The 115,343-nt window shown below is 32.4% G+C and carries 102 protein-coding genes and 4 pseudogenes (1 of these 106 cut by a window edge); 55 read left to right on the top strand and 51 right to left on the bottom strand.

All coding sequences use genetic code 11. From position 1 onward, the window contains the following. Positions 1-5 precede the first annotated feature (5 nt). The 3 genes from EAG11_RS04560 to EAG11_RS04550 all read right to left on the bottom strand — a co-directional run bounded on the left by EAG11_RS04560 (position 6) and on the right by EAG11_RS04550 (position 2,949). A complete protein-coding gene (locus tag EAG11_RS04560) occupies positions 6-1,211 on the bottom strand; it encodes an AraC family transcriptional regulator (protein WP_129538107.1) in 1,206 nt (401 codons plus the stop codon). Between the two features lie 552 nt (positions 1,212-1,763). Then, a complete protein-coding gene (locus EAG11_RS04555) occupies positions 1,764-2,429 on the bottom strand; it encodes an IS6 family transposase (RefSeq protein ID WP_129538106.1) in 666 nt (221 codons plus the stop codon). A gap of 37 nt (positions 2,430-2,466) precedes the next feature. After that, positions 2,467-2,949: an IS6 family transposase gene (locus EAG11_RS04550; RefSeq protein WP_129538105.1), complete on the bottom strand. Its 483-nt coding sequence runs from the start codon at positions 2,947-2,949 to the stop codon at positions 2,467-2,469. Between the two features lie 60 nt (positions 2,950-3,009). Here EAG11_RS04550 and EAG11_RS04545 point away from each other — a divergent pair, with 60 nt between their 5' ends. Continuing rightward, positions 3,010-3,690 (top strand): hypothetical protein, encoded by a 681-nt coding sequence (locus tag EAG11_RS04545; RefSeq protein WP_129538104.1) that lies wholly within the window; start codon positions 3,010-3,012, stop codon positions 3,688-3,690. A gap of 112 nt (positions 3,691-3,802) precedes the next feature. Further along, entirely contained in the window at positions 3,803-4,012 is a 210-nt protein-coding gene (locus tag EAG11_RS22735; protein ID WP_371414658.1) for a DUF4304 domain-containing protein, read from the top strand. Positions 4,013-4,245: 233 nt separating this feature from the next. On the opposite strand, the gene EAG11_RS04535 is transcribed toward EAG11_RS22735, so the two are convergent. The 5 genes from EAG11_RS04535 to dnaK all read right to left on the bottom strand — a co-directional run bounded on the left by EAG11_RS04535 (position 4,246) and on the right by dnaK (position 9,256). Further along, the gene (locus EAG11_RS04535; protein WP_371414622.1) at positions 4,246-4,503 is read right to left on the bottom strand and encodes a helix-turn-helix domain-containing protein; all 258 of its coding nucleotides are present in this window, start codon (positions 4,501-4,503) and stop codon (positions 4,246-4,248) included. A 107-nt stretch (positions 4,504-4,610) separates the two neighbouring features. Next, positions 4,611-5,360 (bottom strand): hypothetical protein, encoded by a 750-nt coding sequence (locus EAG11_RS04530; protein WP_129538102.1) that lies wholly within the window; start codon positions 5,358-5,360, stop codon positions 4,611-4,613. Between the two features lie 5 nt (positions 5,361-5,365). After that, complete coding sequence (locus tag EAG11_RS04525) at positions 5,366-6,616, bottom strand: site-specific integrase (RefSeq protein WP_129538101.1); 1,251 nt, start codon at positions 6,614-6,616, stop codon at positions 5,366-5,368. After that, entirely contained in the window at positions 6,613-7,167 is a 555-nt protein-coding gene (locus EAG11_RS04520; protein ID WP_129538100.1) for a helix-turn-helix domain-containing protein, read from the bottom strand. Before EAG11_RS04520 ends, EAG11_RS04525 begins: the two co-directional genes overlap by 4 nt. A 205-nt stretch (positions 7,168-7,372) precedes the next feature. Next, positions 7,373-9,256 carry a molecular chaperone DnaK gene (gene dnaK / locus EAG11_RS04515; RefSeq protein ID WP_129538099.1) on the bottom strand — a complete coding sequence of 628 codons (1,884 nt, stop codon included), beginning with the start codon at positions 9,254-9,256 and terminating at the stop codon, positions 7,373-7,375. 319 nt (positions 9,257-9,575) lie between these two features. Here dnaK and EAG11_RS04510 point away from each other — a divergent pair, with 319 nt between their 5' ends. The 8 genes from EAG11_RS04510 to EAG11_RS04475 all read left to right on the top strand — a co-directional run bounded on the left by EAG11_RS04510 (position 9,576) and on the right by EAG11_RS04475 (position 15,237). Continuing rightward, entirely contained in the window at positions 9,576-10,226 is a 651-nt protein-coding gene (locus EAG11_RS04510; protein WP_129538098.1) for a hypothetical protein, read from the top strand. A 19-nt stretch (positions 10,227-10,245) separates the two neighbouring features. Further along, positions 10,246-10,644, top strand: coding sequence for a DUF5958 family protein (locus EAG11_RS04505; RefSeq protein WP_129538097.1), 399 nt, complete (start codon positions 10,246-10,248; stop codon positions 10,642-10,644). A 36-nt stretch (positions 10,645-10,680) separates the two neighbouring features. Beyond that, positions 10,681-11,394 carry a hypothetical protein gene (locus tag EAG11_RS04500; protein WP_129538096.1) on the top strand — a complete coding sequence of 238 codons (714 nt, stop codon included), beginning with the start codon at positions 10,681-10,683 and terminating at the stop codon, positions 11,392-11,394. Positions 11,395-11,450: 56 nt separating this feature from the next. Then, positions 11,451-12,242 (top strand): hypothetical protein, encoded by a 792-nt coding sequence (locus tag EAG11_RS04495; RefSeq protein WP_129538095.1) that lies wholly within the window; start codon positions 11,451-11,453, stop codon positions 12,240-12,242. Positions 12,243-12,442: 200 nt separating this feature from the next. Further along, positions 12,443-13,045 (top strand): hypothetical protein, encoded by a 603-nt coding sequence (locus EAG11_RS04490; RefSeq protein WP_129538094.1) that lies wholly within the window; start codon positions 12,443-12,445, stop codon positions 13,043-13,045. Between the two features lie 161 nt (positions 13,046-13,206). Further along, positions 13,207-13,644, top strand: a complete 438-nt coding sequence (locus EAG11_RS04485) for a thioesterase family protein (protein ID WP_129538093.1) — start codon at positions 13,207-13,209, stop codon at positions 13,642-13,644. Positions 13,645-13,746: 102 nt separating this feature from the next. Next, a complete protein-coding gene (locus EAG11_RS04480) occupies positions 13,747-14,196 on the top strand; it encodes a nuclear transport factor 2 family protein (RefSeq protein ID WP_129538092.1) in 450 nt (149 codons plus the stop codon). Between the two features lie 198 nt (positions 14,197-14,394). Continuing rightward, positions 14,395-15,237, top strand: a complete 843-nt coding sequence (locus tag EAG11_RS04475; RefSeq protein WP_129538091.1) for a mechanosensitive ion channel family protein — start codon at positions 14,395-14,397, stop codon at positions 15,235-15,237. Positions 15,238-15,240: 3 nt separating this feature from the next. Here the strand turns inward: EAG11_RS04475 and EAG11_RS04470 are convergent, their stop codons facing one another. After that, on the bottom strand, positions 15,241-15,939 hold the full coding sequence (locus tag EAG11_RS04470; RefSeq protein ID WP_129538090.1) for a hypothetical protein: 699 nt from the start codon (positions 15,937-15,939) through the stop codon (positions 15,241-15,243). A 245-nt stretch (positions 15,940-16,184) separates the two neighbouring features. Between EAG11_RS04470 and EAG11_RS04465 the strand changes: the two genes are divergently transcribed. From EAG11_RS04465 to EAG11_RS04450, 4 genes are all read left to right on the top strand, one after another. Beyond that, complete coding sequence (locus EAG11_RS04465; protein WP_129538089.1) at positions 16,185-16,574, top strand: DUF1398 domain-containing protein; 390 nt, start codon at positions 16,185-16,187, stop codon at positions 16,572-16,574. Positions 16,575-16,599: 25 nt separating this feature from the next. Continuing rightward, positions 16,600-17,454, top strand: a complete 855-nt coding sequence (locus EAG11_RS04460; RefSeq protein ID WP_129538088.1) for a sulfurtransferase — start codon at positions 16,600-16,602, stop codon at positions 17,452-17,454. An 18-nt stretch (positions 17,455-17,472) separates the two neighbouring features. Then, entirely contained in the window at positions 17,473-18,714 is a 1,242-nt protein-coding gene (locus tag EAG11_RS04455; protein WP_242499266.1) for an ATP-binding cassette domain-containing protein, read from the top strand. Positions 18,715-18,884: 170 nt separating this feature from the next. After that, on the top strand, positions 18,885-19,493 hold the full coding sequence (locus EAG11_RS04450) for a hypothetical protein (protein WP_129538087.1): 609 nt from the start codon (positions 18,885-18,887) through the stop codon (positions 19,491-19,493). Positions 19,494-19,562: 69 nt separating this feature from the next. On the opposite strand, the gene EAG11_RS04445 is transcribed toward EAG11_RS04450, so the two are convergent. From EAG11_RS04445 to EAG11_RS04435, 3 genes are all read right to left on the bottom strand, one after another. Continuing rightward, positions 19,563-21,089, bottom strand: a complete 1,527-nt coding sequence (locus EAG11_RS04445; RefSeq protein WP_129538086.1) for a SulP family inorganic anion transporter — start codon at positions 21,087-21,089, stop codon at positions 19,563-19,565. A 278-nt stretch (positions 21,090-21,367) separates the two neighbouring features. Next, positions 21,368-22,414 carry an RluA family pseudouridine synthase gene (locus tag EAG11_RS04440; protein ID WP_129541023.1) on the bottom strand — a complete coding sequence of 349 codons (1,047 nt, stop codon included), beginning with the start codon at positions 22,412-22,414 and terminating at the stop codon, positions 21,368-21,370. Next, positions 22,404-23,027, bottom strand: a complete 624-nt coding sequence (locus tag EAG11_RS04435; RefSeq protein WP_129538085.1) for a PASTA domain-containing protein — start codon at positions 23,025-23,027, stop codon at positions 22,404-22,406. The genes EAG11_RS04440 and EAG11_RS04435 overlap by 11 nt, the downstream gene beginning before the upstream one ends. 290 nt (positions 23,028-23,317) lie before the next feature. Between EAG11_RS04435 and EAG11_RS04430 the strand changes: the two genes are divergently transcribed. The 3 genes from EAG11_RS04430 (at position 23,318) to EAG11_RS04420 (ending at position 25,504) form a co-directional block, all read left to right on the top strand. Further along, complete coding sequence (locus tag EAG11_RS04430; protein ID WP_129538084.1) at positions 23,318-24,289, top strand: D-alanine--D-alanine ligase; 972 nt, start codon at positions 23,318-23,320, stop codon at positions 24,287-24,289. A gap of 101 nt (positions 24,290-24,390) precedes the next feature. After that, the gene (coaD, locus tag EAG11_RS04425; RefSeq protein WP_129538083.1) at positions 24,391-24,849 is read left to right on the top strand and encodes a pantetheine-phosphate adenylyltransferase; all 459 of its coding nucleotides are present in this window, start codon (positions 24,391-24,393) and stop codon (positions 24,847-24,849) included. A 76-nt stretch (positions 24,850-24,925) separates the two neighbouring features. Continuing rightward, on the top strand, positions 24,926-25,504 hold the full coding sequence (locus tag EAG11_RS04420; protein WP_129538082.1) for an alkylphosphonate utilization protein: 579 nt from the start codon (positions 24,926-24,928) through the stop codon (positions 25,502-25,504). Between the two features lie 141 nt (positions 25,505-25,645). Here EAG11_RS04420 and EAG11_RS04415 read toward each other — a convergent pair whose 3' ends face one another. From EAG11_RS04415 to EAG11_RS04400, 4 genes are all read right to left on the bottom strand, one after another. Beyond that, positions 25,646-26,080 (bottom strand): hypothetical protein, encoded by a 435-nt coding sequence (locus EAG11_RS04415; RefSeq protein ID WP_129538081.1) that lies wholly within the window; start codon positions 26,078-26,080, stop codon positions 25,646-25,648. A 162-nt stretch (positions 26,081-26,242) separates the two neighbouring features. Next, positions 26,243-27,589 (bottom strand): DEAD/DEAH box helicase, encoded by a 1,347-nt coding sequence (locus EAG11_RS04410; RefSeq protein ID WP_129538080.1) that lies wholly within the window; start codon positions 27,587-27,589, stop codon positions 26,243-26,245. Between the two features lie 230 nt (positions 27,590-27,819). Beyond that, positions 27,820-28,701 (bottom strand): dihydrodipicolinate synthase family protein, encoded by an 882-nt coding sequence (locus tag EAG11_RS04405; protein ID WP_129538079.1) that lies wholly within the window; start codon positions 28,699-28,701, stop codon positions 27,820-27,822. Between the two features lie 16 nt (positions 28,702-28,717). After that, positions 28,718-29,176 carry a cupin domain-containing protein gene (locus tag EAG11_RS04400; protein WP_230605275.1) on the bottom strand — a complete coding sequence of 153 codons (459 nt, stop codon included), beginning with the start codon at positions 29,174-29,176 and terminating at the stop codon, positions 28,718-28,720. Positions 29,177-29,275: 99 nt separating this feature from the next. Between EAG11_RS04400 and EAG11_RS04395 the strand changes: the two genes are divergently transcribed. Next, complete coding sequence (locus tag EAG11_RS04395; protein ID WP_129538077.1) at positions 29,276-30,688, top strand: PLP-dependent aminotransferase family protein; 1,413 nt, start codon at positions 29,276-29,278, stop codon at positions 30,686-30,688. A gap of 380 nt (positions 30,689-31,068) precedes the next feature. Here the strand turns inward: EAG11_RS04395 and EAG11_RS04390 are convergent, their stop codons facing one another. Continuing rightward, the gene (locus EAG11_RS04390; protein WP_129538076.1) at positions 31,069-32,295 is read right to left on the bottom strand and encodes a PQQ-dependent sugar dehydrogenase; all 1,227 of its coding nucleotides are present in this window, start codon (positions 32,293-32,295) and stop codon (positions 31,069-31,071) included. 332 nt (positions 32,296-32,627) lie between these two features. Between EAG11_RS04390 and EAG11_RS04385 the strand changes: the two are divergent. The 3 genes and pseudogenes from EAG11_RS04385 (at position 32,628) to EAG11_RS04375 (ending at position 35,954) form a co-directional block, all read left to right on the top strand. After that, positions 32,628-34,354, top strand: a pseudogene (locus EAG11_RS04385) (M14 family metallopeptidase). Between the two features lie 340 nt (positions 34,355-34,694). Then, the gene (locus tag EAG11_RS04380; RefSeq protein WP_129538075.1) at positions 34,695-35,366 is read left to right on the top strand and encodes a hypothetical protein; all 672 of its coding nucleotides are present in this window, start codon (positions 34,695-34,697) and stop codon (positions 35,364-35,366) included. Between the two features lie 201 nt (positions 35,367-35,567). Next, complete coding sequence (locus tag EAG11_RS04375; protein WP_129538074.1) at positions 35,568-35,954, top strand: hypothetical protein; 387 nt, start codon at positions 35,568-35,570, stop codon at positions 35,952-35,954. Between the two features lie 89 nt (positions 35,955-36,043). Here the strand turns inward: EAG11_RS04375 and EAG11_RS04370 are convergent, their stop codons facing one another. Continuing rightward, entirely contained in the window at positions 36,044-36,463 is a 420-nt protein-coding gene (locus tag EAG11_RS04370; protein ID WP_129538073.1) for a helix-turn-helix domain-containing protein, read from the bottom strand. 413 nt (positions 36,464-36,876) lie between these two features. Further along, positions 36,877-37,488, bottom strand: coding sequence for an NUDIX hydrolase (locus EAG11_RS04365; protein ID WP_129538072.1), 612 nt, complete (start codon positions 37,486-37,488; stop codon positions 36,877-36,879). A gap of 7 nt (positions 37,489-37,495) precedes the next feature. Here EAG11_RS04365 and pyrE point away from each other — a divergent pair, with 7 nt between their 5' ends. From pyrE to EAG11_RS04350, 3 genes are all read left to right on the top strand, one after another. Then, the gene (pyrE, locus tag EAG11_RS04360) at positions 37,496-38,140 is read left to right on the top strand and encodes an orotate phosphoribosyltransferase (RefSeq protein WP_129538071.1); all 645 of its coding nucleotides are present in this window, start codon (positions 37,496-37,498) and stop codon (positions 38,138-38,140) included. Between the two features lie 57 nt (positions 38,141-38,197). After that, positions 38,198-38,590 (top strand): SRPBCC family protein, encoded by a 393-nt coding sequence (locus EAG11_RS04355; RefSeq protein ID WP_039112984.1) that lies wholly within the window; start codon positions 38,198-38,200, stop codon positions 38,588-38,590. A 369-nt stretch (positions 38,591-38,959) separates the two neighbouring features. Then, positions 38,960-39,622, top strand: coding sequence for a hypothetical protein (locus tag EAG11_RS04350; RefSeq protein ID WP_129538070.1), 663 nt, complete (start codon positions 38,960-38,962; stop codon positions 39,620-39,622). A 265-nt stretch (positions 39,623-39,887) separates the two neighbouring features. On the opposite strand, the gene EAG11_RS04345 is transcribed toward EAG11_RS04350, so the two are convergent. Then, positions 39,888-40,616, bottom strand: a complete 729-nt coding sequence (locus EAG11_RS04345) for a biotin--[acetyl-CoA-carboxylase] ligase (RefSeq protein WP_129538069.1) — start codon at positions 40,614-40,616, stop codon at positions 39,888-39,890. 93 nt (positions 40,617-40,709) lie between these two features. Between EAG11_RS04345 and rsfS the strand changes: the two genes are divergently transcribed. From rsfS to EAG11_RS04310, 7 genes are all read left to right on the top strand, one after another. Then, entirely contained in the window at positions 40,710-41,081 is a 372-nt protein-coding gene (rsfS, locus tag EAG11_RS04340) for a ribosome silencing factor (protein WP_129538068.1), read from the top strand. Between the two features lie 15 nt (positions 41,082-41,096). After that, complete coding sequence (gene ftsH, locus EAG11_RS04335) at positions 41,097-43,022, top strand: ATP-dependent zinc metalloprotease FtsH (RefSeq protein ID WP_129538067.1); 1,926 nt, start codon at positions 41,097-41,099, stop codon at positions 43,020-43,022. Positions 43,023-43,135: 113 nt separating this feature from the next. Next, a complete protein-coding gene (locus EAG11_RS04330; RefSeq protein WP_129538066.1) occupies positions 43,136-43,738 on the top strand; it encodes a lactate utilization protein B/C in 603 nt (200 codons plus the stop codon). Position 43,739: 1 nt separating this feature from the next. Continuing rightward, complete coding sequence (locus EAG11_RS04325) at positions 43,740-44,627, top strand: phosphatidate cytidylyltransferase (RefSeq protein WP_129538065.1); 888 nt, start codon at positions 43,740-43,742, stop codon at positions 44,625-44,627. Next, a complete protein-coding gene (locus EAG11_RS04320) occupies positions 44,617-45,270 on the top strand; it encodes a phosphatidylserine decarboxylase family protein (RefSeq protein WP_129538064.1) in 654 nt (217 codons plus the stop codon). Before EAG11_RS04325 ends, EAG11_RS04320 begins: the two co-directional genes overlap by 11 nt. Then, positions 45,270-45,539: an acyl-CoA-binding protein gene (locus EAG11_RS04315; RefSeq protein WP_129538063.1), complete on the top strand. Its 270-nt coding sequence runs from the start codon at positions 45,270-45,272 to the stop codon at positions 45,537-45,539. The genes EAG11_RS04320 and EAG11_RS04315 overlap by 1 nt, the downstream gene beginning before the upstream one ends. Positions 45,540-45,546: 7 nt before the next feature. Next, complete coding sequence (locus tag EAG11_RS04310; protein WP_129538062.1) at positions 45,547-46,338, top strand: superoxide dismutase; 792 nt, start codon at positions 45,547-45,549, stop codon at positions 46,336-46,338. Positions 46,339-46,529: 191 nt separating this feature from the next. Here EAG11_RS04310 and EAG11_RS04305 read toward each other — a convergent pair whose 3' ends face one another. Then, on the bottom strand, positions 46,530-48,401 hold the full coding sequence (locus EAG11_RS04305; protein ID WP_129538061.1) for an alpha-amylase family glycosyl hydrolase: 1,872 nt from the start codon (positions 48,399-48,401) through the stop codon (positions 46,530-46,532). A gap of 833 nt (positions 48,402-49,234) precedes the next feature. Between EAG11_RS04305 and EAG11_RS04300 the strand changes: the two genes are divergently transcribed. The 6 genes from EAG11_RS04300 to EAG11_RS04275 all read left to right on the top strand — a co-directional run bounded on the left by EAG11_RS04300 (position 49,235) and on the right by EAG11_RS04275 (position 58,842). Further along, entirely contained in the window at positions 49,235-50,896 is a 1,662-nt protein-coding gene (locus EAG11_RS04300) for an OstA-like protein (protein ID WP_129538060.1), read from the top strand. Between the two features lie 172 nt (positions 50,897-51,068). Beyond that, the gene (locus EAG11_RS04295) at positions 51,069-52,262 is read left to right on the top strand and encodes an aspartate aminotransferase family protein (protein WP_129538059.1); all 1,194 of its coding nucleotides are present in this window, start codon (positions 51,069-51,071) and stop codon (positions 52,260-52,262) included. A 281-nt stretch (positions 52,263-52,543) separates the two neighbouring features. Further along, complete coding sequence (locus EAG11_RS04290) at positions 52,544-53,941, top strand: tetratricopeptide repeat protein (protein WP_129538058.1); 1,398 nt, start codon at positions 52,544-52,546, stop codon at positions 53,939-53,941. Then, positions 53,941-54,690: a shikimate dehydrogenase gene (locus tag EAG11_RS04285; protein ID WP_129538057.1), complete on the top strand. Its 750-nt coding sequence runs from the start codon at positions 53,941-53,943 to the stop codon at positions 54,688-54,690. Before EAG11_RS04290 ends, EAG11_RS04285 begins: the two co-directional genes overlap by 1 nt. Before the next feature lie 525 nt (positions 54,691-55,215). Then, positions 55,216-56,622, top strand: a complete 1,407-nt coding sequence (locus EAG11_RS04280) for a glycoside hydrolase family 1 protein (protein WP_129538056.1) — start codon at positions 55,216-55,218, stop codon at positions 56,620-56,622. 201 nt (positions 56,623-56,823) lie between these two features. Then, positions 56,824-58,842 carry a DUF349 domain-containing protein gene (locus EAG11_RS04275; RefSeq protein ID WP_129538055.1) on the top strand — a complete coding sequence of 673 codons (2,019 nt, stop codon included), beginning with the start codon at positions 56,824-56,826 and terminating at the stop codon, positions 58,840-58,842. Positions 58,843-59,120: 278 nt separating this feature from the next. Here EAG11_RS04275 and EAG11_RS04270 read toward each other — a convergent pair whose 3' ends face one another. After that, a complete protein-coding gene (locus EAG11_RS04270; RefSeq protein ID WP_242499265.1) occupies positions 59,121-61,475 on the bottom strand; it encodes a hypothetical protein in 2,355 nt (784 codons plus the stop codon). Beyond that, positions 61,426-62,568 carry a hypothetical protein gene (locus EAG11_RS04265; protein ID WP_129538054.1) on the bottom strand — a complete coding sequence of 381 codons (1,143 nt, stop codon included), beginning with the start codon at positions 62,566-62,568 and terminating at the stop codon, positions 61,426-61,428. Before EAG11_RS04265 ends, EAG11_RS04270 begins: the two co-directional genes overlap by 50 nt. 111 nt (positions 62,569-62,679) lie before the next feature. Between EAG11_RS04265 and prmA the strand changes: the two genes are divergently transcribed. The 14 genes from prmA to creD all read left to right on the top strand — a co-directional run bounded on the left by prmA (position 62,680) and on the right by creD (position 72,875). Continuing rightward, positions 62,680-63,516, top strand: a complete 837-nt coding sequence (gene prmA / locus EAG11_RS04260) for a 50S ribosomal protein L11 methyltransferase (RefSeq protein WP_129538053.1) — start codon at positions 62,680-62,682, stop codon at positions 63,514-63,516. Positions 63,517-63,550: 34 nt separating this feature from the next. Further along, positions 63,551-63,826, top strand: coding sequence for an ATP-dependent Clp protease adaptor ClpS (locus tag EAG11_RS04255; protein WP_129538052.1), 276 nt, complete (start codon positions 63,551-63,553; stop codon positions 63,824-63,826). A 69-nt stretch (positions 63,827-63,895) separates the two neighbouring features. Beyond that, complete coding sequence (locus EAG11_RS04250; RefSeq protein WP_129538051.1) at positions 63,896-65,167, top strand: sterol desaturase family protein; 1,272 nt, start codon at positions 63,896-63,898, stop codon at positions 65,165-65,167. Between the two features lie 9 nt (positions 65,168-65,176). Next, positions 65,177-65,854: a lysoplasmalogenase gene (locus tag EAG11_RS04245; protein ID WP_129538050.1), complete on the top strand. Its 678-nt coding sequence runs from the start codon at positions 65,177-65,179 to the stop codon at positions 65,852-65,854. A 141-nt stretch (positions 65,855-65,995) separates the two neighbouring features. After that, the gene (locus EAG11_RS04240) at positions 65,996-66,445 is read left to right on the top strand and encodes a 2-dehydro-3-deoxyphosphooctonate aldolase (RefSeq protein ID WP_129538049.1); all 450 of its coding nucleotides are present in this window, start codon (positions 65,996-65,998) and stop codon (positions 66,443-66,445) included. A 95-nt stretch (positions 66,446-66,540) separates the two neighbouring features. Continuing rightward, positions 66,541-66,876: a hypothetical protein gene (locus EAG11_RS04235; RefSeq protein WP_129538048.1), complete on the top strand. Its 336-nt coding sequence runs from the start codon at positions 66,541-66,543 to the stop codon at positions 66,874-66,876. Between the two features lie 400 nt (positions 66,877-67,276). After that, positions 67,277-68,095 carry a 3-deoxy-8-phosphooctulonate synthase gene (gene kdsA / locus EAG11_RS04230; RefSeq protein WP_035625892.1) on the top strand — a complete coding sequence of 273 codons (819 nt, stop codon included), beginning with the start codon at positions 67,277-67,279 and terminating at the stop codon, positions 68,093-68,095. A 10-nt stretch (positions 68,096-68,105) separates the two neighbouring features. Continuing rightward, positions 68,106-68,948: a hypothetical protein gene (locus tag EAG11_RS04225; protein WP_129538047.1), complete on the top strand. Its 843-nt coding sequence runs from the start codon at positions 68,106-68,108 to the stop codon at positions 68,946-68,948. Between the two features lie 82 nt (positions 68,949-69,030). Further along, positions 69,031-69,636 (top strand): hypothetical protein, encoded by a 606-nt coding sequence (locus EAG11_RS04220; protein WP_129538046.1) that lies wholly within the window; start codon positions 69,031-69,033, stop codon positions 69,634-69,636. Between the two features lie 31 nt (positions 69,637-69,667). Continuing rightward, positions 69,668-70,357, top strand: a complete 690-nt coding sequence (locus EAG11_RS04215; protein WP_129538045.1) for a YiiX family permuted papain-like enzyme — start codon at positions 69,668-69,670, stop codon at positions 70,355-70,357. A gap of 63 nt (positions 70,358-70,420) precedes the next feature. Further along, positions 70,421-70,657: a winged helix-turn-helix domain-containing protein gene (locus EAG11_RS04210; RefSeq protein WP_371414657.1), complete on the top strand. Its 237-nt coding sequence runs from the start codon at positions 70,421-70,423 to the stop codon at positions 70,655-70,657. Between the two features lie 67 nt (positions 70,658-70,724). Next, positions 70,725-71,177 (top strand): hypothetical protein, encoded by a 453-nt coding sequence (locus EAG11_RS04205; protein ID WP_129538044.1) that lies wholly within the window; start codon positions 70,725-70,727, stop codon positions 71,175-71,177. 4 nt (positions 71,178-71,181) lie between these two features. After that, entirely contained in the window at positions 71,182-71,499 is a 318-nt protein-coding gene (locus tag EAG11_RS04200; RefSeq protein ID WP_129538043.1) for a hypothetical protein, read from the top strand. Between the two features lie 20 nt (positions 71,500-71,519). Continuing rightward, entirely contained in the window at positions 71,520-72,875 is a 1,356-nt protein-coding gene (gene creD, locus EAG11_RS04195) for a cell envelope integrity protein CreD (RefSeq protein WP_129538042.1), read from the top strand. Between the two features lie 227 nt (positions 72,876-73,102). Here creD and EAG11_RS04190 read toward each other — a convergent pair whose 3' ends face one another. From EAG11_RS04190 to glyA, 18 genes and pseudogenes are all read right to left on the bottom strand, one after another. Beyond that, positions 73,103-73,552, bottom strand: a complete 450-nt coding sequence (locus tag EAG11_RS04190) for a MarR family winged helix-turn-helix transcriptional regulator (RefSeq protein ID WP_129538041.1) — start codon at positions 73,550-73,552, stop codon at positions 73,103-73,105. Positions 73,553-73,636: 84 nt separating this feature from the next. Beyond that, entirely contained in the window at positions 73,637-74,386 is a 750-nt protein-coding gene (locus EAG11_RS04185) for an SDR family NAD(P)-dependent oxidoreductase (RefSeq protein WP_129538040.1), read from the bottom strand. Between the two features lie 218 nt (positions 74,387-74,604). Next, the gene (locus EAG11_RS04180; protein ID WP_129538039.1) at positions 74,605-75,984 is read right to left on the bottom strand and encodes a M20/M25/M40 family metallo-hydrolase; all 1,380 of its coding nucleotides are present in this window, start codon (positions 75,982-75,984) and stop codon (positions 74,605-74,607) included. Positions 75,985-76,105: 121 nt separating this feature from the next. After that, positions 76,106-78,040: a family 43 glycosylhydrolase gene (locus tag EAG11_RS04175; protein WP_242499264.1), complete on the bottom strand. Its 1,935-nt coding sequence runs from the start codon at positions 78,038-78,040 to the stop codon at positions 76,106-76,108. 46 nt (positions 78,041-78,086) lie between these two features. Then, complete coding sequence (locus EAG11_RS04170; RefSeq protein WP_129538038.1) at positions 78,087-78,869, bottom strand: glycerophosphodiester phosphodiesterase family protein; 783 nt, start codon at positions 78,867-78,869, stop codon at positions 78,087-78,089. A gap of 131 nt (positions 78,870-79,000) precedes the next feature. Further along, a pseudogene (gene bglX, locus EAG11_RS04165) lies at positions 79,001-81,300 on the bottom strand (beta-glucosidase BglX). 10 nt (positions 81,301-81,310) lie between these two features. Continuing rightward, entirely contained in the window at positions 81,311-81,721 is a 411-nt protein-coding gene (locus tag EAG11_RS22085; RefSeq protein WP_242499263.1) for a prolyl oligopeptidase family serine peptidase, read from the bottom strand. Continuing rightward, entirely contained in the window at positions 81,643-82,011 is a 369-nt protein-coding gene (locus tag EAG11_RS22080; RefSeq protein WP_242499262.1) for a hypothetical protein, read from the bottom strand. The genes EAG11_RS22085 and EAG11_RS22080 overlap by 79 nt, the downstream gene beginning before the upstream one ends. 15 nt (positions 82,012-82,026) lie before the next feature. Further along, positions 82,027-83,400, bottom strand: a complete 1,374-nt coding sequence (locus tag EAG11_RS04155) for a glucoamylase family protein (protein ID WP_129538037.1) — start codon at positions 83,398-83,400, stop codon at positions 82,027-82,029. Positions 83,401-83,473: 73 nt separating this feature from the next. After that, a complete protein-coding gene (locus tag EAG11_RS04150) occupies positions 83,474-84,895 on the bottom strand; it encodes a RagB/SusD family nutrient uptake outer membrane protein (RefSeq protein WP_129538036.1) in 1,422 nt (473 codons plus the stop codon). Positions 84,896-84,899: 4 nt separating this feature from the next. Beyond that, complete coding sequence (locus EAG11_RS04145; protein WP_129538035.1) at positions 84,900-87,923, bottom strand: TonB-dependent receptor; 3,024 nt, start codon at positions 87,921-87,923, stop codon at positions 84,900-84,902. Positions 87,924-88,167: 244 nt separating this feature from the next. Beyond that, entirely contained in the window at positions 88,168-90,912 is a 2,745-nt protein-coding gene (locus EAG11_RS04140) for a histidine kinase (protein WP_129538034.1), read from the bottom strand. 104 nt (positions 90,913-91,016) lie between these two features. Continuing rightward, positions 91,017-92,201, bottom strand: a complete 1,185-nt coding sequence (locus EAG11_RS04135) for an acetate/propionate family kinase (RefSeq protein WP_129538033.1) — start codon at positions 92,199-92,201, stop codon at positions 91,017-91,019. A 10-nt stretch (positions 92,202-92,211) separates the two neighbouring features. Continuing rightward, on the bottom strand, positions 92,212-94,305 hold the full coding sequence (gene pta / locus EAG11_RS04130) for a phosphate acetyltransferase (RefSeq protein ID WP_129538032.1): 2,094 nt from the start codon (positions 94,303-94,305) through the stop codon (positions 92,212-92,214). Positions 94,306-94,571: 266 nt separating this feature from the next. Next, positions 94,572-95,641, bottom strand: a pseudogene (gene corA, locus EAG11_RS04125) (magnesium/cobalt transporter CorA). A gap of 120 nt (positions 95,642-95,761) precedes the next feature. Further along, on the bottom strand, positions 95,762-96,259 hold the full coding sequence (locus tag EAG11_RS04120) for a GNAT family N-acetyltransferase (protein ID WP_129538031.1): 498 nt from the start codon (positions 96,257-96,259) through the stop codon (positions 95,762-95,764). 275 nt (positions 96,260-96,534) lie between these two features. Continuing rightward, complete coding sequence (locus tag EAG11_RS04115) at positions 96,535-97,128, bottom strand: tRNA-(ms[2]io[6]A)-hydroxylase (protein ID WP_129538030.1); 594 nt, start codon at positions 97,126-97,128, stop codon at positions 96,535-96,537. A 189-nt stretch (positions 97,129-97,317) separates the two neighbouring features. Then, entirely contained in the window at positions 97,318-98,592 is a 1,275-nt protein-coding gene (glyA, locus tag EAG11_RS04110; protein ID WP_129538029.1) for a serine hydroxymethyltransferase, read from the bottom strand. A gap of 108 nt (positions 98,593-98,700) precedes the next feature. On the opposite strand from glyA, the gene fahA reads away from it, so the two are divergent. Continuing rightward, positions 98,701-99,984 (top strand): fumarylacetoacetase, encoded by a 1,284-nt coding sequence (fahA, locus tag EAG11_RS04105; RefSeq protein WP_129538028.1) that lies wholly within the window; start codon positions 98,701-98,703, stop codon positions 99,982-99,984. Between the two features lie 79 nt (positions 99,985-100,063). Here the strand turns inward: fahA and EAG11_RS04100 are convergent, their stop codons facing one another. The 3 genes from EAG11_RS04100 to EAG11_RS04090 all read right to left on the bottom strand — a co-directional run bounded on the left by EAG11_RS04100 (position 100,064) and on the right by EAG11_RS04090 (position 103,470). After that, positions 100,064-101,218: an agmatine/peptidylarginine deiminase gene (locus EAG11_RS04100; RefSeq protein ID WP_242499261.1), complete on the bottom strand. Its 1,155-nt coding sequence runs from the start codon at positions 101,216-101,218 to the stop codon at positions 100,064-100,066. Between the two features lie 56 nt (positions 101,219-101,274). Continuing rightward, positions 101,275-102,099, bottom strand: a complete 825-nt coding sequence (locus EAG11_RS04095; protein ID WP_129538027.1) for a GyrI-like domain-containing protein — start codon at positions 102,097-102,099, stop codon at positions 101,275-101,277. 330 nt (positions 102,100-102,429) lie between these two features. Continuing rightward, complete coding sequence (locus tag EAG11_RS04090; protein WP_129538026.1) at positions 102,430-103,470, bottom strand: agmatine/peptidylarginine deiminase; 1,041 nt, start codon at positions 103,468-103,470, stop codon at positions 102,430-102,432. 270 nt (positions 103,471-103,740) lie between these two features. On the opposite strand from EAG11_RS04090, the gene EAG11_RS04085 reads away from it, so the two are divergent. Continuing rightward, the gene (locus EAG11_RS04085) at positions 103,741-105,006 is read left to right on the top strand and encodes an OmpA family protein (RefSeq protein ID WP_129538025.1); all 1,266 of its coding nucleotides are present in this window, start codon (positions 103,741-103,743) and stop codon (positions 105,004-105,006) included. A gap of 80 nt (positions 105,007-105,086) precedes the next feature. On the opposite strand, the gene EAG11_RS04080 is transcribed toward EAG11_RS04085, so the two are convergent. The 4 genes from EAG11_RS04080 to clpB form a co-directional block, all read right to left on the bottom strand. Next, positions 105,087-105,974 carry a carbon-nitrogen hydrolase gene (locus EAG11_RS04080; protein ID WP_035620980.1) on the bottom strand — a complete coding sequence of 296 codons (888 nt, stop codon included), beginning with the start codon at positions 105,972-105,974 and terminating at the stop codon, positions 105,087-105,089. Positions 105,975-106,279: 305 nt separating this feature from the next. Then, positions 106,280-106,699 carry a hypothetical protein gene (locus EAG11_RS04075; RefSeq protein WP_129538024.1) on the bottom strand — a complete coding sequence of 140 codons (420 nt, stop codon included), beginning with the start codon at positions 106,697-106,699 and terminating at the stop codon, positions 106,280-106,282. Positions 106,700-106,894: 195 nt separating this feature from the next. Next, positions 106,895-107,776, bottom strand: coding sequence for a DUF808 domain-containing protein (locus EAG11_RS04070; RefSeq protein ID WP_129538023.1), 882 nt, complete (start codon positions 107,774-107,776; stop codon positions 106,895-106,897). Positions 107,777-108,247: 471 nt separating this feature from the next. Next, the gene (gene clpB, locus EAG11_RS04065) at positions 108,248-110,854 is read right to left on the bottom strand and encodes an ATP-dependent chaperone ClpB (RefSeq protein WP_129538022.1); all 2,607 of its coding nucleotides are present in this window, start codon (positions 110,852-110,854) and stop codon (positions 108,248-108,250) included. 157 nt (positions 110,855-111,011) lie between these two features. Here clpB and ytxJ point away from each other — a divergent pair, with 157 nt between their 5' ends. Together ytxJ and EAG11_RS04055 are read left to right on the top strand one after the other, a co-directional pair. Further along, positions 111,012-111,401: a bacillithiol system redox-active protein YtxJ gene (gene ytxJ / locus EAG11_RS04060; RefSeq protein ID WP_129538021.1), complete on the top strand. Its 390-nt coding sequence runs from the start codon at positions 111,012-111,014 to the stop codon at positions 111,399-111,401. A 17-nt stretch (positions 111,402-111,418) separates the two neighbouring features. Beyond that, positions 111,419-111,880 (top strand): HD domain-containing protein, encoded by a 462-nt coding sequence (locus EAG11_RS04055; protein ID WP_242499260.1) that lies wholly within the window; start codon positions 111,419-111,421, stop codon positions 111,878-111,880. Positions 111,881-112,015: 135 nt separating this feature from the next. On the opposite strand, the gene EAG11_RS04050 is transcribed toward EAG11_RS04055, so the two are convergent. The 3 genes and pseudogenes from EAG11_RS04050 to argH all read right to left on the bottom strand — a co-directional run. Then, the gene (locus EAG11_RS04050; protein ID WP_242499259.1) at positions 112,016-113,170 is read right to left on the bottom strand and encodes a hypothetical protein; all 1,155 of its coding nucleotides are present in this window, start codon (positions 113,168-113,170) and stop codon (positions 112,016-112,018) included. 21 nt (positions 113,171-113,191) lie between these two features. Next, positions 113,192-114,190, bottom strand: coding sequence for a DUF2157 domain-containing protein (locus tag EAG11_RS04045; RefSeq protein ID WP_129538019.1), 999 nt, complete (start codon positions 114,188-114,190; stop codon positions 113,192-113,194). Positions 114,191-114,310: 120 nt separating this feature from the next. Then, positions 114,311-115,343 (bottom strand): annotated as a pseudogene (gene argH, locus EAG11_RS04040) (argininosuccinate lyase) (it continues 247 nt past the right edge of the window).

The raw sequence follows: 115,343 nt of genomic DNA, 5'->3' as shown, positions 1-115,343 counted from the left end.
AACTTTTATAGTACTAAGGAAGCAGATTTTTTTATATAATATGAAGGTGTTTGTCCCATTACTTTCTTAAAGGCAACAGTAAAAGTATTTCTATTATTAAAGCCACTTTTTGCAGCTATTGATTCAAGTGTTTGATTCTTATGATCATTTTCCTTTAGTAATTTCAGACAATACTCAATTCTGTAAGAATTAATGAAATCATTAAAATTCACCTTTTCACATTCATTAATTACTGCAGAAATATATTGCATAGGAATCGAGAGCTCTTCTGACAATTGCCGCAGTGTACATTGTGCATCTAAATAGGAACTATTATGATCAATATGCATTTTTATCTGCAATGCAATTTCTTTCATTTTTGAATGAGATAAATATTTAGGGGTTGTGGACTGTTCTTTATTCTGATCTAAAATCAGGGGGATTAAATTACTTGATTTTTTAGCCAAAGCGTAATTTTCATCCGCTAATACAATTCCTTTGATTCCGAATAAAATTCTGGGAAATAAGAAAAGGGTAATAGCAAATAGTGCCGTAGGACCACCCGTAAATAAAAACACAATTAATTTATCGTAGGATTCGCTTAACTCCAGGAGGTTTAATAAAGGAAAAAACAAAAAAATCTGCGACGAAACAAATATAGAAAACCACATAAGGCATATGCGATTTTCTTTTTTAAAATCTGAATTTTTAACTCTGTAAAGTCCAATTATAAAATTAAACTGAGCGATCCAATATGCAAATGCCAAAACGTACTTAAAAACAATATAAAATCCCGCACAAAAAAACCGACTTTCATAAAAAAACAAAACTTTCTTATTTAACTGTAAAGAATGCATAATACCAATTTTTTCAGCTCCTGTGAGCGAAAAGAAAGGCCAATAGTCCACTATATATATCAAGACGGGAATGATATATATAAAATCTCCTTTTGTTAAACCTTTATTTTTAGTAGCTGATCGCACATAAAGATAGGAAGCAGGCATACATAATAGATGGGCTATTAAACTAGTTCGGTAAACATGTGGTACATATTTTATAAGTCCTGTGTCAACTAAAAATAAAATGAAGAAAGGATAAGATAACAAAATAAAAAATATAGCAAGCAATATGTTATAACTCTTTGTTTTTAAAGAATAACCAATTAAAAGAACTGAAACTAGTATACATATAAGAATTACTATCGCTATGGAGGCAGAAAAGATAGAAATCATTTAATTTGTTTTGGGAATTTATAAGGGGCTTAAATCTCGGAGGTAGGCAAAAATAAAAAAAAAAAAATACTTACATACTATATTACCTTTTAAAGTTTTTTTCTATCAATACTTATCATATTCTTCATTTCAACAAACACTTATTAGTAAATAGATAATTAAACTAAAAAAAAAAATCTTGAATTGCTTTTGATTCCAATCAATTAAAAGTAAAATAATCACGAACAACAATTTAAACTGGAATTAATTCAAAATAACGTTGATCAATTAAATTCAATAATTCTGCTTAACGTATCCGGAACTACTAGCCAAACTATACTGGAAGCATATTCTCTAACTAATCATTTTTTTTACAATATTTTCAGCCAACAATAAAATAAAAAAAATAAGATGGCAATGCGTATTTATACGGTTTTTACATATTCTATTTTACTCTAATTTTAGTTCAATGATCATAATGTAAAATTTTCAATGGCAAATAAATTATATGGAAGGAATACGGTTCTGTCGCATCTGCGAGAATCAAATATAAGAATTTAAGTAATTTAAAAATTAGCTCACCAGTTTACAGAATGATTTAAACATAGATAATCCTGGCCTAACCATCTGATTCTTTCTTAGCATATGTACAACTTCAATTCCGCTCAATGTTCGTTTGGCCGATTCAAAACTTTTAAAACCTAGTCCATTTTGGATACGCCATTTTATAAAACGATGGTCCTGCTCTACAATATTGTTGAGATATTTACACTGCCGGATTTTAATCTTTGAGAACGAACGTTTGTTATAGACTTTGATCGCGGCAGTATTAGAACCGCTTTTATCGATGTTTATTACTCTTGGACTACAGTTGTTACTAATTGCTTTAATTAGAAATGACTGGGCACTCATCCTCTGCCTTCTCTTAGTTAATAAGAAATCAACTGTATTACCAGACCTATCTACTGCTCTATATAAATAACACCAAATACCTTTTACTTTGATATAAGTCTCATCTAATCTCCAACTCGTCCCCACTCTGCCTTTTCTCTTCTTCATCTCTGCCTCAAGTGAAGGTGCAAACTTATATACCCAACGCTGAATCGTTGCATGATCCACAATCACCCCCCTAATCTTCATTATTTCCTCAACGTCACGATAGCTAAGTGTAAATCTTAATTTAAAATACACTGCCTGAAGGATTACATATTTTGGATAACAATGACCTTTAGTATTCATTTTTTATTAGTTTTGAAAAACCAAAGATAAAACTTAGTCATAGATGCGACAGAACCCGAATTTTAATCTTTGAGAAAGAACGCCTGTTATAAACTTTAATTGCTGCGGTATTAGAACCGCTTTTATCAATATTTATTACTCTTGGCCGGTAGTTATTAATAATTGCTTTAATTAGAAAAGACTGAGCGCTCATTCTTTGTCTTTTTCTGGTCAGAAGGAAGTCAACCGTATTGCCTGATTTATCTACTGCCCTATATAAATAACACCAAATTCCTTTTACTTTAATATACGTCTCATCCATTCTCCAACTCTTCCCCACTCTGGCTTTTCTATTCTTCATCTCTGCCTCAATGAAAGGCATAAACTTATAAACCCAGCGTTGGATCGTGGCATGATCAACAATCACACCCCTAATTTTCATTATTTCTTCAACGTCACGATAGCTAAGTGTAAATCTTAATTTAAAATACACTGCCTGCAGGATTACGTATTTTGGACAACAATGACCTTTGGTATTCATTTTTTATTAGTTTTGAAAAACCAAAGATAAAACTTAATCATAGATGCGACAGAACCTAAAATGACGATAGATAAAACAATAAAAAATATAATTATCAGGGAATGGCACGATGCCTTCCCTGAGTTAAGAATTTATTCGCAGAATAAATTATACAAAATAGCAGGATGTTTACTTTTTGGTATAGAGTTAATAAAGCTTCCGCGAACTGAAGAATATAGACCTCACTTTGTTCTTTATCCATTATGGAAAAAAAACGTCAAAGAGTGTTTAGATTTCCCTATTGTTCTTCATGAATTTTATGATAAAAAGAAATTTCAGTTTGATATACCATACGAAAAGCATAATCAATATTTTGAAGAGGTATCCCAAATTATAAAAAAACAATATCATTTTTTACTAATTGATAATATTTCAACTGAAACAATAATTTCCTTAATAGAGAATTACTCCCAAACTAAGCGATTTAGTGTTGCCCCTAATTCATTTTTTCAAGCCGATTTTCTTGAAACAAAATTAAAAATAGCATTGTTTACTAATGTTTCCAGAGCACAAGAAATCCTAGACAATATCAAAAAAAGAGATTGGGACGCAAAACACTTTCAGGCTTGTGGTGTAGAGATAACACCGTGGATTACTGATTTACAAAATGAAATTGATAAGAAAGATTCATTCTTAAAACAAATAGAAACTAATATACAAGATAAAAAACTAGCAAAATTAAAAGCATCGAAACTAATTTAGATAATTAAATCCCCTAGAGCAATGCGAGTAGGAAAGAATCAACTTCAAACTTATTCGAATGAATTAAAGAAGATGTCACAATTTCAAGGCGTTAATTGGGAAATGATTTTAGATACTTATTAATGATAGTAAAGAGTTTAAAGATTTATTTGATAGTAAAGCTAATGGTTTTTCCAAAGCTTTTGGAGGTTGGTATAAGCAAAGTACTGAGTGTATTTCTATACTTGAATTACAAAAATCAAATTTTGGAGATAATCTACCTGTAGTAAGCCAATCTCTTCAAATCGTCCATAAAAAAATTTATAGAAATCTGTCCAGTTGAGGTCACTATAAAAAGTAAAATCCTGAAAAATTTAGATTTTTCAGGGTTTTTCTTGCTCAAATTCATTTACAGATAACCTATCGCTTTGTATTAAATGCTTTTTGATGATCTACTAGAGTGATATAAGTATTCCTGCTGGCTGTTATCCCTCTATTTATTTCGATTATGATTATACTTCAATACTTCTGATTCGATTTCCTGTATTGTTTTCTTTTTCCCTTTAGAAATCCATTCTAAAAGCTCTTCTTCAAAAAATACAGCTTTTTACCATATTTATAGCACGGAATTTTTCTCTGCCTTACAAGAGCGTAAATTGTAGACTTTGCTTTTCCTATGAGGCGGCTTGCTTCTTCGACACCAATAGGAATATTTTTTTCTTTAGATTCATATACCTGCACATTCTGAATCATATATTTAATCTCTGCAATTTCTTTCACTAAGTGCGCTACTGCTTTGGGCAGGTTCTCAAAAGAGATTTCGTTTGTGTCCATAGCTATCGTTTTAAACAGTTATGGTGCAAATAAAAAAAGTGTTTTTGCCGTGTCCTTCTTCACAGCAAAAACACTTGACAAACACAGTGTTTTATACTTATTGCTATTTAAAGATCTGTAAAATCTTCCATAATCTTTATAAGACCTTTCTGTTCATCATCTTTGAGATGCGTTTTAATGCTGTTCTGCTCAACATCTTTTAAAGCGTCAGCAAAAGTCAGTTTTAAAAATTGCGCGGCTCTGTCCTGTCTGCTGACTTTAAAGCAATTCCAGATATTCCAGCCAAAATGATACAAATCGAGATTAGACAAATCTTTTACTTTTACTGGTTTAATCTTTTCATAATTTAAGCCTTCAGCATATATGATTATATTCCTACCCAATTGTTTCAAATCATCATCCGACGCGTAAAGCGCAAACTCCTGCTGTGCATAACAGATGGCATTATCAATTCTGGCCTGTTTTTGATTTCTGACTGCATTTTCCCTCTCCTCCCTTAACTGCTGAATATCGATGACTGCATTATTATTTTCAGGAATTTCGGGCTTAATTAAAACATCCTGCTGCTGCTCTTCTATTTTTTCAAGGTCCTCGGTTGGAATCTGGCTTTCAGGCGATTCATTTTTTTTTACCTTCAAAAAACGATTCACCAATCTCTCAGCCAAATCGTTTAGAAATAAACTTAGAATTGCAAACATTAAAATTCCAAATCCAGTGCTGATCCAGAAAAATACGCCAGCTGTATATTCATCAGCACCTTTTTCCAGCAACACCAGTCTTCCGATTATGCCAACAAAAACGCAGACTAAAAAAACAGACAGGTAAACTGTGATATATTCAAAGTATTTAATTTTCATTGCGCTTATTTCTTTAAAGATTCCAATTGTATTGCCTGCGAGGCTCTGTTTTTCTTCTCATCTATTACTTTGGCATAGATTTCAGTAGTTTTTACATTGGTATGCCCCAGCATTTTACTGACCGTATAAATGTCTGTCCCGCTCGACAGTTGCAGTGTTGCAAATGTATGGCGGAAGCAGTGGAAGGTAATATTTTTTTTAATGCCTGCCAATTCAATCCATTTTTTCAGAGGGCGTGAAATCCACGACGGGTCCGGCAGATCCTCAAAGACAAGCTGCTCGGGAAGTCTCGGTTCTCCGCAGAGATCTAAAGCCTGCTCGGAAATAGGCATGTATTCGACACCCTTTGTCTTTTTCTGCGTGAAATGCAGTTTGGCCCTGCCGTCTTCCAGACTTATCTCTTTCCAGCGGAGCTTCTGAATGTCGGAATGCCTCAGACCTGTAAGGGCCGAGAAAAGCGCGGCTCTTTTAAGGACATCTTTTTCGCAGGGCGTTTGGGCCAATGCATTCAATTCATCAATGGTAAGATATTCGCGTCTTGATTCCTGCTCAGGTATGCCTCTTATCTTTGAAGATAAATCAACGATTAAATATCCATCAATAAAAGCCTGTTTCAAAGCGGCTTTAAATATGGAAAAATAAGTTCCCGCAGTGTTGCGGGAAATGATTCCTTTTTTGCCTCCTCCGAGCGGTGCAGCCAGCAGAAACAGTTTAAAATCTTCCGCCATTCTGCTGTCAATCTCGGAAAACATCAGACTGCCCGCTGAATAGCTTTTTAAAAACTCTCTGGTTCGCTGCCAATTGATCTGAATAGATTTTGAACTTCGGGCGTGTCTTTTAGACGCCGTAGCAGCAATGTATTTAATAAAATCTTCTTTCCCTTTTTCTTTCTGCTGAGCCAATAGGTTCTCAGCATCACTGTACAGATCTGTATTATCGTATTCTTTCTGCCTGATTTTACGCACTGCGTCAGCATAGAGCATGATTTCACGGTCGCTATCGCTTCTGCACATTATAATTCCGTTATCGCTGCGTTTGGGTTTGTAGGATTTTATACCCTCTGCATCTGTGCGGGCAGTTCTTTTCTTGTCCCACTCCACTGTTGTTATGGATCTGTTTAAATATTCACGGATTCTCTGGGGCGCTTTCTTTCCGAAAACCTCAACAGGATAGCTTTCTATGTAGACATACCATTCCTTTCGGTCTTCTGCTTTTCGAAGACGCACAGTTACCTTGGTTTTTGCTAATTCTTTCATATAAAATCATTTCCGTTATACAAATTATCAATTTCCGTTTTGGGGGCATATACATTCTTTCCGATCTGTCTGGTTGGGATTGAATATTTCCTGATATGATTGTAGACAGAACCTTCAGATATTTGAAATCTCTCAGCTATTTCGCCAATGGAATAGCAGTCTTCTTTTTCAAGGCTGTATAATTTTTTCTTAAGCACGGTTTCAGCTTGCGGCATGCTACGGACAGGGCCAAAAATCTCTTCCATAACTTTACGGTCTATCCTTACAAGGCGGGTTCCTAAATTAACTGAAGGAATTTTTCCCTGGCTCACAAGCCGGTAAAGGGTTCTTTTGGCAACACCAAAAAGAATGCCAGCTTCCGTAACAGAAATAAAGACCCTGTCCTTGGGTATTTTATCTGCCAGTGCTTTGAGCTCCGCTTCCTTTTTAACTTGCAGTATCTTCTGCTTGTATGCTTTTTTACTGCATTTAGCTGAGCAGTAGACAGAAGTAACGCTTTTGGGCAGAAATCCGTCCCCGCACATAAGACATTGTTTATCTAATCTATTCATCTCTCTTATCTCCTGATTAAGTTATCATTAGCTTAAATAAGTGCCACTTTATCGCCTTTTACGTGCCGGTACAAATGTGGTACAAATATATGATAAAAAACGATTAAAAAACAGCAGAATCTAAAGAGGGACAAAAAGAAAAAGCGCTGTAAACATTACGTTTACAGCGCTTTAACACTTATTATTAACTGATATTAATCAGTAATTATTTGACTTCTTCGAATTCAACATCTTCAACATTGTCTCCTTGAGCTTGCTCTTGTTGTGGAGCCGCTTGTTGACCTTGTTCTCCTTGAGCGTACATTGCTTCTGTAGCTGTTTTCCAAGCTGCATTAATGTTGTCAAGAGCAGTTTGAATAGCTGGAATGTCTTGAGATTGGTGAGCCATTCTCAATTCAGTTAAAGCGTACTCAACAGCAACTTTATGATCGTCAGCTAATTTGCTTCCTAACTCTTTTAATTGAGTTTCAGTTTGGAAAATCATGCTGTCAGCTTCGTTTAATTTCTCAGCTCTTTCTTTTGCTATTTTATCAGCATCAGCATTAGCTTCTGCATCTTTTTTCATTTTTTCGATTTCTTCAGCTGTTAATCCAGAAGAAGCTTCGATACGGATATCGTGAGATTTTCCTGTTCCTTTATCAGTTGCAGAAACTTTAATGATACCATTTGCATCAATATCAAAAGTAACCTCAATTTGAGGAACTCCTCTTGGTGCTGGTGGAATACCATCTAAATGGAAACGACCGATAGTTTTGTTATCAGCGGCCATAGCTCTTTCACCTTGCAATACGTGAATTTCAACAGATGGTTGAGAATCAGCAGCAGTTGAGAAAACTTGTGATTTTTTAGTTGGAATTGTAGTATTAGCTTCAATTAATTTAGTTAATACACCACCCATAGTTTCGATACCTAAAGATAAAGGTGTAACGTCAAGTAACAATACATCTTTTACATCTCCAGATAATACACCACCTTGAATAGCTGCTCCAATTGCAACAACCTCATCAGGGTTAACTCCTTTAGATGCTTTTTTACCGAAGAATTTTTCAACTTCCTCAGCAATTCTTGGCATACGAGTAGAACCTCCAACAAGAATAACTTCGTCAATATCAGATGTAGTTAAACCAGCATCTTTTAATGCTTTAGCAACAGGCTCCATAGAACGTTTTACTAAAGAATCAGTTAATTTTTCGAATTGAGCTCTAGACAATTTTTTCACTAAGTGTTTTGGTCCAGAAGCCGTAGCTGTAACGTATGGTAAGTTGATTTCAGTTTCTGAAGAAGAAGACAATTCAATTTTTGCTTTCTCAGCAGCTTCTTTCAAACGTTGTAATGACATTGGGTCAAGACGTAAGTCGATACCTTCTTCAGCTTTGAATTCGTCAGCTAACCAGTCAATAATTTCGTGGTCAAAGTCATCTCCACCTAAGTGAGTATCACCGTTTGTAGACAATACTTCGAAAACTCCATCTCCTAATTCAAGAACAGAAATATCAAATGTACCTCCACCTAAATCGTAAACAGCAATTTTTTGATCAGTTCCTTTTTTGTCTAATCCGTAAGCAAGTGCAGCTGCAGTTGGCTCATTGATTATACGCATAACTTTAAGACCAGCAATCTCTCCAGCTTCTTTTGTAGCTTGACGTTGTGCATCATTAAAGTAAGCAGGAACAGTAATAACTGCTTCAGTTACTGTTTGACCTAAATAGTCTTCAGCAGTTTTTTTCATTTTTTGAAGAGTCATTGCTGACAATTCTTGAGCAGTATATAAACGACCATCAATATCCACACGTGGAGTATTGTTGTCACCTTTTACTACTTTGTATGATACTCTTTTTGCTTCATTTGTAGTTTCAGCAAAAGTGTGTCCCATAAAACGTTTAATAGAAGCAATTGTTTTTGTAGGATTCGTTACTGCTTGTCTTTTTGCAGGATCTCCTACTTTAATTTCTCCACCTTCAACAAAAGCGATGATAGATGGTGTAGTTCTTTTTCCTTCTGCGTTAGGAATAACAACTGCTTCGTTACCTTCCATTACAGAAACACAAGAGTTCGTAGTCCCTAAATCAATTCCGATTATTTTACCCATTTTTTTATATATTTAATTTTGATGTATACTTATTTTAACAACTCATGGTGCTTAAGTCAATCTTTGTGCCAATATAAAAAACCTATATAAATTGTCAGTTTTACAGGCTCGCATACCAAATACAATATGACAATATGACATTTTCACACCCTGACATCTGCGTCATAACACAATCTGTGATGTCATTATTAAGGAGCTATACTTCCATTCCTATGGCCTTCATGACAACGTTAGGAATCTTGTATTAATTCATATATTTTAATTAATTTAGACAAAGCGTTTAAATTTGTAATCAACTACCTTAGCAAGAAAATAATAAATGGTAAAGCTTAACTATAAAAATTATCAAATTGAAATCTTTAACGACAGCAATTACACAATAAACTCAATTGATAATTTAAAAGTTTATGATACCGTTTTCTTTCAAGAAAAGAAAGATAAAGATAAGCTTTATTCTACAAGTAAATGCGGAATTATTGTTAAGAAATCTGATACTAAAATTGCTAGTGCTATTATTTGTGAAAGTGGTAGTGCAACTGCAATAACCGAAAAATCATTTATAATCGAAGATGACAGGATCTGGATTTGCGTTTGTAATAAAGTGTATTGTCTCGAAATACCAAGCCTAAATTTAGTATGGAGAAAAGAAATAGATTTCATTACTAATTTCTCCATACATAAAATCCAAGATGATTTTATTATCCATGGAGAACTCGATATTAAGAGAATAACCAAAGATGGAGAAACAATATGGAGTTTTGGAGGAAGAAATATTTGGGTAAACCAAGAAGGTAGAACCGAATTTAATATAGAAAATAATCAAATTCATTTATTTGACTTTGAATCTAATGAATACATTTTAGACTTTAACGGAGAAACTATTTTAGACAATCCAAAACCAAGTACAGAAAAAAACTGGATGGATGTTCTTAAAATAGCACAAGAAATCAAGAAAAATAAACCATCATAATAATTATAAAAGCATAGAATTGTTAACCGAAGAAGACATAATGATTAATAAGTTTGCTCAAGAAAAAATTAATCTTGAGCAAATTTTGGATTGGTTTGATATTTTTGAAACTCAAATTCAAAGAAAAATTATTAGATTGACAAGCCAATGCTTAATACAATCACGTCCTAACGAAGAAACATTCAATAAGGCAATTCAATTAATCCCTTTAAAACCAACAGTAACAGCTATTGTATTTTTAAAAACTTATAAGAACCTAAAGGTTGCTTTGGATAAGATTGAATTGCTTCCTGATTATGAAATAAAAAAAACTTTTATTACATTAATTTCGGTATTTAAAATATCGGACACCGAAAGAAGAAATACATATTGTCAAGGTAATTGCTATCATGATTGGCATAATTTAGACAACCTCTAAAATTTTTCTTAGAATTAAAAAACATTGATAAAACCAATGAAAAATACTGCATTCCTCCTACTAACATCATTAATTCTTTTTTCTTGCAAGCAAGCCACAAAAGAAAAGGTAATCGATAAATCAGAAAAGAACATTGATTCGATTCAAATTGAAAAAAACAAAATAGATTCAATAAAAAAGCACCAAACTTTTAATGACTCCATTGATAGTTTAGACCAAGATTTAAAAGCATTTGTTCCAAAAGGGTATAGCGTGATAAGTATTGAGTCTGGAGATCTTAATCTTGATGAATACACTGATGCTATTTTAGTTTTACGAAAAACTAGTGAAGAATCAACATCTAACTACGCCGAAAACAAACCCGACAAAAGACCTATGCTCCTCTTAATAGGACAAAGAGACGGCACTTACAAACTGGCTTATCAAAATAATAATGCCGTTTATTGCATAGATTGTGGAGGTTTATTTGGAGATCCTTTTACTGGAATAACAATAAAAAATGGTTATTTCTCTATAGAACATGGCGTTTCAGGAGGACATCATTGGGAACATGTCACTACATTTAAATATAATAAAACCAAAAACAATTGGTTTCTCTACAAAGATCATTACATAAACTATAAATTTAATGATAGTGCTGACGAAAATGCTGAAGCCTTAGTTATTGATTATGAGAAACTAAAAACAGTAAAAGACTTTGGAGAAATTTCTTTCGAAAAATTCAATATCTATAATGATAAAGGATATTAAAAATAGTATTAAATTCGAATTACTAAAAGTCAAGTTTTATATTTAATTATTACCCAATGAAACAAACCCTATTCGTATTCTTGAGTTCGATACTATTATTATCTTGCTCTGATAAACAAAAAAACCAAACTGAAGGAAAAGAAGAGACCACAACCTCAACGACAGAAAACAAAACTACTAATGGTAAAACTGCCATTTTTAAATGGGATACTGAATTATGCTCAAACACAGGTGAATATAATTCTGAAAAATATACTGAAGAGGAATTAAAAAACACATATAATATATGGGGTATGCATTCTAGCGCCTATTTAAACACAAATACTACCCCAACTTCAGCTACCGATGCTGAGAAATTAACTCGTGAATTAACTGCAGAATACAACGAAAGAAAAGCTTCCTACAACCAAAAAATTGTCACCAATCCGTATTGGGAAAAAGTAAAAGCAGACAAAATACATGAATTAGAAGACATATATGAACTAAAAAAGATAGCTATCGAAGCTTATTCCAATCCTTCCGTTTTACTAAACAACCGATTCTCTAAAAACTGTACCGAATATGCAAAAGCATTAATTTCGAATGATACTATCTTACTGTTGAAAACCTGGAATAATCTGGCCGAAAAACAAAAAAAGAATAATGGTAGCCCTGAAAAATTTATGCAACGTCATTTAGAAAAATACAACTCTAAGGACAGAATACAAAATGCTAAACAAGAAATAATGACATATGGCTGGTGGAATTGTGCCAATGCAGAAGTTTATAGAGTGGACGATGATGGTACAATGGAGAAAGAATTTAATAAATTATTTACAAACGTAACATTTGAGTGTGACGAACCATAAATAAACACATATTCTATAACACGATTAACATAATTCACAAATAGCACACATATAGGGTGCTATTTGTGAATTATCTTTTTTTAAAAAACGTTGTAAACTTTGCAGTTAAATACCCCAAAAAAGGGAACACAGCTATTAATCTTATTTTCTTCAGTATCTTGTAAACTATGTTTCTACCTATCAAAAAGACTATATCAATTATGAACAAAATAGTACTACTTCTTTTTATTTTCATTTCTTCATCGTTAATGGCTCAAAAAAGGAGCTCGAATGACAACTTTATTGTTCAAATAAAAAAAGCAACAGGAGACTTAAATAAAGATAATTTAGATGATTTAGTTATAGTAACCCAAGATACTATAGATAAAAAAGCACCTTATAAACTAAGCGTATTCTTTGCGCATCCCAACGGTGCTTTCAAAGAAATTATCTCAACAACAAAGGCCATTGACCCACAATATCCAGAAGGCAAAGATGGATATTACAATGGACAATCCTTCTATGATATCACTATCGAAAAAGGTGTTTTAACTATTAAAAACGAATTAACAAGAGGCAATTTTGAGCATAAATTTCGCTATCAGAATAATAATTTTGAATTAATAGGTTTTTCTGAAACATATTCAGATGGACAAGGAACAATGGGAACAGTTGATTTTAATTTATCAACCGGAATACGAGTAAGCACAACCGAACGTTACGATGATAGCGACGAAAAACCTACCAGATCTCAAAAGAAAATTCTAATACGACCATTGCCTAAATTACAGAATTTTACTCCATTTACAACCGAATTTTATTAAACGATGCTATCCCAATATCAATTCATGCTAGTCATACTTTAACTACCTAGCAATAACTTTCCAATTTTTATTCGTATTTTCGATTCTCAAAAAATGTATTTTCTCGAATAATCGATTGATTATTTGTAATACATCGAAAATAACTATAAAATAGAATTAAAATGGTTTCATTTAGTAAAGAATTGTCTTTCCGTTGGTCTGATCTAGACCCTAATTTTCACTTACGACATAGCGCATATTATGATTTTGGTGCCCAGCATCGTATCGAAATTTTAGAACAACTAGGCTTGACTTTAAGAGTAATGCAAGAACAGCACTTTGGCCCTGTGCTCTTTAGAGAAGAATGTATTTTTAGAAAAGAAATAAAACTTTCTGATAAAATATTCATTCATACCAAAACATCAAAGATGAAATCTGACGGATCACGCTGGTCAATCATACATGAATTTATCAATGAAGAGGACAAACTTTGCGCAACTATTACTGTCGATGGCGCATGGATGGACACAAAACTAAGAAAACTAGCTTCACCTACTCCAGCGATTGCAATAGAAGCGTTGAGTATATTCCCAAAAAGTGAAGACTTTGTAGGTCTATAACCCCAGTAATACCTCATCAATATGCATAGGTAAGTCCATATTTTGTGTGGAATTATTAATAAGGTTCTTTGTAAAATAATAACAATTTAAAAAAACATAATTATGAAAAAAGTAATAGTCGTTCTAATAACAATTGTATCATTAATATCATGTAACAACCAAAACCCACAAAATATGGATTCTAAAAACACCGAATTAGTCAAACAGTATTTTACGCATTTCAACAATCACGATTGGAAAAAAATGTCCGAAATGTATATTCCAACTGCCGAGTTTAAAGACCCTTCTTTAGGGCCTGGAATCGTAAAACAAACCCGTGCCGAAATAGAAAAAAAATACAGCGAGTTAAACCAAATCTTCCCCGATTTAAAAGATAAAGTAATTCAAATATATCCATCAGGAGAAAACCACGTAATTGTTGAGTTTGTTTCTAGCGGAACAGCCGAAGATGATTCAACTTTCGAATTACCTATATGTACCATCTTTACTATCGAAAACGGATTGATAACAAAGGATTTTACTTACTACGACAATTTCGAAGAACAAGAATAAAACTATTTTGAAGCATTGCATCAGAAAAAGCAATTTTCAGTTTTATTTTTAAATTTTCTCGCAAAATCGCAAAGCCGCAGTTTTTCTTAAGAATCAGTATTCTTTGCGTCTCCGAACCTTTGCGAGAATAAACAATAACGTAACTATACAAACCATAAACAAATAACTTAATTTTAAAAATCAATAGTACACTCAAAAATGATAAACCTTTTAAAAGACTTTAGATTAATTGTTGCTATTTTAATAATACTAATTATAACGATCGTATTAGCTACTATTATCGACAAGCTTTTTATGCGCTTTATTCGCCGCAGATTAGATATTAATGATTTTGATAGTACAGGATATAAATTCTTAAAGCATTTAGTCATTACCATAATCTATATCTTAGGAATTGCTTTTGCTTTAATTCAGATTCCAGAATTTAAAGTTATCGGACATTCATTACTTGCTGGTGCAGGAGTAATTTCAGTCATTGCTGGTCTTGCTTCTCAACAAGCACTAAGTAACATTATGAGCGGAATTTTCTTGGTGATTTTTAAACCTTTCAGAATAAATGATAAAATCACCATCAATAATTTTAGTGGTATTGTTGAAGATATTAATTTAAGGCAAGTTGTCCTAAAAGACATGGAGAACAACCGCATTATTATTCCGAATTCCGTTATAAGCAATCAGATTATTCTAAATACAAATATGAATGACTCTAAATGCTGTAAAATAATCGAAATTGGTATTGGTTATGATTCAGATATCGATAAAGCATTAGAAATAATGAAAGAAGAAGTGGCTAAGCATCCTTTATTTATTGATACACGAACTGCTGCAAACAAAAAGAATAATACACCACTTGTTATAGCAAGAGTTGTAGCACTTAAAGATTCAAGTGTGAATTTAAAGGTTTGGGCTTGGGCCAAAGATGCAACCGATGGTTTTATTATGTATTGTGATCTATTACACAGTATAAAAAAGAGATTTGATGCTGAAAAAATAGAAATCCCATTTCCGCAACAAGTCATTACACTAAAAAAAGAAGATTAAATTTTACTGAAACTTTAGTCCAAAATTTACCTTATCAAAAGTGGTACTACAAGAAACAGCAAATCTTGCGATAGTATAAGTGCCAAAAACGCCCTCAACCCCATGTCCCGAATAAAATCCTCCAAAAGAGAAATTACTTAACTGATATTTTAACGCAATATCATTAACCCTGCTGCTCAATTGTCCAAAAACAATTATTCTAGGTAAAACTTCATAGCTAGCAAATATTTTTGGAGCCAATTTATTATAATAATCAAAACTTTCATCTGTTTTGTAAGTATCAGCTACAGAATGCAAATTTTGTAAACTTCCTCCAATAAAATTATTATCACTTAGATGCCAGGAAACGCTTAACCCTGTATACGTTCCATAATAACCACTGCGTGATTCTAAATAACCAACTGAAATTGTTGCTCTGAAATTTTCACAAATTTTACCAATATAACCTATATAAGTTCTATCGATTTCTGATTTATTAATTCCAGCTCCTAGAATAATATCGTCAGCAGCTATTCTAAAAGCATACTGAAAATAAGTTGCGTATTGATTTTCATTCCCAGCAACAACACTCCTCCCTTTATCGAGATCAATATTTGGAGATATTAAAGTAGAGTTTATAACTGCAAAATCAAATGTATTAACTTCTTGAGCAAATGTAGAAACTGTAAATAGAAGTAAAAGTAATAGTAATGTGTTTTTCATAATGCTAGTTTTGACTTACAACATTCTACAGTAAATTTAAGTACATTTTTCTTATTAATAGAAATAATCTTTCCCAAATACCTCATTACCAGTTAAACTGCACTATTTTCATAACTTTACTCTCCTTAAAAAGGTTATAAAACATTTTTTATCTATTCTATTTTTTTACTTACATAAAAGAAAATATACAGGCATTAATCGTATTTTTGAATCAATAAATATTTTTAACCCTAGCACAAATCAATATGTTTACAATAGAGCAAATTAAAGAAGCACACTCAAAAGTAAAAACCGGAGCCGATTTTCCAAATTACATTCAAGATTTAATAATTCTAGGTGTAAAAGGATATGACACCAATGTAAAAGATGGTACAGTAGAATATTATGGCGTTAATAATTACAGAGTTGCTACTACTGACAAATACGATGAAATTAAAGTAACTTCAGCTGTCAATAAAGAGCTTTTCTTAGAATACCTCTTACAACATCAGGATGGACAAACTGATTATATAACATTTTGCAACCAAGCAGGTCAATGCGGGATAGCTAAATGGAGAGTTGATATTATCGAGATGACTTGTACTTACTATGATAAATCTGGAAACGAAATAGTGATTGAGAAGATTTCAGAATAAATTTCCAATTGTTAATCCATAAAAAATGTCAAAGCTATTGTCTCCAATCATAAGTCCTGAAGAGCTAATAACATTACAAAGATCAGAAATTGTAATCATAGATGCACGAGCAGGAATTAATGCCAAAGAAAACTACATTACATCACATTTAGAAGGTGCTCGATATGTTGATTTAAATCATGACTTAGCCACTATTTCTCCGGATGCAGCAATCGGTGGAAGACATCCTTTACCTTCTTACCAAAAATTTTCAGAAGTATTATCAAAACTTGGTATAACACCATCAAGCCATGTAATTGTATATGATGACAAAAATGGCTCAAATGCTGCTGCCCGCTTTTGGTGGATGTTAAGAGCAATTGGTCATGAAAAAATACAAGTTGTAAATGGCGGATTACAAACAGCCATCAACGCAGGTTTCCCAATGAATTCAGGAGTTGAGACTTTTATAAGTACAATATTATATCCTATCACGGAATGGAAATTAGCTCAAACAGATATTACCGAAATTGATATAGCAAGTAATAATTCTGACACTATAATCATTGATGTAAGAGATAAAGACCGTTTTAATGGCTTAACTGAACCAATCGATTTAATAGCAGGACATATCCCTGGTGCTATCAATATTCCATTTAGCAGTAATTTAAATGAAGATGGCTCCTATTTATCTCCAGAGGCCTTAAATATAAAATACCAAGATGCAATAGGTAATACCAAATCCGAAAATGTAATTGTGCATTGTGGCTCAGGTGTAACAGCCTGCCATACTTTACTTGCTTTTGATTATGCAGGATTACCAATCCCAAAACTTTATGTAGGCTCTTGGAGCGAATGGTCCAGAAATAATCGACCGATGATTACTGCACAAACAAAATAGATTTCTTAAATTGCGCAAATGAATACAATTGAACATTGGGACATACTTTTATCCAATACTGTTAATAAAAAAGCTTTTATTGATACTGTACTCGATGGAAATGCAGAAGGTGAATTAGCCACTTTTAACTCTCTAAACGGGATTCTGTTTTCGGATATTGCAATAGATAAATTCATCGAAAAAGAATACCAATATGATGTTATAGAAGCTGTAGCAGAATCAAAACGAAAACTAAGAACATTCTCCTCAGGCGAACGAAAAAAAGAGTTTTTGAATTATTGTGTTAAGCAAAACCCTGATTATATTATTTTCGATAACCCGCTCGATCATCTGGATCATGCCTCACGAATTACATTGGCAGATTCGCTGGAACAATTGGCTAAATCCGTTCGAATCATTCAATTGGTAAATCGAGCAGCCGATTTATTCCCTTTCATTCATAACAAAGCTCAAATTACAGACAATACATTTGTTTTAAACGAAATAAAAAGCACTCAAACGAAATCAAATTCAGTAAAAGTTACTATTCCAAAACCAGCTGAACCAACAGATTACGATGAAGAAGTATTAATTCATATGAATGAAGTTTCGGTAAGTTATGACGAAAGAAAAATCGTTAATGCAATTACATGGACAATTAAAAAGAATGAATTTTGGCAACTTATCGGACCAAATGGCTCAGGAAAGAGCACTATCCTATCATTAATATCTGGGGATAATCCAAAAGGGTACGGACAAGAGTTATTCCTTTTCGGAAATAAAAAAGGCAGTGGAGAAAGCATTTGGGACATCAAAAAAAGAATCGGTTATTTTTCGACTTCTATGACCGATTTATTTCAGAAAAAACACAGTCTGGAACACATGATTCTATCTGGTTTTTTTGATTCGATTGGCTTATACACTGAACCAACTTCATTACAAAAGCAAATCGTATCGCAATGGCTTGATGTAATTAAAATGAGTCATTTAAAAGACAAAACATTTACACAGCTTTCTATCGGACAACAACGAGTTGCATTAATAGTGAGAGCTGTTTTAAAACATCCTCCTTTAGTCATTTTAGATGAACCTGTAGAAGGTCTTGATGATGAAAATGTAGCCTTAGTTATTGAACTCGTTAACCTTTTGGTTAAAGAAACAAATATGACTATCTTATATGTTTCACATCGTATTGAAGCTGGACTTACTCCTACCTCAATATTCGAATTGATTCCATCAGAAACTGGATCAAACGGAAAAATAATACGTTCGAAATCATAATTACAAACAGACATTCATCAAAACGGTCTTATACTATAGAATCTCAAAAATCTGTATAAATTCGCGTCTTCATGATAACAAATCTGTCTAATCTACGTCAAATTATATAGTTTTGAATTACGCAAAACGGGTTAAGAATACTATATGCCTCAAAAGAAAACTAATCACAGATGAAACTTAAATACATCCTATTACTTCTATTAACTTTATTAATAAACTCCTGTAATACCACTATTTCAACACCAAAAAAAGAATACCAATTAGCCAAACACAAACTCAAATCACATTGGAAACCAGATTCAGAAAAATGGTTATTGCAAAATGACACTTTAATTGGCAAAGGAGGTCCTATGGCATGGGCTACAATAGTATCTAAAAAACAGCTCCCTAAAAATTATGAAATAAGTTTTAAAGCTAATATGACAAAAGAGTCCCTATTTGAAATAATGCTAAATTTAGATCATGAGAAATACATCCGAACCTATCTTTATCAAATAAATCAGAATATAATTATTGGTAGAGGTAAATACGTCGAAAATAGTAACAAATACGGTGATCGAGGTGGGCCAACTTTATTTTCTAAGCCAATGAAACTTGAAAACAACCATTGGTATTCGATAAAAATTAAATTATCAAACAATCAATTGTCCTTTTCTGTAGATGATACTACTACATTAGAATGTTCTATCGAAAAAAGCAACTTAAACCTACACGGAAAACTAGGATTTATAACCAATGGAGAAGTAAAAATAGCAGACTTAATTATAAAAAGCATTTAAAACAAAATAGGGAATCTCAAAACAATGAGATTCCCTATTTTATTAGTACTGATAAGTCATTTCTAATCTCTAATCAGTAGCAATTTTATAAGTAGGATCATCTACAATATCAACAATAATAGCAGCGTTTTTAAGCAATAATCTACAGTCTTCGCTTAAATGATACAAACGAACCGTTTTATTTACTTTAGCATAGCGCTCCGTAATTTTATTTACAGCATCAATAGCGCTCATATCAACAATTTTACTTTCTTTAAAATCTATAATTACCTCATCAGGATCCTCATTAACATCAAATTTCTCCATGAATGCCATTGCAGAACCAAAAAAAAGAGGCCCAAATATCTCGTAATGTTTAACTCCATTATCATCAATATATTTTCTGGCACGAATGCGTTTGGCGCTTTCCCAAGCAAAAACCAATGCCGAAATAACAACACCTATCAAAACAGCCAAGGCTAGATTGTGCATAAAAATAGTAATCACAGCTACCACAATTCCGACAAAGATATCATGTTTAGGCATTTTATTAATGATTCTAAAACTAGCCCATTCAAACGTTCCTATCGCAACCATAAACATGACACCAACCAAAGCAGCCATAGGTAATTTTTCTATTACAGGAGCTCCAAACAAGATTATAACAAGAATAGTTAATGACGCAATAATACCCGATAAACGAGCTCTGGAACCTGCTGAAATATTCACCAGCGTTTGAGCAATCATTGGACAGCCACCCATCCCGAAGAAAAATCCATTTACAATATTGGCGCTCCCTTGAGCAATACATTCGCGATTTCCGTTTCCTTTAGTTCCCGTAAGCTCATCAACCAAGTTTAATGTCAGTAAGCCTTCTGTTAAACCTACAGAAGCCATAATCAAAGAATATGGGAATATTAATTGTAAGGTTTCAAAATTCCAATTAATATTAGGCAAATGAAAAGAAGGGAAACCACCGCTTATCGAAGCAATATCTGCGACTGTTTTTGTCTGAATACCTAAACCCAGAACCAAACCAAAGACCACAATAATAGCTACTAACGAAGCTGGAATAGCTTTAGTTACTTTGGGAAACAAAATTACGATAGCTACCGTTAAAGCAACCAGTCCCAACATAATAAACATAGGACTTCCCGAAAGCCAAACAGCTTCCCCATTAACAACAGTTTTAAATTGTTTTAGTTGCGACATAAAAATCACAACAGCCAAACCATTTACAAAACCATACATTACAGGTTGAGGAACCAACCGAATAAATTTTCCCCACTTAAAAAAACCTACCAAAATTTGCAAAACTCCAGCTAAAGCTACAGCAGCAAAAACATATTCCAAACCATGAGAATTCATCAAAGCAATCAATACAATCACCGTTGCTCCTGCTCCACCCGAAACCATTCCTGGGCGTCCACCAAAAACTGCCGTAATCAATCCCATGATAAATGCAGCATATAAACCAACCAAGGGAGGAAAACCAGCAAGTATAGCAAACGAAAGTGATTCGGGAATCATAGTCATTGCCACAGTTAAACCTGCCAGGATTTCTGTTTTATAATTTACTTTTTGTGTAAAATCAAATAAGTTAAAATACTGCTTCATTATTTAAATGTAAATCTATAATCTAAAACTCATAAAAAAGGTTACCTCTTCTGTAATAAATGTTTCAAAAACAAGAAAGAACCTTTTTTATTAGCACTACAAAAGTAACTAATTTGAAACACGCAACAACACCTATTCAACATAACAGTTCCTAATAAAATAAATGAATGAGATAAGGTAAAATACATCAATCGTTAGTACAATTTTTGATACTGCTGAAAGCAAAGAACAATCAATTTTTAAACATAAAAAAAGCCCCAAATTGGGGCTTTATATTTTTAACTTTCATCTTCATCAGTATTATGCGATTTAGAGTAATTCCTCCATCTTTCAATACAATCTTTAAAATCATCGGGTAATTCAGTGTCAAAACGCATCATTTCACCAGTTGTAGGATGAACAAAACCTAAAGTTTTAGCATGTAATGCTTGTCTAGGTAAAGCTTTAAAACAATTATCAATAAACTGTTTGTATTTCGTAAACGTAGTACCTTTTAAAATCAAATGACCACCATAACGCTCATCATTAAAAAGCGGATGACCAATATGTTTCATATGCGCACGAATTTGGTGAGTTCTACCTGTTTCAAGCTGACATGAAATCAAAGTAACATAACCAAAACGCTCCAAAACTTTATAATGCGTCACAGCAGGCTTACCAATCTCTGGATCAGCAAAAACAGCCATTTGCATTCTGTCTTTCAAGTGTCTTGCCAGATTACCTTCAATAGTTCCTTGCTCCTCAGTAACATTCCCCCAAACCAAAGCAATATACTCTCTTTCAGAAGTTTTAGCTTCAAATTGTTTGGCAAGATGTGTCATTGCAGCTTCTGTTTTGGCAATAACCAAAAGTCCCGAAGTATCCTTATCAATTCTATGAACCAATCCTGGACGTTCACTGCTGTTCATAGGCAGGTTATCAAAATGATGTGCCAAAGCGTGAACCAAAGTTCCTGTATAATTTCCGTGTCCCGGATGCACAACCATTCCTGGCTCTTTATTGATTAACAACAAGGCGTCATCTTCGTAAACAATGTTCAGCGGAATATCCTCTGGAATAATATGATTTTCATACGGAGGATGTGATAACATAACCGTAACTACATCAAACGCTTTTACTTTGTAATTTGACTTTACAATAACGTCATTCACAAAGATATTACCCTCTGTAGCAGCATTCTGAATCTTATTTCTGGTTGCATTTTGTATTAAGCCCATTAAATATTTGTCGATTCGTAAAGGCGCTTGTCCTTTAGGAACTTCAAATCTAAAATGCTCATATAACTCTTCTTCTAAATCTAAACTATCGGTATTATTATTGTTCATTTGCTGTTTTTTCATCTTCAGGCACTGCTAGAGAATCTGCCGGTTGACTTTCATCTAAATAACTTGCTTTTCCATCGCCCAAAACCAAATCAATTTTTGATGATTTCAGTACACGATCTCCTACTTTTAAATTTCTTCCTTTGTAACGCATCTCCAAGACCATGTCTTTTCCAAGGTTAGGAATATAGGTAATTGTACCTTCTTGAAGTCCTAATGCTTTTAAGGTTGGTACTGCTTCACGATATGTTTTTTCAATTAAATCCGGAATACGAACTGATGAAAAACCGGAAGAATTTATTTTAATATAAATCTTTCTCCCCACTTTTACTTTTGTTCCAGGCAAAGGATCTTGCTCAACAACACTATATTTAGGGAAATCACTTTTGTAATCTACACTATCCAAAAGCACGTAATCCAAATCCAGACCGTCCAATTTTGCCTCAACTTGCTCTTCTGTCAATTTTTTCAAATCAGGTACTTCAATTTCATGTCCGTGATCAGTGGTAAATGTCAGCCAGTGCATAAACAAATACCCCAAAACTGCAATAATTGCAACAGCAATTAGTATTTGCGTAAAAAATACTCGGCTAGTTAGATACTTACGTAAACTCATAAATTTATTTTTATTTGTGGCAAAGATAAAGATTTCGTTTCAAAAAAAATGATAATTTTGTTTAATACAACAAAGTAGCCCAATAGCCAATAATAGTAGAAACAAAGAACAATCGAAACGAACATTTTTAGGAGCCATTCCCGCTATTCGCTTTATCTTTTTCTATGCAAAAAAGCATAAAAAAAGGATGTCGCTACTATCGGGGCTAAAAACAAGCCGTTTTCACAACAACTTTAAAATCAAGAAACAAAACATACTTACATAGCTTTCAATAGCATAAAAAAGAAAAAATGAAAAACATTGCCATTATCATGGGAGGATATTCTAGCGAATATCAAATATCACTAATCAGCGGAAACGTAGTATATCAATACCTTGATAAAACCAAATACAATGGTTTCCGAATCCATATTTTTAAAGAAAAATGGGTTTATGTAGATGAAAAAGATACCGAATTTCCGATAGATAAAAATGATTTTTCGGTTACAGTAAACGGAAATAAAATCACTTTCGACTGTGTATTCAACGCCATTCACGGAACACCAGGAGAAGATGGACTAATGCAAGCCTATTTTGAATTATTACACATTCCACAAACCTCTTGTGACTATTACCAAGCAGCATTAACCTTTAACAAACGTGATTTACTTTCTGTTTTAAAGCCATACGGAATAAAAACTGCTATTTCTTATTACCTAAACAAAGGAGATCTTATCAATACCGACGAAATTGTAAAAAAAGTAGGATTACCATGTTTTGTAAAACCAAATAAAGCAGGTTCAAGCTTCGGAATCTCAAAAGTAAAAACTGCAGCTGAGCTTCCTATTGCAATAGAAGTTGCCTACAAAGAAGATAACGAAATTATCATTGAAAGTTTCCTTGACGGAACCGAGGTTTCTGTTGGAGTAATTAATTACCAAGGAAAAGTTATCGTGTTACCAATTACCGAGATAGTTTCAGACAATGATTTCTTTGATTATGAAGCCAAATACCAAGGAAAATCACAAGAAATTACACCAGCAAGAATCTCTGACGAATTAACACAAAAAGTAAGTGAAGTAGCAAAACGCGCTTATGAAGTCTTAAAAATGAAAGGATTCTCAAGAAGCGAATTCATTATCGTTGACAACGAACCATATATGCTAGAAATGAACACCATTCCTGGCTTAACAACTGAAAGTTTGATTCCACAACAAGCAAAAGCAGCCGGAATCACATTAGAAGATTTGTTTACAAATTCAATAGAGTTAGCTTTGGCGTAGCCAAAAGTTGCTAAGACACTAAGGTTCTGAGGTACTAAGATAAAAAACTTAGAACCTTAAAAAAACCTTTGCCACTCTGAACCTCTGAATCTAAAAAAAAAATGAGAAAAGCCATATTTCCAGGATCATTTGATCCAATTACACTTGGACACGAAGACATCATTAAACGAGGAATTTCTCTATTTGATGAAATCGTAATTGCTATTGGTGTAAATGCCGAAAAAAAATACATGTTCTCACTCGAAGAAAGAAAGCATTTTATCGAAGAAACATTCAAAGATGAACCCAAAGTAACCGTAATTACCTATGAAGGACTTACAATTGATTTGGCCAAAAAACAAAAAGCCCATTTTATTTTAAGAGGTCTTCGTAATCCTGCCGATTTCGAATTTGAAAAAGCCATTGCACATACTAACAGAAAACTTTCTAAAATAGAAACCGTTTTTCTGCTTACCGCTGCCAGCACATCATATATCAGCTCAAGCATAGTTCGTGATGTACTTAGAAATGGTGGAGAATACGAGATGTTAGTTCCTGATGCAGTTAGAGTTCAGAAGTAATTCAACCAAAAAAACATAAATTTGCAAAACGTAGTATTTAACTGTATTTTTGCATTTAAAATAATAATAGAAGAAAATGAGCATAGAAAGAGAATTAAACAAACGTAGCGGATCAAAATGTGAACTTTGTGGTGCAACCGAAAACCTAAAAGTATATCAAGTACTACCTACTCAAAAAGGCGGAATTGATGAAAGTGTAATGGCTTGCAGTACTTGTATAGATCAAATAGAGAATCCAGATAACGTAGATTTAAATCATTGGAGATGTTTAAATGACAGTATGTGGAACGAGAATGTTGCCGTACAAGTTGTAGCTTGGAGAATGTTAAGCAGAATGCGCGCAGCTGGATGGCCACAAGAATTATTAGACATGATGTACCTAGACGAAGACACTTTGGCGTGGGCACAAGCAACAGGAGAAGGTGAAGATGATGAGAATAAAATAATACACCGTGATAGCAATGGCGTAATTTTAGAACATGGAGATTCTGTAGTTTTAATTAAAGACTTAAAAGTAAAAGGATCTAGTATGGTAGCTAAGCAAGGAACTGCAGTACGTAACATCCGTTTAGACCATGAAAATGCCGAATACATCGAAGGAAAAGTAGACGGTCAGCAAATTGTAATTATTACACAATACGTGAAGAAAATATAATTCTTTTTTTTTAAGTTACAAAGGGACAAAGAAGCAAAGGGACAAAGGCTTGCAGCTTACTCTCAAAAACTTAAAACCCTAAAACTAAAAAAGGCTATTCAAATGAATAGCCTTTTTTAGTATATAGATTAAAAAATCTAATTATTTTTGAAACAATTTACTTACTTGGTCTTTTGTTAAAGCCTCAGAAACATTGTTTGCGTTACCTTCTTTATTCGAAACCATAAATTGAACTGTAGGTTTATCAACACTTGCTGTATAATGCAACCAAACGTAATTGTTAGGTAATTCTAATTTGATATCATACAAAGGAGTTGCTGCAAATCCGTTTACGATAATATTGTAAAGATTAAGATAATCATTATCAATATTCTTAAAAGTGAATTTTCTTAAAGTATTATTTTCATCATCACTTTGAATACAGTTGTAAAATACAGTGTATTCATCTCCAATTTTTTGGATATAATTATTGTTTACTTTACCTAATTTCTCAACAGGTACAGTTTCAATAACTTTAATTTGAGCAAAAGATGCAAAACTTAAAAACAAAACAGTAATTGTAATAATTTTTCTCATAATATTCTTTGGGGTTTATTTATTTGATGGCGCAAACATAATAATAAAAAAAACTAACTCCTTTCTTACACAGTTAATTTATTGACATTAAATTCAAATTATTTTTTACAATTATTCCTTTCCTTCAAAAAACAAACAAGTAACTATTTGTTTATAAATAAATTACTCCTCTTCCTTCTTAATTACTTTTCTTGCTACTTCAATTTTAAATTTTTTGCCTTTCATCTTCTCATCTTTAATGTTTTTAAGCAAATCTTTTACTTTATTGAATTTCACGGCAGCAAATGAAATAAAATCTTTTACTTCAATTAATCCCAAATCACCTTTTTCAAGTTTTCCTTTTTGAGAAAAGAATCCAACAATATCTATTTTGTTTAATTTGGTTTTCTTTCCGCCACTAATATATATTGTCTGAAATTCTGGAGGTTTAGGTAAAGTCGTAGCATTGTCGACCTTTAAAACATCCATATCATAATTAATATAGTCTAATTTTTTCTCACTTTCATGAACGATAATATAAGCTGTACCCGATGCAAGCATACGAGCAGTACGACCGTTACGGTGTGTAAACTCATCTTCCTTTAATGGTAAATGATAGTGAATAACATGGTTCATCTCAGGAATATCAAGACCACGAGCAGCTAAATCGGTTGTGATTAAATAACTCACACTACCATTTCTAAACTGAATCAAAGCACGCTCACGCTCATCCTGATCCATTCCGCCATGATAATATGTCGCGTAAATTCCTTTTTCGTTTAGAGTATCACTAATACGTTCAGCAGCATCACGATGGTTACAAAAAATAATAGCCGATTGTGATTTTAAAGAACATATCAGGTTAAACAAACTTTCTATTTTGTCTTTAGATGGAGAAACAACCATTTTCATCGAAAGATTCGATTTCTCTTCTTCCTCAGGAATAAAATCCAAAATCGTTGGATTGATTACTCTTGTGTATTTTGGAATTTCAATATCAGATGTAGCCGAAACTAACACACGTTTGTTCAATTTTGGCAATTTACCAATGATAAAAGACATTTGCTCATGGAATCCCAATTGCAATGATTTATCAAATTCATCCAAAATTAAAGTCTGAATTTTATCTAAACGGAAAGTTCCTCTATCAATATGATCAGCAATTCTACCTGGAGTTCCTATTAAAACTGCTGGTGGATTACTTAAATTCTTAATTTCTGTATCGATCGAATGGCCTCCGTAACAAATATTAACTTTGTAATCGGTTCCCATTTTCTTCCAAACCTGTTCAATTTGCAATCCTAATTCACGCGAAGGAACAAGGATTAAACATTGTACAGAAAGAATTTCGGGTTGTAGTAATTCTAAAACTGGCAGCAAAAAAGCTAGTGTTTTCCCAGAACCAGTTGGAGAAAGTAGTAAAACATTATTGTCGTTCAGGATAGCATCCTGAGCAACTTCTTGCATTTCATTTAGGCTTTCGATACCTAAATTCAAAAGTATATTATTCGAATGGTGTTTCTTATTCATTTTGCAAAAGTAGTCAAAATACTTTTTGTTTAAAGTTTCAGGTTTGAAATGTGTATCGTGACCGAAAATTTAACTGCAAAATTTCAAGCTAGGTAATCGTTTATTTTACCGCAAAGGCAAAAAGTTTTACGCAAAGATCGCAAAGTTGTTAAACACAAAGCTTTGCGAACTTTGCGATTTTACAGCGTCTTACTTATAAAAAAACTTTGCGACCTTTGCGGTTAAAACTCTTACTCTAATTCCTTAAAAATCAACTCCAATTCAGCTATTTCACTTTCAGTTAATGGTTTCAACGGGCTTCTTAAAAAACCTCCATCAATCCCTTTTATTTTCAAACCAGCTTTAATTGTTCTTGGCAAACCTTTGTTTACAATGAATTTTAAAAGATTTAATTGCTTATAAAATACCTTTTGAGCTTCCTGTAAATCATTTTTCTGAATAGCATTGTACAAATCAACATTCAGTTCTGGAATCAAATTTGGTGCGGCAGTACACCATCCTGTTGCCCCAGCAGAAAATGCTGCTAATGCCAACGGATTTGATCCATTAAAAAATGCGACATCATCGCCAAGTTCCCTTTTTAAATAATGCATTCTTTGCACATCTCCACTACTTTCCTTAATCATAGTAACATTCGGAATCTCCAATAATCTTTTTAATAATGCAGGAGACATATCTACTCCACCCGTTGCAGGATTATTGTACGCCATTATAGGAATCGAAATTTGCTTGGCAACTGCATCATAATGTTGTACAATTTCATCATCTGTAAGTTTCCAATAACTCATCGGAATGATCATAACTGCATCTGAACCTGCTTTTTCAGCAAACTTAGCATGATAAATTGTTTTTTCAGTAGTTAGGTTTGACACACCCACCAAAACAGGAACCCTACCATTAACTTGTGCTATAGTAGCTTCAGTAATTGCTTCTTTTTCTTCATCTGTCAAATACGGCATAACACCTGTACTTCCTAGCGGAGCAACACCATGAGATCCAGAAACAATCAATCTTTCTAATAGCTTTTTGTACAATACAATATCTACTTTTTCGTCTTTGTCAAACGGAGTAATCGGATAGGCAATAATACCTTTAAACAATGTGTTTTTCATTTACTTTTCTTTTTAGTTAAAGATCTCTTCCTTCTTCTTCACGTAATGCAACTCCTAAATTCTGAAGCTGAGGTGCGTTTTCACAAGCAATATATTTAGCCGATACTTCACTGCTCAAATTCTTGTGTCTGTGCCAAGCCCAACTCGGAATATAAACAGCATCACCAGCCTTCCACTCTACTTTTACATCTTCAACTTCGGTATAACCGTGCCCCTCGATTACATACAATACCGTTTCATAAGTATGTCTGTGTCTGTTTGTCATTTGATCTGGCAATAAACCACCAATAGTCATACTTACATTTTTACTAGGAAGATCAATAAAGAAAACAGGATGCTTTCTTTCCGTAGAAAATTGGTTATGAACTCCCTCTTGCTCAACATTTTTGTGTATTAATTTTTCTGGCATCACAAAAGTTGGTCGTGCAAATGTTTCATGAAAGTCTTTTGATGAAAATTGTTTTTTAGTTTCCATAATTATATAATTTATTTGTTTTTGCATTATTGCGTTACAAAATTACCGTAACTTTGGACTACCCATATAACACAGTTTAAACACAAATACCTAGTCCAGATGTTAAGACCTTGGCAATTAGAAATTCAGATAAACAATAATTCTGATAAAGCAATTTATCTCCAAATCGCTGATGCAATTATTGAAGCTATAAAAACAGGAGTTCTCAATAACGGAAATGCTTTACCAGGAAGCAGGCAACTTGCTGGACTACTTAAAGTGAATAGAAATACAGTTATTGAAGCCTTAGATGTTCTCATAGCCGAAGGTTGGCTTATTACAATGGAAAGGAAAGGCACTTTTGTTGCCGATATTTTACCTATCGTTACCGAAACTACAAATCATAAGAGGAAAATTGAATCTATAACTAAAGAAGTAAAACCGCTTTTAGTTTTTGACGATGGTATTCCCGATAGTCGAATTGCGCCAATGAATGAACTGGCGAGGGCTTACAGACAGATTTTTAATCGAAAATCTCGCTGGCAGATAATGGGTTATAGCAACGAACTTGGGAATTTAGAATTCAGAAAAGCCATTGTTCAAATGCTAAATTTTAAAAGAGGAATGAATATTACTCCTGATGAGATATGTATTACCCGAGGAAGCCAAATGGCTATGTACCTCGCTTCCCATTGTTTGTTTACCAAAGGAGATTATATAATGGTCGAAAACCCTGGATACAAACCTGCTTGGGAAACATTTGAAAATGCCGGAGCTCAATTACTCCCTATAAATGTTGACAAAGATGGGTTGATAATTGATGAAGTCGAAGAATACCTAACGAAATACAAGAATATTAAAGCCATTTACGTTACACCGCACCATCAATTTCCAACGACTGTAACATTGAGCTTAAAAAGAAGATTAAAGCTCGTAGAATTATCCAATACATACGGTTTTACAATCATAGAAGATGATTATGACAACGAATTCCATTTCGGGCAAAGACCAATCTTACCTATTTCGAGTTACAACAATGCCAAAAACACGGTTTATATAGGAACATTAAGCAAAATTGTTGCGCCAGCATTGAGAATTGGTTATTTGGTAAGCAATCCAGAAACTGTAGAACAAGTGGCCAAACATCGAAAGATAATCGATGTACAAGGCGACAATATAATGGAAGAAGCAGTTTTACAACTGATAAATGAGGGTGAAATAAAAAGACACCTCAAAAGAACAACTGTCATTTACAAAGCCAAAAGAGATTATTTTGAAACCATTTGCAATAAATACCTAAAAGACAAAACAACTTTCGTAAAACCTGAAGGTGGCTTAGCCTTTTGGATTGTACCCAATTCACCCGTAAACATCTTCGAAATTGCAGATAAACTTCTTTTAAAAGGGATAAAAATCATGACACCCGAAAAGTTTAGCTTCAATAAACCCATATCAGGTTTCAGACTTGGCTACGCCTCCCTAACTGAACAACAAATCGAAGAGGGGATTATCGAACTCGCTAAACATTTGTGATCGGGAATTTGTTTCAAGTTTTTTTTGTTTCAAGTTTCAGGTTTCAAGCTTCAAGTTGAATTGCGGTTAAACTTTGTGCAGATTTTACCGCAATCCCACTAGCTTTTGAGAGCAAAGAGCTATACACCGTTTAGTTTCTTTGTAGTATTGCAAATTTGCTAGAAATAAGTTAATGTGTTTTACTGTAAATATACCTGAGTAACTCTACTCTCATTTCAACTTGAAACCTGAAACAAATAAAACTTCATATTTATTTTCTATTATAACCCCGCTCTTTGAAGTATTCTTAAATTGCTATACGAAGTCGGGAAACTTTTCACAGCACTAATTTTAGTGATTAAGAAGGCTTGTGAAAGTAAGATATTTATAGAAATTGATTATTATTTCTTGTCAATCTTATAAAGTCTTCCTCCATCAGTAACAGCATATAATGCTCCGTCTTTTCCTTGAGTAACATCTCTAAAACGCTGGTTTTCTGAAGCCAAAAGTCTTTCTTCGCCAACAACTTTATTGTCTTTTATAGCAAGGCGTACGATATGCATCCCGCTTAAAGCCCCTATGAAAAGATTATTTTGCCATTCCGGAACACGATTTCCTGTATAGAAAGTCATTCCACTTGGTGAAACCACTGGATCCCAATAGTAAACCGGCTGCTCTAAACCATCTTGCTGCTGAATTCCCGCTCCAATTTTTTCTCCGCTGTATTCTATTCCGTATGTAATGGTTGGCCATCCATAATTTGCACCTGCTTTTATACGATTGATTTCATCTCCTCCACGTGGTCCGTGCTCGGCAAGCCAAACTTCATTAGTAACTGGATTAAGCGCTAAACCCTGTGGATTTCTATGACCAATACTATATAATTCCGGTAAAGCTCCAGCTTGCGTAAAAGTAGGATTTCCAGTTGCAGGTTGTCCCTCTTTTGTAATTCTGACTACTTTACCTAAACCTGTTGTAACTGATTGCGCTAAAGGTCTGGTTTCAAGTACAGATCTTTCTCCAGTACTTACAACAAGAAAACCTGTTTTATCAAAAAGAATACGTCCGCCATAATGAAGTGTACTTGCATTGGCTGGTTTAGCCCTGTAAATAACGGTTGCGCCTTCGATTGTTTTTTCATCAGCTGCTAATTTTCCTTTGGCTACTGCTGTATTGTTTCCGCCAGCTGTAGCTTCTGCAAAAACCCAGTAAATCATACGATTAGTTGCAAAATCCGGATCAATACATAGTCCTAATAAACCTCCCTGCCCAGCAGAATTAACGGCAGGAATACCTGTAATTGCGCTACTTACTACTCCAGCTGTTGTAGCAATACGCATTGTTCCTGTTTTTTCGGTGATTAATAATCTGCCATCAGTAAGACTTGTAATTCCCCACGGGCTTGTTAATGTTGTAGCAATAACAACTCCCTCGTAAGGTGTATTGGTTTGCACACCCCTTATTCGGGTTTGTCCTTCAAATGCTGGTTTGTAAGTTGTATTAGCGGCATTTCCTTCTACAGGATTTGTTGTTGTACCTGGATTTACATCGACATCTTTATCACTAGAGCAGCTTAATAAACTTATTAGCACACTCGAAACAATAGCAATTTGGTTAATATTTCTCATGATTTTTTTGGGGTTTAATAGTTAGAACATATCAAAAGTCTTAATTATAAAATAAAAAAAGTTATATAATTTATGAGAAAGCTTATACGATTATAAGTTTCAAAGTGCTGGTTTTATTTTAATGTCAAGTTATTTTACCACAAAGTTCGCAAAGCTTTTTGCATTTAACCTCGAAATACCGCTAAAAAACTAAACTTTAAGGCTTTGCAAAAAACAAGTTACTATATTTCACTATAAATACATCAAAATAAGACTACTCTCATTTCAGCTTAAAACTTGAAACCTGAAACAAATAAAACTTTATATTTGATTTTTCTATTAAAAACCAAACCATGAGACTTTTTACTATTGTCATTTCACTTTTCACACTTACCCTTTTTGCTCAAAAAAGCAATAAATACGACACTTTTTTCGAGAAAGGAAACAGAAACCAATCAGCTAATTACCAAGAAACCATAAAATACTATATGCTTCTTGCACATGATTTTCCGACTATCAAAATGCAGGAAATGGGACTGACAGACAGTGGTTATCCGCTGCACATGATCACTTTTAATCCTGATAAGCAATTTGATTTTAATGTAATCAAAAAAAGCAAAGCTGTAATTCTTCTTAATAATGGTATTCACGCTGGTGAACCAGACGGAATTGATGCAACTATGCAATTGTTTAGAGATTTGGCTTTAGGAAAGATAAAAGCACCAAAAAACACTGTGATAGTAACAATTCCTGTTTATAATATTGGTGGAGCATTAAACAGAAACTCCACTACAAGAGCCAATCAGGATGGTCCAGAAGAATATGGTTTTCGCGGAAACGCCAGAAACTATGACTTAAACCGTGATTTAATTAAATCAGATACCCGCAACACCAAAAGTTTTGTAGAAATTTTTCATAAAACAAACCCTGATGTTTTTATCGACAACCACGTAAGTAATGGTTCTGATTACCAATACAAACTGACTTATATTATGACACAACATAATAAATTAGGTACTGTTTTAGGCGATTATCTAAATCAGGAAATGATGCCAGCATTGGTTAACGATTTACAGAAAAAAATCTGGAAACAACTCCTTATGTCAATGCATTTGAAGAAACTCCTGATAATGGATTTATACAATTTTCAGATAGTCCGCGTTACACAACTGGTTACACTTCCCTTTTTAATACCATCGGTTTTGTGGTCGAAACACATATGCTTAAAAATTATGCCGATCGCGTAAAAGCTACCTACGAATATATGACATCTACAATTGATTTTACAGATGCAAATTACAAGAAAATAAAGGAAATGCGCTTAAAAAACGAAGCGCAATACGCTCCTAAAAAACCATATACTATTAAATGGGAAATTGATAGCACAAAAATGACAACCTTTTCATTCTTAGGTTATGAAGCAAGTCATAAAAAGAGTGAAGCCACAACAGGAGATAGATTATTTTACGACAGAACAAAACCATACAAAAAAGACATTCCTTATATAAAAGAATTCAAATCGGTTAAGGATATTACTGTTCCTACAGCCTATATTATTCCTAAAGGATTCTGGAATGTGATCGATTTACTCAAAAGTAATGGCGTTACCTACACACAACTAAAAAAAGATACAATAATAGAAGTTGAAAGCTATAGAATTGCCGATTTTAAAACAACAAATTCAGCTTACGAAGGACATTATTTACATCGAAATACTAAAGTGACTTCTCAGATAATAAAAGTTCCTTTTCACAAAGGCGATTATGTATTCTCGACCCAACAAAAAGCAATTAAATACTTGTTAGAAACATTAGAACCCGAAGGTGTTGATTCGTTCTTTAACTGGAATTTCTTCGATACCATGCTACAGCAAAAAGAAGGGTATTCAGAATATGTTTTTGAAGATACAGCCGCTAAACTCCTAAAAGATAATCCAAAATTAAAAGCTGATTTGGAACAAGCCAAACTCAATGATCCAAAGCTAGCCAAAAACCCTGAAGCACAATTAGATTGGATATATAAACATTCTGCGTATTATGAAAAGGCACATATGCAGTATCCGGTTTATCGATTACTGTGAGATGTTTTTTGTTAGAAGAAAAATGCGGACTAGATTGAAATTTAACCGCAATCCCGATAGCTATCGGAAGCAAAGATTTTTATTTAAATTATCTTGAAAACTCAAAGGTCGCAAAGCTGTTTTACAAATCTTTGTCAAAGTTTTTCAACTTTGACAAAGATAAATAGTTTTTCTGCTTATAAAGCTTCAAAATTCGCTCAATTTACATATGAACCTTACTTCACAGAAAATATAATCGATTATTTTCACAAAATCAACATTAATCGTGTATCATTATGGAATTGTCAAAGAAAAATAGCAAGACAAGCTTCACAAATAGAACCTTAAAAAATGACATTTTATGAAACGTTTAATACATATAGCCCTAGTATTATTATTAATTATCCAAGGATGCACCACAAATAAAAATATAAAAACAAAAAAACCAGCAATAAATAATTCTATCGAAAAATTAGAAATATCAAATCTTCCTGATGAAATTCGAACAAGTAAAACAAATAAAAACACTTATATAACTAAAACAGATAATTCATATAATGTTAGAAATAAGGACGGGAAAACTATCGTTTATTATTCTAAAGGATATGAAACTGGTAGTGCATTTTCCGGATATGATTATTCAGAAAATCCAATAATAGGGATATATAAAGAGTTTTATCCTAATAATAACATAAAAATAAAAGGAATTTATTGTTGGTTTGGATTTAAAATAGGGAAATGGTATACCTATTCAGAGAATGGAGATCTAGTCTCTACTGAAGATTTTGACAATGGCTTTATATACACTAATGATCAAGTGTTTTCATATTGTCAAGAAAATGGAATCTCATTAGAAAAAAAAGAGAGTGGTTATACAACTACTATATCTAAATATAAGTCCATTCCTGATAATAAAAATTATTGGGTTATTCGATATCCTAATTATGAAAAAAAAGCTTATATAAATATTCAAATAGATGGTTTAAATGGAAGTGTTGTCAAAACAGTAGAATCTCCATTCCCTACAGATTAAAAATTTTATAGTAGTCTTAAATATAATTTTCTAAATACTTTGATAATAATTTTTAAAAAAAAACCGATAGCGCGGATTTGCAATCCGTGCCCGCAACAAGAAACCATGAGATTGAATTTTGCTTTACTATGTGGAACGGATTGCAAATCCGTGCTATCGGATAAGCTCTTACCTTAACATTAATCCATAAAAATATATAATATGAGTATTTTAGATAATTACAATATAAGTTTTAGTAATGATGTTTTTACATATCATGATGGTAAAAAAGTATATCATAAGAATGCAAATCATAATGTTACACGGGATTTTTTTGGATATTTATTACATTTTTTCAAAGATGTAGAAGATGTAACTGAAATAATAGCTGATGTAGATTTCATCTTAACAGATGGTCATTATAATGATGAATATTTAAGAGAGATATATTTAGATAAATTATTTGTACGTTATAAAGATACAACTGTAAATTTCGAAACACAAAATAGTGTTTTAATTCAAGAAATTCCACTTATTGATTTTAAAGAAATATTAATATTGTGGCGTTCTTTTTTACAAACTTCTCCCTTAAATGGTAGTAGCGTATAATACCCGACCTTGCCCCGCTCTACGAAGTGTTCGCACAGCAATCAGCAAACTGAATATTTCGTTTAGTTGGATTTTAGTACTATAAAAGATTATTTATCCTTCAATATTTTTTCTAAAAATTCAACTTTATCTTTTTCAGCTTGAACCAAACGTTCATACAGTTTTTTATTTTCATCATAAGCCTCGATTAACTTATCTAATGGATTAAAAGTAAGATTACTGCAAGAATTATTTAATATTTGCCCTTTTGCACTGTTATCATAGAAATTATTAAAATAATTAATAACACTTTCTTCTGAGAAATTCTTAAGTGCTTCAACACTCACTCCCAAAGCTTTTGCTACATCAATAAGTTTTTCGTCATCTATAGTTTCGCTGTTTTCCATAGCCGATATAGCTTGCTGATTTGTACCTAAAGCTTGTACCAAAGCTTCTTGTTTCATATCACGAAGTTCACGAATTCGGCTAATTTTTCGCCCTATATGGTTTGGTTTTGTAAGTGTGCTCATAATTCAAAGATAATATTATGGGTAATAACAAGCAATATATAAAAAACATATTTTGTTATGTACGATACAGTCAAAATGATTTGCACTGCACAATCTATTGCTCATTGTGTATAAAACAAAAGTACGATTTTTGAGACATGAAATAGTTAAAATGAAAAATTATGCCATCATTAGCCACTAAAAACTAAGACTGAACACTAGTTAACCACAAACAGCATTCGCGTGAGGGATAGTAGCAAGCTACCAAAGTAGCGCGTATAGCCCGACAGCGTATAAAAAAAGCCCCAATGAACGTAATGCTCATTGGGGCTTTTTTTATATGGTGGCACGCCATCATTAAGCTAATAAGTAACTAAGTTTCTGTGATGCTAAGTTTTTTTCATTTCACATTTCACAAAAAACATCTCACATCTTTACTCTTTTACAATAACCTTATTCTCTTCTTCAAACAACAATTTGATGTTTTCATAAGAGTTTTTAAGCGCTTCTTTTATTTGCACTGGGTTCAACCACGCAACTTTTTCGATTCCTTCTTCTAATTGTCCTTGTGGTGTCCCTTTAAAATCAGAATGCATTTCGAACCAATGTGTAATTTTTAATTTGTACTTGCCATTGCGTTTAAAAACGTGATAGGTCTTCTGTAATTTATTGGTAATTGTTAATTTCCCAACTCCCGTTTCCTCTTCTACCTCGCGCATGGCGGTCTCTTCGATCGATTCGCCTTTTTCAATTCCACCTTTTGGCAAGTCCCATTTTCCATTTCTGAAGATGAATAACACCTCACCTTTTTTATTATAAACTAGTCCTCCTCCTGCTTTATTGACAGGAATTTTTGACTTTAACGTTTTCATAATCTCCTTCTCATCAGGATGATATAAATAAGCTGCTTGAATTTTATTTTGGAACATTTTGACAATAATTTGCTCTATGTCAATACTTTCCAACAAGAACAATTGAAAATTAGTCTCTTTTGAGATTTCATTTGTCAAAAAAAGTGGTTTGTCGTTCACAAAAACTTTATACATTTGTACTATGATTTTTAATAAAGATACTGCCGAAAAAACAGCCGAATTGCTTTTGCAAATAAATGCAATTAAATTGAATCCAGGAAATCCTTTTACATGGGCTTCGGGATGGAAATCACCTATTTATTGTGATAACAGGCTAATTCTCTCATTTCCAAGCATCAGAAATTATGTTAGAGATGAGTTTGCTAAGAACATTGAAAAACAATTTGGTAAACCAGATGTAATCGCTGGAGTTGCTACAGGAGCCATAGGTATTGGTATTCTTGTTGCAGAAAGCTTAGGATTACCGTTTGTATATGTTAGACCAGAACCTAAAAAACACGGAAGACAAAATCAAGTTGAAGGTTTTTTACAAAAGGGACAAAATGTTGTTGTAGTTGAAGATTTGATAAGCACAGGAAATAGTAGCTTACTTGCAGTTGAGGCTTTGCGTAATGCTGGAGCCAATATTAAAGGGATGGCTGCGATATTTACTTATGGCTTTGATGTTGCTGAAAAAAACTTTAAAGATGCAAATATCGACTTATACACATTGAGTAACTATTCTAATTTATTAAACCTAGCGGTTGCAAAAAAATACATTCCCGAAGAAGATTTAATTACCTTACAGGAATGGAACGTAAACCCAGCTGCTTGGAAACAAGAATAATTTTTTAAAATTTTAAAATAAAATTTTCTGATTTTTCAGAATAAAACACAAATAAATATGAACTTAGAAAGTCCAAAAGTTACTGTTCAGAAATCGGCTCAAGAATTATTTGATTTATTGAGTGATGTGAAAAATTTTGAAAAATTGATGCCTGATAACATTGCTAAATTCGAAGTAATCGGCGAAGATGCTTTTATTTTTGGTTTGAAAGGAATGCCAGAAATAAAATTAAAAATGAAAGAAAAAACAGCTCCAAGCAAAATCGTTTTGGGTGCTGCAAGCGATAAATTACCATTTACATTGGTATCTAATATCGAAACAGTTTCTGACACTTCTAGCGCTGTAAAACTTGATTTTGAAGGAGAATTCAATCCAATGATGGCAATGATGATAAAAGGGCCTATTGGAAAATTTATTGAAACTCTTGCCAATAATATGACTAAACTATAATTGTCAATTGTTAATTATAAAATTAAAAAAGTCCGATTAGAAATTCTAGTCGGACTTTTTGTTTTTCTGCCACTCTCGATAGCTATAATTTAAAAAAATAAAATAGTTTATCGCAGATTAAGCCGATTTTTTAAAAGCATCCAAAAGACTAAAATTTAACTCTTTAAAAAATATTACACAATCAAAAAAACTCTATTCCGATAACTATCGGAACTTTGCACCTCTGAACCTTTGCCTCTTAATACCTTCAAAGAACCCTTAGCACCTTTCAAAAAACAATTCATCTATAAAAAAACACAATTCAGTAATAAATTTTATGCTGCATTAAATTAATATCCGAAGTTTGAACCATTAACTAAAAAACACAAAATGGAACCAGCTATTAAGATTTTAATTTACATTCATGCATTCTTTGGAGGAATTGGATTAATCACAGGAATTGGAAGTATAATTGTAAAAAAGGGAAAAACACTTCATAAAAGAATGGGGAAATTATTCTCTATCGGAATGCTGACCAGTTCGATTCTTTCACTTATTGTCTGCTGCTTTCCAAACCATCACAATATCTTTTTATTCTTGATTGGGTTATTCACAATATATCTTGTCATATCTGGAAACAGAGCATTAGCTTTTAAAAACAAGACTGAAGCCGATTTAATCGATAAAATAACTTCTGGAGCAATGTTATTTTTCTCTGTAATAATGATTTCACTGGGAGTGTACTGCCAATGGAATACTATTGATAACGGAATATTATTTACCTTCTTTGGCGCATTTGGCCTTTATATGACAGTTAAAGATTTTATCTTTTTTAGAAATCTTTCCGAAGAAAACAAAAACTGGTTATCCAAACATATCGGAAAAATGATTGGAGCATTAATAGCTTCGGTAACAGCTTTTATTGTCGCTGGATTAGGCATTGGCAACATAATTGCATGGATAGCTCCATCAATCTTAGGGACAATCTATATAATATACTGGAATAGAAAATTAAAATCTAAAATAGCAAAAACAATAAAAATTCAAGTTTAAAACCTTAAACTAGTCACAGATTAAATGCATTAAATGATTAAAAAAAGTTTCACGCAGATTACACAGATTTAAGCAGGCTTTATCTCACAGAGTTACTAAGAGTAATAAAAAAAGTAATCAGAATGAAACCTCTGTTCCGATAACTTTCAGCACTTTGCACCTCAGAACCTTAGCGCCTTCAAAAAAACTTTGCTCCGATAACTTTCAGAGCTTTGCACCTCTGAACCTTTGCCACTTAGAATCTTATAAAAAACCTTAGCACCTTCTAATAAAGCATCTGTATTTCCTTAATTTCAAACTCTGAGATGGAATCATCTTCTAATAAAACTTGTAGCTTTCCTATTGGAGAAACCCCTTGAATAATCCCCATAAAGTTTTGATTATCTATATTTTTAAAGGGCATTGGCACTCCTTTTCTAAACAAATTATTAAAATATTCACTCCAAAATGTGGCAGATTGCTGTTCCCATAGAAGAATTTTCTCTTTTATTTTCTCTACAATCAAAATAACAAGTTCATCTTTGTTAAATTCGACATTAGAAATGACCGCTAAAGAAGAAGCATTTGGCAAATTTTGAAAGTTTATTTGGTTAACATTTAATCCTAAACCAACTACTGACACGATAGTACCATCACTTTTGAGAGTGTTTTCTATCAAAATGCCACCAAGTTTCTTATTATATGACATAATGTCGTTTGGCCATTTAATACTTAAATCAGGAATATTTAATTCTTCTAAAGCTTTTATTACCGATAGCGAAATAATAATATTTAAATTAAAAACCTCTTCATTATTAAGTAAAAAATCTCTAACCAACACACTCATTATTAAATTCTTACCCGCTTCTGAACGCCAAACTGCTCCCATTTGTCCCTTCCCTTTTGTTTGATTTTCGGCAGTAACAATTGTAAAATTCTCAAGTTCCTGTTGGCTACTTAATGATTTTAAGAACTCATTCGTTGAATCTATGGCATCGAGTTTGATTAGTTTCATTTAAATAATTTATATAACTTAATTTAATATTTTGTTAAGGTTCAAAAATAATCACAAAAATTGGTAACTTTACAAACTCATATAAAATAATTCATGGCGAAAAAGACTGTTAATAATGATGTTCTGTTAGCGAACATAATCAAAGGAATCGAAGAAGTAAAAGGAAATGATATTAGTATCTTGGACTTAAGGGAGATAGACGCAGCAGTTTGCGATTATTTCATCATATGCAACGGAAATTCGAATACTCAAGTTAACGCCATCGTAGGCTCAATTCAAAAAACGGTATCAAAAGAACTAAAAGACAAACCTTGGCATGTAGAAGGAACCGATAACGCAGAATGGGTTCTTATCGATTACGTGCATATTGTTGTTCACGTATTTCAAAAACACATTCGAGAATATTATAATATCGAAAGTCTTTGGGGAGATGCCAAAATAACTACAATCGAAAACAAATACTAAAGAAACTTTCTTCAAATGGCTAAAGATAATAATCCAACCCCGAGTAAATTTAAAATAAGTCCTTGGTTAATTTATACCGCAATACTTTTAATATTTTTATTTATCAGTTTTGCAACCGGAGGATCAAGTTTACAAGAGCCGGCTCAATTAACCTCTTCTAAGTTTAATGACTTTTTAGATAAAGGACAAATTGAAAAAGTAATTGTATACAATAAAGCTGAAGCTGAAGTGTATCTTAATGCTGCTGCACTTAAGGATCCAGCGCAAAAAAAAGTATCTAAAGATATTTTTGATCGACCAAACAAAGGTCCTCACTATACTTTAGAAATTGGTAATGACCAAATTTTTCAAACAAAATTAGAGAAAGCAGTTACCGAAGGGAAACTGAAAGATTATGATTTTGTTCAAAAAAATAACTGGACCGACATTTTAGTTGGTTTACTTCCAATAATCATACTTGTTGGAGTTTGGATTTTCATTATGAGAAAAATGTCAGGCGGCGCTGGTGGCGGTGGTGGACAAATTTTTAATATTGGAAAATCAAAAGCGAAACTTTTTGATGAAAAAACAGATATCAAAACTACATTTAAAGATGTAGCTGGTTTAGAAGGTGCAAAAGAAGAAATACAAGAAATTGTAGAATTCTTGAAAAATCCTGAAAAGTATACCAATTTAGGAGGTAAAATACCTAAAGGAGCATTACTTGTAGGTCCTCCTGGAACTGGTAAAACATTATTAGCAAAAGCAGTAGCTGGCGAGGCACAAGTACCATTCTTCTCATTATCAGGTTCTGATTTTGTTGAAATGTTTGTAGGTGTTGGAGCTTCACGTGTACGTGATTTGTTTAAACAAGCCAAAGAGAAATCTCCTGCAATCATTTTTATTGATGAAATTGATGCTGTAGGTAGAGCACGTGGAAAAAGCAATATGTCAGGCGGTAATGACGAAAGAGAAAACACATTGAACCAACTACTAACAGAAATGGATGGTTTTGGAACAAACTCAAACGTAATTGTATTAGCTGCAACAAACAGAGCTGACGTTTTAGACAAAGCTTTAATGCGTGCAGGTCGTTTTGACAGACAAATCTTTGTAGACTTACCAGACATTCGTGAAAGAGCAGAAATCTTCCAAGTACACTTAGCTCCTTTGAAAAAAGTAGAAGGTCTTGATTTAGATTTCTTAGCAAAACAAACTCCAGGATTCTCAGGAGCTGATATTGCAAACGTATGTAACGAGGCTGCATTAATTGCTGCAAGAAACAATAAAACTGCTGTAGACAGACAAGATTTTCTTGATGCTGTAGATAGAATTGTAGGTGGTTTAGAAAAGAAAAACAAAATCATTACTCCAGAAGAGAAAAAAGCAATCGCAATTCACGAAGCTGGACACGCTACTGTAAGCTGGATGTTGGAACACGCAGCACCACTTATTAAAGTAACTATTGTTCCTCGTGGACAAAGTTTAGGAGCTGCTTGGTACCTACCAGAAGAGAGACAAATCGTGAGAACAGACCAAATGTTAGACGAAATGTGTGCTACTATGGGCGGAAGAGCTGCTGAAAAAGTAACTTTTGACAGAATTTCGACTGGTGCATTAAGCGATTTAGAAAAAGTTACACGTCAAGCTCGTGCTATGGTAACAATTTACGGATTGAATGAAAAAATCGGAAATGTTACTTATTACGATTCAACAGGACAAAGTGAATACAACTTTTCAAAACCGTATTCTGACGAGACTGCAAAAATTATTGACCAAGAAATATCAGAACTAATTGAAGGTCAATACCAAAGAGCTATCGAAATATTAGAAGAAAACAAAGATAAGTTAAATCAACTTGCTGAAATCTTGATTGAAAAAGAAGTTATTTTTAAAGATGACTTAGAAGCAATTTTCGGAAAACGTACATTTGACAAAAATCTAGAAGAAGTAGTTTCATAATACTACCCGAATAATATAATTATTTTTAAAATCTTAATTCAAAAGCTACTTTTGAATTAAGATTTTTTTATCTTTGAACGTTTTCAATTAACACGTAAAGCATTTCAACAATAATGAGTTTTTTTAAAAAATTATTTGGCTCTAGCCATGATCAATCTGATGAAGAGAATCAAAGTGAATATAGCAATTCACAAGCTGATAATTCTCTTTCTATAGATGAGCAATTCATTTTTAATTTTAAGAAAAATGGAGGTAAATTTTTATATTGCGAAAACATCCAAGAAGTAACGGAACAATTTGAAAACATCTTAGAAGAAAACGATTGGTTTGAAAGCGAAGTTTCGTGTTTTGAACCTGCGTTATTCCATTTACTTGAAGAAAATAAACTAATATATCAAAGTCCCGCTAATCCAAAATTTCTATTAGCTAGTTGCGAAAACTTAATCGCAGAAGAAGGTGCGATATTATTTTCATCGAAACAAATCAAACAAAACAAACCAAATGAGTTGCCTGTAAACATTGTTATCATTGCAACTACAAGTCAAATCCTTACCGCCAAAAGCGATGGACTAAGTGCCATAAAACGTAAATACGAAAGAGACTACCCTACCAATATTACTACTATAAAATATTTCGAAAAAGCTAAAGAAGAAGATTTTACACAATACGGAAGTGTTGCTAAGAACTTATACTTATTGCTCTTAGAAGATCTATAATATGAATGAAACCCTCAAGAGAGCACTATCAGGTGCAGTCTATATAGTATTACTATTAACGTCTATCCTGTTTTCAACGGAAAGTTTCATCATACTTTTCGGTGTTTTTCTAGTAATTGCAACTTACGAATTTTGCAATCTAGCTAACATCAATAAAATATTTTCGCTTTTATTTGTTTCGCTTTTTTATACTTCAGTTGCATTGATTAGCTTTTACAAAAATGAAACCGAAAATTATATCAATAAATTCCTAAAAGAAGATATTAAATTTACGATCAATATAGATCAACTAAACACCGTTTTGTTGGTAATCACATTACTGGTTTCAGTAAAATGTATTGTGTTTTTATTTGATGATACCCAGGCTATAAGTAGAGCATCTAAATATATCTACTTATTAGGATATATTACTCTACCTTTTATTTTCATCACCAAAATTTCATTTGGAGTTAAAGATTACAATCCTAAAATCATTATTGGATTATTCATACTTATATGGACAAATGACACTTTTGCCTATTTGGTAGGAAAATCTATTGGAAAACATAAATTATTTGAACGTATTTCGCCGAAAAAAACCATAGAAGGGTTTCTAGGCGGACTTGTTTTTGCTTGTTTTGCAGGCTATTTAATTTCAAAATTATATATCAAGCCAAACCCCAATTTTAGTGATAAATCTATTTTAATATGGACAATTATCGCTTTAATAGTTGGTGTTTTTGGTACAATCGGTGATTTAATTGAATCAAAATTTAAAAGAATAGCCGGAGTTAAAGATAGCGGAACAATAATGCCTGGTCATGGAGGTGTTTTAGATCGATTAGATAGTGTTATATTTGTAGCACCAATTGTATTTTTATTTTACCAAATTTTAAATTATGTTTCATAAAGAAGGAACCCAATCCATTTTATTAGGCACTATATTCGTTAGTGTTGTGCTTTTATTAACTGATCACTTTATTGATACCAATTGGATCAAAATGCTTATTCAGTTTAGTGCATTATTGCTACTAATCATCATCTTGCAGTTTTTTAGAAACCCAAAAAGAACTGTAATCAAAGACATCAATCAAATTCTTGCTCCAGTTGATGGAAAAGTTGTTGTGATTGAAGAAGTTTACGAAGGAGAATATTTTAAAGACAAACGTCTTCAAATCTCGATTTTCATGTCACCGATCAATGTACACGTAACTCGTTATGCATTAGATGGGATTGTAAAATTCAGCAAATATCACCCAGGTAAATTCTTAGTTGCATGGCATCCAAAAGCAAGTGAAGAAAATGAAAGAACAACAGTTGTAATCGAAAACAAATCTTTCGGAGAAGTTTTATACAGACAAATTGCAGGCGCTTTGGCTCGTAGAATTGTAAATTACGCACAAGAAGGAATGCAAGTAGAACAAGGTACAGATGCTGGTTTTATTAAATTTGGTTCAAGAGTGGATATTTTCTTACCTTTAGGCACACCTATCAATGTAGTATTAAACCAAAAAGCAATTGGGGGTAAAACAATTATTGCTACAAAAGCTTAATGACAGAAAAAGACCTAGACATACGATTTTTAGAGGCTGTCGAAATTGCTTCCAAAATGACGCAAGCCTCACTGCCACAAGATGTGCAATTGAGGCTGTATGCTTTTTATAAACAGGCTACTTTTGGAACTGCAAAGTATAACCAATCTGAAAATTTTGACTTAAGAAATGCTTTTAAAACAAATGCATGGATTCAAATTAGCCATTTAAGTATAGATGAAGCCAAGGAAAATTATATAGAAATCATTAATTCACTAATAACTAAATAGATATTTTATGAAAAAATATGGTACTCAATTTTCGTTATTTATCTTGATTGCATTTACGATTCTTTCTTGTAACGATAACAATAAACTTACCGAAGTCGTAGAAGTTCCGTTACCTTCGAAAGATGAAAAAATAATAATTGGTAGTCCAGACGAAGTAAAAGCAAACCCAGGAACATTTCAGCTTGAAAAACTTCCGTATGCTTATAACGCGCTGGCTCCTAATATCAGATCATTAACACTCGAAACGCATTACTCAAAGCATTATTTAACCTATACTAATAATCTGAACAAGGCAATAGCCAATACAGATTATGTAAATATGACGATTGAGCAAATTTTGGGAAAACTAGATCTGAATGATGCTAAACTTCGTAATAATGCTGGTGGATATTATAACCATTCTCTTTATTGGAAATGCATGACTCCAAAACCTGAATCAGAGCAGGCTACAGATACATTAGCAAGCGCAATGAATAAAGAATTTGGATCATACAATAATTTTAAATCATTATTTAAAGCCGAAGCAACAAAACAATTTGGCTCGGGATGGGTTTGGCTAGTTGTTGACAAAGCTGGAAAACTTCAGATAACAACAACCGAAAACCAAGATAATCCATTAATGAAAAATGCATTAATTCCAGGAACTCCAATTTTAGCTATAGATTTATGGGAACATGCCTATTATCTAGATTATCAAAATAGAAAAAATAGCTACGTCGATGCTTTCTTCAATGTTATCAATTGGGAAAAGATAAACGAAAATTATAAAACCGCACTAACCAAGGTTGGTAAAGTCTAAAAAAAAAGCTGATACAAAATGTATCAGCTTTTTTTTTAGCTTAAATTTTCCTTTATCCATAATTCAATTTATTTTGTTTCAATACCTTTATCAATAAAAAACCTTGTTTTATGAATTCTAGCTCACAAAACAAGGTTTATCTAATTACAACAGGCCCTGTCTAGCAGGTTTTAAAACCTGCATGCCAATTATTATTTCACTTCATAAATAAACGATTCAGATGGTGCTATTTTAATCTTAGCAGTCCCTTCCCCATTTATTACATTCAATTTTGTCTTATCCTTCAAATACAATTGATCTGTTAATTGATATACTCCATCTTTCAGATTCCATTTTGAAATAATAGCAACAGGAATCTTTAATTCAAATGTGCTTTCTTTATCCGCAGAAAAATTAGCTACAACAATTAATTTTTGATTACCTGACCAACGTACATAAGAATAAATACCTGCATCATACCCATCCGTTTCTTTTCGATTTGGAGTTTGAATTTCTTGAAATTGCCCCATTAATGCTGGGCTTTTTATAGAAAAGTTTAGTAGTCGCTTGTAAAAATCACGTAAATTCTTTTCAGACTGAGAAAGTTGCCCTCCATCAAACTTACCATTATTCATCCATCGCTGATGATTAGGTACTCCAATATAATCAAAGATAGATGTTCGAGAAGGCTTGCCAAATCCAGCATCTTCATGACCAGCCTCTCCTACTTCTTGCCCAAAATAAACCATCGTAGGCGAAGTGCTAATTGTAGTAGAAACAACCATTAACGGCTTTCCTTTTTCTGGCGTTCCTGCAAATTCAGCATTTGCCAAACGTTGCTCATCATGGTTATCCAAGAAATGCAGCATATTATGCTCGATGTCGGCCATATTATGTTGAATTTCTGAAAGTTCATCTGGAGACGATTTGCCTTTAATAACATCTTTTAACTTGTCATATGTCTCAACTTTATCGTATAAATAATCCATTTTCCCCAAATGAATATAGTTACGGTATTCTTTTGGATTATACACCTCGGCAAGTAAAAAAGCATTTGGATTCTGAGTTTTTATAGCTGAGTTCATATAGCTCCAAAATTCATACGGAACCATTTCGGCCATATCATAACGAAAGCCATCAACACCTTTAGAAATCCAGTATAATGCAATCGATTTAAATTTTTTCCAAGAATCAGGAACATCTTTGTCTTTCCAAAAAGCAAAATGCTCTTGATATGATTTCTTGTCGAAACCAACCGGAAGTTCAGAAAAATCTTTAGAGCCATCAGGACGGATACCGTAGTTTACTTTTACTGTTTCATACCAGTCATTTTGATCTGGTTTAGCTTTACTAGAACCATTACCAGTCCATTTTGCTGGATTTTCATCAAATTTACCATCTACAAGCGGATTTTTCTCTCCATTTAATGGAACAACATTATCTGGGATTTCAAATGGAGTATTAGGTATATAATAAAAATTATTATCTCGTTTATACACAACTGTCACATCATCATTAGCTCCAAAATCTGTTACTCCAGCAGGATTGTTTTTTCCTTCATACTTACGCGCAATATGATTTGGAACGATATCGATAATAACTTTTAAACCTGCCTTATGAGTACGAGCTATCAATGCTTCAAATTCCTGCAAGCGATTGGCAGGATTAACTGCCAAATCGGGATTTACATTATAATAATCCTTTACTGCGTATGGCGATCCGGCTCTACCTTTAATCACTTCGGGATCATCATTCGAAATTCCATATGCAGTATAATCACGAACCAAAGCATGATGCGGAACACCAGTATACCAAATATAGGTAACTCCTAAATCTTTAATTTCATGTAGTGCTTTATCAGTAAAATCATCAAACTTACCTACTCCATTTTCTTCAATAGTTCCCCAAGGCTTGTTAGTCGTATTTTTATTTCCAAACAAACGAGTGAAAACCTGATATACAACCACTTTATTCTCAGAAACAATTTCCTTTTTGTCTGTGTTTACTTTTATATCTTTTGTTTTACATGCAGTAACCAAAACCATTGCGGTAATCCCTGCCACAAGAACTCGTGCTTTTATCATATTTTTTATAATCTGATTTTATTAATTTTTAATGCCAAAACGCATTATTGAATTTTTAAATTTAATCTATTTTTTAAGACCTAAAATCTTAGATTAAAATTTAACTAAAAAAGTGCTTCTACTACAAACACTACAACGTGTTAGTACGGTCATTTGTTGATAACTTGAGGAGATTTAAAAACTTCTTCATTAATACTTTTACCACATTTTTTTTCCACCATTAAGATATTAAGAAAAGTTAAGCTTAATAAAACTTAATGCCTTAATGGTTAAACTTATTCTGCCACAGATTAAAGGATTAAAAAAATTAAAGCTTTGCTTGCAAATTACCACAAACTTGTCACCCTGACGCAGGAAGGGTCTCCGCTAGTAGCTCGACAAAGATTATGGAGTTTCTCGTGGAGATTCTTCGTTCCTCAGAAAGACAAAATTGGAGAGTTTCTTTGCGTTTTCGGTTAATTTTTTTCTGCCACAGATTAAAAAATCCGTTTTTGTCCGTGTTTTCGCTTAAGCAAATCTGTTTTATCCGCGTTCCTTTTCGCCACAGATTAAAGGATTAAAGGATTAAATAGATTCAAATCTTGACGAACCTTGCGGAAATCTTGGCGCTCTTTGCGGTTAAATTTTTTTTACCACAAATTAAAAAATCCGTTTTTATCCGCGTTCCTTTCCCCTACACATTAAAGAATTAAACAAAATCAATCCAATTCGAGTAAAATCGTGCAATTGGTGGCTAAAAACTTTAAAACAATCTAATAATATCAGTTATAAATAAATCCTAATATCTGTTAAGGTTGTTTCCTTTTTCATAAATTTGACAAAAATTTAATCAATTGAAGAAATCACTCTTTTTCATATATAGCTGTTTGCTAATTTTAAGTGTAAATTTAGGAATAGCACAAGCTCCAAAGAAAATCATTATTGAGAATGCTGATTGGTCCACTGTCGACCAAGAAGCAGTACCAGATGCACTTTTGTTGACCGGCAACGTGAAGATCAATCATGATGGCGTTACGCTAACTTGCAATAAAGCTTATTTTTTTCAGAAAGAAAATTACCTAAAAGCATTTGGAAATGTACAAATCGTACAGGGTGATACTTTGTTTCTAAACAGTAAATATGCTGAGTATAGTGGTAATTTTAAAAAAGCATTTGCAACAGGAAATCCTGTTATGAGTTCACCAGACGCAACATTACAAACAGATACTATTAATTTTGACAGAAATGTTCAGGAAGTATACTATAATTCTAAAGGAACAATCATAAACAAAGAAAACACTTTAGAAAGTAAGTCTGGAAGATATTATGTAGCCGAAAAAAAGTTTAAATTCTTAACAGCTGTTACAATCACTAACCCTAAGTATGTTATAAAATCAAACCATTTAGATTATTACAGCAATTCAGGGCATTCTTATTTATTTGGTCCATCAACGATAACTAGTAAAACCGATTATATATATACGGAAAAAGGGTTTTATGACACTAAAAAAAATCTAGCACATTTTCTCCGAAAATCATATATACGCTATGATGACCGATTAATAGAAGGAGATAGTTTGTATTACGACCGAAATAAAGATTTTGCTTCGGCAACACGAAATGTAAAAATTACCGACTCCATAAATCGAGGAATTGTAAAAGGACATTATGCCGAAATATACAAACAAAAAGATTCCATGTTTGTAACCAAGAGAGCCGTAGCCATCAACTTTGTTGAAAACGATTCGGTTTATATACACGGAAAAAGACTAATGGTTACAGGAAAAGAAGGCGATCGAATTATACGCGCTTTTAATAATGTTCGGTTTTTTAAAACTGATATGAGTGGAAAATGTGATTCGATACATTCAAGCAGCAGAACGGCTTTAACAAAACTAATACGAAACCCAATACTCTGGAACGGCGAAAGCCAGATTACTGGAGATATCATGCATCTTATAGGTGACAACAACACCAAGAAACTCGACTCACTCAAAGTACTCAATAATACCTTTATTTTATCTAAAGATACCTTGGGAACTGGCTATAATCAAGTCAAGGGATTAAATTTATACGGGAAATTCAAAGATGGAAAACTACACGATGTCGATGTTATAAAAAACACCGAAGTAGTTTATTATATGCGTAATGATGCCAATGAACTCATCGGAATCAATAAAAACGTAAGTAGTAAAATCAATCTTATTTTAGAGAATAACGGTATTGAAACCATAACATTTTTCAATCAGGTCGATGGAGATATATTTCCAGAAGCCGAATTACCCGAGAATGCACGAAAACTGCGAGGAATGAATTGGCGGGGAGAAGAAAGGATAAAGTCCAAAGACGATATCTTTACAAAAGAAGAAAACGAAGAGAACGATAAACTAGTTCAAGAAGGGAAAGATGATAATGCTAAAGAAAATGTTCCTATGAAAATAAGGAAAGAAACCCTCGATTACGATAAAAAGAAACCAGCAACAAAGCCTGCTAAAACATCCAAGACTAAAAAATAGTATATACTCTCCGTATTTAGTATTCAGTCGCAGTAACTATTTTCAGACTCAGTTTTCAGTAACAATATTTAGTAACAGCAACCACAACAGTTGACAACTTTTAAACATTAAACTAGAAAACCTTTGTCCCTTTGAGCCTTAGCGCCTCAGTAACTTAGAAACTTAAAAAGAAATGAATCCAGATTTTATAAAATACCAAGCACAAACATCACCCTATCCATTAGGAATGGAAGTTTCTCATGCCATAGGATCTTACATATACGACACCAATAATAAAAAATATTTAGATTTCGTAGCTGGCGTTTCAGCCTGTACACTAGGTCATCAGCACCCAAGAGTTAATCAAGCTATAAAAGACCAGCTAGACAAATATTCACACGTAATGGTCTACGGGGAATATTCGCAAAGCCCAGCCGTAGAGTACTGCAAACTTATGGCTTCCCTCCTTCCCGAATCTCTGAATAAAACTTATTTAGTAAATTCAGGAACAGAAGCTATTGAAGGCGCTTTAAAACTAGCCCGAAGAACAACAGGACGCAGTCAGTTAATATCATGTTATAATGCTTATCATGGTAACACAATGGGATCAATGAGTGTTATGGGATTCGAAGAGCGCAAACAAGCCTTTAGACCCTTAATTCCTGATGTAGATTTTATAACCTTCAATAATGAAGAAGATTTACAAAAAATCACCACAAAGACAGCAGGAATAATACTCGAAACAATACAAGGAGGAGCAGGATTTATAGAACCTCATGACAACTTTTTACAAAAAGTACGTAAACGCTGCGACGAAGTTGGTGCCATGATGATTGTTGATGAAATTCAGCCAGGATTTGGAAGAACTGGAAAATTATTCGGATTCCAGAATTACGACGTCGTTCCCGATATCGTCGTTATGGGAAAAGGAATGGGAGGCGGAATGCCAGTAGGCGCATTTACAGCTTCGGCAGAAAAAATGGACTTACTTACCGAAAACCCAAAACTGGGGCATATAACTACATTTGGAGGACACCCTGTCATTGCGTCAGCCTGCTTGGCAACTTTGAAGGAAATTACCGAAACAAACCTAATGCCCGAAACATTAGAAAAAGAAAAGCTAATTAGAAGCCTTTTGGTACATCCTTTGATTAAGGAAGTTAGAGGAAGAGGATTAATGCTTGCAGCTATGACAGAGAGTGCCGAGATAACAAACGAAGTTATCTTAACCTGTCAGGACAGAGGGCTCATTTTATTCTGGTTATTGTTTGAAGGAACTGCCGTACGTATTACACCTCCGTTAACAATTTCTGAAGAAGAAATAAGAGAAGGTTGTGCCATCATCCTAGATGTAATGGATGAAATTTTAAACAAAAAGAATAATTAGGAGCTATCCCGATTGCTATCGGGACCAGCTATCCGCTTTATCTTTTGTTTTTTGTAGTCAAAAAACAAAAGGATATCGCTTTTATCTGGGCTAAAGCATATCGTTGACAACAAAATATTTAGAAATTTAAACACATTCAGTTTTATTAAAATTCACATAAAAACTGATCGCTGATACTGCAAATATTGTTAATTAAATTGTTCACAACAATTCCTTCTTTCCCCACATAACAAAAACATGTTGCCTAATTTTATAAAAGGCTAATATCAAAAAAATAAAGTATGCAATTAAGCAACGAAGAAGAAGATTATAACCTATCCCTATCCAAATTTGAGTCGATGTTAAAAACTAACAAAGTACTCTTTTTTGATTCAGAAGAATTTGAAGAGATTATTCTTCATTATCTGGACATAGGTAAGGCTAATTTAGCGAAGAAAGCCTTAAAACTTGCATTAGACCAACATCCAAAATCTACAGGCTTAAAATTAGTACAAGTAGAGATGCTAGTGTATGACGACAAACTCGAAATAGCCGAAAAGCTTTTAAACGAGTTATACGCAATCGAACCCAACAACGAAGAAATTTATATCCAAAAGGCAAATATCTATTCTAAGAGAGACCAACACGAAAAAGCAGTCGAACTGCTTAAAATCGCCTTAGAATATACTGATGATTTTGCCGATGTGTATAATTTAATCGGTATGGAATATCTTTTTATGGATAATCTTGAAATGGCGAAAGATAGCTTTATCAAATGTCTGGAAGAAGATTTAGAAGACCAATCGGCCTTATACAACGTAGTGTATTGTTTTGAATTTTTAGATCAAAATCAAGAAGCTATTACTTATTTAAACAAGTACATTAACAAAAATCCTTACAGTGAAATCGCTTGGCATCAGCTAGGACGCTTACATTATGGTATAAAAGAATACGAAAGTGCAATTCGCGCTTTTGATTATGCCACTTTAATTGACGATGAATTCCTAGGAGCTTTCATGGAAAGAGCCAAAGCATTTGAACGTTTAAAAAAATATGCCGAAGCAATAGAAAGCTACAACCGTACCATCGAACTTGATGATGCAACTTCATATGCATTATTAAGAATTGGAAAATGTTACGAAAAACTAGGAAACAAAGCCTTAGCATTAAAATATTACAATAAAACAGTTCATGAAGACCCGCTTTTAGACAAAGGATGGATTGCCATAACTGATTTTTATGTACGTCAGAAAAACTACCAAAAAGCATTGTTTTTTGTCAACAAAGCATTAGCTATAGACAATCAAAACCGTTTGTATTGGAAACGTTATGCAACGATAAACAAACAAATGAACTTTTTTGAAGAAGCAGAGTTTGGCTACCGAAAAGCAGTAGAATTTGGTGATCATTCACTTGATACTTGGTTGTTCTGGGTAGATATACTTCAGTTTTTAGGCGAGTTTGAGAGTGCTATACAAACCTTATTACAAGCAACTGAATATTTTCCAGAAGAAAACGAAATTGAATATCGTTTGGCTGGACTCTATTTTATGATACAGGAAAATACAAAAGCGAAATTCCATTTAAGTAATGGATTACGATTAAAATTTGATAATTACATCTTAATCGAAGACTTATTTCCAGTAGTTTGGACAAAAAAAACAGTTAAAAATTATATTGAAAAACATAGAAAAGAATAATGATTGATACTTTAAAAAGACGTTTTGGCTTGTTAGGAAAAAATATTAGTTACTCTTTTTCGAAAGGTTATTTTACTGAGAAATTCAGCGACGAACATTTTAAAGGATGTAGTTATGAAAATTTTGACATTCCAGAGATTAATCATTTTACAACGTTGACAAAAACCAATCCTGATTTAAAAGGATTAAACGTAACGATTCCTTACAAACAACAAGTATTGCCCTTTTTAGATAAATTATCAAAAAAAGCTACATTAATCGGTGCTGTAAATACTATCAAGTTTACCAAAAAAGGAAAACTAAAAGGATACAACACCGATTATTATGGTTTTAAAAAATCACTGAAGCCTTTATTAAAGTCACACCACAAAAAAGCATTAATTTTAGGTACAGGAGGCGCTTCAAAAGCTGTTGCCTATGCTTTGGATGAATTAGGTATTTTATACACTTTTGTATCTCGCGAAGCCAAAGAGAATATTATAGATTATAATTTAATCAATGCTACTACTTTTGATAATTATCAAATTATAATCAATAGTACACCCGTTGGTACAAGCCCAAATATTGAAGCTTGTCCAGCAATTCCATATGAATATTTCACAAAAAAACATATTGCCTACGATTTAATATACAATCCGGAAGAAACTACATTTCTTAGAAAAGCAAAAGAAAACGGAGCCACAATAAAAAACGGATACGATATGCTTATTTTTCAAGCCGAGAAAGCCTGGAAGATTTGGAATAAATAGAAATCATAACCAACGAATATTAAAAGACTGCAATTACAAAATTGCGGTCTTTTTTTATTTACGACTGTTTCACGAATAATAGAACGCGGATGGCGTTTATTTGAACGCAGATGACGCGGATTTACTTAGCGAAAAGATAAACGGATTTCATTTATGGCTTTTTTAAAAATCTATTTTTAATCCGTGTTACTACCTAGATAAACTTGGCAATAGTAACATAAATCATCCCTAACAGCCACAATATTGTCTTTCTGACGAAGGAAGAATCTCCGTAAGAAATTCAGTTACTATGAGTGTAATATATATATGATTCTTTGTTGCTTTTTTTAGATTGTAGAGTTACTCGTGAAGATTCTTCCTTCGTCAGAAAGACAAGTTTGAGAAAAATCTCCGTAATTATATAAAATATCCATCCACTTTGTATCCTCCTCTTAACTACTTTTTTTTAATACTAACATAACACCATAAAACAATCACTTAAACTTAATACTCTAGCTTTGTTTTAATTAAAACAGATAATAAAGTATGATTGTATTTTTAAAAGTGCTTGTTATTACTATAATACTCTACCTGCTCATAATTATTTATCTTTCTATTAAACATCCTGTTATAAGCTGGGATTGGACTAAAAGAAACACCAATAATTTAAATTTTCCAAAAGATTTTCATTGGGGAACTGCTACTGCGGCACATCAAGTTGAAGGTGGTCATACTAATAGCAACTGGTCTTGGTGGGAAAATCAAAAAAACGAAAAAGGTAAACCGCGAATTGATAATGGTGATAAAGCAGGTCTTGCCACCGATCATTGGAATCTATATCCCAAAGATATCGAGCTCATGCAGGAATTAGGCGTTAACTCCTATCGCTTCTCTTTATCATGGAGTAAAATAAACCCCGAGGAAGGAAAATTTAACTCCGATGCTATTCAACATTACTCGGATGTAATTGACAGCTTATTAGCTAAGCAAATCATCCCAAACATTACCTTGCACCATTTTGAAGAACCGCTGTGGTTTATGAATAAAGGAGGATTTGAAAAAGAAGAAAACATCTCTTACTTTTTATTGTTTGTAAAAACTGTATTTGAAAAATACAGTGATCGCGTTACGTATTGGACAACTTTTAATGAAATTAATGTGTACACAAATCTGGCTTTTATGTCAGACATATTTCCTCCAGGCAAAAAGAATTCAAAAATTGCAGGAAGGGTTTTGAAAAATATATTAATTACCCACACACAAGCTTATAAAATAATAAAAAACCTATCAAATGGTAAGGAATCACAAATAGGGATTGTAAAAGACATTTTTTTCTTTGAACCTAAAAATAGATGGAACTTACTGGATTGGATCGGAGCTTTGGTTGCTAATGACAATTTTAATAATTCATCATTAAACTTCTTCGAAACAGGAAAATATCATTTTGGAGTTCCATTTCAAGCTAATGAAAATTATTTCGACAAAGATGCTCCTAATACTATAGACTTTATGGGTCTCAATTATTACTCGCATTATGCTACTACATTTAAGTTCATTGAGCATGAAAAAATGTTTTCACCAGTGGCTGGTGAAGATATGACTGATATGGATTATACTGTTTACCCTGAAGGAATTTATAGAGCAATTAAACGAATGTCACGAATCAGGAAACCAATCATTATCACTGAAACAGGTATTGCCGATGCCAAAGACAACAAAAGAGGCCTGTTTATAGAAAGAGAAATATTTGCCATATCAGAAGCTATAAAAGATGGATATGACGTAAGAGGATATTATTATTGGTCTTTAATTGATAATTTTGAATGGAGTTTAGGATACGATAAAAAATTCGGATTGTATTCAGTAAATCTAGAAACGCAAGAAAGAAAATTAAAAAATGGAGGTAAACATTATCAGGCAATTATAAAACGTTTTTCAAACAAAAAACAATGATAAAAGCAATTTTATACAAAAAAGTAAGAATATTTTAAATATCTAATGGCAATTACAATCGCTTTTACAACCTCATAAACAACCAATTAACAAGAATATTAAACTTAAACCCACTATAAATAAAGGATTTATTTTGTAGTTCGGAACACCTTTAGTATCTTTCGCTCTAGATTTAAAGTAAAAACCTTATACATTGACAAAATGTTAGAAGAAAAGAATGATAACCTGCAAGAGGCAGATGGAAAATTAGAAATTGAATCTGCAAATTCAACTGAAAACAATGAAACTGTTTCAGTTGAAATTAATGAAAGTGAATCGGAAACCATTGTATCTGAATCTGAGAATACAATAGCTCCTTCTAACGAAGAGTTATCAGATAAAGAAACTGTTGCCGAAACTCAAAACCAGACTGCACTAGATGCAATAACCAATTCTAATGCCGAAGAGAGTGAAGATGAAACGCTGAAAGAGCGCCATGACCTTCCGATGCATGATTATAATACTTTTTCGCTAGACGAACTAGTAGCAGAGCTAAAAAAATTAGTCTCGTCAGATAAGGTTATGTCTGTAAAAGAACATATTGAAGAAATCAAAAAATCGTTTTTGCTACAGTACAATCATCTTATCGAAGAAAAAAGAGAAGAATTTAATGCTGAAAATCAAGATCCAAACGAAGAATTTCAATATCATTCTCCATTAAAAACGAAATTTGATGAATATTACAACATATTCAGAGATCATAGAAATGCTCACTTTAAAAGCCTACAAACCAATCTGAAATCTAATTTAGAAAACAGATTAGCCATTGTTGAGGAGTTAAAAGAGCTTATTAATCCGCAAGAAAACATAAAAGATACTCTTAAACATTTTAATGAACTAAGAGAAAGATGGAAAAATGCAGGTTCAATTCCAAAAGATAAATACAATCACGTATGGAATAACTACCATTTTCATGTAGAAAATTTTTATGATTATTTACATTTAGATCGCGAAGCAAGAGATTTAGATTTTAAACACAATCTGGAACAAAAACAAAAAATTGTTGCTCGCGTAGAAGAATTAGTAAATGAAGCAGATGTAAGCAAAGCATTTAGAGAGCTACAAGATTTACATAAAATCTGGAAAGAAGATATTGGTCCTGTTTCTAAAGAACACCGTGATGAAATATGGAATAAGTTTAGTGAATTAACTAAAAAAATTCATGATAAACGCGAAGTTTTATTCGAAAACATTAGAGGTTCAGAACTTGAAAACCTAGAAGTTAAGAAAAATATCATTTCGCAAATCGAAGCTCTTGCTACCGAAAAAGTAAATACACACTCTTTATGGTTGCAACAAATAGAAAAAGTAGAAGCTTTACGTTCTGCATTTTTTGCAGCCGGAAAAGTTCCTTCAGATGTAAACGAAGCTACTTGGAGTGCTTTTAAAACTGCCGTTAGAAATTTTAATACTTTTAAAAACTCTTTTTACAAGGACATTAAAAAAGACCAAAACGACAATTTAAATAAAAAAATGGCCTTGGTAGCCAAAGCCAAAGAATTACAAGAAAGTACCGATTACGAGGCAACTACTCCTATAATGAAAAAAATTCAGGAGGAGTGGAAACAAATTGGACATGTTCCTAGAAAATACTCTGATAAAATCTGGAAAGATTTTAAGGATGCTTGTAATAGTTATTTTGACAAATTAAAAGAACATAAAAACGAAGAAAATGGTGATGAAGTAGCTGCTTTTGACAATAAAAAAGCATACTTAGAAACTATTAGAGAATTCCAACTTACCGGTGATCATAAAACCGATCTTGATGCTATAAAATTACACATCGAGACATGGAAAGGCTTCGGAAAAGTACCTTTCCCTAGACGTCATATCGAAGGTAAATTCAATAAAATTCTAGATGCGCTTTTTGAAAAATTAAGCCTAAGCAAAAAAGAAACAGAAATGATTCGTTTTTCAAACAGAATTGATAATTTATCAGAAAGCAACGATACGAGAAAATTAGACAACGAGAAAATTTTCTTAATGCGTAAAATTGAAGAAGTTCAAAATGAAATTTTCCAATTAGAGAATAACATTCAGTTCTTTACCAATACAAAAAATGCTAAAAAAGAAAATTCAATAGTTCTAGAAGTTCGCAAAAACATTGCACTTCACAAAGAAAGCCTTGATGTTTGGAAAGAGAAATTACACCAATTAAGAAATTTAGATTCAAACAACTAATTTTTTAGAATACACATATAAGAAAGAGCGATAATTCATTTTATCGCTCTTTTTTGTTTCTCACACTTATTCTATCTGGAAAAATTTAACCGCAAAGCGCGCAAGGTTTTTTAAGTAAGATTTCTCGCAAAACCGCAAAGTCCGCAAAGCTTTGTGAATTTTGTATTCTCTGTGGACTTTGCGTAAATCTTAGCGTCCTTTGCGTTTAAATCACTTAAATTACCACATCTGCGTTATCTGTACATTCCTTTATACCGACATACAGAACAATATAAATCTTATTTTATAAATGCCTCCAAAAGCGGACAATTATATTGCTTGAATGTTTTTGTTGTATTATACACTGAATAAAAATCAACTATTTCTTTTCCAATTTTAAAAGCGACACGCTCATCTTCCGAAATAATAAAATCTCTATAATAATCATAATAATTACATTCAAAGATCATTAAACTTGCCAGTGCTTTTTCTTCTTTATTTTTAGACATCTTCAATGCTTTTTCATAATACATTTTAGCCAATGTACATCGATAATAATTTGAGTTTTGATACTTCATCTCTGCATCATAATTATTCTCTCCATAAACATAATCTGAATATGTTTGTTTATTACCATAAGATGACCAATCGTAAGCGATCATCATCCAAGAGTTCCCCCAATAAGAAACATTAAAATAAGCATGTCCTAATAGTAAATTGCTTTTAACTGTGTTTTCTTTTTTCAATTCAATCAATCTAGCTACAAACTCAGCTTTATTAAAATGATAATTAAACTTTCTCTCTTTTTGTTTCTGTAATACTTTAGGAGTAAATGGATCTTCATTAAGATACGTCTTATACTCGTAATTTTTTTGCCAAAAATTAGCTGGCATACTAGCAAATATTTGATAAGCTACTGCCAAATTATTTTTCCTAAAAGCAATAGTTCCTTTTACATCTCTATAATAATTCACATCGGGTGCTATTGTCCCTGCACAAATATATTTTTCAAACGGGGTTTTATTCACTTTCTGATATAGAGCTATCAAATTATCCATATCATCTAAAGTTGCGAATCTTTCAAAATAACCTATATATTGATAAAAAGATGGAACATCATAATACCAAGAATCAGAAGCTTCTTTCTTGAGATTAGATTTTAAGAACAATAAACCTGCAGTTGCTTTATCTCCTTGCTTTGAAAACTCATTACTTGCAATTCTGTATAAACTATATAAGTTTTTAAGCAAACTATTATCTTTTTCGACCAAGTTCTCTATTGCATTAAAATAATTAAAAAGATTCTTTTGAGTGTTTTTATCTTGTAAGTCATCTTGCTTTAAAGCCACAAGAGCCAACTGGATGTTCTTTTGCAATTGAATTGAAGTATTTGCTTTATCAGAAATCATTGCAACGTACTTTTTTCCTAAATCTATTTCATCATCTATAAAGCATAATTGCGCAATTGCCGATGAAATAAAATCTTTTTGTTCTCCCGATACTTTAGCATGAACTCCTATCAAGAATTCCCTCAATTCTTTTAGGTAGAAAATATCTTTATTAAAATTATCAGTTTTGGCCTTTTCATAATTATCATACCAACTCATTTGGTCAAAACTTACTGAAGGAATTTTACTAGATGAATATTTAGGAGTAAAAATCCAATCTTCGAGTTTATTAATTTCTCTTTGAACCAAAAAACTAAAATAAACACTATTAGAATCAAGATTATATACTTGTTTTATTGTACTTAAGTCTGGGGCAGGATTTCGCATACTTTCGATTATCAAAATCATGTTACGCTCTTCATCATTTTTCGCCAAACTTAATGTAGCTGCTGTTTGCCTAAAATTATAATGTTGCATTACCGCAAATGACTTATCATCACAAGAAGCAAAAACTTTACTTAATAAATAATTTTGAAGAGGATAATCATCAATACACAATGCTTTATAATACAAGGCCCAAGGTTCTAAAATTGTATTTTTATCTTTAGCAAAATAAGTATCATATAAACGAATCACTTCAACTTTATCTGCTCTATAAAAACGATCTCTCAGAATAAGAAATGCGTAACGTTGTTTTAAAAAAGGATCCTTAATAGATGCTATTTTTTTTTCATAATCACCTAATGCAACATTATTTACATTTTCCTGATAGCTGTTTATACTGCTCCAGGATTCCCATTTTAAACTTGAAACATTATTATACTCTAACTTTTTTGCAAATACCAGATAATCTAAAAAGGCTTTATTCTTTGATAGCAACAAAGTTGCAATAAAGGAGTTCTTAGCAAAAGTTAGCTTTAATGTTTTGTTCTGATATGCTTCTTGAAATTTATCTGAGTCTGTTTCATACAGGATTGTATAAATATCTGCTGTGGCAACATGAGTCCCAATTTTTTTCTGCCATTCTAAACAGTTTATTTCCTGATCTTTATTAGATACCTCACTAACTTCATGAAAGTTATTAGCCGAATAACAAAAATAATGTAGTTTAAGAAACCCATTTCTTTCTGATTTAAACAAAACCAATCGACTCGCTTCTGCAGATTCTTCCCATCCACAAGCAAACGAAATCTGAAAAGCAAATAATAAAATTATGCTAGTGAAAACGCGCATAATAACCAGAAATGTTTTTGATGCCGTAATCATGGATGTATTTTTTATCAAATGAAAAAAATGTAACCTTCGTATTATCATTAAAAGGCACCCTGTTTTTTATAATCGAAATCATTTTATTAATCTCATCGTCTGAGATTTTTTCGATTCTTATCTCATCACCATTACGCAAATACGTTTGCCCCACTAAAACATCATCTTGAAGTACATATCTATTAGGTGCAATCTTTTTAAATCTTACACTATCTTTAATAAAACTCTCATAATCAGAAACGACACCTTTAAAATTACTCCCTCTAAAAATAACTGTCCAACTAAATAATGGCAATGCTACATCTAAATCGAGTTCATAATCACTATGTGTAATATATTTTTCTAATTCATCACTTGTCCCAATAGAGTTTTTTGCCATATAATCATTTGGATTTGACAAATTGTAACACATCAACAATCCTCTATCAACTGGGGGAATTCCCGCTTTTTCATAATATTTATATTGCCATAACCTTATAGTTGCTGACAATTGACAGTTTTCTAATTCTTTTTTAATCTGCTCTAGCAAATAAAAATAATTCTCTTTTGATTGTTCAGTCCAATCACAATCAATTAGTACTTCATTAAAATTAGGTTCTAACTTAGCTAATTCAACTGCTTTAATAGAATCGAAATTTAATCTTTTTCTGAAATCTCCTTTTTGTGTATAATAACCAGCATACAAAATTTTACTGGCGTTTGTCTCTGCTTTATGATTTACATACCTCTGTCCAATTTCTTTTATTCTTTTCTGAATTTGTTTAGCCAAAGTGTCTAATTGTCCCTTACTTGATTCTAACACAACGGCATTGGTGATAAAAATACTAGGTGTTATCTCTGGATTGGTTTCATTAAAATCCAATTTCTTTATTGTCGCTACAGGAAGTGGTTCCTTTTTATACGGATTCCAGTCTACATCAAAAAAACGAACATATATATGTTTCACATCCAAACTCTTACAAATTGAATCATCTTCATTATCAAAATAAGCAGTCGTTCTCCAATAACAAAAAGAGCGAATCACTTCTTGTTTATTAACACATCCGGAGTTATTTATTACTACGAATAGTAATACAATAATTAAGCTTCTCATTTTTATTAATACTTACAAATTTTAAGCTAAAATACAGCATAATATGGTAACGTTATTCATTTTTTTAAACAATTTCAAATTTCGATTGTTACCTTTGCAAAAAAAACAAATATGTCAAACATTTATATCGGGTATCACTTCACGATTGAACCTAAAGAATTAGGATCAGAAATACTAATTGCTGAATTAGGCGAGAAAGCATTTGAGAGTTTTACCGAAACTGAAACTGGGATTTCTGCATTTGTACAAAAGGATTTATGGGACGAAGCTATTCTAGAGGATATTCATATTTTACAATCGGATGAATTTAAGATTGAGTATACATTTGAAGAAATTGAGCAAGTAAATTGGAATGAAGAATGGGAAAAAAACTTCGAACCTATTGATGTTGACGGAAACTGTCATGTTCGTGCTCCTTTTCATCCAAAAACAAATGCTGAGTTTGACATTGTAATCGAACCAAAAATGAGTTTTGGTACAGGTCATCACGAAACAACTCATATGATGATTCAGCATTTATTAGAAATGGATGTTAACGGATTAAAAACTTTAGATATGGGTTGCGGAACTGCTATTCTTGCTATTCTTGCCGAAATGAAAGGTGCTCAACCTATTGATGCAATTGACATTGATAATTGGTGCTATTTAAACTCAATAGAAAATGCAGAACGCAATAATTGCAAGCATATCACCGTTTATGAAGGTGATGCGGCATTATTAGCTGGTAAAAAATACGATTTGATTATCGCTAATATCAACCGTAATATTTTACTAAACGACATGCAAAGTTATGTTGATTGCCTAAATCCAAAAGGGACTTTATTATTAAGTGGTTTTTATGAAGAAGACATTCCTTATATTGATGCTTCATGCACAGAAAAAGGATTGAAATATGTTAAAAAATTTCAAAGAAATAATTGGGTTTCTTTAAAATATGTAAATTTGTAGTTAATCAATTACAACAGTACAAAAACAAAAAAAAATGAGTACTAAAGAAAAAGTAAAAGAAAGAGTTCGGGAAAAAGAAGCAATATCTTTTAACAACGAAATCATCGTATATAATGATGATGTAAATACTTTTGATCATGTAATAGAAACATTAATTCGCGTGTGCAATCATACACCCGAACAAGCTGAGCAATGCTCTTTAATTGTTCATTACAACGGAAAATGTACCGTAAAAACGGGCTCGATGGATAAATTAAAACCACAATGTACCCAACTTTTAGAAGCTGGACTAAGCGCAGAAATCGTTTAATTTAATTATCAATAATTTAAAAAATTGTGTAATTTATTCTATATTTGAATAAAATACACAATTTTTTTTATGGAAGAATACGGAAAAATACTAATTATTGCAATGCCAATTTTTTTATTATTAATTATAATCGAGAAATCGTATGGTTTATACATAAAACAAGACCACGTCCCTCTTATCGATAGTGTGTCTAGTGTCAGTTCTGGCATTACCAATTCTGTAAAAGATGTCCTAGGTCTTACCATCACTTTTATTTCGTATGAATGGCTCGTTTCTAAAATTGCCATTTACCATATAGAAAATACTATAATTACCTATATCGTTGGATTCTTTGTCATTGATTTTTATGGCTACTGGAGTCATCGCTTGTCTCATCAAATTAACTTTCTTTGGAACAAACATGCCATCCATCATAGTAGCGAAGAATTTAATCTTGCTTGTGCCTTACGTCAACCTATTGCCAGTTTTGTTAATTTGTTTACTTTTTTACTAATTCCAGCTGCCTTACTTGGCGTTCCTGCAACTGTAATTGCTATTACACTGCCACTGCATTTATTTTTACAATTTTGGTATCATACCAAGTATATCAAAAAAATGGGTGTTTTGGAACATATATTGGTAACTCCATCCCATCACAGAGTACATCATGCTATAAATCCTGAGTATTTAGATAAAAACCATTCGCAGATATTCATATTCTGGGATAAACTTTTTGGTACTTTTCAAGAAGAATTAGACACTGTTCCGCCTGTTTTTGGTATTACAAGACCAGCAAACACATGGAATCCCATCCGAATTAACTTTCAGCATTTATCATTACTAATAAGTGATGCATGGCGAGCTGAGAACTGGAAAGATAAATTCACCATTTGGTTTAAACCTACTGGTTGGCGCCCTGAAAATTTTGAAGAAAAGTACCCTGTCAATAAAATTACTGATGTATATAATTACACCAAATATGGAATTGATAATTCTACGAAACTCGTTTATTGGTCGATTACTCAAGTAATGATAACACTCCTGTTTGTAAGTTACTTGTTCAGCAATATTGCAAAGATTGGTTTCCCGAATATCTTTTACTATGGTTTTTTTATTTTCATAACGATTTATAGTTATACGGAATTAATGGATAAAAACCGTTTTGCTATTTTGTGGGAAAGCCTACGTTTAGTTACTGCTCTTGTTATTATTTATCATTTTGGAGATTGGTTTGGACTTAATTCTGTTTTTCCTTTTGGCAACATTGCTATTATCGGATACCTTATTATTTCTTTATTAATCTCAATATACTTTGTAAAAGTAGATTTTAAAACTATAAAACCTGTTCTGGTAAACTCTTAAAAACAAATTATGAAAAGCCCTTTACTCTTAAAATTCTATATTGGTTTTAGTTTTTTCTATCTTTTAATTCTTCTTTATAATCTCGAAAATATTGCCTGGTACTTAAAAGGATTGCTTATTCCTATTTTATGGCTTGCCGTTTATTTTTCTGAAGATTTTCCGTCAAAAAAAATTCTTCTTGGCGCTTTATTATTCTCATGGATTGGTGATGTGATTTTATTATTTGCTAATATTTCCGAAATCTATTTTATATTAGGCTTGGTAGCATTTCTAATATCTCACGTTATTTATATCATTCTGTTTAACAAACAAAACAAGCCCAATGTCTCTAAAAATAAAGGTGTTTTTTTTATTGGTTTGGGATTTATTTTAGTTTATTTAACCACCATGCTTACCGTTTTGCTACCAAAACTTGGCGATTTACAACTTCCTGTAATTGTTTATGCTTTAACTATTTCCACGATGCTTTTGTACGCTTTTAGTGGCTATTTAATCTGGAAAAAACCTGCAAACACCTATATTTTTATTGGAGCTATTGTTTTTGTACTTTCGGATAGCATCCTAGCAATGGATAAATTTTATGAGCCCATTTATAAAAATTCATTTTTTATTATGCTCACCTATCTTATGGCACAGTATCTGATTGTAATTGGTATTCTAAAACTGAATTCAGTAAGAACAAAATAAAAGGCTCATTAAACTTAAGTAATTTTTTGCACGCAGATTTTGCAGATTTAGCAGATTTTTTTTAATCATTTTAATTCTTGAAATCTGTGACTTATTTTATCAAAACCTTTTACATTTGTATCATTAAACTGCCAAAAAAACATGAAAAAAATAGCTCTTTTTATCATCTTACTTATTACAGCTACATCTTGTGTTAGTACAAAATCTACTCTAAAAAATGTAGATGATAATGCGCCAAACTTAACTTTAAACAAAGACAATACGTTTATAATCACTCAATATAGCAAAGACAAAAAGTATGGTTATAACAAAGATTATCCTGTAAATATATTCTATAGAACATCTAAAGATGAAGTCATTAATCAACAACGCTTTTTAAACGCTCTGGCTGGACCAAACGGAGAAAAGATAACGTATACTAAACTTGAAAGTTGCTGTCCCTTCCCTAGCAAAAGAAGCGACATGGGAGCTGGTTTTCTTGATGTTTATGAAATAAAATGGGAAGGACAAAAAAAACCAATCAATTTATATCTTAATATCTACGAAAAGGGAGTTTTAATGGTTCCACTTGGATTGACTTTGAAGAAATAGAAGAAAGACCTAGAGAGGAAAGAAACAAGATTTGAAGAAGCAAAACTTAAAAATGATAAACTTGAAAGAGAACGATTCTTTTTAAAACTATAAAAATGCTAAATATTGCGCCTTTTATTTTACTTATTTCACCTGTACTATTCCAATTAATAGTTGGAACTAAAATCATATTCGACAAAAAACCAACTAAACTTAAATTTGGAAAAATAAGCTTAATGAGCTTTATCTCTCAAATATTTTTTTCTGTTGCAGCTGTTTTCATAACCAATTATAATATTTCTAAATATTTTGATCAACATCCAAACACAACAAGATGTGGAATGCCTTTTTTAGGAGTTATAGTTGGTGTTGTTTTTCTTGTCATTCTTCTGTGCATTATTATAGTTCTTCAGTTTTTAATTAAAAAATGGAAAGGAAGAAGAGTAAAATAAAACTCTATTTATGCTCAAAACAAAAACAGTTTATATAATTTTTAATTCTCCAATAAACTAAAAAAACTGTACTCTAAAGTACGCCAACAATTATACATGATAAATATCATTAATTAGTTTCTGGCAATGACTTAATATTGCCTTTGCTTATTTCACTTCTTCTTTATTTTTTATAGCTGTTGAGTGAATTGAGTTTAATGTGGAAATCATTTTCTGAAAAAATCTTGTTTTTTTTGAGATTTACTAAGCGATCAGCTGTGGCTTATGTAAAGAGTAAGAAAAAAGATTTTGAGAAAAATAGTACAATGGATAGCAGGAAATGCTCGTTAAAAAATTCCTAATTCTTAATCTGTAAATCGTAAATCATAACTACCTTTGCACTGTCTTAAAAATTTATACTATGAACATACAACATATTCCACAAATTAAGCATACAGATAGCGGTAATTTCTTTTTATTAGCAGGACCTTGCGCCATTGAAGGTGAAGAAATGGCGATGCGTATTGCTGAAAAATTAATTGGTATTACCGACAAACTTGAGATTCCTTATGTATTTAAAGGGTCATTTAAAAAAGCAAACCGTTCTAGAATCGATAGTTTCTCTGGAATTGGTGACGAAAAAGCATTAAAAATTCTAAGAAAAGTTTCTGAAACTTTTCATGTTCCTACTGTAACTGATATTCACACTAATGAGGATGCTGATATGGCTGCTCAATATGTAGATGTTTTACAAATTCCTGCATTTTTAGTACGTCAAACTGATCTTGTTGTAGCTGCTGCCAATACTGGAAAAGTGGTTAACTTGAAAAAAGGACAATTTATGAGTCCTGAAAGCATGAAACATGCTGTACAAAAGGTATTGGATTGTAACAATCAAAACGTAATGGTTACTGATCGTGGTACTATGTTTGGCTACCAAGACATGATTGTAGATTATAGAGGAATCCCAACAATGCAGCAATATGCTACTACAGTTCTTGATGTAACACATTCATTACAACAACCAAATCAAACTGTAGGTGTAACTGGCGGAAGACCTGATATGATCGAAACAGTTGCCAAAGCTGGTATAGCAGTAGGTGTTGATGGAATTTTTATCGAAACTCATTTTGACCCGGCTAACGCCAAAAGTGATGGTGCAAACATGTTGCATTTAGACTATTTTGAAGATTTAATGACAAAATTAGTTGCCATCAGAAAAACCATTAATCAATTTTAAACTTATTACTTTGAAAACTAATTTTATATTATTTTTCTTGTTGTGTTTTTCAGTAAACACTTTTGCACAAGAACAAATAGCAGTACAAGAAAAATATACAGCACATAATAAAGGGAAATTCTTCGTTTCTTGGGGTGGTAACAGAGAAAGTTACAGTAAATCTGATGTTAACTTTAGAGGGAAAGATTACAATTTTACAGTAGAGAACATGTCTGCTCATGACAAACCTAAAGGATGGCATATGGATTATGTTAATCCTGCAAGAATGACCATTCCTCAAACGAATCTACGCTTAGGTTATTTTTTTAGCGATCATTACAGTGTAACGATTGGATTAGATCATATGAAATATGTAATGACTCAAGATCAAACAGCAATTGTTAACGGATATATTAATTCACCTGAAAATCATAATGGTATCTACAACAATACACCTGTGGATTTTACAGATGGTAAATTCTTAATGTACGAACATACAGATGGTTTAAATTATATTAATACAGAGGTTTCTAGATTCGATGATGTTTCAAAATGGTTTGGCTTACCTAATACAGATAAATTTCAAATTAATTTGACTGAAGGTTTAGGTGCTGGAATTTTATATCCTAAAACAAATACAACTCTTTTAGGTAAAGATCGTCATGATGATTTTCACGTTTCTGGATATGGCGTATCCGCAAAAGCGGGAATTAACTTAACTTTCTTCAAACATTTTTACATTCAAGGAGAGTTAAAAGGTGGTTATATTAACATGCAAGACATTCGAACTACCAAAAGTAGCGATGATAGTGCTTCTCAAGACTTTTTCTTCTTCCAGAGAATTATTGCTTTCGGAGGTATCTTCAGATTATAATTACAAATTCATAAAAAATAGTCATCATTTTATTTGGTGACTATTTTTTTTATCATTTACTTTGTAATTCAAAGTACTTTATATGGAAGATAAATATTTACAGGATATTACTGAAATAAAAAACATGATGAATAAATCTTCTCAGTTTATTTCATTAAGTGGTTTATCAGGAATTATGGCAGGAATATATGCTCTTATTGGCGCTCATATTGCCAATGGTCTTATTGAGAGCCATTCGGGTTATTATGTAACTTTAGAAAGTAAAACTTTTAAGTTAATTGTATTAACTGCTTTTTTAGTATTGGTATTCTCTATTATAACTGCTGCAATATTAACTGTAAGCAAAGCCAAAAAACAAGGAGAAAAAATATGGAATTCTACTTCTAAAAGAGTATTAGTTAATTTTTTGATTCCGCTTGTTACTGGTGGTATTTTCGGCTTACTTTTGCTCCGAAATGGCTATTATGGCTTAATTGCTCCTGTTACTCTCCTATTTTACGGATTAGCTTGTGTAAATGCTAGTAAATATACTTTGAGAGACGTACGTTATTTAGGTATTACAATAATTATTCTTGGCTTAATTGCTACTGAATTCTCTGGTTATGCGCTGGAATTCTGGGCATTGGGTTTTGGAGTTTGTCATATTCTATACGGAAGTATTATGTATTTTAAATACGATAGGAAATAATCTTTATTAGTCATAATTCAAAAAGTAAAACATGAAAAAATTTAAATATATTTTTGCTGGAGTTACCTTAATTATTAGCTTTTGTTTTGCTTTATATATCACTAAGCAATTTTTTCCGAATGATCCATTTTCGAAAGCAACTGTTGAAAATCCGAAGCTAAAGGATACTCTTTTGGATAAAATAAAGGCTGGTGATTTAATTTTTCAAACCTCTGAGTCTAGCCAATGTGAAGCTGTCAGGATCGCTACAAATTCTAAATTTTCTCATTGTGGAATCGTTTATATTTTAGACGGCAAGCGTTTTGTTTTTGAAGCTGTTCAACCTGTAAAACTAACCCCTCTTGATGAATGGATTCAGCATGGTAAAGATCAAGATTTTCTTGTAAAACGATTAAAAGACACAACTGCCTTAACTCCTACTACTATTGAAAAAATGGAAATTTATAGTCGAAATTTTCTTAATAGTGACTACGATTCTTATTTTGGCTGGTCTGATGATAAAATGTATTGCTCTGAATTAATTTGGAAGATTTATAAAAATGGAGCTGGTATCGAATTATGCCCGTTGCAGAAATTAAAGGATTTTAACCTAACTGATTCAAAAGTTAAAGCTAAATTAAAAGAACGATATGGAAACAATATTCCGCTTGAGGAAGCTGTAGTTTCTCCTTCAAACATTGTTGACTCTAAATTGTTAAAAACCGTAATTGATACCTATTAAAAATTGAAAAGCATCATTCAAAATATAAATAAAGCCTTTGACCATCGAATTCGACTTGGAATCATGTCTGTATTGATGGTCAATGATTCGGCTGATTTTAGCACTCTGAAAGAGCTCTTAGGCGTTACTGATGGTAACTTAGCTAGTCATGCTAAGGCATTAGAATTGGAAAACTATATTGAAATACAAAAACAATTTATTGGCAAAAAACCCAATACGAGTTATAGGGCCACTAAAGATGGTAAACTTGCATTTGTTGCACATATTGACGCTCTTGAAAAATTGATACAGAAGAAATAGCGCCTTTTTTTTACCTATTAACTTTGAAATACAAAGTACTTTCAAAAGAAAACTAACCCGAAAAAACATGAAAGATTTATTAATAGAGAAAATGTATGAATGGTCTCGAAAACCATATCAGAAATACATGAAGAAAAATGCGCCATGGGAAGTAAACAAGTCTCAATTACTTGCTTTTCCGGAAGGAAGTTTAGGATATGGTTTGGGAGATTTTCTTCATAGAAATAACTTTGATATTCAAGCCAAATTAGAGGATCATGATATCATTCATGTTCTAACAAATACTGGAATTTCTGTAGTAGATGAAATTGGTATGCAATACTATCTTTTGGGAAATCGTAAAAAGAGTTTGTACTTGTATATGGTGATTCTGTCAGGAACTGTCTTCTACCCTGCACAACTTTGCTATTTCTTAGAACAATATAAAAGAGGAAAAAAAGCGATTCCTTTTTATTATTTGGATTTCTCCAAAATGTTATCGACTCCTATTCTATCAATTCAAAAAACTTTTAAAATCTAAAACTATGAAAAACTTAATTAATGAAGAAAAATTTGAATGTAGGGCATCTACTGAGCTAACCATTGGTAGCCTTTTAATTTGTTCGCTCTTTTTTGCACTGTTTGTACTTGTAAAAGACAACTCTTATATCTTAATTGTTGGCTTTCTTTTTAGCGTTGCGGCTTTATTTCTTAATGCCATCATGTTATTTCATTTAGTAGAGAGTTTCATTTCTCTACCAAGTCAAAGGGACTATATAGGCCGTAAAATCTTAATTCTATTATCAAACATTCCTATTGCGCTTTTGTATTATACAATCATTGTTAAACTTAATTTATTATAAAACCTTAAAACAACTTTACCATGGAAACAAACGAAACTCCAAAACCCACTTCTATTTTTCAGTCTAATACTGCCAAGATGATTATGGTAGGTTTGCTTACTCTATTTTTGCTAGTTCCTCTGGAATATGTGAAGAATTTAATTTCGGAACGCTCTTATAGACAAAACGATGTTATCTCTGAAATCAATGACAAATGGGGAGAAAGTGTCTATATCTACGGACCTATATTAAAAATCCCATATACTTCTTACGAAGAAACTGTAACGATAAATGAAAAAACCAAAGAAACTGTAAAACAAAAAGTAGCATCTACAAAATATGCTTACTTTTTTCCTCAAGAACTAAATATCAATTCGAATATTGATACAAAAATACTGAATAGAAACAATTACGAGTCGGCTGTTTTTACTACTAATATGAAGTTTAAAGGTAATTACATTCGACCTGATTTTAGCAGTAAAAATATTGCTCCAGAGGCTATTCAGTGGGACAAAGCAACGATTTTAATTAAAACTACAAATCTAAAAAGCATAAAAGAGGAAGTGAAAATTAATTTAGGAGCTACTCACTATGTTTTTGAACCTGTATATAATTCATCTAAATCTGATACTACTGAGGCTCTTGAAACAGGTTATGTCGATTTGACAAAAATACTATCCGCTCCCAAAACTGATTATAGCTTTGGCATTACCTACAATGGTAGTAAGCAAATTAAGATTGTACCGATTGGAAAAACTACCAATGTTGCAATGAAATCTAATTGGGCTTCACCAAGCTTTACTGGTAATTTCTTGCCGGATGATAAAACAAAAAAGATAAGCGAAACTGGATTTATTGCTAATTGGAAAATTTTGCATATCAACAGAGCATTCTCTCAACAAGCTTTTGATATTTTGCCTGATTTAAGTTCATATAGTTTCGGGGTTGACTTTGTAATTCCTGTAGATCAATACCAACAAAACGAGCGTGCCTCTAAATATGGTTTTCTTGTTATTGGGCTTACCTTTTTGATTTTCTTTTTAATCCAGAATATGAGCAAAATTAGTATTCATATTTTCCAATATTCGATGATTGGTTTGGCTCTTATTATGTTTTATACTTTATTAATTTCGATAACTGAACATAGTAATTTTACCAAAGCGTATATTTTATCTGGTATAGCCGTTATATCGCTAATTACAGCGTACTCATTTTCAATTTTAAAGAATAAAAAATTTCCGATATTCATTGGGTTTTCACTCACCGGATTATACACTTTCATTTATGTTATTATCCAATTAGAGAATTATGCATTATTGGTAGGTAGCGTAGGTTTATTTTTAATTCTTGCAGCAGTGATGTACTTTTCTAGAAAAATAGATTGGGGTAATAATTAACTGAAAAAGTTAGATACAATTTGGATTCTGAATAATTTGGAATATCCTTTTATGATATGAAGGTTATCCCTCTTATGCACTGAAAATAATTACATCCAACAGCTTAAAATAATTTCAGATAGCTTATAAGTCAGTAAGCTATCTGAAATTATATTTTAAAAACTAATCTACTATTTATCCTGTTTTAAGCCTACTTAACTCATTAATAAACGAGATAACTTATTTTTTTATATTTCTATGTTTTTTATTTTCTTCAATAAGTAATTTAACTGATCTGCTTCCTGATCGGATAATGCTCCATATACTTCCTCATCGAGTACATGAAGATTTTCATTGACTTTATTCAGTAACGTTTCTCCTTCTTTAGTGATAATAATTGCAATTAAGCGCTTATCAGATGCTACAGTTTCTTTTACTACTAATTTCTTTAAGACTAAACGATCTACCAAACGTGAAACTCCAGCATTTTTTTCGACCATTTGTGCCAATATATCAGAAGTAGATAACGCTTTATCATTCTCTGCTAATATTTTTAAGACATTGTATTGCTGAGAAGTCAATCCATATCTAGCAAAGAACAATTGAGATTTAGTATACGCCCAATTAAAGGTTTCGAGTAGATTTAATCCTAATTCTCTTTTTATAGAAGGAAGAGTCTGTTTTTTATCAAAAGCCATAATTTTATCTGTAAAACAAGATTACAAAAAAAAGAAGAAGCTATTCTCCTTCTTTTTCCTTTAAACATCTTTCAAAGATACTAATTATTGAATTAAATAGCCCCCATCTACAGGCAAATAGGCTCCTGTACAATAGCTGGCATCATCTGACGCTAAAAATAAAAATGTTTTAGCTATCTCTTCTGGTTTCCCTAATCGCTTCATTGCTGTTTTTGATTTTAAATACTCGGCTGCTCCAGATCCTGCATTGTCCATTAATATAGGAGTTTCAATATATCCTGGGCCAATTATATTAACACGAATATTTTCTGTTCCGTTTTCTAGAGCTGCTGCTTTCGTTAACCCTACCACACCATGTTTTGAAGAAACATACGAGGCGATTCCCATATCTGTAACCTGACTCATCACTGAACCGATATTAACGATTGATCCTCCGCCTTGTTTACGCATTTGCGCAATCTGATATTTCATACCGTAAAACACACCGCTCAAATTTACTGCAATTACTTTATTCCACTCTTCAAGTGTTTTTTCATTAACATGACTTAAACTTGTGTCCACAATACCTGCATTATTAAGAGCCACATCCAATCTTCCAAAAATTCTTACTGTTTCATTTACCGCATGTTCCACTTCTTCTGGCTTAGAAACATCGCATTTTACATACGCAGCTTTACCTCCTGCTTTTATTATTTCTTCTACTACCTGAGAAGTTTCACTTAAATCAGTAATCATTACTGCAGCCCCTTCTTTTGCAATTGCAAGAGCTGAAACTTTACCTATTCCTGAATTCCCTCCAGTAATAAAAGCAACTTTATTTTCAAAACGTTTCATCTTTTATATTTTTAAGTTATTCGATTAAAAATCAAATTTAATGATTAGTCATCAATGTCCAGTCATTAAATAGTTAAATTAAGCATAAAACTAAAAAACTATATAAATCAAACACATAACAATAAAAAACTTAAACAAAAAAAATGCCTCCAAATAGTACATTACTTTTTGGAGGCAATTCAAAATTAAGTGAGTTGTTTTTTTAAATTAGAATCTAATTATTTCGTTAAGATTCCGTTTTGATCAATTAGATATACTAATGAAGCCATTGTTGCGGCTCCAAGCTCTAGTTCTCTTTTGTTTATTGCATCAAATTTATCATTGGCTGCATGGTGATAATCAAAGTAACGTTGCGAATCTGGCTTTAAACCTGCTTTAACAAGCGTTTTAGACGTTAAGTGTCCAATGTCTGAACCACTGTGCCCTTTTACAAAACTATGTATCAAATAAGGCTCAAATAATCCTTTGTAACTTTCGATTTTCTTAAAGTTTTCATCATCTGTTTCAAATGAGAATCCTCTCGGACTGAATCCTCCTGAATCACTCTCTAAAGCAAAAATATGGTTCTCTTTATTTTTTTGTGCCATTTCTTCATACATAGCTCCACCTCTACCTCCATTTTCCTCATTCATAAACAAGACTACACGAATTGTATTTTTAGGTTTATAACCTAAATTTTTAAGGATACGTACTACTTCCATGCTTTGTACTACTCCGGCTCCATCATCATGTGAACCATCGGCTAAATCCCAAGAATCAAGATGTCCTCCAACAATCATAATGTTTTGTGGATTCTCAGTTCCTTTCATTTCTCCTATTACGTTATGTGATAATACATCTGGTAATTGCTCGCAAGATTGCTTGAAATAAAACTTTAGCGTTGGATTTTTCTTTAAAGATTTACTTAATAATTCAGCTCCATTTGTACTTATTGCAGCGGTTGGTATGTATTCTGATTTTGGCAAATCCCCATAACTTTGTGTTCCTGTATGTGGAAAATCATCTAATCTCAAATTCATAGAACGTACAATTGTTCCTACTGCTCCAAATTTAGCTGCTTCTTTTGCTCCTGCATATCTTTGATCTACACAACCTCCGTATGATTTAAATGTTTCAACATTTTCAGGATCCATTGGTCGGTTAAAGAATACTATTTTACCTTTTACTTTAGCTCCTAGTTCATTTAATTCTTTTATTCCTTGTACTTCGATTACCTCAGCAGTAACTCCTGTTTTTGGTGTTGCGATCGATCCTCCCAATGCTGTAATTGGTACTTCAATTTTAATTTTATTATCTAAAATATAAGCTGTTTCTTTTTCTCCACGAACCCAATGTGGTACCATTACTTCTTGAAGATATACTCTGTCTAGACCTATACTTTCTAACTGATTTTTTGTGTATTGCACTGCCTCAGCTGCGTTCGTTGAGCCTGACAAGCGCCCTCCAATATCATTAGACAGGTATTCTAACCATGTATAACATTTAGAGTTAGTTAAAGCTGATTTGTAAATAGATTTAATATTTTTTTCATCGGGAGTTTGTGCAAATGCAGTTAATCCACTTAAAAATAAAATAGTTAATAAAGATGTTTTTTTCATTGGTTATATGGCTTTTTGAAATTAGTTAACTTTTAGAAGTTCTTTTAATTTCAAAAATAGACAAATTTCTTTGTAACTCTGGTACGTTTTTCTATACGTTTTCTGAAAATAGAATCTGTAATTATTTCACTTCGATGATTTCATTTTTTACACTAATTCCATTCTCATTAAAAGCTTCAATTGTAAAGTAATATTTTGTGCCTTTATCTAAACCTCTAAAATCATACTTACTTTCATCATAAACCATTATGCTGTTGTATAATTTATTTGGATCAATTCCGTAATGAATAGTATAGCCAATTGCATCTGGTTGTTTTTTCCATGAAATCATTGCATTACGAGAGTCAGTCGAACTTCTGTCAACTTTAAACTCCGAGACTGGCTTTGGTTTTTCTAATAATCCATTTCCAAAAACTCTAAAATCAGACACTGCAAATAATCCTGAAGCATTATGTATGTTTACCATTTTTATATAACGCGCATTAATCGATTTTGTTAGCTCTACATAATCATGCGGTACATCTTTGTCATTTCTAGATTTATCTATAACCAAAGTCCAATTTACAGCATCGTCAGACATAAATATCTTATACTGATAATAGATATCCATTGCCTTATTGTATTGTGTTGCTTTATGATCGGCATAATTAATTTGCAGTGCCTTTATTTGCATCTTTCTACCTAAATCAAGTTGCAACCATTCGCCAGGATTGCTCGTTTTTGCTGACCAATAGGTTTGAATATCTTCATCGGTCAAATTCTTAGCATCGTAGCAAAATTTCTCAAATACTTTTTTTCCACTGTTATCAACTCTATGCGTTTGAACTTCCATACATTCTTCTGAAGAAGAAACGGTTACAGGCTTTTTATACGAAAGTAACATCCAGCCTGAAGAAGTTCCATTGGTCTGATCACGTTGTTTCGTTGGTAATACTATCGGAAAATCTCCGTATGATGTAATGGAATACATTACATCATCTTTATCGAATCCTGCTGGAAACATATCGATACGACGTTCAAAACGGTCTTTTATAGAGATTTTACACGTTCCTGTATTCCAGTAATTGCCATAATTATCGGCAAAGGTATTTCCGTGTCCAGCACCGATTACAAACCCTCCTGGTTTATATGACATCGGATTGTGTTTTTGGTATACAAATGGACCTAACGGATGATCTCCTACATGTACTCCATTGGCATAGCCTTTAAACTCTGTAGCTGGTGCTCCGTATTGCATATAATATTTCCCATTGTGTTTTGTCATCCACGCTCCTTCGATAAAATTCCCCCAAGGTGCAGGCTCCATATCATTATTAGGTCCAAAACGTTCCCATCCATGATTTGCAGGATCTAAGCCCACAACTTCTTTTATTTCGCCATATGGACGCTGAATATCTTCTACTTCTGTTGCTGCGTATAGTTTTGCATAATCTGCCGGATTTCCTACTGGAAGCCATGTTTTATAATCTACTTCTGTACCTACAAGTGGTAATTTCCCGCTTGAACCATAATACATATACACTTTTTTATCATCGTCCTGAAAAATTGCAGGATCCCAAGTTGGCAACATTGCTGTATTGACATGTCTTGTCCAACGACCCGATTTTGGGTCAGCAGTTTTCCAAATAGGATGGTCTTTTTTCCATGTTGAACCTACATAAAACATCGTGTCATTTACTACCCAAGCTGCTGGTGCACATTGATCATCATCGGCTGGTCGTCTCTGGAAACTACCATAAACAAATTCCCAATTGGACATATCTTTACTCCAAAAGAATCCTGCTTGATTGGTTCCAAATAAATAGTATTCGTTTTTATAAGTAATTATCACTGGATCTGCACTCGAACGACGTGATTCGGGAATTCCATTATGATTTTCGGTGGTGTAATTGTATCCAATATTTACTGGATTACAAAATGTTGATGCAGGTTTATTTGGATCAAACCATTCTGTCTTTCCAAAAAGGTTCGTTTTAGGTTCTGATCTATGAATTTTACATCCAACCAAAAGCAACAGAAGTGCTATTGGGTATAGTTTACAGTTATTTTTCATCATATCGTTTTATAATTTATAGATAAGTTTAATAGAATCTTATAAAAATCTATTTTTTAATCTTTATCCTTTCACTTAATAACTCTGGTTCATTGGTGGTTATATAATTAAAATTATTCTCGATAATCCAATCCATATCGTTAATATCGTTAACCGTCCATACATTTAAGGTGATCTTATTATCCTTTGCTTCTTTTATCCAATCTGGATGTTTTTTAAATACTGAATAATGATAATCTACACCAGTAATTTTATCTATTTTTACTTCCTTCGGCGATTTATTACCTTCTAAATATTGCAATGTTGTTTTAGAATCGACTTCGCGAATTTGTTTCAAGATGTCATAATCAAAACTGATATAAGTAGTTATTTTTTCAGCCTTAAGGCTCTTAACTATTTCAACAGCTTTTAATGCAATTTTTTTTCCTCTTTCTTTACTTACTCCCGAAGGTTTTATTTCACAAACTAAAGTTGTGTGTTTGTTATTTTTTAGTCCTTCTAGAATATACTCTCGCAACGTTGGTAGCTTTTCTCCATTAGAAAGTTTAAACTTAATCAAGTCTGCATATTTTGTCTCTTCTACAATTAGCTTATTATAATGTGGATCGTGATTTATAACAAGCGAGTCATCAGCTGTCATAACTACATCAAATTCTGACCCTACTGCTTTTAAATCGATAGCATGCCTAAGTGCTGCTATAGAGTTTTCTGGTAAATTATTTTTTTTCCATGCTCCACGATGTGCAACAATCCCATTTTTTGTGGCATTACATGATGTAAAAACAAATAGTATTAGTATTAGAAATACGCGAAATATTTTAATAGTATTCATTGTATAATTTTTTAAGGTTAAAAATAGTTAATAGGAAGAAAGTTTCTTTAGAAATGCGCCCTTTTAAGTTAAAAAAAAGGCCCTTCGAAACCAATACGAAGGGCCAAACACGAATCAATCTAACCAACCAATTAATTGATTAACTCAAAACTAACTTTCTTATCTGCATTTGAATCAGTTCCAACATATATGTCGAATTGACCTGGCTCTGCAATAAATTTTAAATCTGAATTGTAAAATTTCAAATCCTCAACAGTAATTTCAAAATTCACAGTTCTTTTTTCTCCTTTTTTAATATCAATTTTTTGGAAACCTTTAAGTTCTCTTACTGGTCTTGTAACTGATCCTACTAAATCTCTTATGTATAATTGAACTACTTCTTTACCATCATAATTTCCTGTATTTGTAACATCAACAGTAACATTTAATTTTCCTGTGAAGTTCATTTTATCAGATGAAATTTTTAAGTTTGAATAATCAAAAGTTGTATAACTTAATCCATAACCAAAAGCATATAAAGGCTCATTTCTTTCGTCTATAAAGTTTGATCTGAATTTCTCAAATTTCCCTTCTTTGTTTACTAATGGTCTTCCTGTATTTTTTGGTTATAATAAATAGGCACTTGTCCTACGCTTCTTGGGAATGTTGATGTTAATTTTCCTGAAGGATTTTCATCTCCAAACAAAACATCTGCAATTGCGTGTCCTGCTTCACTTCCTGCGAACCAAACATTAAGAATTGCTGGAACAGTTTCGCTTTCTTCTTTTATTACTAATGGGCGGCCATCAAATAAAACTACAACAACTGGTTTTCCTGTTTTTAATAATGCTTGTAATAGATCTTTTTGTGCTTGTGGAATTTCTAAATTAGTTCTACTACTGCTTTCTCCGCTCATCTCTGCAGATTCTCCAATTGCAGCTACAATTACATCCGATTGTGACGCCACTTTTAAGGCCTCTGCAAGCAACTCTTCTTTAGTTCTGTTATCACGATATAGTGTTTTACCAAACATCGTTGCGTTTTTTTCAAATTCTGCATCGTAATCAAGATTACTTCCTTTTGCATACAGCACATTTGTAGATTTTCCTGCAACATCTTTAATTCCTGCTAATAATGAAATAGCAGTTTTCATATTTGTAGCAACACTCCAAGTACCTGGCATATTTTCTTTGGCATCTGCCAATGGTCCAATTACTGCAATAGTTCCTGATTTTTTTAAAGGCAATAATTGATTTTCATTTTTCAATAAAACCAAAGATTGTGAAGAAATTTTTCTAGCTTCGGCTCTATGGCTTGCTGTAAAAATTTCTGTTTTAGCTCTTTTTGGATCACAGTATTTATATGGATCTTCAAACAATCCTAAATCATATTTAGCTTCAAGAATAAGGCGTACCGCATTGTCTAATTGTGCCATGCTTACTTTATTCTCTGCCAATGATTTTTTTAATGTCGTAAGAAATCCTTCTCCTACCATATCCATCTCTACACCTGCGTTTAATGCTAATGCAGATACAGTTTGTAAATCTCCCATTCCATGATCAATCATTTCTGGAATTCCTGTATAATCTGTAACTACAAATCCTTTAAAACCCCATTCTTTTCTTAAAACATCTGTCATAAGCCATTTACTTCCAGTTGCAGGAATTCCGTCAACTTCATTAAAAGAAGCCATAACTGAACCTACTCCTGCATCTATCGCTGCTTTATATGGAGGAAAATATTCATTATACATTCTTATTTTACTCATATCTACCGTGTTGTAATCACGTCCTGCTTCTGGTGCACCATATAAAGCAAAGTGTTTAACACATGATAAAATCGTATTGTTTTTTGAAAGATCATGTTGTTGGTATCCATTAACCATTGCTTTTGCAATTTCGCTACCTAAGTACGGATCTTCTCCTGAACCTTCAGAAACTCTACCCCAACGTGGATCACGAGAAATATCTACCATAGGTGAAAATGTCCAGTTGATACCATCGGCACTAGCTTCTTTGGCCGCAATTTGAGCACTTCTTTCTATCGCTTTCATATCCCAAATACAAGATAATCCTAGCGGAATAGGAAATGTAGTTTCGTAACCATGAATGACATCCATACCAAAAAGCAAAGGAATTTTCAATCGGCTTTTTTCGACTGCAATCTTTTGTACTTCTTTAATTTTTTGAACTGATTTAATATTAAATAAGCCTCCTACTTTACCTTCTTCAATATTTTTAGCAACATTAGAACTATTAGCCTGACCTGTTGTTATATCTCCTGATGTTGGTAAATTTAACTGTCCGATTTTTTCATCTACTGTCATTTTTGACATCAACTCTGAAACGAACTCTGATCTTGGCTTAATTTTTACCGTTTTTTTGGCTTCTTTTTTTTGAGCATAACTCAAAAAAGCACATCCTAAAAAGAGTATTACTAATTTGTTTTTCATTCTATGGGTTTTATTTATTTCTTACTTGTTTAAACATCCAGTCATAAATTTCCTGGTTGTCATATACTCTTGACCAGCTATCATGACCTGCGTCATCAAAAATGGTCAACTCTACATTGCTATTACATTTTTTTAATTCTTTATAAATTGTAATAGCATAATCTATATTCACGACATCATCCATTAATCCATGAAAAATTCGTGTTGGTATCTTTGCTATTTTACAGGTTTGCTCTAATTGTATTAAATCTACAAATCCTGAAATAGGAACCATTGCTGCAAACATATCCGGATGTGCAAAAGCTAGATTCCATGTTCCCCAACCTCCCAGACTTAATCCTGTTACATAAATTCTATCTGAGTCGATATTGTTTTCTTTTGGATTTTTAATATCAATCGATATAAAACTTCTGCATCCCATTCTTCGTTGTCCGGACATTGCGGAGCAAGGACATAAGCATCTAGTTTATGGTCTTTTAAATACTTAAATGGACCATGAATTTTTACTTTTTCTATATCTGATCCTTTTTCGCCTGAACCATGAAGAAAAATTAGCAATGGTTTCTTCTCTTTTATATCCGCTGGAATATGCAATGCGTACCCTAGTTCATGTTTTTGAATGATTTCGGTTTTGATCTTCCCATTTACAGTTGTTTGAGCAAAAGAAATGAACGAAAATAATAGAGCTACTACTGCTAATTTATGCTTCATATTATGGTTATTTTTCTAGAATCCGTATTTACCTGAGTGGAAACCTAAGCCTATCAATCCTTGTTTAACTTCTGGAGCATTCATAAATAATTTCCATAATAAACCTGAACGATAGTTTTCTAACATTACTACTTCAGGACCTTGGTCTATGGCCAAATAGCGTTGTGCAGTCCAACCATATTGTAAGCTACTGGCATCATAAAATCCTGCTACTCCCCAAGTATCTTTTTTATGATTTTCATATAAATTACGCATCACTGCAATAGATTCTTTTGGTGTATAAACAATAGAACTTATTGCTGCCGTTGGTGCAATAACTCCTACATCATTACTTGGCATATGTGCATTGTAACCTATGGTTCCATCAGGATTTCTAGAATATGATGCGGTTAATCCCCAATAATCAGAACCATATCCTTTAAATTTCTTAGGATTCTCTACACAATACTCATAATCGATTTTAACGTGATTTACATTAAGATCCCAATAGTTTGCATATTTATCAGTTAATTGATTTGGATCAAGTCCAACATACGAATAATGTGCCCAGAATAAAGGACCTCCAAATTCTTCAGCTCCATTGTGTTTTAGAATTAGGGGAATATTATATTTGGTTTTATCCGTAACTATTCCCCCATTTCTTGCCCAACCTTCGTGGTATTCTTTCGGCGTAATTGGGTGTGTTGGCGAAGCTGCCGCCAATATGTAAGTAATTAAACATTCGTTATATCCTTCTAGAGGAAAATTCATTTGCCAATCATAAGTAGGCGACCAGTGCCAGTACAAGAAATTCTTGTTATTAGTGTACCATTTCCAATCTACACCTTTCCAAAGTACATCGTATTTTTTAGCAACTGCTTTTTCGGCTTCTGAACCGTCTTTTAAATATTCGCGAACTGTAATCATTCCGCTAACTAAAAATGAAGTTTCAACTAAATCTCCCCCATTATCTTTAGTTCCAAATGGTTTTACTTTTCCTGTATTTCCATCTATCCAATGCGACCAAGCTCCGTGAAAACGGTCAGCTTTGTCTAGGAAATCAGCTATTTTATTAAGTCTATCAACACCTTCTTTTTTAGTAATGTACCCTCTTGACATTCCTGATACGATTGCCATTAACCCAAAACCAGAACCTCCGGTCGTAACAACATTAGCATCATTTTCGGGATAAACCCCATCAGGATGATAACGCTCTCTCGCCAAGCCTGAGTTTGGTTCGGCATAATCCCAAAAATATTTAAAGGTTTGTTTCTGCACGAGCTCAATAAGCTCTTCGTCTGTTAACTTTACAACTTCTGGAGTTACTACTGCACCATCTTCTGATATAGTCGCATGCGAACCACAACTAAAAAAAACAAACGAGACTAATAAAACTGAAATTCTAATCATTATAAAAATTTATGCCATTAATAAATAATCACTTCCCTCAGTAGATGAAGGAAGTGATATTTTTGTATTTTAATTAGTAACCAGGGTTTTGTTTTAAAACACCGTTACTCAATGAAATAGCCTGAGCTGGAATTGGGAAAAGTTCATTTTTCCCAGCCGTAAATCCTTGAGGTCCTAAAACAGCTGGTCCTCTACCTTGACGTACTAGATCTAAAAATCGATCATTCTCCATACCCATTTCTGATCTTCTTTCCTTCCAAATAGCTAGACGTAGTTGATCCTTAGACATAGATGTTAAAGCTGGTAACGATGCTCTTTGTCTAATCTTATTAACAGAAGCTAAAGCTAACCCTGTATCTCCAATTTCATTTGCTGCTTCAGCATTCATCAAAAGAACTTCTGCAAAACGCATTAGTCTAATGTTTTGCTCAGAACCTTCAGAACAGTTTCCTATTTGTCCAGATGGGACATATGCTTTTTGGTTGTACATTGGGTTATCACCTGTTGGTTTAATATAATCTTTTTCAGGAGTGGTTTCGCCTCTATAAATAATAGTTGCATCTCTACGTACGTCACCTGCCTCATAAGAATCAGATAAATTCTGAGAAGGAACATTGAATCCCCATCCAAATTGATCTCTTACTCCTTGCACTTGAGAAAATTGAGAATTTGATAAATCACAATTCCCAGAAACATAAGTACATTGTACTTCTAAAATCGATTCTATACTATTTTCAAATTCAATACGGAAAACACTGTTATAACTTGGTAACAAGCCATATCCCATTCCCATTACTTGATTAGTAATAGAAAGTACTTTATCCCAATTTCCTAAATACATATGCGCTTTTGCTTCATATGCTCTTGCAGCGCCTTTTGTTGCTCTACCAATATCTGTAGCTCCATAATTAGCTGGTAAGTTTTCCTCTGCAAACTTAAGATCAGCCAAAATAAAGTTGTAAACTTCATCTTTTGAGTTTCTTGGACGGTTATAATTTCCATCAGCAGGAAGTCCATCATATATAGGCACTCCACCATAAAGCTTAACTAAATTAAAATAATGGTATGCTCTAAAAAAACGTGCTTCAGCAAGCAACCTTGTTTTCAAGGCGTCATCCATATCAATATTTGGGACATTAGTAATTGTTTGATTAGCTAAATTAACACCTCTAAATTGTCCAGACCAATATCCTTCAATAATCCCTGCAGATGCAGTAAACGTAAAGTTTTTGATATCATCAAAGAAAGGAGCATCTCCAGGTGAACTACCTTTATCAGCATCATCAGAAGATACAGACAAAATAATTGGAGCAAAAGCCGCTAAATCCCAAGTTCTAAGATTAGTATAAATTGCACTTACAGAAGCTAAAGCATCTTCTTTTGTTTTGAAGAAGTTTTCGCTTTTGATTTGATCTTCTGGCTTTATATCAAGATAGCTTTCGCTACAAGCACTTAAAAGTGCTACTCCAAAAAGTGTAAAAATTATTTTTCTCATTTTATTAAAAATTTAAGTTAATACCAAAACTGTATGTAGCTGATAATGGGTAAGCATTATTATCAACTCCTAAGTTTTCAATAGTTTGATTTCCTAATTCAGGAGAAAAACCATTGTATTTAAATGCAGTAAATGGATTTTGTGCGCTTAAATAAAAGCGTAATTTTTCGATTTTAATTCTACTTAATAAACTTTCAGGTAAAGTGTACCCTAATTGTATCGTTCTTACTCTAAAGTAATCTCCCTTTTCTACGTAAAATGAACTAGGGCGAGAAGAATTTTGATCTGAATTTGCTGCAGGATAAGTATTAGAAGGATTAGAAACTGTCCAACGATTATTTACGAAATCTTGGTCCCAATTTTCATTACCAAAACGAGAATTTCTATTAAAATTATATATTTCATTTCCTGCAACTCCTTGAAATTCTAATGCTAAATCAACATTTGAATATGCTAAATTTACACCAAAACCATAAGTTACATCAGGAATTGGGCTTCCTAAAAATGTTTTATCATTATTGTCAATTACACCATTTTCATCTATATCTTTAAATTTTAATGCTCCAACTTTTGATCCTAAAGCAGTTGCTTCAGCTTGAGTTTGAATAACCCCATCAGTTTGGAAACCATAGTAAGCTCCTACTTCTTGTCCTTTTTCATATCTTTTCACAGGATTACCAAACAAACTAGGTCCTGTATTAAAGAATGATCCACCTATTACATCTGTAATTTGGTTTTTGATTGTTGTAAAGTTCCCATAAACAGAATATGTGAATTTTTCACCTATTTTATCATTCCAAGTCGCAGAAAATTCAACTCCTTTATTTTCAAATGAACCAGCATTAGTATAATAATTTCCTCCTAACCCAGATGTACTTAAATTAGTAATATTAAAAATAGCGTCTTTAGTTTCTTTTTTATAGTAACCTGCTTCAATAGACAAACGATCTTTTAACATTCTTAATTCAATTCCTATATCAGTACCAGTAACAACCTCCCATTCAATTGATGGATCTACTAATTTAGTGATAGATATTGCTGAATTTACTTGAGAAGGATTTCCGAAAAATGCACCTGACATTGTAGATGCAGTATTATCAAACTGTCTTGTAATAGTTGCATTTCCTAATTTACCCCAGCTTCCTTTAATTTTCAAGAAATCTACGCCTAAATTCTCCATGAACTTTTCTTTACTAATAACCCATCCAAGACCTACAGAAGGAAAAGTAGCTGATTTTTGATTTCCATCAAAATTATAAACTGAAGCTCCGTCACGACGAACAGTTGCATTAAAAAGGTATTTATCATCAAAAGCATATTGTACACGTCCAAAATAAGATTGGAAACGAGTTTCACTTCCTTGATCTCCAGGTTTATCTGCTAATAAGTCAGTTAATGAATTACCTAAATTTAAATATAAAGTTTCATCAGAACCAAAAAAAGGAACATCAATTACTGAGAATGAAGTGTTTCTGGTTTTTCTGCTTTCGCGACTCGCACCTGCTAAAGCTACAATTCTATGTTTATCAAAAGATTTTGTCCATGTAAGAGTATTTTCTGTCAAAAGATTATCTCTTGTAGCATCATTTTTTATAAGCTTACTGTTTCTAAGTATAGCTGATGTAAGAGGCATGAATTCTGGAGTATAGATATACGCAGAAGAAGTTTCAAAATCTCTAGAAATATTAACTTTATAAGTTAAATCTTTTAAAACGTCATATTCAGCATATCCGCCTAACAATGTTCTTGTTATATTAGTTTTACCTCTATATAAATCCAACATCATTCTTGCATTATTATCTCCAGCCGTACCTAAACCAGAACCAGTAGGAACTTTACCGTAAGAACCATCATCATTATATACAGGAACTACAGGTGGTGTAATTCTTGCTGTTTGAAAAGGTGCATTTGCATCATTTGAATCTGATTTAGAGTATGCTAAATTAGCTCCAACTCTAAATCTGTCAGATACATCATAAGAAGTATTAAAACGTGCAGTTATTCTTTTGTAATCTTCTCCAGAACTTACTCCTTTACCTGCATTCATGATACCGTCTTGAGTAAAGTAACCTATACCCATAGCGTATCTTGCTTTTTCTGAAGCACCACTAATACCTAGATTGTGAGAATTAATCAAAGAAGTCTTTCTTAAAATTTCATCCATCCAGTTTGTATCAACTCCATTAAATTGACCTAAAGTCAATACTTTCGATGGATCTGTATTTCCTTCAAACTGTAGTTTTTCGTTATAAAGTTGTACATAATCTGATGCATTTGCAAACTTTGGCACATTAGTAGGAGTCTGAATTCCAAGATTAGAATCATAACTGAATTTGATATTCTCAGCAACGCCTTTTCTTCCTAGTTTAGTTGTTATTACTATAACTCCGTTTGCTGCTCTAATACCATAAATAGCTGAACTTGAAGCATCTTTAAGGATACTCATCTTATCAATATCATTTGGATTAAGATAAGAAATATCATTAGTTATTACTCCATCAACAACATAAAGCACATCTCCACCAGAAATACTACCGATTCCTCTTACACTCACTTTTGGCTGTCCACCTGGACTTCCTGAGTTAACAATAGAAACCCCGGCAACTTTTCCTTGAAGTGAACTCACTGCACTGGCATTAGGTCTATTTTCTAAATCTTTTTGAGAAACTACAGTGATTGCCCCCGTAATGTCTGATTTTTTTTGAGTTCCGTATCCTATAACTACAACCTCTTTTAAAGCTGTATCTTGAGATTCTTTCAGAACAATACTCATAGGAGTTGAAGTTGCGTTTATCACTAGGGCTTCAAATCCAACCATGCTAATCTTTAAAGGCTCGCCTACTTTGGCTTTGATCTCAAAATTACCATCAAAATCTGTGTCTGTAGAAGTTCTAGATTCTGTGGCGACAACCATTGTTCCTGGAATTGCCATACCTTGTGAATCTAAAACCTTACCTTTAATTACTTGACCAGACATATAGGCTGGAAGTAGAATGAGTGCTAATAAGCTAAAAATAAGATTTCTCATATATTAATAAATTGTTAAAGTTAGTTCGTCAAACTTAGATAATTACAACGTTATAGTACGTTAAATAGAAATACTACATGAATACATCAAAACATACAAAACACACACCAATTACCTAATAAACAAGTATTTAAACAAAACAAAAATACACCACTCTACATCATGATGATGTAGTAATGATGTATTGTAATTTGACATAAATTAAAGTTAAATAATGCATTATCTCTAAAAAACTAAGATGTTTTTATAGATTCAATAAAAAATTAGAAAGGTTTTCATCCTGAACTAAGTTCAATTTCTTTCTTAATCGATAACGATGTAGCTCTACTCCTCTAAATGAAATATTCAGTAAAGGAGCTATCTCTTTTGAAGAAAGATTCATTTTTAAATAAATACAAAGCTTAATATCCTTCGAAGTTAAATTTGGATATTTTTGAGAGAGGTTTGTCACAAACTCATTATGAATTTGATTTAGATTGTTTTCAAAAATTTCCCACTCATGCTTATTAACAGCATTTATTTTTATAGCTTTTTTAATTTCACTTTTAAGTTTATTAAAATCTGTTTCTGAGTCAAGAATGCTTTGGATCTTCTCAATCATTTCTCCTTGTTTAGCAATAGAAAGTGATTTACCTGCAACCTCTGATGATTTGGTTTGCAATTCAAGTTCAAGAATATGTTTTTGGTACTCTTGACTGTTCAAATCATGCTCAGCTTTCAATTCCATTTCTAGAATTTCTTTCTGATGTCTTAGTTCCTCTTCTCTTAATTCTAATTTTTGCAAATACCGCATTTTATTCCATCTATAGTAAACATATAAGACACCTGCTATAAAAGACAGGTACAATAAAAGCATCCAAAAAGAAAAATACCACGGTTTAGCGACAAAAAAATTAAAACTTGAAATTTTACTGTAACTTAAACCATCATGATTATATATCTCGATATTATGTGATCCACTATTTAAGTTATTTAAAACTATCAAACCATCTTTTATAGATCTAAAATTATTTTCATCATTAATTTTATAAAATAAGTTTGGCTTAGTTGCCCCGAATAAACCAGAGATAACATTTATTCGTAATTCTGAATTATAATTTATTCTTGAATTATTTTCAATTAAGTTTTCATCATTGAATACCTCGACCTTTAAATCTAATTTTAGTTTATTTATCTCTTTTAGCTTAAAGGATATAAAACCATCGTCTAAATTCAATAAGTAATTGTTCTTATCCTTAAATATATTCAGATTCTCATTAATGATTTTACCTTTATAGTATTTTTCCTGAATACTATTCCAAATAAATTTATTTCCATTTGCATAAATATGGTACAAAAGCCCGTCTTGTAACAATATAAAATGATTTTCATCTATAGCGGCTACATCTGAAATATTCTTAAAATTAGAATTAAAAAGCTCATTGTTTTCTAATTGATTGGTGATCGAGTTATAAGTGTACCACGTTTTATTTATTAAAAACAGAATTTCATTTCTGAACTCAAATATTTTTACACCAAAATCATTTCCAATTTTACTGTGCTGTGTAACATTTTCTACTTTCTCTGTTTCATAATTGTTATTATACAAGATTCTATATAATCCCCTATAATTATCAGCAGCCCATACTTCATTTTTTTTGTTCTGAGCTACATATTTTATAGGTTTCATTAATCCTTTTAGAACTACTTTTTCTTCCAGATTGTTACTATCCTTATAAACAACAACACCACTATAAGTTGCTTGAAAATAAGAATTACCAATACTACTTTTGGTGAAATTCCATCCTCCGTTTATTGTATTTAACTTAGAGAACTTCCCGTTTTCATACAAAAATGTTCCTTCATTATGGCCTATAAAATACCTATTATCTACTTTGCTTATATTCCACGCTTGCCCTTGACTATTAGGAATCAAAGAAAGTTTCTTATCTGCATACTTAAAAACACCATGATTAGATGCCATTAAATACTCTTTATCGATATTAACTACGGAATATACAGATCCTAAAACTCCCGAATTATCATAAAAAATAGAAACTGGTGAGGTAACTTCAATATGAGCTATTCCATTATCTAATCCTAACCATAAATCATCTTCTTTATCTAGTCCGATACTTAAAATGGAATTGTTCATCAACACATTTTTTCTATTGATGTTTTTAAAAGAATTATCGTTAAAATCAAACATATAAATCCCTTCTCCAGCTGTACCAATTATAAGTTTATTATTTTTTAAAAAACGGGCAACATTAATATTTGCATTTTTTAAGACCTCATTTAATGGATTATTCCAAGCTGTTAAAATCCCTCTATCATCCACAAAAATTCCTTTTTTATGGGTAAAGATGTATGTTTTGTTTCGATGTTTTTCAATAGCATGAATGACATTATTTTTTATTGCTCCCCAACCTTTTACTGGATTTAACTTGTTTCCGTTAAGAACAAAAACACCATGCTCAACAGAAGCAACAAGCAATTGATTATCTACAATAAAACAGTAGGAAATCAAAAATGGCAATTTCGTTTTCTGGATTGATTTTCCGTCATAAATAAAGATTTGATTGAATGATTGGAAATAAATTAAATCATTAAGTTTAAAAATTTTCCATACTTCTTCATTCTCATTCTCATCAAATACACCTCTGTTTTTAGACACAGAAACGTACTTCATTTTTCCATCTTGTCGATACCAATATCCAAATTCTTTATAAGATCCTGAATAAACTTTATCACCATCAACCATAATTGATCGAATGATTGTTTTATTTGGTAATGTATATTTTTCCCAAACAACTCCATTATATCGTACCAAGTAATGATTATTTGCAAAATACATTGCATTATCATTTCCTTGTGCAACACTCCATGTCTGGTTGTCTCCTTCGTAACTAGATTTATTATAATTTTCTACAAAGGGAAGTAACTCTTGAGCTTGAATTTGAAAAGTTATGAAAAGAAGGAAAAATAACTTAAGAAGATTTGATTTCAAAATATTGGTATTTGTGTTCAAATATAATCACATTTATTCAATTTTTCATATAAAAAAAGCCTCTCATAGAGAAGCTTTCCTTTTATAAAAACAATTAACCTTATTTAATTTTTAAGTAAGTGATAGACCTGATTTGCAATTTCAAACTCTTCATCTGTAGGGATTACCAAAATTTTAGTCTTAGATGCTTCAGTATTAATTTCACGATTTGATTTAGAACGAATTTGATTTTTTTCATCATCAAGCTCTATTCCAAAATATTCCATATCCGTACATACTAATTTTCTTATATGCGACGAGTTCTCTCCTATTCCTGCGGTAAAAACAATAGCATCTAAACCATTTAAAGCCGCCGCATAAGAACCTATATATTTTTTAATTCTATAGGCATTCATAACCAAAGCCAATTGACATTCTTTATTTCCATTTTCTGCTTCTGATTCAATATCACGTAAATCACTATAACCCGTAAGCCCAAGCATACCACTTTGTTTCAACAAAATCGAATTGACCTCATCTGGAGTATAATTTAGATTTTTCATCATATAAAAGATAACCGATTGATCTATATCTCCTGCTCGTGTACCCATAATCAAACCGTTTGATGGAGAAAACCCCATGGTATGATCAATACTTTTTCCATCTTTTATTGCTGTCATACTACATCCGTTTCCGAGATGTATCGTGATAATTTTAGATTTATGCTCTAAGCATTCCATTGCTTGTTCAGAAACATATTTGTGGCTAGTTCCATGAAAACCATAAACACGTATTTTATTTTCTGTTAAAAGATAATTGGGTATCGCGTATTTATATGCTTCTACAGGAATTGTTTGATGAAAAGCAGTATCAAAAACAGCTACTTGTTTTGCAGTTGTAAAAATTTCTTCGGCTACATTTATCCCAACATAATGTGCTGGATTGTGTAACGGAGCTAATTCTGAAAGCTCTTTTACTTTGTTTTTAACCTCAGCGGTAATAATTGTTGTATCCGAAAAAAGACTACCCCCATGAACGATGCGATGTCCAACAGCATCAATCTCTGAAGTAGCTTTTATTACTCCTATTTCATCATTTAAGAGTAAGTTAGCAACTCTTTCTAATCCAATTTTATGTGTTAATATCGATGCTGTTTCTTCAAAAGAAACGTCTTTCGTTTTATAAGTTACATTCGAACTCTCTAATCCTATTCTGTCTATCATTCCAGAACAAATTACTTCGTTGTCTGGCATTCGCATTAATTGATATTTTATAGAAGAACTTCCTGAATTTAATATTAATATTTTCATGTGTATATTTTTATAATCCTTGTGCTTGAATGGCTGTAATTACAACTGTATTTATAATATCATCTACGGTACAACCTCGGCTTAAATCATTTACTGGTTTTTTTAACCCTTGTAACATTGGCCCTATTGCTAATGCTCCTGTTTCTCTTTGTACAGCTTTGTAAGTGTTATTTCCGGTATTTAAATCCGGGAAAATAAGTACACTTGCTTGTCCTGCAACTTCTGAATCTGGCATTTTACTTTTTCCAACACTTCTATCTACTGCAGCATCGTACTGAATTGGTCCTTCTATTTTTAAATCAGGTCGTTTTCGTTTAACAATTTCTGTTGCAGTTCTTACTTTTTCAACTTCATCTCCTTTTCCTGATGAACCAGAAGAGTAAGAAAGCATTGCTATTTTTGGTTCTATCCCAAAAGCAAGACTAGATTCCGCAGAAGAAATAGCAATTTCTGCCAATTGTTCGGCAGTAGGGTTTGGATTAATAGCGCAATCTCCAAATACCGAAACTCGATCTTCTAAACACATAAAAAACACAGATGAAACTACCGATGAATTAGGTTTGGTTTTAATGAACTGAAGCGCTGGCAATATCGTATGTTGTGTTGTGTGAGCTGCCCCAGAAACCATACCATCAGCATCACCTTTATACACCATCATTGTACCAAAATAAGAGACATCTTCCATTAAATCTCTTGCCATTGTAATACTAACATTTTTAGCCTTTCTAAGCTCATAATATGTATTTGCATAATCCTCATAAAGGTCAGATTCTACTGGATTAATAATATTGACTTTAGAAAAATCAAAAGTAATACCCAGTTCAGTCACTTTATTTTCGATTTGTTTTTTATCTCCAATAATAGAAATATCAACAACATCCATATCTAATAATCTTGAAGCTGCCATAATGATCCGATCATCATTCCCTTCTGGCAAGACAATGTGTTTACGATGCTGTTTAGCTCGTTTAACCATATTGTATTGAAACATTTTTGGCGTCATCCCTTCTGCTTGAAAAGTGATTAATTTTTCAGACAAACTATCTAAATCAACATATTTTTCGAAAGTAGTAATTGAGGTTTCTATCTTATGACTATTATTGGCATAAATTTGCGATTTAATTGCCCCTATTTTATTCGTAATATGATATGTTCCTTCTTCTACAGCAATAATTGGAACGATTGCAGACAGTCCTTCTATTAATTTTAAAATACTTTCTTCTGGCAAAATATTTCCTGTAAGCACAATTCCTGAAATTGCAGGATAATTGGCTGATTCATTTGCTTGCAATGCACCCAAAATAATATCGGCACGATCTCCAGGAGTAATTACTAACGAGTTTGCTCCTAAATGCACCAAATAATTATGTAATTGCATTGCCCCAACACTAAAATGCCCGGTTTGATTGTTTAAATAAGCTTCTCCAAATAAAACTTTAGCCCCAAGATGATTAACAATTTCTTGCATCGTTGGATGATTCAAACTCGAAATGATAGGAATTGCATTTACCAAGACTCCTTCAGGTAAGCTTTTTTGCAATCCAGAAGTCACCAATTCTATGTTCTCAATTTGTACTTTATTAGCAATAACCGCCAATACCTCAACATCTTTTATTTTAAATGAATTATAAACAAGTGAAAGATTATCTATTAACTCATCTAATGTTTTACCAACTCCTGATCCTAAAATAATAGTAGGAATCCCTAAATTCTTTGCAATTAATACATTTGTATCCAATTCAATCGCAGTACCTTCTCCAGTAAAGCTAGTTCCTTCAACCAATACAAAATCAAAACGTTCTTCAAGACGTTTGTATTTTTCGATAATCAAATCAAGAACTTCACCTATCTTACCTTTATTTTTTTTCTTAATTAATTTGCTTTTGGTTATTGCAAAGGCATCTTCAAAGGCTATATCAAGATTAAAATGCGTTAGTACTGTATCTATATGATTGTCTCGATCTCCATCGACAAAATCCTCTATAATGGGTCTAAAATACCCTACTTTGGCAGTTTTCCCCATTAACATACTCATCAATCCCAACGTGATAATAGATTTTCCACTATTCTGCTCACTTGTCGCTATATATACCGCTTTACTCATAAATTCATTCTTTAAAACATTATAAAAGTAATTTAAATTCTATGTTGATCTATTAAAAAAAACTTAAACCATTGAACCTAAAAATTAACCTTAAACAAAATGGTCTCCTAGTCATTAATCACTTTAATTTGAAAGCAAAATTAAAAGAATTCCTCCTTGTTACAACTGATTTTTGTCATATAAAAGACAACTATATCCACTACTATTTCCTCTTGACTTCAATACATATTCTGAAGTACCAGTGAATATCGTATCAACTATTAATCCTAAAACCATCTTCTTTTTTTAAAATAAATAATTAACGCAATCACCAACAAAAACATACCAATCATAACAGAATAGTATCCATACTGATATTTCAATTCTGGTATGTTTTCAAAATTCATCCCATACACTCCAACGATAAAAGTAAGCGGAATAAATATTGCCGAAATAATAGTAAGTGTTTTCATAATTTCATTCATCTTATGGCTTTGTGCCGAAAAATAAAAATTAGAAGCACTTTCTAATGAACTCATATCTGACTCTATTTGTTCTAAAAGCTCAAGACTTTTTTGATGCAAACGTGCAAAAAACTAAAGTTTTCTTTTTCTATTCCATTAAATGTATTGTCGTCTTTTATACTTTTAATATCATACAAAGAGTCGCGAAGTGGAATAATGGAACGTTTTAAGAAATTAAAATTATCCCTATGTTTTTCTATTTTCTCAAGAATAATAGGATTTGTATCGCCCTTAGTAATATTAATTAGTTCTTCGACCTTATTTTCTTCATCCTCAAGCGTGATATAGAAATTTTCCATAACTGCATCTAACAATAAATAAAGTAAGTAATCGACTTTTTTAGTCCTTACAATTCCTGCGTGTTGCCTAATACGCTCACGAATATGAGTAAAGAAATCACTTCGTTTTTCTTGAAAAGAAATTAAAATACCATCCTTGATTATAAAACTAATCTGCTCGACACTAATATTATCCGAGTCCTCTGAAGGTAAAAGTGATTTTATATTAAAGAAAAGAATTTCTTGCTGTTCTTGTAGTTTTGTTCTTTTGGAGGTATTAAGTATATCAGCAAGCATAAACCCATCTACTTCAAAATATTCACCAATAGATTTAATCAAATCGATATTGTTTAAACCATGAATATTTAGCCAATTATTTTTAGTATAATCAATACAGGTATTTAAAGCTAATATATTAAAATTTTCATATTCGGTGATATCTAAATCATCGTAAACGAAAAGCTGCATTTCTGACTGAGTATCTTTATGCCGACCTGTATATTCTAATGAATAAGGTTGTAGTTTACGGCCTTTTTTGTATTTTATTTTTCTCATTCAATAAATGATTTATATAGTAATATTACAAAAAAGTTTTTTAAAACACTGCTACATTCCCAATTTTGGCATTACTAAAACAAAATTCTAACTTATTTAAGAATTAAATAAAGTAGGTTATTATTTTACTTTCTTTTCCATAATAAAGTCTTCCATTAAGTACCCATGATCGAGCTCAATATCAGCTTCGGCTACAATTTCGAAGCCCATTTTCTTATAAAAAGAAGCTGCTTTATTAAATCTGTTTACATTCAAAGTAACGATATCTGAACCTTTTTCTTTAGCTGCGGCCTCAACAGCATCAATTAATATTTTCCCCATACCTTTTCCTTGTGCTTCAGGAAGTAAATACAGTTTGTTTAAGCGTGTAGCCTTCTTATCTTGGTAATTATGTTGATACCCCGCATAACCAAGACAAAAATCATCCTCATAAGCCATTGTAAAAATATGTCCATTACGAATATTCTCTTCTAAAAGTGATGGCTCATAAAATTTGCCAAGCATATAATCAAGCTGTTCTTTAGATAGAATTTCGCCATAAGTATTTGGCCAAGTTTTAAATGCAATTTCTCTTATTGCAGGTACATCAATTGCCGATGCTATTTTAAGTGTAATCATTTGTTTAGACTTTTTAGATTGCTAGACTTCTTAGACTAGCTTAGGATTTTAGATTCTTTAGATTTTATGATAATTGGAATTATCCTTCGACTCCGCTTAGGATGACATTAAATACTGTTACTAAAAACTGAAACTGCTTAGACTTCTTAAACTGGCTTAGAATTTTAGACTCCTTAGTTTTTATTTTAGACTTTATACTAATTAGAATTATCCTTCGACTCCGCTCAGGATGACATTAAATACTGCTACTAAAAACTGAAGACTGAAAACTAATCTTATCCGTGAATTGTCTCTCCTTTTCCGTAATTAGAAATTATAGACTCTTCGTAGGCAAGCCATTCTCTCCAACGTTTCTCTACATCGATTCCTACTCCATATTTTCTAGCATAAGTGATAAAAGTAGTATAATGTCCTGCTTCACTTTCCATCAAATCTCTGTAAAAAACTGCCAATTCTTCGTCATTGATATTTTCCGAAAGTACTTTAAATCTTTCGCAACTTCTGGCTTCAATCATTGCAGAGAACAATAATCGCTCGACTAAGCTCGAAACACGACTTCCATCACTGCTTCTCTTCATATATAAATACAATTCATTTACATAATCGTCTTTGCGCTCACGTCCTAATTTCAATCCTCTTTTGATAATGATATTGTGCACTTGTTCAAAATGGTCAATTTCTTCTTTAGCCAAAGCCAATAAATCTTTAACTAAATCCTGATGCTCTGAATTGTTGGTTATTATCGTAATAGCATTTGTTGCTGCTTTTTGTTCGCACCAAGCATGATCTGTTAATATCTCCTCAATATTTTTCTCTACAATATTTACCCATCTTGGGTCAGTTGGTAACTGTAATCTTAATACGCCCATAATCTTTATGTTTTATTTTGTTTCAGCTTTTCTTTGTTTAAAGTTTCCTTTGTCAATCGAGCTTTCAGCCTCGGGATGTTCTCTAGAACTAAAAAAAGTTTAAAGTTTTGCTTTACGTTTTTACGCGTCACAAAACTTTAAACTTGAAATCTGAAACTCGAAACAATTAAGTTTCAAATTTTATTTTATTTAGTAAACGAAGATAGCTCTTTCGCTCATCATTTCATTTACTTCATTAGCAACTTCTTCGATAACTTCTTCACTTGTGTGGTTTGTTAATACTCTATCGATTAAAGCAACAATAGTTTCCATATCGTCTTCTACTAAACCACGAGTGGTGATTGCAGCTGTTCCTACACGGATACCTGAAGTTACAAATGGTGATTTATCATCAAATGGAACCATATTTTTATTTACAGTAATTTCAGCTTTTACTAATGCATTTTCAGCATCTTTACCTGAAATTCCTTTATTTCTAAGATCGATTAACATCATATGATTGTCTGTTCCTCCAGAAATAATATCGTATCCTCTTTTCACAAAAGCTTCTGCCATTGCACTTGCATTACTTCTTAATTGCATTGCATAAGTAAAGAACTCATCTTGTAATGCTTCTCCAAAAGCAACCGCTTTTGCAGCAATGATGTGCATTAAAGGTCCTCCTTGATTACCAGGGAACACAGCTAAGTCTAATAATGCAGACATCATTCTGATTTCTCCTTTTGGATTTGTTAATCCTAGTGGATTTTCAAAATCTTTACCCATCAAGATCAATCCTCCACGTGGTCCACGCAATGTTTTATGCGTTGTTGTAGAAACGATATGACAATGAGGAATTGGGTCATTCATTAATCCTTTAGCGATAAGTCCAGCAGGATGCGAGATATCAGCAAATAAAATTGCTCCTACGCTATCTGCAATTACTCTAAAACGCTCAAAATCCATATCACGAGAATAAGCCGAAGCTCCTGCAATGATTAATTTTGGTTGCTCTTTTGTAGCAATTTCTTGAATTTTATCATAATCTAAACGCCCTGTCTCTTTATCAACACCATAAAAAACAGGTGTATATAAACGTCCCGAAAAGTTTACTGGAGACCCGTGTGTTAAGTGACCACCGTGAGATAAATCAAATCCTAAGATTTTATCTCCAGGCTTTAAACATGCATGATAAACTGCTGTATTTGCTTGTGATCCTGAATGTGGTTGTACGTTTGCATACGTAGCACCAAATAATTCTTTGGCTCTATCGATAGCAATTTGCTCAATTACATCAACTACTTCACAACCTCCGTAGTATCTTTTACCTGGATAACCTTCTGCATATTTATTAGTTAAAACAGAACCAGCTGCTTCCATTACCTCATCACTTACAAAATTTTCTGAAGCGATTAGTTCTAATCCGTGAATTTGTCTGTCTTGTTCTTCAAGAATAAGATCAAAAATTTGTTCGTCGCGTTGCATTTTTTAGTTTTTCGTTAATTTGATGCAAAAATACAAAAAAACGTTTGTCAAACTGTTAGATTATGATATATTTGACATAGAATTTTTCAACAAATAATTAACATTCACATGCCGATAACAGCCAACGATACTAAACGAAAATCATGGTTAGATGTACCAGAGAATAGCGATTTCCCTATTCAAAACATTCCCTTCGGTGTTTTTCTTACCAAAGAAAATATAGTAACGGTTGGAACAAGAATTGGCGACTATGCCATAGATTTAGGTGCTTTGCAACAATTAAGTTATTTCTCAGGAATTGATTTAACTGATGATATGTTTATGCAAGACACGCTAAACGACTTCATTTCTGATGGAAAAAAGACTTGGCGATTGGTTAGAAACCGTATTGCCGATATATTTGACATTAATAATCCACAATTAAGAGATTCTACAAAAGATAGAGATATTGTCATTTTTAAAATTGATGATGTCGAAATGCAATTGCCTGTTTTAATTGGTGATTATACCGATTTTTACTCAAGTAGAGAGCATGCTACTAATGTAGGTAAAATGTTTCGTGATCCAGAAAATGCATTATTACCAAACTGGTTACACATTCCAGTAGGATACCACGGAAGAAGTTCTACAATTATTCCTTCTGGAATTCCTGTACACAGACCAATGGGGCAAACGCTTCCTCATGGTGAAAACTCTCCTGTTTTTGGTCCATCAAGATCTATTGATTTTGAATTGGAAACTGCATTTATTACAACCGATGCTAACATAATGGGAGAACCTATTCCTGCTTATGAAGCCGAAGATTACATTTTTGGAATGGTTTTATTAAATGACTGGAGTGCTCGTGATATTCAAAAATGGGAATATGTGCCTCTAGGCCCGTTCTTAGCAAAAAACTTTGCTTCTTCTATCTCTCCATGGATTGTTACCATGGATGCTTTAGAGCCATTTAGAACCAAAGGACCTAAACAAGACCCTGCTCCGCTTCCTTATTTACAAACCAAAGGAAAAAAAGCTTTTGATATCAATTTAGAAGTTTCTCTTAAACCATTAGACAAAGAAGAAACTGTAATATCTAGATCGAATTTTAAACATATGTACTGGTCAATGAGCCAACAATTAGCACATCATACCTCTAATGGTTGCCGTGTTAACTCTGGTGACATGATGGGTTCTGGAACAATATCTGGACCTACTCCTGACAGTTATGGATCTATGCTAGAATTAACTTGGGGCGGAAAAAACCCTTTAAAGCTAAACGATGGCAGCGAACGTAAATTTATAGAAGATAATGATACTGTAATTATGAGAGGATATTGCGAAAGCAATGAAGTTCGTATCGGTTTTGGAGAAGTTTCAAGCCAACTACTTGCTCCTTTCGTGAGACAATGAAGAGATCTTGATTCTGAATAAAAAAATAGCGTATTGAATTCAATACGCTATTTTTTTTATACTATACTTATATTCCTTCCTACTGAGGCTGTTGTTGCGTAACACAATGCACCATTCCTCCATTTGCATACAAATTCCTTACATCTATCCCTATAACTTTTCTTCCTGGGTATAACCCTTCAATAATTTTATTTGCAACGATATCATTTGGATCATTATAATTAGGCACTAAAACTTTTCCATTTGCTACATAAAAATTAATATAACTCCCTTTATACCCCAAAGCTATCCCTGTTTTCGTTGTTACATCACGTTTCGTAAGCGGTAAAATAACTTTTGTATATACCTCATTTTTTATGTTTGAAGCTGCATTTAAAATAGTAATATCTGAATCTGAAAGTCCCCAGTTTGATAAATCTGAATCACTCATAGTAATCATTTTATTACCCGAAGCAAATTTTACTATTCCATCAATATGCATATCTGTAACATCCTCTTCACTAAAACCTCCTTCTAACCAAATAAATTTAGTAGCTCCAAGGTATTTTGTAAAATTTAACTCTGCTTGAGCCTGAGCCATCCCTTTATTCCTTACTGATTTTTTTGGCTTTTGGCTAATTATCGAACTTTTAGTAGCCATTAATACACCATGACCATCTAATTCTACTGAACCTCCTTCATTTACCATGATATTGTTCAAATTCAACACCGTTACTCCCGTATCAGCCCCAATAACACTAGGTATAACATCGCAATTAGCAGATTCATATTTACCTCCCCATCCATTAAATCCCCAATCTTCTATTACCAATTTTCCTTGTGCATCTCGCACATAGATTGGTCCGTTATCCCTAATCCAAACATCATCTGTACGATGTATTTTAAAGTCAACATTTGCTAAAGAAACCCCAGCTCCTTTCAATAAATCAATAATTCTAGCTTGCTCAATTACATCATAAGCAATAATATGTACCTTTTCTGTAGACTGTAACGCATTAGTCATTGCTACCCACGTCTCATCTAAATCATTTCTGTATGAAATACCATGTTGGTATTGATGAGGCCATTGCAACCAAGTACCTTCATGTAGATCTGATTCATTAGGCATTGTATATTGTACTTGCGAAGGATCTGGTGTTTGTATTACATCGGTAGTACCTTCATCACTGGCACACGAATTAAAAGCAGGTGCTACAATCGAAGTAAACAAAATTAAAATTTGAAATTTCATCATTTTTATATGAGTTTTAGATATGCAAAACTACAGCATGCTTACACATCTGGATTGTCTTATTTTGACAACTTACGTTTTACTGGTACATATATTTCTGTTACAAAATTTGTTGATTCCGCATCATCTATATATTGTTCTATAATTGGAGAAGTATCTAACTCATAGTCCTTTTCATAAAGCCATCGGTAATAAATATCACGATAGGTTTCTTCTATTTCATCATAACTACCACGATGAACATATTTAGCATACCAACCTCCAAAAATAGTTTTAGAAAGATATAATTTAGGATTAGCACAATTATCTACACAAACTTCATATCTTGATTTTTCTTTATCCGAAATTACTGGCTGATCGACAATCACTCCAAAACATTTGTAAGATGCAATTGTTTTGTTCTCATTAATAACAGCATCCCATAACTCATTTATTGCATTGTTATTGTAGTTATTACTCATAAGTGTTTTATAGTAAACACTCATTTTATCTTTATACTGATATTCAAAATCAATAAAAAGAAGCTTGTCTTTTTTTGTTTTAATATATTCATCAAAAAGTAACTTCTTATTTTGTCTTGCTTGTAAAGGTGTAATTTGGAATTTATTCTTAAATGCTTTAGCAAAGGACTGGTTACTGCTATACCCAACATCATAGGCAATATCTACAATTGAATTATCTGTATAAACTAATTGCTTATATGCATTTTCAAGCTTTAATCGAGTACAAAAATTACCAATTGTCTCCTTAAGTATGGCATTAAAAATACGTTGAATGTTTCTGTAAGAATAATTTGAAATTTCTTCTAGCTCCACAGGATCTATTTGTCGATGATAATTATCTTCTAAAAACGTTAGAACCTTTTGTATATTTTCTATTCTCATCGATTTTAGTATTAATTACAAATAGAGTATCTCTTTTTTAAAACTTGAAACTAATAATAAAATTGTTTCAATAAATAATCTTCTACCCTTTTACTTTCAACATAACTTTCATTTCCTTCAAAGCAATTGCAGTTCAACCATAAAGTTAAGAACAAAGCATCTATGATAGAATATTTATTAGAAACCAATATCATCCTAAATCTTAAACTCAACCTCATAAGAAAAAACTATTTAATTAAAGAAATAGACAAAAAAAATATCCATACATAATATATGTACAGATATTTTTCGAATGCAGTCTTACGACATACTATATCAAAAAGATTTTCTTTAAGCTGGAATTTGCTGGCTCAAGCAATGCAATGTTCCGAATCCCCAAATAAAATCTACACAACTAATCCCTATTACTTCACGATCAGGAAAACATTCTGAAAGTATATTAAGTGCCACACGATCATTACTGTCATTAAAAGTTGGAACCAAAACACAGTTGTTTAAAATCAAGAAATTAGCATAACTTGCCGGTAATCTTAAATCTTCAAAATCGATTCTCTTCGGCATTGGTAAAGCAACAATTACTGGAGATTTCCCATTTTCAAGCTTTGCATTTTGTAATCTTTTCAAATTATCCTGTAAAGGCTTATAATTTGAATCTTCTGAATCGGTTTCTACAATGGTAACAATAGTATCTTCATTTACAAAACGACATAAATCATCGATATGCCCATGTGTATCATCACCTTCAATTCCATCACCTAACCAAATAACGTTTGTTACTCCAAGATACTCTTTAAAAACAGCTTCATAGTCTTCTTTAGTAAAACCTGGATTACGGACTTGAATACTTGGATGCATTAAACATTCTTCAGAAGTTAGTAATGTTCCTCTTCCGTTTACATCAATTGCACCACCTTCTACAATAACTGGCTTTCCTTTATATACAACCTGTGTAACCGGAATATCTAAAACTGCTGCAACCTTAGCTGGTACAAATTTATCTAATTGGTAGTTTTTATATTTTGCCCAACCATTAAAATTAAAGTTTAATGCTTCTCTTTTATCTCCATTTCTAACAACAATTGGTCCTGAATCACGCATCCAGCTTCTGTTGGTTTTATGAATGATATAAGTAACATTCTTTAAATCTACATGTGCTCTTTCGAGCATATCGTTCACTTTTGCTTTCAAGTCTTCATCGGCAACTACCAAGAAAACAATTTCATGTGTAGCTACTTTTTTTATAAACTCTACAAAAGCCCATTGAACTGCTTCGTATTTCCCTGGCCAATCTTTACCATTATGAGGAAAACACAATACAATTCCTTGTTGCTTTTCCCACTCCGCAGGAAATATCCTATTATTTGTCGTCATAAAAAGGTTCTAAATTAAAAAAAGACAAAGATAAACATTCATACCCTTTATCATTATGTAAAGTTCTTTTTTTCCAGCAAGATAGAAATTTAAATTATCCTAAATATCTAAAATTATTGTTCTCAATAAACGTAAAAATTGATGAAGAAACCCACAAAACATGGGAATTATGTAATAGCAATAGAACATCTGTTATACCCGATAGCCCTATTTTTATACTGAGTTTAAACGAAAAAGCTCAAAAAAAATTAAATTTAACAATAGGATATCATGAAAAAGAAATTAGCTTCCGTATCACTTTTATTACTGTCCATGGCGGCAGGTGCACAAAGTATGGCAACAAGTACTGCACAACCCACAATTGAAAAAAACTCGTACAACAAATGGTCTATCGAATTAAATGGTGGTTTAAACAAACCAACTAGAACAATGACTGAAGGCTATTCTACATCTACACTTAGCCCGTTTCATGCAGATTTAGGTGTACGTTATATGTTTAGTCCTAAATTTGGTTTAAAATTAGATTTTGGATACGACCAATTTCAGGAACGCAATGATACCGCTCCTTTTGATAGCAAATACTTCAGAACAAGTTTGCAAGGGGTAGTAAATATTGGTAGAGCTTTAAACTTTGAAACTTGGACTAATACTATTGGTTTATTGGCACATGGTGGTTTTGGTGTTTCTCAATTAAGCGCTGATAATGGTTTTGATGGAAAAGACTATATGGCACACGGAATTGTTGGTCTTACTGGACAAATTAGATTAAGCAACAGTTTTGCTTTAACTGGTGACCTTACCGGAATTGTTAATGGTAGACAAAACCATAACTTTGACGGAATGGGACAAACAACTACTGGCTCATTTGATGGTGTACTATTAAATGCTTCTGTAGGTTTGACTTTCTACTTAGGTAAAAATCAAAAACATGCTGACTGGTATTCTGAAGACAATGACAGATTAAGCAAATTAGAAGATAGAGTTAATACAATCGAAACTGGTCTTATCGATACTGATAAAGATGGTGTTGCTGATTTATATGATCTAGAGCCTAATACTGTTTCTGGAGTTGCTGTAAATACTAAAGGACAATCTATAGACACTAATCAAAATGGTGTTCCAGATGAATTAGAAAGCTATTTAGATAAAACATATTCTAAAAAAGGTAGCGAAACTGCAACAAACAATACAGTTGAAGAATTGATTAACGGAGGATACGTTAACGTATATTTCGATTTTAACTCTTCTAAACCAACAAATGCTTCTTTATCTGGTGTTGACTTTTTAGTTAAATACTTGAAAAACAATCCTGGTAAATCTGCAGATGTTATTGGATATTCAGACGAAATCGGAAACTCTAGCTACAATACTGAGTTATCTAGAAAAAGAGCTGAAGCTGTGAAAAAAGTAGCTACAAATGCTGGAATTGATGCTTCTAGATTAAATGTAATTGCTAACGGTGAAGACACTTCTGTGAACAAAAACTCTAAAGAAGCTCGTCAAATCGTAAGAAGAGTTACTTTTAAAGTTAAATAATTAGAAACTTTACTCTAAGAAACAAAAAAAGGACAAAATGTAAATTTTGTCCTTTTTGCTTTTTATATAAATTGACTAAATTAGTCTATTGCTCTTTTTGTAATATCTCCAAAAGCATCAATTCTTCTGTCTCTAAAAAATGGCCAGTTCTGACGTACATTTTCCTGTAAATCCAAATCAACCTCAGCAATTAAAATTTCTTCTTTATCGTGTGAAGCTTGTGCTAAAATTTCTCCTTGAGGTCCTGCTATAAATGAAGCTCCCCAAAACTGAATTCCATCTGTACCATCAATATATTGCTCCAAACCAATTCTATTAGCAGCTGCAACAAATACACCATTTGCAACAGCATGTCCTTTCATTACGTTCATCCAAGCTCCGTACTGGTTTTCACCATATTGCTCTTTTTCTTTTGGATGCCATCCAATAGCTGTTGGATAAAACAATACTTCTGCACCTTTTAAAGCTGTAATACGAGCCGCTTCTGGATACCATTGATCCCAACAAATTAATGTTCCTATTTTTCCTTTTTTAGTTTCAATTGCTTGAAAGCCTAAATCGCCAGGTGTAAAATAGAATTTTTCATAAAAATGTGGATCATCTGGAATATGCATCTTACGGTACAATCCTGCTTCTGATCCATCAGTATCAATGATATATGCACTATTGTGATATATTCCTGCCATTCTTTTTTCGAAGAAAGGAACAATAATAACCACTCCTAATTCTTTAGCCAAAGCACTAAAAGCTATAAATGAAGTACTGTATAATGGTTCTGCTAATGCAAAATTATCTACATCTTCACTTTGGCAAAAATAATGACTACTATATAGTTCTGGCAATAAAATTACTTCAGCACCTTTATTGGCTGCATCTTTCACCCAACTAATACATTTTTTAAGATTATTTTCGGCAACATCATTCAGATTTAACTGGATAACGGCTATTTTATATTTCTTATTCGGCATGTCTTAAAATTTAGAGTGCAAAAATAGTAATTTTTAAAGGAATAGCAAAGTAAGCCATTGGTTCAAATAAAAAACTAAAATTTCCATTTTAGCCCAGATAACTGTAGCAATCATTTTGTTTTTTCTTTAAAAAAATAAAACATTAAAACGAATATCGGGAAATATATTCTTATCAAAAATAATCCTCTTGCTCCAAAATAAAAAACACCAGCGTTCTAACTGGTGTTTAATTTTGAATGTCGTAAAAATAAACAGCTTTTTACAAACCGCTTGTTTCTACATAGTAAGCACTCTATTTAGGATAATTATTCAATAACCACTTTTGCTGTCACGAATTCAGTCTCTGATTTTTTAAATTTTATATCAAAAGTCCCTTTTGCTGTTGATTTAAATTTGTAAACTGTTTTTTGAGGACCTGGCACTTGTAGTGTACAAGCACCCGATGGGTATTTAGCTTCAACTTGCAATCCTTTTTCTGTACCAATTGTTACCTCACTAATTTTACCAAATTGAGCACAAGCACTATCAACTAAATAAGTTACATCATAACTAAGCTCCTCATTTACTTTTCCTTTTTCTGGCCCTTTCACTTCAGTCACTAAAGCAGTTTTCACAGTAAATTCAGGAATAGTCGGTTGCTCCTCATCATTATCATTACTACATGAAATTAATACCGTTGCCAAGAATAACACAGTTAAAACTGATTTTAAATTGAAATTTTTCATAAATGTATATTTTTTGTTATTAATTATAATATAGATGCAAATACATTGAGATGGTTGCTTTATAAAATTGTTAAAAAAACAAAACAAATAAATAAAACATTAAAAATCAACAACTTAAAACTTTAAAAAAAATCACTTTTGACATAAAAAAAACACCAATCTTTCGATTGGTGTCATATATCATAGGCAAAAAAATTATTCTGCTACTTCTTTTTTTGGAATCATTTTTTTGATTACAGTTACAACTCCTAAAACAAGAAACCCGATAACAAGTCCGATAACAAATTCTTTTACGATTGAAGGCAACTGAGGTACTAAATGATGGAAAAATTCGATATTATGTACAAATATTCCGCCAGCAACTAATAGCAAAGCTATAGTACCGATTACTGATAAACTCTGAATCACTTTTGGGAGTGCTTGCACTAATAAATTCCCTATAGTTTTTGATAAACTACGTTCTTTTTTACTATATTGAATAAGTTTTAAACCAAATTCATCCATTCTTACAATAAGCGCTACAAGGCCATAGACACCAATTGTAGCAACTATCGCAATGATAGAAACAACTAGAATTTGTGATAAAATAGGTTTTCCGATTACAGTTCCTAATGCTATAATTACAATTTCTACTGATAATATAAAATCGGTTACAATTGCCGATTTCACTTTTTCTTTTTCAACTGCTAAAGCTTCTTCTTCAGAAAAAGCACCTGCTGTAACTTCAACTTTTTCATGCTTGTGTGGAAAGAAAAACTCAAATATTTTCTCAGCTCCTTCATAAGCTAAAAAAAGACCTCCTAATACTAAGATTACTATAATTGCTACAGGAAAAAAAGCACTAAGTAAAAATGCTATTGGTAAGATGATTAATTTATTAATAAACGAACCTTTACCAATGGCCCATAATACAGGAAGTTCTCTTGAAGAGGCAAAGCCTGAAGCTTTTTCGGCATTAACAGCCAAATCATCTCCTAGGATACCTGCTGTCTTTTTTACTGCAACTTTACTCATTACTGCAACATCGTCCATAATTGCTGCAATATCATCTAATATAACGAAAAAACCTGATGCCATATAATTGTTTTAGAACTGCATTGATTTTTGATACAATCTACCAAATTCAATCAACACACATTTATTATTTCATGCGAATCTAATACTTTTTGTTTGAATTTTTTCTTCTATTTCTTCCGATTTAATTAAATATTTTCAATCAGACTTCTAAAAAATATCTTCAACTGCATTGACCTAAAAGCAACCAGATAATCACAAAAACAAAAACAGTCCCAAAACAGCCACTTCCAAGCTTTTTCGCACCATAACCCGCTATTAATCCTTTAAATATATTGTTCATCCTATTATTTTTTTAAGTTTTTATATACAACTAATCCTAGCTTAGCTTTACCTAAGTAAAGATGAGAACTTAATTAGATTTTTTATTATACTAATTTAAAAAAAAGTTTCATTATTTACTGATTTTCAAAGTTATATATAAAAAAAACACCAGCCTCACGACTGGTGTTTTCAAATTAATAAAAATCAAAATTATTGGGCCACTTCTTGTGTTTGGTTTCTAAAAACCAATTTACCATCAAATGCATCTAATAAAATAATACTATCTGTAGTTATTTTACCTGCCAAAATTTCTTTTGACAATTGATTTAACACATCTCTTTGTATAACACGTTTTACTGGTCTTGCACCGAATTGCGGATCAAATCCTTTATCCGATAAATAAGCAATTGCTTCTGGAGTTGCATCCATTGTAATTCCTTGCAAAGCCAACATTTTTGTAACGCTCTTTAATTGTAAACCAACAATATGTTTAATGTTATCAACTGTTAAAGGTGGGAATAACACAATCTCATCAATACGGTTAATAAACTCTGGACGAACCGTTTGTTTCAATAACCCAAGTACTTCTACTTTTGCTGCTTCTGTTGTAGCTTCAATTCCACCTTTTAGGTTTTCAAATTTTTCTTGTATAATCTGACTTCCCATATTAGAAGTCATGATAATAATTGTATTTTTAAAATCGGCCAAACGTCCTTTATTGTCTGTTAATCGACCTTCATCTAATACTTGTAATAAAATATTAAACGTATCTGGGTGCGCTTTTTCAATCTCATCTAACAGAACTACTGAATACGGTTTTCTTCGTACAGCTTCTGTTAATTGTCCACCCTCATCGTATCCTACATATCCTGGAGGCGCACCAACTAATCTACTTACGCTATGTCTTTCTTGATATTCACTCATATCAATTCTGGTCATCGCATTTTCGTCATCAAAAAGATATTCTGCTAATGCTTTAGCTAGCTCTGTTTTACCAACTCCCGTAGTTCCTAAGAAAAGGAATGTACCTACAGGTTTTTTCATATCTTGTAAACCAGCTCTGCTTCGTCTTACAGCATCACTTACTGCTTCAATAGCTTCTTCCTGACCAACAACACGTTTGTGCAATTCATCTTCCAGATGTAAGAGTTTTTCTCTTTCTGTTTGAAGCATTTTTGTAACTGGAACTCCTGTCCATTTTGCAACTACTTCGGCAATATCTTCTCTTGTAACTTCTTCTTTTATCAAAGAGTTACCTGATTGATACTCTTGTAATTGCTTCAATAAAACATCCAGTCTTTCTTGAGCTTCTTTTATTTTTCCGTAACGAATTTCGGCTACTTTACCGTAATCGCCATTACGTTCTGCTCGTTCTGCTTCGTGTTTGAAATCTTCTATTTCTAATTTTACAGCTTGAACTCCATCTACTACATCTTTTTCAGATTTCCATTTGGCGTAGATTTCATTTCGCTCTTCTTTTAGATTAGCCAATTCCATATGCAGCACTTTCAGCTTGCTTTCTTCTTTTTCACGTTTTATGGCCTCAATCTCAATTTCTAACTGCATTATTTTTCGATCCAAAACATCTAATTCCTCTGGTTTTGAATTGATCTCCATACGCAATTTAGAAGCTGCCTCATCCATTAAGTCAATCGCCTTATCTGGTAAGAAACGATTGGTAATATAACGTTGAGAAAGCTCGACAGCTGCAATAATTGCTTCGTCTTTTATCTGAACTTTATGATGCGTTTCATATTTTTCTTTAATTCCACGTAAAATCGAAATAGCACTTTCTGTATCTGGCTCGTCGATTAGAATTTTTTGGAAACGACGTTCCAGCGCTTTGTCTTTCTCAAAATATTTTTGATATTCATCTAAAGTCGTAGCACCAATGGCTCTTAATTCTCCACGCGCCAAAGCTGGTTTTAGGATATTAGCCGCATCCATAGCTCCTTCACCTCCACCTGCTCCTACAAGTGTATGAATCTCATCTATAAATAAAACAATATCACCTTCGGCTGCTGTAACTTCTTTAACTACCGATTTCAATCGTTCTTCAAACTCACCTTTGTATTTTGCACCGGCAATTAAAGCTCCCATATCTAATGAGAAAACAATTTTATCTTTTAGGTTTTCAGGTACGTCACCATCAACAATTCGGTGTGCTAAACCTTCGGCAATAGCTGTTTTACCAACTCCAGGCTCACCAATTAACATTGGATTGTTTTTGGTTCTACGAGTTAAGATCTGTAATACACGTCGGATTTCTTCATCACGACCAATAACAGGGTCTAACTTACCTGTACGTGCTAATTCATTTAAGTTTTTAGCATATTTATTTAATGAGTTATATGTCTCTTCTGCTGATGCTGAAGTTACACGTTCTCCTTTACGTAATTCTTCTATAGCGGCTTTTAAGCCTTTACCTGTTACTCCTTGATCTTTTAAAATCTGAGCAACCTTACTTTTTGAGTCAAAAATTGCAAGAATTAAATGTTCGATTGAAACATATTCATCGTTCATTTTTTGTGCAATAATCTCTGCTTCATTTAATGCTTTATTAGCATCTCTTGAAAGTAATATGTCTCCTCCCGAAACTTTCGGAAAGCTTTGAATTGTACTATCTAGAATTTGAAGAAATAAAGGCACATTAACATTGAGTTTTTTCAAGATAAATGGCGCTACATTTTCATCAACTTCAAAGATAGCCTTGAAGATATGCTCATTCTCAATTTGCTGTTGACCGTTTTGTTGTGCCAACTGCTGAGAAAGCTGAATAGCTTCTTGCGATTTGATTGTAAATTTATTTATGTTCATCTTTATATTGATTTATGATTTATGATTCTATTTTAATAAGTAACTTTGTTTATTATTTCTCAAAATATATTCCACAATAAAAAAACAGACAAAATGACACTTATAATTTGATCTTCATCATTTTTAAATGTCAAAAAGTCATAAACAACGACAAAATATGAGTTTTCTATCATCATTATTTGGAAATTCTGATCAAAATGAATCATCAGAAACCAAAATAAACTGGATCCCTTTAACAAGTGTAGACCAATTAGACGAAATCGTAACTGAGTCTAAAGATAAGCAAATTCTTATATTTAAACACAGTACAAGATGTAGTATTAGCAGAATGGCCCTAAAACAATTTGAAAAAGAGTTTGATTTAGACAATAAAGTTAAGGCTTATTTTCTTGATTTAATAGCACATCGTGATGTTTCTAATGAAATAGCATCTCGTTTTAATGTCGTTCATCAATCTCCTCAATTATTACTTATTAAAGACGGAAAATCAATATATGATGTTTCTCATAGTGATATTGACGCTGAAACTTTAAAAACTAAAGTGTAATTTTTGAATAAAACTAAATGGATATTCAATCAATTTATCAAAAAACAATAATTTTTGCTGCCCTTAAACATTCAGAAAGCAATCAGCTTATTCCTGATTCTCAACTACCGTATATTGTTCATTTAAGCAATGTGGCAATGGAAATTTTAATTGCCGCAAGTAATACTAAGGAATTTGATTTAAATTTTGCTACTCAGATTGCATTATTACATGACACTTTAGAAGATACAGCTACAACATTTGATGAATTAGAACTTGAATTTGGAATTGAAATAGCCAAAGGTGTTTCTGCCCTCACAAAGAATGGTAATTTACCAAAAGAAGAAAGAATGCTTGATAGTTTGAACCGAATTTCATCTCAAAGAAAAGAAGTTTGGGCTGTAAAATTAGCAGATAGGATAACTAACTTACAGAAACCTCCTAAAACATGGAATAGTCTTAAAAAAGAAAATACAAAAATGAAGCTGAGTCTATTTTAGAAAAATTAAAAGGAGCAAATCAATATTTGGAAAATCGTTTGCAAGTAAAAATACAAGAATATGAATTTTATATTGATTAAAATATTCCTGCCTTAGCAAGAATATTTTAATCTTCAATTCGGTATTTGCTTTTAATTAAAAACTTCCTCCTGAGCCTCCTCCACTAAAATCTCCTCCTCCAAACTCCATTGGTGATTCCTCAGGCTTAACTTCTGGCTTCATTCCAAATGTGGATGCTATAATTAAAGCTTCGGCATTTAATAATGAATTTGAGTTATCAAATCGGTCCGATTTAAATGTTATTCCTTTTTCATTGTCTCTTATTTTTCTTATTGCAAAGTAAGTAAATGCAAATAGCAATAATCCCCCAAAAGTTAACGCTACTTCTGTCGGTAAAACATGATGATAGGTTCTAAAAGTAAAAATTGAAAAACAAAAGGATAAAAAACCAATCCAAAGCAAAACTCTATCTTTGTTACGTAATCCAAAAAACAAATAAAGTACGGGAACTATAAACGTAAAAATCCAAAAGAACATGCTAAATGGAATTTCCGGACTTATTTCATAATAACCACCAGATAAGCTTGCAGAAAACTCTCTTACAACAAAATAATTCCCCGAAAGATAGAATAACACCTTACTAAAATTTTTCATTAGTAAAATTCCATTATAATAAAAAGGTTCTTTCAAATTTTTAAGAAGCACTTTACTGCTACAATACATTCCAATTGCATAAAGCATAAATACAAATGGCAGAATAACACTCCCCAGCTCAATATAATTAAAGAAGACAAATCCTAATGTTGTAGTTGATGCCAAACAAAAAATCAGTGCAGAAGACAAATGTAAATAACGCAAATACATAAAAAAAGAAACAACCGTTACTGTAATCATACTTGATAATACATCTGCATTACTTATTCGTAATATACTTGTAGTAAAAGTCATTGCCACAGCTATTGCCAAGGTTAATTGTGCTCCCAATACAAAAGCATCGTCTAAACCATACCCATAATATTTTTGCTGCGCTAAAAGCTCAGTCCCAACAAACCCAACTATTGCGAAAAGGTAAATTAAAGCAATAAAAAAATCATTCGAAGAAGCACCTATTCCTAATAAAGAAATTGTACCACATATAGATGAATATAAAAAAACTCCTAATAGAAAGAAACCAATACGAATTAATATATTGTCCTGACTTTTAAGCACTGGCAATTCTTTAGAAACAGTATCTAATTGCTCTTTGGTTATAAAATTAGCTTTCTGTAAGTTCTCTGCTTCATTAACCAAAAAATATTCTTCAATAAATTCTTATCGTATACTATCATTTGCTTTTTGTTTATTGAAATTTTTAATTAATATGATAAATAAAACAATAGATCCTATTATGTAAAAAGGAGTTAAAACCATTATAAATTCAAAGAAATCATCGGCATTTATAAACTCTAAAAATTTAAAAACTATAATATTAATACCAATGTAGGCGTATATAATTGTAAACACAAATAATGAAATTGCTGGAATCTGATAGCTTACTTTGTAGAAATAATAAGCAGAAGCTCCTAAGACAATTGCAAAAATTAACCAATAACCTTGAAATAGGTTATTGATCGCTGCAATACATATCAAATGCAAAGCATAAGTAAGGTAGATAAAATTGAAATGTATTTTTAAATTAATCTTTGCGCTATAAATAGTCCAAAGGATTAATAATCCTCCTAATATAATTGCCGAATAACTTAAGGTATCTGTTGTATAAAAATCATTGCTAAGTAAGGTTTGCGGACTTACCGAAAGACCTATATAAGCTGCTAAACCTGTTACAGCAATTGTTAATACACTTTTATTATCAAAATAATAAGCACAAAAAAAACTAATAATTGTAGGGACTAATGTTGCCAAACCATAATGAGTCCCGAATAGCTCGTATTGAAATTGAATGTACCCTACAAAAATACAGCTAAGAATTGTAGCCGTAAGGACTAAATATTGTAATACTGGATTTTCAAAACTAGAATCTTCTTTTTGAAATCCTTTTGAATTTTTAAAGCAAAAATAAAAACAGATTACTGTTACAATTAGAAGCAAAGATAAAATAGCGACATGACCTATTGTATCTATATTTTGATAAATCAAGATTCCGATTCCTGTTGTAAATAACAAAACTGATAGGTATAGGAATAACTTTAATTCGTTATATAGCGAAAAAATCCCTAAACTGCGATAGGCTTTTACCTGCACAAATTGTTCTTCGGTAATTAAGTTCTTCTCAAAAAGTTTTTGAGTTGCCTGTTCATCAAATTGTGTCATACTATTACTTTAAGATAACTATATATCAAATATATGTATTTAGTATGAATTTTCTGTTTTCAATAAAAAGGATTTACCTAAAAAAAAATACGCTATGAAATCATAGCGCATTTTCGTGAATTAATAAGAACTCTTCATCTTATCTTTTATAGCATCTAAACACAAATTATTAATACTTCCTTCGTGTGTATGTTTTGTTTCTTTAGGAGACTTAAATGTACCATTTTCTAATTGCTCAGCAACTTCTTTATATGCATCTCTAAACGGCATTCCTGCTACAACCATTTCATTTAATGTATCTACTGTAAACAAGTAATCGTATTTTTTATCTTCTAAAATATGGTCTTTTACTGCAATGTCTTTTATGGAGAAAATTGCAATGTCTAAACAAGCTTTAAGATTTTGAATTGCTGGAAACAGTCCTTCTTTTAAAAGCTGTAAATCTCTATGATAGCCACTTGGTAAGTTATTTGTAATTAGAGTGATTTCATATGGTAATGCTTGTATCTTGTTACATTTACCACGAATTAACTCAAATACATCAGGGTTCTTTTTATGTGGCATGATGCTCGAACCTGTTGTAAGATGCGATGGTAAGCTGATAAAATCAAAATTCTGACTCATATACAAACAAACGTCCATTGCAAATTTAGACAGTGTTGCCGCAACACTACTCATTGCAAAAGCAACTGTTTTTTCTGCTTTACCACGACTCATTTGCGCAGCTACTGCATTGTACTTTAAGGTTTCGAATCCTAACTCTTTTGTTGTAAATGTTCTATTTATAGGAAATGAACTTCCGTAACCTGCCGCTGATCCTAATGGATTTTGATCTACAATTTTGGCAGCGGCATTAAGCATTGTAATATCATCAATAAGACTCTCTGCATAAGCAGAAAACCACATTCCGAATGATGACGGCATTGCTATTTGTAAATGTGTGTATCCTGGCAATAATACATTTTGATGTTTCTCGGCAGATTCCATCAACAAGTCAAAAAGGCTTTTTACTTGTTCTTTTAATGCTTTTACTTCATCTTTAAGGTATAAATGCACATCAACCAAAACTTGATCGTTACGAGAACGTGCTGTGTGGATTTTCTTCCCTGCATCGCCTAATTTCACTGTTAGTAAATATTCGATTTTGGAATGT

The organism is Flavobacterium sp. 140616W15 (assembly GCF_003668995.1).
GTDB lineage: Bacteria > Bacteroidota > Bacteroidia > Flavobacteriales > Flavobacteriaceae > Flavobacterium.
Note: the sequence above shows the minus strand (reverse complement) of the source record. Positions and strands in the feature narration are given on the sequence as shown.

Excerpts from the sequence above, each read along its gene's own strand:
- clpB (WP_129538022.1), bottom strand. The coding sequence starts at position 110,854 with ATGAACATAAATAAATTTACAATCAAATCGCAAGAAGCTATTCAGCTT.
- EAG11_RS04315 (WP_129538063.1), top strand. The coding sequence starts at position 45,270 with ATGACAGAAAAAGACCTAGACATACGATTTTTAGAGGCTGTCGAAATT.
- dnaK (WP_129538099.1), bottom strand. The coding sequence starts at position 9,256 with ATGGGTAAAATAATCGGAATTGATTTAGGGACTACGAACTCTTGTGTT.
- EAG11_RS04500 (WP_129538096.1), top strand. The coding sequence starts at position 10,681 with ATGAAAAATACTGCATTCCTCCTACTAACATCATTAATTCTTTTTTCT.
- EAG11_RS04530 (WP_129538102.1), bottom strand. The coding sequence starts at position 5,360 with ATGAAAATTAAATACTTTGAATATATCACAGTTTACCTGTCTGTTTTT.
- EAG11_RS04320 (WP_129538064.1), top strand. The coding sequence starts at position 44,617 with ATGTTTCATAAAGAAGGAACCCAATCCATTTTATTAGGCACTATATTC.
- EAG11_RS04255 (WP_129538052.1), top strand. The coding sequence starts at position 63,551 with ATGAGTACTAAAGAAAAAGTAAAAGAAAGAGTTCGGGAAAAAGAAGCA.
- EAG11_RS04150 (WP_129538036.1), bottom strand. The coding sequence starts at position 84,895 with ATGAGAAAAATAATTTTTACACTTTTTGGAGTAGCACTTTTAAGTGCT.
- pyrE (WP_129538071.1), top strand. The coding sequence starts at position 37,496 with ATGATTTTTAATAAAGATACTGCCGAAAAAACAGCCGAATTGCTTTTG.
- EAG11_RS04295 (WP_129538059.1), top strand. The coding sequence starts at position 51,069 with ATGAATCCAGATTTTATAAAATACCAAGCACAAACATCACCCTATCCA.
- EAG11_RS04550 (WP_129538105.1), bottom strand. The coding sequence starts at position 2,949 with ATGAATACCAAAGGTCATTGTTGTCCAAAATACGTAATCCTGCAGGCA.
- EAG11_RS04410 (WP_129538080.1), bottom strand. The coding sequence starts at position 27,589 with ATGAATAAGAAACACCATTCGAATAATATACTTTTGAATTTAGGTATC.
- EAG11_RS04135 (WP_129538033.1), bottom strand. The coding sequence starts at position 92,201 with ATGAAAATATTAATATTAAATTCAGGAAGTTCTTCTATAAAATATCAA.
- EAG11_RS04185 (WP_129538040.1), bottom strand. The coding sequence starts at position 74,386 with ATGAAACGTTTTGAAAATAAAGTTGCTTTTATTACTGGAGGGAATTCA.
- EAG11_RS22085 (WP_242499263.1), bottom strand. The coding sequence starts at position 81,721 with ATGGGATGCAGAAGTTTTATATCGATTGATATTAAAAATCCAAAAGAA.
- EAG11_RS04470 (WP_129538090.1), bottom strand. The coding sequence starts at position 15,939 with ATGAAAAACACATTACTATTACTTTTACTTCTATTTACAGTTTCTACA.
- EAG11_RS04305 (WP_129538061.1), bottom strand. The coding sequence starts at position 48,401 with ATGATAAAAGCACGAGTTCTTGTGGCAGGGATTACCGCAATGGTTTTG.
- EAG11_RS04220 (WP_129538046.1), top strand. The coding sequence starts at position 69,031 with ATGGAAGATAAATATTTACAGGATATTACTGAAATAAAAAACATGATG.
- EAG11_RS04465 (WP_129538089.1), top strand. The coding sequence starts at position 16,185 with ATGTTTACAATAGAGCAAATTAAAGAAGCACACTCAAAAGTAAAAACC.
- EAG11_RS04285 (WP_129538057.1), top strand. The coding sequence starts at position 53,941 with ATGATTGATACTTTAAAAAGACGTTTTGGCTTGTTAGGAAAAAATATT.
- EAG11_RS04400 (WP_230605275.1), bottom strand. The coding sequence starts at position 29,176 with ATGGAAACTAAAAAACAATTTTCATCAAAAGACTTTCATGAAACATTT.
- EAG11_RS04070 (WP_129538023.1), bottom strand. The coding sequence starts at position 107,776 with ATGGCATCAGGTTTTTTCGTTATATTAGATGATATTGCAGCAATTATG.
- EAG11_RS04240 (WP_129538049.1), top strand. The coding sequence starts at position 65,996 with ATGAAAAAAATAGCTCTTTTTATCATCTTACTTATTACAGCTACATCT.
- EAG11_RS04200 (WP_129538043.1), top strand. The coding sequence starts at position 71,182 with ATGAAAAACTTAATTAATGAAGAAAAATTTGAATGTAGGGCATCTACT.
- EAG11_RS04080 (WP_035620980.1), bottom strand. The coding sequence starts at position 105,974 with ATGCCGAATAAGAAATATAAAATAGCCGTTATCCAGTTAAATCTGAAT.
- EAG11_RS04445 (WP_129538086.1), bottom strand. The coding sequence starts at position 21,089 with ATGAAGCAGTATTTTAACTTATTTGATTTTACACAAAAAGTAAATTAT.
- EAG11_RS04180 (WP_129538039.1), bottom strand. The coding sequence starts at position 75,984 with ATGAAAAAAACATCTTTATTAACTATTTTATTTTTAAGTGGATTAACT.
- EAG11_RS04145 (WP_129538035.1), bottom strand. The coding sequence starts at position 87,923 with ATGAGAAATCTTATTTTTAGCTTATTAGCACTCATTCTACTTCCAGCC.
- EAG11_RS04415 (WP_129538081.1), bottom strand. The coding sequence starts at position 26,080 with ATGAGAAAAATTATTACAATTACTGTTTTGTTTTTAAGTTTTGCATCT.
- EAG11_RS04280 (WP_129538056.1), top strand. The coding sequence starts at position 55,216 with ATGATTGTATTTTTAAAAGTGCTTGTTATTACTATAATACTCTACCTG.
- EAG11_RS04250 (WP_129538051.1), top strand. The coding sequence starts at position 63,896 with ATGGAAGAATACGGAAAAATACTAATTATTGCAATGCCAATTTTTTTA.
- pta (WP_129538032.1), bottom strand. The coding sequence starts at position 94,305 with ATGAGTAAAGCGGTATATATAGCGACAAGTGAGCAGAATAGTGGAAAA.
- EAG11_RS04555 (WP_129538106.1), bottom strand. The coding sequence starts at position 2,429 with ATGAATACTAAAGGTCATTGTTATCCAAAATATGTAATCCTTCAGGCA.
- glyA (WP_129538029.1), bottom strand. The coding sequence starts at position 98,592 with ATGCAACGCGACGAACAAATTTTTGATCTTATTCTTGAAGAACAAGAC.
- ytxJ (WP_129538021.1), top strand. The coding sequence starts at position 111,012 with ATGAGTTTTCTATCATCATTATTTGGAAATTCTGATCAAAATGAATCA.
- EAG11_RS04090 (WP_129538026.1), bottom strand. The coding sequence starts at position 103,470 with ATGACGACAAATAATAGGATATTTCCTGCGGAGTGGGAAAAGCAACAA.
- EAG11_RS04535 (WP_371414622.1), bottom strand. The coding sequence starts at position 4,503 with ATGGACACAAACGAAATCTCTTTTGAGAACCTGCCCAAAGCAGTAGCG.
- EAG11_RS04345 (WP_129538069.1), bottom strand. The coding sequence starts at position 40,616 with ATGAAACTAATCAAACTCGATGCCATAGATTCAACGAATGAGTTCTTA.
- EAG11_RS04525 (WP_129538101.1), bottom strand. The coding sequence starts at position 6,616 with ATGAAAGAATTAGCAAAAACCAAGGTAACTGTGCGTCTTCGAAAAGCA.
- EAG11_RS04155 (WP_129538037.1), bottom strand. The coding sequence starts at position 83,400 with ATGATTAGAATTTCAGTTTTATTAGTCTCGTTTGTTTTTTTTAGTTGT.
- EAG11_RS04175 (WP_242499264.1), bottom strand. The coding sequence starts at position 78,040 with ATGATGAAAAATAACTGTAAACTATACCCAATAGCACTTCTGTTGCTT.
- EAG11_RS04430 (WP_129538084.1), top strand. The coding sequence starts at position 23,318 with ATGAAAAACATTGCCATTATCATGGGAGGATATTCTAGCGAATATCAA.
- EAG11_RS04205 (WP_129538044.1), top strand. The coding sequence starts at position 70,725 with ATGAAAGATTTATTAATAGAGAAAATGTATGAATGGTCTCGAAAACCA.
- EAG11_RS04495 (WP_129538095.1), top strand. The coding sequence starts at position 11,451 with ATGAAACAAACCCTATTCGTATTCTTGAGTTCGATACTATTATTATCT.
- EAG11_RS04365 (WP_129538072.1), bottom strand. The coding sequence starts at position 37,488 with ATGTATAAAGTTTTTGTGAACGACAAACCACTTTTTTTGACAAATGAA.
- kdsA (WP_035625892.1), top strand. The coding sequence starts at position 67,277 with ATGAACATACAACATATTCCACAAATTAAGCATACAGATAGCGGTAAT.
- EAG11_RS04460 (WP_129538088.1), top strand. The coding sequence starts at position 16,600 with ATGTCAAAGCTATTGTCTCCAATCATAAGTCCTGAAGAGCTAATAACA.
- EAG11_RS04480 (WP_129538092.1), top strand. The coding sequence starts at position 13,747 with ATGAAAAAAGTAATAGTCGTTCTAATAACAATTGTATCATTAATATCA.
- EAG11_RS04390 (WP_129538076.1), bottom strand. The coding sequence starts at position 32,295 with ATGAGAAATATTAACCAAATTGCTATTGTTTCGAGTGTGCTAATAAGT.
- EAG11_RS04420 (WP_129538082.1), top strand. The coding sequence starts at position 24,926 with ATGAGCATAGAAAGAGAATTAAACAAACGTAGCGGATCAAAATGTGAA.
- EAG11_RS22080 (WP_242499262.1), bottom strand. The coding sequence starts at position 82,011 with ATGAAGCATAAATTAGCAGTAGTAGCTCTATTATTTTCGTTCATTTCT.
- EAG11_RS04235 (WP_129538048.1), top strand. The coding sequence starts at position 66,541 with ATGCTAAATATTGCGCCTTTTATTTTACTTATTTCACCTGTACTATTC.
- EAG11_RS04370 (WP_129538073.1), bottom strand. The coding sequence starts at position 36,463 with ATGAGCACACTTACAAAACCAAACCATATAGGGCGAAAAATTAGCCGA.
- EAG11_RS04170 (WP_129538038.1), bottom strand. The coding sequence starts at position 78,869 with ATGAATACTATTAAAATATTTCGCGTATTTCTAATACTAATACTATTT.
- EAG11_RS04095 (WP_129538027.1), bottom strand. The coding sequence starts at position 102,099 with ATGAGAATAGAAAATATACAAAAGGTTCTAACGTTTTTAGAAGATAAT.
- EAG11_RS04055 (WP_242499260.1), top strand. The coding sequence starts at position 111,419 with ATGGATATTCAATCAATTTATCAAAAAACAATAATTTTTGCTGCCCTT.
- EAG11_RS04190 (WP_129538041.1), bottom strand. The coding sequence starts at position 73,552 with ATGGCTTTTGATAAAAAACAGACTCTTCCTTCTATAAAAAGAGAATTA.
- EAG11_RS04395 (WP_129538077.1), top strand. The coding sequence starts at position 29,276 with ATGTTAAGACCTTGGCAATTAGAAATTCAGATAAACAATAATTCTGAT.
- EAG11_RS04045 (WP_129538019.1), bottom strand. The coding sequence starts at position 114,190 with ATGACACAATTTGATGAACAGGCAACTCAAAAACTTTTTGAGAAGAAC.
- ftsH (WP_129538067.1), top strand. The coding sequence starts at position 41,097 with ATGGCTAAAGATAATAATCCAACCCCGAGTAAATTTAAAATAAGTCCT.
- EAG11_RS04485 (WP_129538093.1), top strand. The coding sequence starts at position 13,207 with ATGGTTTCATTTAGTAAAGAATTGTCTTTCCGTTGGTCTGATCTAGAC.
- EAG11_RS04210 (WP_371414657.1), top strand. The coding sequence starts at position 70,421 with ATGTCTGTATTGATGGTCAATGATTCGGCTGATTTTAGCACTCTGAAA.
- EAG11_RS04330 (WP_129538066.1), top strand. The coding sequence starts at position 43,136 with ATGAGTTTTTTTAAAAAATTATTTGGCTCTAGCCATGATCAATCTGAT.
- EAG11_RS04100 (WP_242499261.1), bottom strand. The coding sequence starts at position 101,218 with ATGATGAAATTTCAAATTTTAATTTTGTTTACTTCGATTGTAGCACCT.
- EAG11_RS04290 (WP_129538058.1), top strand. The coding sequence starts at position 52,544 with ATGCAATTAAGCAACGAAGAAGAAGATTATAACCTATCCCTATCCAAA.
- coaD (WP_129538083.1), top strand. The coding sequence starts at position 24,391 with ATGAGAAAAGCCATATTTCCAGGATCATTTGATCCAATTACACTTGGA.
- EAG11_RS04350 (WP_129538070.1), top strand. The coding sequence starts at position 38,960 with ATGGAACCAGCTATTAAGATTTTAATTTACATTCATGCATTCTTTGGA.
- EAG11_RS04545 (WP_129538104.1), top strand. The coding sequence starts at position 3,010 with ATGACGATAGATAAAACAATAAAAAATATAATTATCAGGGAATGGCAC.
- EAG11_RS04510 (WP_129538098.1), top strand. The coding sequence starts at position 9,576 with ATGGTAAAGCTTAACTATAAAAATTATCAAATTGAAATCTTTAACGAC.
- EAG11_RS04245 (WP_129538050.1), top strand. The coding sequence starts at position 65,177 with ATGAAAAGCCCTTTACTCTTAAAATTCTATATTGGTTTTAGTTTTTTC.
- rsfS (WP_129538068.1), top strand. The coding sequence starts at position 40,710 with ATGGCGAAAAAGACTGTTAATAATGATGTTCTGTTAGCGAACATAATC.
- EAG11_RS04475 (WP_129538091.1), top strand. The coding sequence starts at position 14,395 with ATGATAAACCTTTTAAAAGACTTTAGATTAATTGTTGCTATTTTAATA.
- EAG11_RS04440 (WP_129541023.1), bottom strand. The coding sequence starts at position 22,414 with ATGAACAATAATAATACCGATAGTTTAGATTTAGAAGAAGAGTTATAT.
- EAG11_RS04265 (WP_129538054.1), bottom strand. The coding sequence starts at position 62,568 with ATGAGAAGCTTAATTATTGTATTACTATTCGTAGTAATAAATAACTCC.
- EAG11_RS04085 (WP_129538025.1), top strand. The coding sequence starts at position 103,741 with ATGAAAAAGAAATTAGCTTCCGTATCACTTTTATTACTGTCCATGGCG.
- EAG11_RS04375 (WP_129538074.1), top strand. The coding sequence starts at position 35,568 with ATGAGTATTTTAGATAATTACAATATAAGTTTTAGTAATGATGTTTTT.
- EAG11_RS04435 (WP_129538085.1), bottom strand. The coding sequence starts at position 23,027 with ATGAGTTTACGTAAGTATCTAACTAGCCGAGTATTTTTTACGCAAATA.
- EAG11_RS04325 (WP_129538065.1), top strand. The coding sequence starts at position 43,740 with ATGAATGAAACCCTCAAGAGAGCACTATCAGGTGCAGTCTATATAGTA.
- fahA (WP_129538028.1), top strand. The coding sequence starts at position 98,701 with ATGCCGATAACAGCCAACGATACTAAACGAAAATCATGGTTAGATGTA.
- EAG11_RS04560 (WP_129538107.1), bottom strand. The coding sequence starts at position 1,211 with ATGATTTCTATCTTTTCTGCCTCCATAGCGATAGTAATTCTTATATGT.
- prmA (WP_129538053.1), top strand. The coding sequence starts at position 62,680 with ATGTCAAACATTTATATCGGGTATCACTTCACGATTGAACCTAAAGAA.
- EAG11_RS04455 (WP_242499266.1), top strand. The coding sequence starts at position 17,473 with ATGAATACAATTGAACATTGGGACATACTTTTATCCAATACTGTTAAT.
- EAG11_RS04520 (WP_129538100.1), bottom strand. The coding sequence starts at position 7,167 with ATGAATAGATTAGATAAACAATGTCTTATGTGCGGGGACGGATTTCTG.
- EAG11_RS04490 (WP_129538094.1), top strand. The coding sequence starts at position 12,443 with ATGAACAAAATAGTACTACTTCTTTTTATTTTCATTTCTTCATCGTTA.
- EAG11_RS04075 (WP_129538024.1), bottom strand. The coding sequence starts at position 106,699 with ATGAAAAATTTCAATTTAAAATCAGTTTTAACTGTGTTATTCTTGGCA.
- EAG11_RS04275 (WP_129538055.1), top strand. The coding sequence starts at position 56,824 with ATGTTAGAAGAAAAGAATGATAACCTGCAAGAGGCAGATGGAAAATTA.
- EAG11_RS04450 (WP_129538087.1), top strand. The coding sequence starts at position 18,885 with ATGAAACTTAAATACATCCTATTACTTCTATTAACTTTATTAATAAAC.
- EAG11_RS04115 (WP_129538030.1), bottom strand. The coding sequence starts at position 97,128 with ATGGGCGTATTAAGATTACAGTTACCAACTGACCCAAGATGGGTAAAT.
- creD (WP_129538042.1), top strand. The coding sequence starts at position 71,520 with ATGGAAACAAACGAAACTCCAAAACCCACTTCTATTTTTCAGTCTAAT.
- EAG11_RS04270 (WP_242499265.1), bottom strand. The coding sequence starts at position 61,475 with ATGATTACGGCATCAAAAACATTTCTGGTTATTATGCGCGTTTTCACT.
- EAG11_RS04120 (WP_129538031.1), bottom strand. The coding sequence starts at position 96,259 with ATGATTACACTTAAAATAGCATCGGCAATTGATGTACCTGCAATAAGA.
- EAG11_RS04310 (WP_129538062.1), top strand. The coding sequence starts at position 45,547 with ATGAAAAAATATGGTACTCAATTTTCGTTATTTATCTTGATTGCATTT.
- EAG11_RS04355 (WP_039112984.1), top strand. The coding sequence starts at position 38,198 with ATGAACTTAGAAAGTCCAAAAGTTACTGTTCAGAAATCGGCTCAAGAA.
- EAG11_RS04215 (WP_129538045.1), top strand. The coding sequence starts at position 69,668 with ATGAAAAAATTTAAATATATTTTTGCTGGAGTTACCTTAATTATTAGC.
- EAG11_RS04405 (WP_129538079.1), bottom strand. The coding sequence starts at position 28,701 with ATGAAAAACACATTGTTTAAAGGTATTATTGCCTATCCGATTACTCCG.
- EAG11_RS04380 (WP_129538075.1), top strand. The coding sequence starts at position 34,695 with ATGAAACGTTTAATACATATAGCCCTAGTATTATTATTAATTATCCAA.